The organism is Sporocytophaga sp. (assembly GCF_017745095.1).
Lineage (GTDB): Bacteria > Bacteroidota > Bacteroidia > Cytophagales > Cytophagaceae > Sporocytophaga.
This window is the reverse complement of sequence record NZ_JAGHZZ010000007.1, coordinates 57,672-173,014: the sequence shown is the minus strand read 5'-3', so window position 1 is coordinate 173,014 and position 115,343 is coordinate 57,672. Positions and strand designations below refer to the sequence as shown.

Sequence of the window (115,343 nt, the reverse complement as noted above, 5' to 3'; positions counted from 1 at the left end):
TAGATAAAGTTTTATCTGTAATATTGCCGACATCCTTTGAGATTTGTTTGAATCGTTTCGGTCCGTCTGATAATGAAAACAGAATCAGTAACTTCCACTTTCCTTCAAGTGCTTCCAGTGCGTCTCTGATAGACAGCATGGTTTTGGGACAACTACCTTTTGCCAGCATTTTATTTTTGTTTATCTGATACTATCCGAACGGATAGCGCTATCCAACAGTATAGTACTATCTGAACGAAAGTGAATTTCGTTAATTTTGTAACGATTTAAAAAGAATTTATATATGACTAAAGAACAAAAGGTACCTGTTTTGCTGAATATTACACTTTGGATTGCACAGATCCTGTTATCTGTAGGGTTCATCTGGGCAGGAGCAATGAAACTATTTAAACCAGCAGAACAACTTGCTGCAATGTGGCCTTGGACAGCAGAACATGCAGATCTTGTAAATCTTACCGGTGTAATAGATATCCTGGCAGGACTAGGGCTGGTACTCCCGACTTTATTGAGGATAGTTCCAAGACTTACGGTTTATGCATCATTAGCTACTATTGCTTTAATGATTGCTGCAATTATTTTTCACATTTCAAGGGGAGAAGGAGCTCAGATTGGTGTGAATATTTTCTTTGCTGTGGCTGCTGCATTTATAGCTTGGGGGAGAGGTGTTAAGAAACGGATAAATGCAAGATGATTAATTGAAAGAAAGAGTTAATTGATCGAGATGTATCTTACAGCTTAATTGAATATTTTGTAAGATATATCTCATTTTTTGATTGTTGAATCTCGTATGCTATTTTTATTGGGGTTGACAGAGCTTTAATCTATTTTTTATGAAAAAACTATTGACTGATTTTATTGCTGGGCTAAATAAATTTGAAGAAGATGAAATCCAGTTTATTGCAGAAAACACTGATGTCAGAGGTTTTCAAAAAGGAACGATCATACAAAGAGAAGGGAATATTTGTGATACCTGTTATTTTGTTTTAAAGGGTTGTATACGTCAATACCAGCTGGCTGATGGTGAAGAAAGAACTACCGGCTTTTTTCTTGAAGGAGAACCCGCAGTGCTATATTCCAGCTATCTTGAGCAGGCTCCTTCTGCATATTGGTTGGTTTGTGCAGAAGATTGTGTGCTCATCACCGGAACCCGTGAACAGGAATACGAGTTGCACAGGAAGTATCCGAAATTGAAATACCTGGTGCACACATTAATGTCTCAGGATTATTCTAAAATGGAATATAGAATGAATTTGCTCAACCATCATAAACCTGAAGAAAGATACCGGAATTTAATTAACACACAACCTGAGCTCTTAAACAGAGTTCCATTGCACCAAATTGCCAGCTACATGGGAGTTACTCCGGAATCTTTCAGCAGGATCAGAAAAAGATTATTGGAAAATGATAAATCTAAATAAGGTTATTGAAGATTAGCGCCATGGTATTGTGGCTTTGGGAATTTAAATAATATATATAAGCTCATTAATCCTATGATAATTTCACTCACAGTTGCCATTACGAGTGTATCTGTAGGTAATCCATCTAATATTATACTGATTGTTCTGGATAAACCATAAGATAAATAAAATAATGCTGCCAATACAATAGATATATATGTCATGCCGGATATAAAGGCTCCTGAGGCAATTAGTAATCCAGCAGCCATTAATGTACCTCCTGGAGCTCTCACCTCACTTAAAATATTTACCTCGTTATCAAGGTGAATGCCTGCCGAAGCTTCAAATGCAATTGGAATTAGTAAAAGGGATGCTCCAATTATAATCCCGATCATCCCTGTAGCAAACAAGAATATTTTGACTGATTTTAAATTTTTCATTTTAGGATATTTAAATAGTTGAGCGAACAAATATCTTGTTATAAAAAATGAAAAATCTTGACTTAAGGTAAGAAGTGAGATAACGTCAGAACTTTTATGACTTTAGAAAGAGAATTTAGTTGGAAATTATCCTCTTTAAGATTATTGGTGGTATGATTCCCGAAAAAAGCACCGCAAGATCATAGTTTTTTTCTTTGAAGACATTTCAACAGTATTTCTATTCAGCAAATCTTCACAATCAAATCGTATGTTTGTGGAAATGAAACTCCTATTAGTAAATTTTTCAGACACAGATTTACCTGATCTTAAGATTAGCCAGGATTTTTTGCACGACAGTGTATCATCCATTCAGCAGGCGTCTGAAAAGTTTATGTTATATGAATATGATTGCATTGTTATTAACATAGACCAGATTGAGATTGAGTGTTATGGATGGCTGAGACAACTTTCTGAAAATAACAGGAGTGAGGGATTAATATTATTATCAACCAATGATGCTCTGGAATACAAGCTGTCAGCCTTTGAGCTGGGGGTGGACGATTACCTGGTACTTCCAATGCACAATGAAGAAATTATTGCCAGAATAAAATCAGTTACACGAAGGAAAAAATTTCAAAGCAATTCAAAGATATATATTGGTAATCTTGTTATTGATCTCTATGCAAGAACTGTATTTGTATGGGACCAGCCTTTAAAACTGACAAAGACAGAATACGATATTTTACTTCATCTTCATGCAAACAAACACCGCGTTGTTTCTAAAGAACTTTTAGCAGAGTACCTCTGGGGTGATGATGTGGACAATCTTGAATCTTTTAATATTCTATTTGCTCATATTAAGAACTTGAGAAAGAAACTCCTTAATTCCAAATCGGGAGTGGAAATTAAAAATGTATATAAAGTAGGTTATCAAATCATAGAATTATGAAGCAAGTACTTTTTTCTATTATTATTACTTTCTTGTTTGTATCCTTCGATATACAGGCGCAAACAGTAACTAAACAAACGCATGTGCGGGAGCAGTTATGGCTTGGGTATTTTAATCAAACCCGGTTGTCAAATCATTGGGGACTCTGGTTGGATCTGCATTACAGACAGACAGATCATTTTGTTGAAAGGCCTTTTCAGTTATTGATCAGACCGGCATTGACTTATTTTGTAAGTGACAATTTCAGATTAAATCTTGGGTATGCTTTTGTTGAGCATTATCCAGGGAAAGGATTAAATACAATACGCCCGGAAAACAGGACCTGGCAGCAGATTTGGTGGAGACAGAAATATGTCAGGTTTCAGACATTGCAATGGATAAGACTTGAAGAGCGATTTAACAGGAAGGTTGTTAATGATAAATTGCAAAATTCGACAACATTCAATTTCAGACTCAGATATAATTTATCATTATTTGTTCCTCTGAAAGGCAAAGATATTGTTGCTAAAACTCCATTCTTTATACTTATGGATGAAGTGTTTGTAAACTTTGGGAAGAATATAGTCTATAATTATTTTGATCAGAACAGGTTCTTTATAGGATTTGGATATCAGTTTACTCAGCATCTCAATGTTCATCTAGGTTATATGAATGTTTTTCAACAGGAGGCTTCAGGAAACAAGTTTACTTCAACGAATGCAGTGCGGCTATTTGTTTTCCATTCATTGGATTTCAGAAAGCATGATGAATAAAAGCTAGGTATTATTATGAAATGGATAACAAGAGAACGTCCCAAAATAGATAGGATTGCCTGTCCCTGGTTGATCAGCAGGTTTATTGATGATTCACCGGAATTCATATTCGTTCCAACCAATCAGGTAATAGAGAAGGCAAGGGAGCTTGATGCAATTCCTTATGACATCCCAGGAGTTGAATATACCCATGAAGGAGACAAGTGCACTTTTGATTATTTTTTGAAGAAGCATGAGATTCAGGATAACGCATTATTTCGACTGGCATTGATAGTAAGGGCTGCCGATACGGATCGATATGATCTGGCTCCTCAGGCCTCTGGACTATTTGCAATATCTGCTGGCTTGTCTTATAATTTTATAAATGATCAGGAAATGTTAAAACAGGGAATGATTATTTATGATGCTCTTTACAGCTGGTGTAAACATGTAAGTGAAGAAACGCATGGTTGGGAATTTAATAAGTTGTAAGTAATAAGTTTTAAGTTTATAAACATCCACCTAAGCCCTATAAGGACTTAGGTGAATGTTTATTGAAATTGTAACTATTAGGTTTAAAAAAAAAATAAAAAAATCTAACACCATGGAAGAAAAAAATAATTTAGTTTCCTATTCTCTTAAGGATTTGGTAATGTATTTCCTTAGGCTTGGAACTATAGGATTTGGTGGTCCTGTAGCCTTGGTAGGTTATATGCACAGGGATCTTGTAGAAAAATATAAGTGGATATCCGAAGATGATTATAGGGAAGGAATGGCTTTGTCTCAGCTTGCTCCAGGGCCTTTGGCAGCACAAATGTCTATATACCTCGGTTATGTACACTATAAATTTATTGGTGCAACTTTAGTTGGGTTAGCCTTTGTCCTGCCATCTTTTCTGATGGTTCTAGCCCTCGGATATGCTTATGCGGAATTTGGTGGGATTCCTGCGATGCAGGCAATATTTTATGGAGTTGGTGCTTGTGTAATAGGAATTATAACATTAAGTAGTTATAAGCTTACCACTAAAAGTATCGGGAGTGATAAGGTACTTTGGGCGATATTTGCAGTCTTAGCTATTTCTACGTTCTTATTGGAAGAGGAGAATATGTGGCTGATTCTCGCAGCAGGGGTTCTTGTCTGGTTTATGAAAGCTCCTCCCAAATTTATGATGGCTAAAAGTTTTAAGATGATTGCACCGCCGTTATTACTGACGTTCTCAGTGTTTGAAACTGAGAATAACAGAATATGGCAGATTATCATATTTTTTACAAAAGCAGGAGCATTTGTATTTGGAAGCGGTCTGGCAATTGTTCCTTTTCTTTATGGAGGAACGGTCAAAGAATATCAATGGCTTACCGAGCAGCAGTTTCTGGATGCCGTTGCTGTAGCAATGATCACACCAGGTCCGGTAGTAATTACAGTAGGTTTTATCGGATACCTTGCAGCTGGTATATGGGGCGCATGTGCAGCAGCAGCCGCTACCTTTTTGCCATGTTATCTTTTTACTGTTCTTCCTGCTCCTTATTTTAAAAAGTTTGGTAAGCATCCTGCTATAAAGGCTTTTGTGGATGGCGTTACTGCAGCGGCCATTGGAGCAATAGCTGGATCTGTCTTGGTATTAGGTAAAAGAACACTCGTTGATATCCCGACATTATTGATTGCTTTATCCACAGCTTTTGTTTTATTTAAATTCAAAAAAATACAAGAACCAATCATCATAGTAGCCATGGCAGGAATCGGACTTTTATTAAAACTTGTATTTAATTTATAAAATTGAAATAAAGAACACACTTAATGTTTATAGGAAAACAAAAGACCTCCGAGATATCAGAGGTCTTTTTGTTTTTATAAAGCTGTAATTATTCTGTACCAAGGTCATTTATCTCAAACACTGATTTTGGATTGACTTTTAGCTTTTAACTTTAGGCTTTCAGCTTTTTATTGCCTTACCAAATATGCATGTTCTTTACCAGCAGGATCATCATTTACTTCAGAGCCAATATTGATTTTTACCCAATTAATAGTTCCTGTAAAAACTGCTTGATATGAGGCATAGTCATCTGTAACCGGAGCTCCTGAATCTTTTCCTATATCCATAAAATCATCGGCAGAGAATAAAAACGGAACAGTATTATCAATACGTCCCTGACCAATTTCATGATCATCTGCATATAGGATTCCTGTTCCTCCTTTACCTATACCGCCTCCATCGTATATAAATTCAAAATGTATAAAGTGTTTTCCTGCATTAAGCTGCTCTCTGCTACCAATGTAGTAATGTTGTCTGTTGAACCAGTTATAACAGAAAACGGGGTAACCGTTTTTCATATAAAGTGACCATCCAGCAAATCTTCCACCTTGCGCTATTATAACTCCGTTTGTCATGTCATCTTTGATTTCAACTTCAGCTGTAACTGAAAATGATTTATTCTTTATATTGAGAACAGTGTTCTCATTAAGATGACTCATACCAGGATATAGAGTCATGGTAGTACGTCCTTGCAGTAGATCAGGACGTCCGGCAAGATCTGAATTGAAGCGTTCAGCTTTCCTGTCATCAAGCGGAAAAACTTTGTATTTTGAAGCTTCGATCAGAAATAAGTCCTGCAATTCTTTTAGTTTTTGTGGGTTTTGAAAGGCAATATTATGTGCCTGACTCCAATCGCCAGGGGCATATAATTCCCAAATGTCATCGGCAAAAGGTTTATTTACACCCGCCAATACCCATGGTACTGAATGAATAGTACATGCTGACCACCCTTCATGGTATATCCCTCTGTTACCACCTATTTCAAAGTATTGAGTAGTATGCCTCTCCGGAGCGTTTGGATCATCAAATGTATATACAAAGCTGATGCCTTCAATGGGTTCTTGCTGTATGCCGTTAACAAACTGTGGATGCGGAATTTTTGCAGCTTCCAGTATCGTTGGTACTATATCTATTACATGGCACCACTGGTGACGAACCTCATTCTTGGAAGCGATACCATTAGGCCAGTGGGTGATCATGCCGGTTCTTGTTCCTCCCCAGTGAGAAGCTATCTGCTTGGTCCACTGATATGGAGTGTCCATGGCATGTGCCCATCCTACAGGATAATGGTTATAAGCCATGGGTGTCCCGATAGCATCCAGGTTGTTTATAATATTTTCAGTAGTATCTGCAGCATTATTAAGTGCGGCAATTTCATTCACACTGCCATAAATACCTCCTTCACCACTGGCTCCGTTATCTCCAAGTATGTAAAAAATAAGCGTATTGTCCAATGCTTCGATTTCTTCCAAGGTGGACAGAACTCTGCCTACCTGATGATCTGTATGTTCTGCAAAACCTGCATAGGCTTCCATTAATCTGGATGCTGCAAGTTTTTCTTTGTCATTCAGACTGTCCCATGCTGGTATGTCATTTGGTCTTGACGAAAGTTCACAGTTCTGAGGTACTATTCCCAATACCTTTTGACTATCAAGGGTTATTTCTCTCTGCCTGTCCCAGCCATGATCGAATTGTCCCTTATATTTTTCAATATATTCTTTTGGCGCATGATGTGGCGCATGAGTAGCTCCAAATGCAAGATATGCAAAGAATGGCTTATCAGGTGCCATTGTTTTTTGCTGTCTGATATAACTGATAGCTTTATCTGTGATGTCTGAACTAAAGTGGTATTCGGGATCATTGGGAGAATCAATCGGAATGGTTCCTGCGATTAAAGAAGGAGCCCATTGGTTTGTTTCTCCTCCAATGAATCCATAGAATTTTTCGAAACCTTCTCCTGTAGGCCAACGGTCAAATGGTCCAGCTATGCTTGTCTCCCAGACTGGAGTTTGGTGCATTTTCCCGAATGCAGCTGTGTTGTATCCATTCATGACCAGAGTTTGTGCAATAGTGGCCATGCTTTCAGGTCTTATTGTATTGTAACCAGGGTTAGGTGTTGCGCATTCAGTGATTCCTGCCATATTAACAGAGTGGTGGTTCCTTCCTGAAAGTAGTGCAGCTCTGGTCGGAGAACATAAAGCAGTGGTGTGAAATCTATTGTATTTCAATCCGTTATTGGCAAGTCTTTCTGCGTTGGGCATATAGCAAGGGCCTCCGAAAGCACTGGTAGCACCGAAGCCCATATCATCGATCAATACGATAAGGATATTAGGTGCATCCTTAGGAGGTCTGAGTTCTTCAATAGGCTCAGGTTTGGCTGCATTACGTATATCAAAGGGAGTTACAGTTTTCGGACTTATTCTTGGAATAGGAAGTTGGTATCTGTTCAGGTTAGGATTTTTCCTTTTCATAGTTGGAGATCTTAATAGTTTTTATTGATTGGATACAATAAATTGTATATACTCAACTATTGAAGTGAAAACATGTTGGTGCTCCTTATTAAGCAATAAAATGTTAAGGGAAAAAATATTTCTTTCTCTTAATTTTTAAAGAATAGTTATTCAAAATTTTCTTTCATAAAAATGTTTTACGTTTTTTACTTTTATGATTAAAAATGATTTACCTTCTGTATTTGAAAATGATTATATAAAGATGTGGATCGAAGATGGAGTCTTGTGGGCAGAATATAAAGAAATTATCTTAAGGCTAAAAGAAGCTAAAAAGATAGTGTCAGATAGAATTATATTTCAAAAAGGGGCCATTTATCCTGCCATAGCAGACATAAGAAAAATTAAGTATGTTGATAGGGAAGCCAATGAATATCTGTCTAAGGAAGGCAATGCTATACTTGTTTGTGTGGCAATTATCGTTGAATCCCATGTAAGTGAAATCCTAGGGAATTTTTATCTTAGAATAAATAAGCCACTATTGCCAACCAAACTTTTTAGAAATGTCGAAAAGGCTAAGGCATGGGTAGAGTCTTTTATTTGATTGTACTTGAGGCCCTGAACATGTCTACTTTTTAGCAGTTGAAAGTTGTATGAAAACAAATGAAGAGTTTTTAAAGGAAGCAATTGATTCAGCTATTGAAAATGTTCGCTTAAATGATGGAAAACCTTTCGCAGCTTTGATAGTGAAGAACGGAGAAGTATTAGCTAAGGGGGTAAATGATGTACTTCACATTCATGATCCTACAGCACATGCCGAAATTCAAGCAATAAGGAAAGCTGCTTTCCGATTAAATTCAGAATTTCTGGAAGGTTGCGTAATTTATGCAAGCGGTCACCCTTGTCCCATGTGTCTCGCTGCCATTTATATTTCAGGAATAAGAACTGTTTATTATGGATCTTCATTGGAACAGGCAGCATTACATGGGTTCGGTGTAAGCCACATATACACTGAAGTCGGTAAATCAAATGAGCAAAGGCAGTATCCCTTACAACAATTGAAAGTCGCAGATGCTGAAAAACCTTTTCTTGTCTGGAAAGAAGTTAATAGTCCTTCTGAATTCGAACCCTGATACTTTTTCACTTGTTTTCTTTCTGTAATAGAGGGAGGACTGATGATACGTTTATTCAGAAAAAGAAAAAAGAGCTTAAAAGATAAAGCTATACATTCTGTTGGAACTTTTACTGGCGACCTTGGCAGGGGGCTGTTTTCGGGACTTGTTGGTACTATAGCTATAAGTCTTTCGCAGTTAATAGAAATGAAAGTTACCGGAAGAGAAGGAAGCGATTCCCCTTTAAAAGCAGCAGAAAAAGTACTTGATGTTCATGCTAATAATGATGAGTCTAAAAGTAAACTGGTAAATGGTATACATTTTACTTATGGCACAGCATGGGGAGGTATTAGAGGTATTATAGGTACTCTTGGGCTTAAAGGTATTCCTGCAAATGCCTTACACTTTTCTTCAGTTTTCGGAACAGAATTAGTAATGCTTCCAGGTTTAAAAGTTGCTCCTCCGGTAAAGGAATGGGGGGCTAAGGAAATTTCTATAAGTGGGGTACACCACATTGTTTATGCTCTTGTATCGGGAGTTGTGTTTGATCTTCTCAAATCAGAAAGAAAGTAGAATCTATTACCACCTAGTTTATTATGTGCTCTCTTTAAAGCAAATCGCTTTACATGGCCTTAGTGTGAGTCAAATGAATGAAGATAATATCCTAAATAGGTGATGCTTTCCTTGTCTGGAAAGGGATTATTGGTTATCCACGGAATTCGAACCAAGGATTATCTCCTGATGTTTTTAATACAAATGAATTTGAATATGGGACTATTGAATTTTAAAAGGAAAAGCATCGGGGATAGGTTTAAAGAAGAAGCAATTTATTCAGTAGGGACTTTTGCTGGCGACTTGGGAAGAGGTTTGGTTGCAGGATTTATCGGAACTGCAGCAATGAATGTTTCTCAGATACTTGAAATGAAGTTTACGAAAAGAGCAGAAAATGATACTCTTTTTCAGGCTTTAGGAAAGGTATTAGGTATTCCGGTTCGAAATCTATTACCGGCAGTGAAGCTAATTCTCAAAGAGAAATTAATAAATATCATTCATTATGCCTATGGGACAGTATGGGGAGGAGTAAGAGGAGTTATTGGTTCTGCCGGCTTAAAAGGAATTTTGGCAGATGCTATTCATTTTTCGTCTGTATTTACAACTGAACTTGTAATGTTTCCCAAATTGCATCTTGCTCCTCCTATAAAGAAATGGGGGCCCCAATCAATATCTGTAAGTGGAGTACATTACATTATTTATGCAATTGTATCAGGAGTTGTGTTTGATCTTCTTAAATCAGGAAGAAAGAATTAGACTTTTTTCTTCTTTTTGGAGAAATAAAAATACTTTTGAATATTAAAGAAAAAGAGGGGATAAAAATGAGTGTAAGATCTATTGTAGAAAGGGTAAGCACATCCTATATCTATCCTGTTATTTGAGTTAAAGATCAATTGAATGGAAGGTTTTATCTCTGAGTATTTACCATCCATAAGACTATAGTAAACATTCTGGTCAAAGTTTTTTAAATAACTAAAGTCATAAAGTGCATCTCTAACTGTCATCTCAGCAGCACCGTAGCTTCTATTCTCAAATTCTACATAAAGATTTATATTCAAATCATTATAGGTCGAGTATTTTGAAGGGAAGAGACGATACCCTAATGAGATATCGTAGTTGTTGGCGTCTCCCGCCTGGAATGTAATCTGTTGAGCTTTGTCTTTATAGAGCAAGGGATGAGCGTATGCATAAGTAAAGGATATCGCAAATCTCTTGTACAATCCAGTGATAATTGCTCCTCCTCCATAGCCAGAATTATCACCCATTAGAAAAGGTTCTGATTCATCATGTGGTACAAAGGACTTGCATGCTTGTCCGAACAAAGCTACTCTGAGATGTTTCTGGAAGCCGTCCACGCTGATCACTCGTTGTTTCAGATAAATATTAATACCTTCCAGTAGATAAGGATTTGGTTTATAAACTCGCTGATGGTGATTTGCAAAATAATTTTGAAGGTTCGCAGGGAATTTGGCCAGATGGTGGTTCGATCCTGCTGCTGTCACCATCAAAGTTGTTTTTCCGGTAATACCATACATAGCCCTCAGCGCACCCCAGTTCCTTTGTCTTTGTGATGGTATTTCTTTATATCCTTCAAATAAAAAACGCATGCCAAGGACATTCTTAGGTATGTTACTTGCAGATTCAGCATAAGGGAAAAGCTCCTGGCAAATGCCTTTGAAGAACGAAAGAACAAGAAAAGATAAAATCAGTATTTTTTTCATAGACTGATGTGGTATGCTTTCTGTTTTTCATTATGGACCTTGTCGTTTTCCTTAATGAAATACGACCAATGACTGAATTCTTTTTTGCTGATAAGATTCTTATCGAGAAACCTGAATGACCTTTCACCAGAAAGGTTGGCTTTCTCTTCACTCAAAATATAAAATTTATCTCCATTGACCTGAAAAGCATTTCCATCAAGGTTGATAGTATCAAAGTTAAGGGATGTTGAAATTTCTCTGACAGAAAATCCTGAATCATAGATTTTTTGACTAACCTTTTTGAAATCAGTTTTATATTTCTGGCGGAATATAACAGTTGCTTCATTCGTGTTTAGATCCATTTTTACAGACTCAACAAAATCCAGTTGGAGTAGAAGTTTTTCAACACTGTTCGAGCACATGGAACAAGTAAGGCCATCTATTCCTATTTTAGCTGATTTGAATTGGGCTATAGATGCGAAACCTGAAAAGATTAAAAATGTCAGAAGGAAGAATTTTGTTTTCATAGGGCATAAAAAAGTGGAAACGCTTAAAATCCAACTTTGTTGTAAAACTTATTCATCTATTTTAATTGCTTGTGAATTAAGGAAATTAATTTCTTTAATTCATAAAATTTCAAGCTTTCTTTCAAAAGATTTGTGAAGTAATGAAGCGATCTTTTATTTTGTTAAATAATTTGAAGACTTATGGAATTTCATTTATACATCAAAAATATGGTTTGTAACCGCTGTATTAAAGTGGTTAAGGATGAGCTGGAAAAGCTTTCTGTAAATGTAAAAGATATACGTCTTGGGGAAGTAGTAATAGATGCTCCAAAAGAACCTGAAATGTCTAAAATAAAGGAAGTGTTGGAGGAAAATGGCTTTGAATTATTGGAAGATAAAAAAGTTAAACTAGTTGAGAAGATTAAAACACTATTGATTGAGCAGATACATCATCATGAAGGAGAGCTTGATGTAAACTATTCTGAATTTCTGGCAAAAGAAGTAGGTAAGGATTATCACACATTATCCAATTTATTTTCTTCAATAGAGAATCTTACAATCGAAAAATATATAATCCTGCAAAAGATAGAAAAAGTAAAAGAATATTTAATATATAATGAGCTTACCTTGAGTGAATTGGCGTATAAGCTTGGGTATAGCAGTGTAGCGCACCTCAGTAATCAATTCAAACAGATCACCGGTTTTTCATCCTCCGAATTTAAAAAGCTTAAAGGCCATCAGCGTAAGCCTCTTGATGATATAAGTTGAAAGAGCGAAAAGCTTAAAGCGGAAAGCAGAAGTGACAATAAGCTTAGCTCTATTATTTAGATACTTCTAAAAAAACTCCTTTTGTTATATACTCAACTCCTTAAACTTACTATGGAAAAAATAATATCCCTGGTATTCATGCAAACACTTTCTCTTTAAACCTTCCGCTTTAAGCTTTAAGCCTTCCGCTTTTATCTACAACTCTTTCCCATAATTTTGTAAGCAAATTCCCTTCATTTAATTGTTACTTTGCTAGGGTTAGGAGGAAATGTGTCCTTCTGAAAATAGCTGATAATAATTATGAGTACCATAAAAAAAATTTTTCCTGTAGAAGGCTTGAGTTGTGCTTCCTGCGCTGTAAGTGTGGAGTCGATTTTAAAATCAATTCCGGAGGTCAAAGATGTTAATGTGAATTATGCAGGATCTACTGCTCAGGTTACTTACGATAATGCGTATCCAGCAGCGAAACTAAAAGAGGCGGTTCAATCCATTGGTTACGATTTGATCCTGGAAGAAGATGGAAACAAGTCGTCTGAAGTAGAGCAGTCAGCGCATTTTAAAAAACTTAAAATGAATGCTTTCTTGTCTTTGGCTTTTGCTATTCCTGTAGTTATAATAGGTATGTTTTTTCATATGGCTCCATATGCCAATCAGATCATGCTTTTATTATCAGCACCGGTTATATTAATTTTTGGCAAGCAGTTTTTTATCAATGCATTCCGATTAATTAAACACGGTCAAACCAATATGGATACACTTGTTGCTTTGAGCACCGGTATAGCTTTCGCTTTCAGTACATTTAATACATTATTTCCGGAAGTCCTTTTGAAGCAAGGAGTGCACCCAGATGTATATTTTGAAGCTGCTGCGGTGGTAATTGCATTTATCTTATTAGGTCGCTTGCTTGAAGAGCAGGCAAAGCAGAAAACAGGAAGTGCTATCAAAAAGCTAATGGGCTTGCAACCTAAAACTGTTAAGGTTATCAGAGGTAGTTCTGAAATTGAATTGAAAATAGAGGAAGTAGTAAAAGGTGATGAAATTATTATTCGTTCAGGAGAAAAGATCCCCGTCGACGGGCTGGTGATTTCAGGTAATTCATTTGTTGATGAAAGTACAATAACAGGTGAATCTATTCCTTCAGAGAAAATAACAGGTGCAAAGGTATTTGCAGGAACTCTGAATCAGAAGGGAAGCTTTACAATGAAAGCAGAGAAAGTAGGTGCTGAAACTTTGCTTGCAGGCATCATTAAAACTGTTCAGGAAGCTCAAGGGTCAAAAGCACCTGTTCAGAAGCTTGCAGATAAGATAGCGGGAATATTTGTTCCGATAGTCATAGGTATTGCAATTCTAACTTTTCTGGTATGGTTTATAGTCGGAGGAGAACATAGTTTCACTCATGCATTACTGGCTATGATTACAGTTCTTGTAATTGCTTGTCCATGTGCTCTTGGATTAGCCACACCTACTGCAATAATGGTTGGTATTGGTAAAGGAGCGGAGAAAGGTATTCTTATCAGAGATGCAGAGAGCCTGGAATTTGCAAAGAAAACGCAGGTGCTGGTTTTGGATAAAACAGGAACTATCACAATGGGAAGACCTAAAGTAACAGATGTTTACTGGAAGGAGAATATTGAAAGTAAAACTTTGCTTGAAGGAATCATTTTGACAGCAGAGCGTAAATCGGGACATCCACTGGCAGAGGCAGTCGTGCAATATTATAAAGAAAGAAATACATCTGAAGTTGCATTAGAGAATTTTGAAAGTCAGACTGGGAAAGGTGTTAAGGTGCAATATAAAGGAGATATTTATTTTATAGGAAGCCGGAATTTTGTTAAAAATGATATTAAGGCTGAATTATCAATTGATATAGAGAATATATCCAAGCAGTATAGTTCAGAAGCAAAAACCTTGATTTATTTAGTTCGGAATAAAAATGTTCTGGCCCTAATTGCGGTTGCTGATGAAGTGAAGCAAGGTTCTTATGATGCGATTCAAAAGATTAAGGATCTTGGTATTGATATCTACATGCTTACTGGAGACACAATGCATACAGCAGAAGCAATAGCAAAGAAAACCGGAATTGAAAAGTATAAAGCGGAAGTATTACCGTCTGATAAAGCAAGCTTTGTAAGGGAATTGAAGAATAATGGAAAAATTGTAGCTATGGCTGGAGACGGCGTGAATGATGCAGAAGCTCTGGCGCTAGCAGATGTTAGTATTGCAATGGCCCAGGGATCCGACATAGCCATGGATGTAGCAAAGATAACTTTGATGTCTTCTGATTTACGATTGATCCCTGAAAGTTTTAAGCTAAGTAAATTTACAGTGAATACAATCCGTCAGAATCTCTTCTGGGCCTTTATTTATAACCTGATCGGTATTCCTCTTGCTGCGGGCGTATTGTATCCTGTTAATGGTTTTCTTCTAAATCCAATGCTTGCCGGATTGGCAATGGCATTAAGCAGTGTGTCAGTTGTATTGAATAGCCTGAGGTTAAAAACAGTAAGACTTTAACTAAGTGTAAATAATATTCAAAATTATATAAGAACCGTAATTCAGATTAGCATTAACTTTATAGAAATAAATAACGAGGTAAGTCATGGAAACTCTACAATTTAAAACAAATATCAAATGCGGAGCTTGTGTTGAAAAGGCTGGAAAAGCTTTAGACGAGGCGTCTGAAATAAAAGAATGGGATGTCGATATAAAATCCAACGATAAAATTCTGACTGTAAAGGGGGAAAATATTTCTCCTGAGATTGTACAGAAAACACTCGACAAAGCTGGATATAAAATCCTTTCCTGAATTGTTGGTAATAAGCAATGTTAAATTTCACTGTGTTTTCTCTGTGTAATTTTTTCTTCCACAGAGAAGACATAGATAATCAGCTCAAGGAGTCCAGAATTCAACTTCATATAATCTGTTTCCCTTAAATCTCAGAATCCACTCATCGGTCCATGCTTCCCTTGGATTGATCCTTACCAATCTGAATGTCTCCTTTCTTTCCGGATCAAAGTAATCATAGGATATTCTGACCGATACCGGGAATATCTTTTTAACATCTGCAAGTCTGGTTGAATGACATAACGTTAATGAAGGATATGTCAATCTCAGAGTCGAGGGCGCTTCGGTAAATCGGACAAGCTTAAGATTTACCTTGTCTCCGTTTACAAGGAAATCAATTCCTTTATATGACCACATGTAAATTGGATTTGTAAGGGGAAACTTTTCTGGTCTGTACAATCCTGATGCGCCGCATACACTTGTTTTCTCTGGAGCTCCTAAACTGGAAAGCAATGTAAGCGTATCTGTATAGACAGGTATTGCTCCGATTTTTAATGTATCGATATTCAAAACTTCGTCCCAAAGACTGGGCTTGCAACAGTCCTTTGGAGATAAGCTTTCCGATGGTTTACCTGCAGATAACAAAAGGTAAAGAGCTGCAATGTTTATAAATTTCCTGATCATATCACTCCCACAATCCCTATAGGAGTAACTCAGGGAATAGATATGAAGTTTTTTGTGTAATGCTTTTTTCTCTGAATGAGTGAGTTATAGGAAGGAGAGGCTTGGCTGATCAGAAGAGACTACTATAAACTGAACGTTATCAGTTATTATTAAGTTTACCCAGTCAGTTCTGCTTGATGTATATCCTGTGTTAAATTTCGGTTCTCTGATTTCTCAAATCCTTTATCTTATTTCTAAGAGAATCCTCTTTAATATTTCTTTCCCAAAAATTCATAAGTTCGTTAATGTCGTTATCTCTCTTATCCAGGAGGTAATATAAAATTGTAGCATTTACTCTGTGAGTTTCCTCAAAATTTCCATCGATTTTTTCTCCACCAATAAAGTAGCCTTCATTCCCTTCTGGATCTATTGACAATACTGCTCCATCAAGTAGCGGAGAGCGATTCTCAATTCCTTTTCCCTGTGCTATATTTTTAATAAAAGCAAGTTTGCTTTTGGTAAAATCGGGATAATTGGTTATTGATAATTGTAGAATATGTAATCCGTCAATTGGATCATTCTTTGAATATTCCTCAAATACTTTAAGCAAAATCAATTGGACTTCTTCATTACTTGGAATTTTTGAAATTGACTCTACCGAAGGGAAAGCAGCTTCATACCTAAAGTTTAATATTTCGTCACCTATATCTTTTACTATCTTCTTAGTTTGAATTCCATCTATTGCAATTCTGCAGAGTACATCTATTGCTTTATACTGAGTCCAATCATATTCCCCAAATCCTATAGAATATAAAATTGGTATGGCTTGTTCTTTATAATTGAAAAGAATTTCGAAAACTGAATTCTGGCATATATTCATCCAAACTCCGAAGTATCCATATTTACTGGTTTTAGATTTCAGCGTATCGGGTTCTGGTGGATTATTATGGAAATACCTAGTCAGTTCCTTTGCTCTATTAAATTCTAATCGGGATGAGATGTTTTTTGCAGCCTTCTTAAATCTATTAATGTCATCAAACTCTTGAGCAACTTCAATTAGTATGTCTTCTAATTCAAAGTCTCTAATATGAGATTCCTGCCTAAATCTGCTATTTGCAGGCGTTAGAGGGGGGCGTTTTTCTTTAAATATTCCAAATAAATTAAGTAATCTCCTAAGCATCTGATTTGTATATAAAAACATAATTTCTGAAAAAACACCATATAGAATATATTCCCCATTTAACACTCATTATTCATTTTATGATGATGTCCTCCGATTGGTCATGGAGGGGAGGGACGAGTCTATTGATGCCATAGCTCCAAGCGATGACATCAATAGATGTGATATTTTACTCTATAACAATTGGAAAATCATGCCCCTTGGAAAAGGTATATGGATATTGAGATTTTCCATGATACTTCTTATTCATTTCAGGAATCTGATCGTCCAGAAAGGACTTTAGTTCATATACCGTAACTTTTCCATCTTTTGGAGCTCCGTCAGCTTCGCCTTTCAAGGCATGAAGTAAAATATAAGTAAATAATCCATGGCCCAGTTCACTTACTTCTATTGCTGTTTCATTGCTTCCTGCCGATGCCAGCACATGTATCCCTGAACTTCTTGCGAGTTGAGCAATAGCCTTTTCTTCAATGCCCCCTCTGGATGCAAGGAATTCTATTGAGCCTCCCGAATGACAAGCATCCATAATTATGATTTGCTTAAGTGCTTTGATCTCTTTGAATTTCTGTTGTAGTTCGGAAGCTTCTATAGCTTCTTTTGCAAGCGTATTTTTCTCGTATAATCTTGTACATTCAGATGGGATGAAGAAGAACTGCTCTTCTGTCATGCTTCCATGTCCTGCATAGTAAAAGATGAATACATCGTTCTTCTGAATGTTTTTGGAAAGGTCACTTAACTTTTTCAGGATATTGGCCTTTGTAGCTTCTTCATCATACAATGAAGTGACCTCGATTTTCTTAAACATCTTCTGACTTTTTTCTTTAAGCATTTCAGTGATAGCTTCAGCATCTTCTCTTGCAAATGTGAGTGTCATAGATGGGTTTTTGTATTTGTCAATTCCTATTGCCAGTATATGACAAGTGCTGGCAAGCTCTCCGGTTTCAGAATGCAGTTCTGAATAAGATGCAGAAGACTCTATACGTTCTTTGCTGAATGCACTTGCTTCAAAAATATTCACTCCGTGGACAAGAGATACTGTTTCCTTTAATACGACATGTTCCCCTTTTTTATTGGGTAGATTTTTAACATTACCAAAAGAGATGCGCTTTCCGTTATGCAATACTTTAATTTCATCTGTGCCTCCTCCGTTATCTGTTACTTTAATGTATACTTCAGCTTCAGCTTTGCCTTCGGTTTTTAAGGCTGTGATTTTTACTGCCGGGGGAGGCGTGTTCTTTAATAAATCGTCCACGCTCTTATGCATGCCTGTTCCCCGGTTGTTAAATAGGGAAGGCAGAAGATCCGGCTTATAGAATTTTTCAATCAGCTGTTCGGTAGAATATAACTGAGTTCCTTTTACAAAGTGCACATAATCCATAGCTCCTGAAGTACCATTAAAATAACCTTCCTTCGTTAGTACCATCCAGTCTTTGTTTTTGATATAAATATGCTCGAAAAACTCATGACCTTTTTCCAGGTTCCAGAATTTGACAGATCCATCCAGTGAAGAGCTAAGTAACATCTTGCCATCAGCGCTAAGGGTCAAATTACTGATCTCTGCTTTATGGCCTTCCAATTGCTTTATGACTTTACCGCTTTGCCAGTCCCATATCCTGATGATTCTGTCATCTCCTGCTGTGATCACCTGTGACCCATCAGGAGTGAATAATGCAGCATGAACAGGGGTAGAGATTCCGTTGAGCTTTTTTAGCATCAACCCTGTTTTGATATCCCACACTCGTGTAGTGCCATCCCATGAACTGCTCATCATTATATGTGGCTGAGTAGGGTGAAAGGAAATAGATGATACGATGTCAGTGTGACCTATGAATGATTTTACTCTTGTCTTAGAATCAGGCTCAAACAGTTCAAGGGTTTTGTCTAGTCTGGCAAGTACAAGATATAAGCCGTCGGGAGTATAGGAAAATGTGTAGGCAGAGTTGTTGTTAAGATCAATCCGATTAACAAGGTTTCCGTTTTTAGAATCGAAAACATTGATGGTGGCATCCCATCCGGTTGTGGTAATAGTAGATTCGTCCGGACTATATTTCACATCAAATACAGGTTCATTATGACCTTTCAGATCAAATATCTTTTGACCTTTATCCAGTGACCAGATTTTTACACCTCCTTTGGAGTCTCCTGAGACGATGGTCTTTCCGTCTTTAGTTATGTCAAGAGATATAACAGGTTTTGCATGGTCTGAGAATTTGGTCTGTGGTATGCCTGTTGCAATGTCCCAGACCTTAACTTCTTTCCCGGATTTGGTTCTTATAATCTCTTTTCCATTAGGGAGAAGAACGACTTTGTTCTTTAACCTTAAATATTTAGTGATATGGGAATGCCAATAGCTATTAGGGTCGTAGCCCAGATCATTGTCATCATTTTCATTTAGCAAACCTTTAAATGGTTTGATTTTTTTGCCTGTTACTTTATTGAATTCGGTAACAACATTGTCATCAGATGCTATAAAGACAGACTCACTGCCTTTTCCTAAAGCAGCCGCTGTGATTTCATGACCCTCAGGAGCTGGGAAGAAAGCAATGGAATCTTTTTGTCCACGATTAAAAATCAAAGCAACTTTTTCTTCTGCTGTGAGAATGAAACGATCATTATTGCTAAGGTCAACTCCTGTTACATCTTTTAACTCATTACCATAAGTCATCAGGAGTTTGCCTGATTTAATATCGTATTCTTCTGCTTTGCTGTTGGAGGAAAGTTTTATAAGGGTATTACCATCTTTGGTGAATACATTATAAGTACCGCATCCTCCACACCATCCCTGCTCCGGCTTGAATGTATTCAATAGTGACCAGCTTAAAGTTTCGTAGACTTTAGTAGTACGATTATCTTCTCCTATGGCACAAAGTTTTCCGTCTTTGCTGAATTGAATATGTACGCCAAGTCCTAATCCCTGATCAGGATTGGTTTCTATTGTTTTAATAAGGTTTCCTGAAGGAAAGTCATATATAGAAACAACCTCTGCAAAGCCGGAAGTAAGTAGTAATTTCCCATCAGGAGAAAATACCGCGTCAGTTAAAACCTTATCAGTAGAAGGTGTGGAGAAAATAAATTTGCCAGTTGCTACTTCCCATACTTTTGCAGTTCCATCAATACTACTTGTCACAAGATATTTACTATCGCTGCTGAAGCGGACTCTGGTTACAGAATGTGTATGTCCGATAAAACTTCTTATTTCCCTCCCGGAATTGATGTCCCAAAGCTTGGCTGTTTTGTCCTTGCTACCAGTTGCCAGTAAGGTTCCCTCCGGATCAATTTCAATACACTTAATGGAAGCAAAATGTCCTTTCTGTAAAACAGTTTCGACATTGTTTTGAGCTATAAGTCCTGTTATTAAACCAGAATAAAGGAATACTGTGATAAACAGCTTTTTCATAAATGAGATTAGGTAATAATAATCTAATTTACAAGTTTTTAAGGTTATATGAGCAGCATAGTAAATAATATAAATGAAAATTTTATTTCCTCTTCTAAAGATTTGAAACTGAGTTTTATTAAGAGTAAAAAATTAAAAATTGTAATGCACACTCTATGTATATCTGTGTTTCTTCGTGTTTCTCTGTATACTGATAATCATCTTTCGGTGGATCAGAAAATACATAAGATAACATAGAATGTATCGCTAAACAATCTGCTTTTTCCCTGAGAATTTTTTGAATAAATATAAAACTGTGAAGTAGATCAATCCTCCTGCAATGGGTGCAACCAGGCACCACGCGACAATAGCATGATATATCGCATTTCCAAAGAAAAGCAGAGAGCCCCAGATGTCCTTACGAAACATTCCGGTAAATTCTTCCAATGGGATATTAAAAGTTTTATCTCCGAAGATATAAGCACCGAATTTGTAAAAAGGCAGAATGGTGATAATTTGAATTGGATAAGTAGTATAGTTGATAAACTGAATTGCAGGTAAATTTACCCTGAATATCAATGCAGCTAGTGTGCAAAGCAATGTTGTAGGACCGATAACCGGAAAGGCTCCTAGAATCACTCCAAGAGCTACAGTCAAAGCAATTTTTTCAGGTGTTGCACCCTGTTTAATGAAATTAGTAAGAAATCTGACAAACTTAGTCTTACGCAGTAAAGAAAGGTTCATACTAAGCAAAGTAAAATCCTTTCCTATTTGTTTTTAATTTAATCATCAGAAGCTTAAATGCCTTCAATTACAGGGTTATAGAAGCCTGATCTGTTGCCTTTTTATTCAGGTGACTTCTGTGTCTTCCGTAAAAAAGATAAAAGATCAATCCGAGTACAAGCCATATCAGAAAGCGGCTCCAGTTAGTTGCTCCAAGTTCTGTCATGAGGTAAAGATTGATAAGGAATCCGAGAGCCGGAATGAGGGATAGATTTTTTTTGAAAGCATACCAGGCAGTAATTGCGAAGATTATAATGAAGATGATGATAGGGAATTCTTTTTTTAATGGATATAAATAATCTCCTGTCATATTGATATAAATTAAAGCCGGACTTTTCACAATCAGTACAAGGAGTAATGTTGCAAAGAACAAAAGAGGGAGAATGATTTTTCCATTGATATATTTTACCTTAAAAGAGTTTGCTGCTTGAGGCGGATTTATCATCACTCCAGCGCATACAATAGCAAAAGCAAATAAAGTACCTATACTGCATAAATCCGTTACTTCTGTAAGATTCATGAACATCGCAGGCAGAGCTACAACAAAGCCAGTGACAATAGTGGAGAATGATGGTGTTTTGAATTTAGGATGAATTCTGGCAAAAACTCGAGGCAGCAGTCCATCTCTGCTCATGCTTAGCCATATCCTTGGCTGGCCCAGCTGAAATACAAGCAATACACTGGTCATAGCTATAACAGCGCTAAAAGCAATGATGCCGGATAGAAAACTAAGATTGTATTTCTCAAATGCATATGCCAATGGATCGCCCACTGCAAGTTCGCTGTACGTTACCATACCAGTAAGTATCAGCGTTACTACAACATATAATATCGTACAAATCAGAAGGGAAAGGAACATTGCTTTGGGTAAATCCTTCTTAGGATCGATAGCTTCTTCAGCAGTAGTAGATACAGCATCGAAGCCGATATACGCAAAAAATACAGCAGAAACTCCTTTCATCACCCCACTGATTCCGTTAGGAGCAAAGGGACTCCAGTTTTCAGGCTGTACATAAAACGCACCTGCTGCGACAAATAGCAATATCACCAGCAATTTAATTCCAACAAGAATATTTCCGGTGACTTTACTTTCCTTTATACCAATATAAACCAAAACTGTGATTAGAGCTGTGATAATAAAAGCAGGAAAATCAAACACGATATGAATACCATTTATCGATGGTGCATTTCTCCATGCATTGTATCCTTCCATCAGCAAAGGTTTAATATTGGCAGAAGGTGTACCAGTATTTAGCAGTACAGTTACTTCAGAATAAGCCCTGGAAGCAGTCAGAAAATCCATGGTGAGGTATTCGGGAAGTTGCAATCCGAAACCTTTTAGGAGGGACGTAAAATAATCTGACCAGGAAATAGCTACAGCAACATTACCAATTGCATATTCCATCAATAAATCCCACCCTATAATCCAGGCCAGAAGTTCTCCGAATGACACATAAGCATAAGTATAAGCACTTCCGGCAACTGGAACAGAAGACGCGAATTCGGCATAGCAAAGGGCCGAGAAAAGACAGGCAATTGCGGTAAAGACAAATAACAAAGATACTGCAGGTCCGCCAGAGGCACTGGCATTACCAATAGTACTGAAAATTCCGGCTCCCACAATCGCTGCAATGCCAAATGAAGTGAGGTCTCTCAGTTTTAAGGATCTGGAGAGGGTATGGTTTTCAAGTTGTTCGATTTCTACAGTACTCCTGATAGAATCTTCAATGGTCTTTTTTCTGAAAAAATCTTTTGCTTTCAATGGATTGTCTTTCTGACATGAAAGATAAAGTATTATGCTTAAACCGAAAAATCCGGTGTGGGAAATGGTGTTTTGAGGAGTTGTTTGGCCGAATTGGAGATGGAAATTTGAAGTAGAAGGGCAGCAAATTGAATCTGGCGTTCCGCAAATTGAAAATGCGGTATGGCAAATTGAATTCGCCGCTCGTACAAGTCAATGATCTGAGCGGCAAATTGAATTATCTGAGTGTCAAATCGAATTATCTGGGCGGCAAATACAATTATCGAAACTGCTAATTGACAATGCGGTTCGGCAAATAGAATTAGCGGACCTCCTTATTGGTTCATGCGGGCGGCAAATTGAATTATCGGCCTGGATAATTCGATTGTCGGAGCGGCAAATTTGATTGTGCCATCCGTAAATTGAATTATCAGAACTTCCGGATGGCTCGGGAGTAGCTCAAACGGAATTCTCGGATCGTAGATGAGATTTTGGAAATTGAAAATTGAAAGGGAGGAAGTACGACGTGAATGCTTTGAGGATTGGAAGTATTTGGGTAAGTTTAATAGGGGAAATTAAGTGGCATTAATTAAAAAACATGGCGGACAAATTTAATTGGGGATATATCAAACATGATTTTAGTTCTATACATGAAACTTTAGGTAAATATTTTCCAATTGAAAATCCTGATCAATTTAATGGAAAAGATATAAGGGATTTTGTTGGAGTGAAGAGAGTTGAAGAAATTTTGAATGAAAACTTTTTTACGATAAATTATAGAGAGCGTTGGGGAAAGTTCAGGAAGTTTTTAAAAGAAGAGTTAAAAGAGCCATTCCATAATTCAACAATTGCTTTCTATCCTTGCTACTCTGGAATTGTTATTCTGAAAGAAGAGAAGAATAATAATCTAACCTACACAAAAGAATTACATTTTTTTATAAGTCTGTTAGGTCCATTCTATACTATTTTGGGTATTGATAAAGCTGAAATTACTTTAGAAGAACACTTTAATTGGGATAAAGAAAATTCAAGCAGTTCTTACGAAGCAAATCTTGTAGTTACTGTATCACCTTACATGGAATATCAGGAACCATTTAATATGCTTCAGAAAAAAATTATAGAATACTTTCCTTCTTTAAAATTCATTCCATATGAGGTGAATATTGAGAAGGTTGAAGGTGTTTCTCTTATTTATCCGGATACTCAAGGTGATGCTAAAAATTCTGTGTTTAGCGCATTATTTCGACCCGATAATTATTTCAATACTGAGACAAGAGGTAACACGCATTATGGATTTGATGAATGGCTAATAGTTAAAAAGTTAGACGAAGAGCGGATTAGGGAAATTAAAGAGGGTTTATTAAAAAGATCTTTAAAGATCGAATCCGAACTAACGGTTCATAAGGTATGGAAGTTAAAAAAAGCAAACTATATTCTTCAAAATATTACTATTATAATAGATTTATTTCAAATAATAGATTTCTCTGAAAATAATTTTGCAACCATAATATACAAAGAAGATGAAGAACCTTTAATATCGAACTATTCAATAACAGATGATAGAATTGAAATCGAGAGTTTTCAAGGTAGAATTAGATTTAGAATACAAGAATTAGGAGTTAATGAATTAAAATTAATTCTTCATGTTGATTTTATTCCTAAAGACGGGGAGCCTTATAAATATAATGTTTTTGAAATGATATTTGAAGTATATAAATGAAATAAAATAAACCTATGGCTATCCTTAAGAATAAAGAAGACAAATGAGAAACTGTGTATACATTTTGATTTTTGCTTTTTCCATTGCATGTACTTCACAGGAAGATAAGACATCGACAAATGCTGAGCCTTTAGATAGTTCCGCCAAGACTTTAAAAAATACGATATCAGAAAGATTCTTTCCCGAGATAAAAGAGACTGAAATATTTGATACTTTAATAGCTGACAGGCAGATACAAATTACAATTAAGAAAACGCATCTTGATAGTTATGTTACTCTTGTATACGAAGAAGGTGGTAACAAACAATTTGATAATTATAGAGATGCGGAAATTGCGCTAATTAAACAAGATTCACAAATTCTTTTAGATACCGTATTCAGAAAAGTCAGTTTTCCAATTATGCAGACCAGGAGTTTATGGATATTGCTATTTTTCACAACTATTGGTTTAATAAGATAGATAAAGATAAAATTGAACTCTTTGGAGTTATTAGCAAACCTGAAACTGACTATACACTTGCCTTCTATAATTACTTCGACTTTACAAATAGAAAATTAAAATTTGTTGAATATGTTGATGATGAAGAATAAAGCATGGCTCTTTGTATTTTCGCCTGGTTAGAGTGTGTGGCATATTTGGAATACTGTGTAAATTTAAAATAGAGAATATATTTAACCCTAATTGCAAGCAGGGATTTTAAGATGATAAGAGTATTTTTTCTTTTCCTTTTATGTACAAATGTTTACGGACAGATTGATACAAATAAAATTAGTATAACAACTAAGCAGTACTATGAATATGAGTACGATCATGGGAATTTTGTGTGTGAAATTGATTATGATTCGGTTATAAGTGAAGAAAAAGTAATATCCTATCCCTTAGTCAAAACACCGGACGAAACTTTAAACATATACCTGAACACTACCATTCGAAAGACTGCCGGGGTATATGAGTTTAAGGGTTCTAAAAAGGTTAACTGGAATTATAAATGTGAAGACCGTCCGTCAGGAATTTATTTGAGGTATGATTTAAACTATAAAAATTCAATGTATCTCAGTTTTACTTTTTATACTGATGAGTATTCAGGTGCGGGAAGCAGTTCTAATCATGATTGGATAGCATTAACCTTTGATTTGGGTAAAAGGAAGACCTTATTGTTAAAGGATGTAATTAAAACTCAATTCGATACTAATGTCTACAATATCTCAATAAGTCAATTGAAGAAAACTGTTCCTACTTTATTCGAAGAGTATGGAGAAGTTCATAATCCCCAATTGTTTCATTTTACAAGTGCACTCAATTTTCCCGTAGCAATAAAAAAGGAAGGAGTAGCTATTTATTGGAATTTAAGTTGGGGTATCCATTTCGCATGTGAAGAAGTTATTATTCCCTTTGATAAATATGCGCACATATTTGATAAAGGGTTTTTGACAACTGTCATGAGTAAATAAGTAATGAGAATTTTAGTGTGCATCATTAGCCATGCTAATAATTAATTACTTTTAAATCCTTCACAAAAAATATTCTACAACATGAGAAAATATTTATTTACAATTTTATTGATTACAACAATCCAAACATCATTTGCGTGTAGTTGTATGTTTTTTAATTCAAATGATGCCATGGATGGCTTATTCAATAGCTCTGATTTAGTTATTATTGGACATCCAATTCAAAATATAGATACTACATATTATCGTTCAAAAAATCCCAAGTTTATCGGTATTACAATTCTTGTAAAGGTTGACTCTGTATTGAAAGGTGAATTAAAATCAGATACAATATTTATTAATCAAACAACAAATGGAAATTGTTCAGAGAATTTTATCCATAATGAGCAATACCTAATTTTTGGTGATCAAATAAAGACTTATGAAAATCTCGGAATTACAGATAATGGATTTGGAGAGGATTTTTATGAAGAAAGCAAGACATTAAAGTTTGAAGACAGATTTAATATGATTGATACTTTTAGAAAGTATACTGATAAGTATTATACAATATATACGAGTGGATGTATTTCTTTTATGAAGGATAGCAGCATTTGGGAATATTTTACAAGAAGAAATTAATAAGCGTTCCTAAGTAAATATTTTCTTTTAATTAATAAATCTCAAATGCATTAAAATATGCTTCAAATTATTAATAAACAGTTAATAATGTTTTTAGTGGGACTGAGCTGGACAAGCAACCTGTTTGGACAAGTTCAATATGATGTAAAAAGAATACTTCAGAAAAAGGATTTTGATGTGTTTCAAAAATATACCGAGACTTTATCAATTAAAAAGGAAGGAGTAAGATCTCATTGGGAATGTCTGCGTGATCTAACAAACGAATTTAAAGAAGGGGTTTTTATTTTTGAAATATCAATTCCTGCGAAAGACAATCCTGCAATAAGAACAGTTCAAACTTTTAAAGTCAAGATCATTGCAACACATAAACAAATTGTTTTCTATGAGTTAAGTGAACGGAAAAACAAAAAAGTTGACTATGAATGGGAGGCATATGATGCCTCAATTGAAAGATATAAAAACGATGACAAGTTTAACAGTTTAAGGAATGCATTTAAAACCCTTTTTAAAGTTGATATTAATGAAAATGAATTGTTTATAATAAACTATGTTTATGGTGAGCATTGTGGTTTTGCAGGAATTAACCCCCAAGGAAGACAGCAAATTGATGACTTGGTGGCAAGGAAAGATAAGCATGAACTTTTAAAATGGCTTAAATCAACGAATACAGAAAAACAGATTTATGCTGTTGACGGTTTGTATCAAATTAGCAGGTTAGGTGTAAAATTTACAGATGACGAACTTAAAATGATAAAGTTTGTGAAAGGAAAAAAAGGAACTATAAATAGTTGTTCTGGTTGCTTTCATACTCAGCAATTAATTAGCAGTGTCACAAAACAGTTTAATTTTTGAGGTTTAAATAAAGAATAGTTTAAGCATTATTATATAAAAGTTTCCTCAGTCTCACTCGACAAGGAAAAGCTACTGTAACAGTTTTAATAGATTGTAGCATTTCATTCCCATCTGTTCCTGTATCTTAAGTATTCATATAAGGAAAATTTAGTATCTATCAATTAGTATATTTATCTGAAATTTAATATTAGCAATGGACTATCAATGTTATAAAGTATTTAAACCAGGATCTTTAAATAAATTAAAGTTAACTACCCAAACGCTTGGGAAACCTGGAAAAGGAGAAGTAACGGTAAAAGTAAAGGCTATAGGACTTAACTATGCCGATATATTCGCCATTATGGGGTTATACAGTGCGACGCCTAAAGATCCTTTTATTCCAGGGCTGGAGTATGCTGGTGTCGTTGAAGAAGTTGGTGAAGGTGTCTATGATTTCAAAGTTGGTGACAAGGTAATGGGTGTAACCCGCTTTGGTGGATATACCGAACTCCTGAATATTGATCACAGATACATTATACACTTGCCGGAGCATTGGTCATTTGAAGAAGGTGCAGCCTTTCCTGTGCAAGTGCTTACCGCGTATTATGGTCTGGTGACACTAGGTAATCTGAAACAAGGACAATCAGTATTGATCCACAGCGCTGCCGGTGGAGTGGGACTGCTGGCTAATAGAATAGCAAAAAAGATGGGTGCTTATACCATTGGTGTTGTTGGTAGCGAATCCAAATTTGAGATATTAAAGAAAGAAGGTTATGACCGGTTTTTAATTCGTTCAAATAAATTTAAAAAAGATGTCACAGAGGCTTTGGAAGGGAGAGAATTAAACCTTGTGATGGAAACGACAGGGGATAAATTTTTCCATTGGAGTTATGATTTGCTTGCGCCTATGGGCCGGGTAATATCCTATGGTTCTGCGCAATTTACCCCATCAGGCCAGGCGCCTTTTTATCCTCTTTTAATATTTAAATATTTGTTTCGTCCCAGAGTTGATCCTTTATCTATGATAAAAGCTAATAAATCTTTGATGGCATTCAATCTTATATGGTTGTATGAAAAAGCTGATATCATGAATGAACTGCTCAATGATATATTTAAGCTGAAACTGGAAGCTCCCATCATAGGCAGAACTTATGAATTTAATGAGCTGCCTCAGGCCTTAAAGGATTTCAAGGCTGGCGGGACAATTGGAAAGTTGATAGTGAAGGTTTAGGTCGTAAAGTAGATGGGAGATTGATTCTTAAATTTGATATTGATCAACTCGTAGAGACGCCATGCTGGCGTCTCATATGTCAATAACGATAGTCCAATCCATTAATAGATACATCAATTGAGAAGGAAATTTATTTTTAGTATTAAAAAATTAGCATTGAACAAAAATAGAAAGGTTTCTTACAATGAACGTTATGAGACGCCATGCATGGCGTCTTTACGTAGACATTTTGTTTATGACAATTGGGTGCATCTTTTATGAAAGCACCTTAAGCATTGCCGCCGCCTTCACCAAACACTCTTCATATTCCTTTTCCGCATCTGATTCATAAGTTATAGCACTTCCAACCTGAAACGATATCTTCTGATTTTTCTCATCATAAAAAATACTTCTGATGATCACATTCAAATCAAAATCTCCATCGGGATTAAAGTAACCTGCTGCTCCTGAAAATATCCCTCTTTTGCTTTCCTCTATGTCATCGATAAGTTCCATCGCTCTGATCTTGGGCGCTCCCGTCATACTACCCATTGGAAAAGCATTTTTAATCGCCTGCACAGAATCTATGTTTTCGTATTTAATACCTGTGATGGTTGAAATCATCTGATGTACCTGCTGAAAGGTGTGAACTCCGAAAAGTTCTTCACCAACCACTGTGCCTGGCTTACAGCTTCTCGAAAGATCATTTCTGACAAGGTCTACAATCATCATGTTTTCCGCAATCTCTTTTTCGCTTGTCTTTAGCTCTTCTATCAATGCAACATCTTCTTCAAGTGTAGCGCCTCTTTTACGTGTTCCTTTGATCGGTTGTGAAATTAATTTGTCTCCTTCCTTTTTCAGAAATCTCTCGGGTGAAGCTGATATCAGATAAAGAGAATCAACCTTGATTAAAGAAGAAAAAGGCATAGGTGAAATTTCATTCAACTTAAGATAAGTATAAATAGGGGAGATGCTACCTTTTGCCGTAAATTCAATGCAGTAATTCAGTTCATAGATATCCCCGTCACTTAGGTGTTCTTTGATCTTATTTACCTTCTGAATGTATCTTTCTTTTGAAACAGAAGATACAGGAGCATTATTTATTTTTTGTACTTTTTCATCAGCATCAATTTCAACAGAATTTATTTGTTGAAAAATAGCTTCCGGATTATCAGAATGAATTGTTACATGATCGTCATCAAGCAAGAGCAGGTGTTCTGGTTCAAAGAAGCAGATTTGAGGGAACTGAATATATTCAGGATTTTTGCTTTGGAGTTTTTCAATCTCATTTTTGAGATCATAGGTCAAAAATCCAAATAACCAGCCATTATTCTTTTTTATCCATTCTTGAAGTAAAGTAAATCCGTTTTGATTTGGACTAATGATTGATTTTCTTCCAGCTGCAAGCACATTAGGAAAACCATTGTATAAATAGGGAATTCGATTATTATCAAGCCAGACAAAGTGAGAAAAAGTTTCTGCCCATTGAAGAGCCTTTTTTCTGAATAATTCCCTGTTCTGAATATTAAAAATCATGCAGTTGATAATGAGTGTATTATGTGCTATTGTGCTATTTGAGCCAGTAAATCTAACCAAAGGAATATTCTGTCGCAAAATCAATAATTCAAATCCTCTCCCTGGTTTCCATATTTCTTAAGCAAAAAGTGATAATTTTGCTGTTTAAAATGTTGTCAGGTAGACACAAAAAAAATTTAGCGTTTTTTAACATTGAATTATCCCGAAAATATAGAAACCAAATTAGGTTTTAATCAGATAAGAGAACTATTAAAGCAGGAATGTCTTAGTACTCTTGGTCAGCATTATGTAGAGAGAATCCGTTATTCGACGGATGCATCACTTGTTTCCCGTCTTCTTAACCAGACCTGGGAATTTACAAGGATACTTACAGAGCAGGTGTTGTTTCCTTCTTCTAATTATATCGATGTTACCCCTTACCTCCAGAATATCAGAATTCATGGGGTTTTTCTGGAGCCTTCTGCTTTTTTCGATATAAAGCTTTCTCTCAGGACAATTATCCGTTGTCTTGAATTCTTTGATGAGAATGAAGCTTATCCTTATCTCAAAGAGCAGGCGAAGTCAGTAAATGCGGATGAGAAGATTTATAAAGCTATTGATGAAATCATAGACGATCGCGGTCAGGTGCGTGACAATGCTTCTCCTGAATTGCTTGAAATCAGACGGAGTCTTATCTCCGAGCAAATCCGCATCAGAAGAGAGTTGGACAGGCTTTTAAAACTGGCAAAAAGAGAAGGTTATACCGAATCAGATGTGGAAATTACCATCCGCAATGGAAGAATGGTAATCCCGGTGCAGGCAGAACACAAGAGACGTTTGAAAGGATTTATTCAGGATGAATCTGCATCCGGACAAACTGTTTTTATAGAGCCTGCAGAAGTACTGGAAGGTAATAATATTATTCGCGAACTGGAATACAAAGAAAGAAGGGAGATCATTAGGATTCTTACTGTACTTACAGATCGTATCCGCCCCTTTGTTCCAGATCTTCAGAAAGCATATGCTTTTCTTGGTATTATAGATTTTATAAGAGCGAAAGCAAAATTCGGCATTGCCATACAGGCTCAGTTACCTAAGATCAGCGACAAGCCGGTAGTAAGATGGAAAAGTGCAAGACATCCTTTGTTGTTCCTTAATCTTAAGAAATCTGGAAAGGCAATCATACCTTTGGATATAGAGCTGACCGAGGAAAGCAGGATTCTTGTTATTTCAGGCCCGAATGCCGGAGGAAAATCGGTATGTCTTAAGTCTACAGGGCTATTGCAATACATGTTTCAATGCGGCTTGCTTGTTAGTGCAGATGAATTTTCTGAATTTGGGATATTTCAGGATATCTTCCTGGATATCGGAGATGAGCAGTCTATAGAAAATGATTTGAGTACATATAGCTCTCATCTAACCAATATGAAGGCTTTCCTTAATTTTTCAGGAAAGAAATCGCTAGTGCTGATAGATGAATTTGGTACAGGTACAGAGCCACAGCTTGGCGCAGCGATATCAGAAGCCGTGCTGGAAAGACTTAATGAAAAGAAAGTATGGGGAGTTATTACGACTCACTATTCTAATTTGAAAACAATGGCTGAGAAAACTCCTGGTATTATTAATGGTGCTATGAGATTTGATTTGGATATGCTGGAGCCTTTGTATCAGCTTGAGATAGGTCGTCCCGGAAGTTCTTTTGCCTTTGAAATTGCGGCTAAGATAGGTTTGGATAAAGCGACAATAGAACGTTCCAGATCCAAGCTGGGAAGAAGTCAGGTAAATTTTGAACGTCTTGCCAATGAACTTCAGAAAGAAAAAGACTTGCTGATAAAGCAAAATCAGGAAGCCAGAGGAGATAAGCAGCAGTTAGATAAAACCCTAGCGGAATATAACAAGCTGAAGGAGGATCTTGAACAAAACAGAAGAAGGCTGCTTAATGAGGCGAAGCAGCAGGCTAAACAGCTTGTCGCCGATGCAAATCAAAAGATAGAAAATACGATAAGAGCCATACGCAGTAGTGAGGCAGATAAAGAAGTTACAAAAACACTTAGGAAAGAGCTTGATCTGTATAAGGATATTGAGCTTCAGCCGGAAGCAGTGCTGGTAAAGGAAGAGCCGAAAGAGGAAACATTAATTCTTGAGGGAGAAATCAACGTGGGAGATTCCATAAGATTAAAAGGAACTGATACTGTTGGTGAGGTATTAGGAATATCCGGCAAAACAGCTGAGATCGTGATTGGTGATTTAAAATCAAAAGTAAAGCTTGATCGTCTCGAAAAAGTTTCAAGAAGAACTGTGAAAAAGCAGTTTGACGAAGTTTCCAGAAGAAGCACTGCAATGCTGATGAATGAGAAGATGATGTCTTTCTCATCTAACCTGGATCTGCGTGGCAAAAGAGGTGAAGAAGCAATAAAGGACCTAGAAGAGTTTATGGATTCTGCAATTATGCTGGGTATTCCTGAAATAAGAATCATTCATGGAAAAGGAGATGGAATACTTAGAAATCTTGTAAGAGAGCATCTGAGGAAATATAAACAGATCAGGTCAATAACTGATGAGCACGCAGACAGAGGCGGACCGGGAGTTAGTATCGTCGGAATAAAATAAATAAATGTTGATTATTTTTTAAAAGGATTGCTTTATTCGGCAATCCTTTTTTATTTTCTTTGCTCTGGACTTACTTGATTTTTTAAAACAGACTTTTAATATAAACGCTATGGGGAAAAAAGTACTATCACTTGATGGAGGTGGCACCTGGGCTGTGTTACAGGTAATGGCTTTGAAAGAAATATATAAAGATGTAAAGCCGGTCGGTACTAATTGTAGGAAAATTCTAAATGAATTTGATGTCATTGCAGCGAACTCGGGTGGTAGTCTTGTGCTTGCTGGCTTGATTGAAAAAGCAGATGAAGACATTGATGAGGTTATAAAATTGTTCCTAGATGAGGAGTTGAGGAAAAGTATATTCAGTAAGTTAACTTTTTGGGATTGGAATCTGGAAAGCTTGTCCAGATTGTTTAATGTGGGGCCTAAATACAAAGCGAAAAGGAAGATCACTGGCCTTGAAGGAGCATTAAAAAAATCCGGTAAAATCAGAATGTGTGAGCTCAGAGAGAAATTAAATATCAGACCTCATATCGTCTTGACCAGTTTTGATTATGATCTACGCAGAGGAGCATTTTTCAAAACAGCACAGGATGAAAGCAATTACGATTATACTTTGGCACAAGCTGTCAATGCGTCTACGAATGCTCCCGTGAACTATTTTGACAAACCTGTAAGTTTTAATTATGATCATAATACGTCACATCAATATTGGGATGGAGCAGTTGCCGGTAATAACAATCCTGTGCTGATAGGTATAACAGAAGCATTGAGAATTTTTGATGATCTTAAACGTACTTCTGAAGATATAAAGGTTTTGAGTATAGGGAATTCCGGATTGCTGCTGCCTGTAGAAGGATTTACTGATTCTTCAGTTGCGGTGAGAAAAGAACTCATTTTGCCAATTGGGAAATCCAATCTCGCAAGAGATATGAGAAAATTGAGTTTATCCATCATTTCAGAGCCACCTGATGCTGCTAATTTTATGGCTCATATGCTTTTAGGAGGAAATGAAACCGTAAATAAGCCACGTATCATTCGTATGAACCCTATGATCCAGCCTGTGTTGAAAGAAGGCAAATGGAGATTTCCTGAAGGTGTTTTGCCTAATGAAGAAAAGGATTTTTTAGCGTTGACAAAGTATGAAATAGATGCATTAAAGCAATTTGAAATGGACAATATTGTTAAGTTTGGAAACTGGTGGTTAACCGATAAAGTGGTAAATCAAAGCATACGCTATAGTGCTAAAACTTTTCAATGTAAAATAGGCCATAGCACTTTCTCTTCAGCAAAGAGTGAGTGGCTCAATCGAACTGTTTAATAATAATTGTTTGATCATACTAATGAGTAATTTTATAAGGATGCTTAATCAAACAGATACAGATATTAAAAGAATTGTTAATTGAATTCACTACCTTTAGTGAAGTTTTTTAATCCCATATTTTTAAATAATCAGTATGAAAGCTAATTATATGTCATTCAAAGTTTTGGCAGTTGTATTTTTAAGTCTGTTGTTTTCCTGTAAAAAGGATGATAAAAAGGAAATTGTACCGCAAGCTCAGTTTGTAGAAATTAATGGGGATCAATACCCAATAGTAAGTATAGGAAATCAGACCTGGACAGCGGCCAATTATAAAGGTCCCGGAGGGATTCCTTATGATAAACTGAACTCAAGACCAGAATACGGTAATTATTATAGTTTTGAGGAACTTCAGAATATTACAATACCTGCTGGTTGGAAAATTCCTACAACAGAAGATTTTATTGAGCTTGCAGAATCTCAAGGAGTTGTATTTATTGGTCAGAATGCTGTAAAACAGGATGCGATAAAAAATCTGGTTTCGCAAACACGTTGGTTAAATATTAATGGTAACAATAAGTCTGGATTTAATGCTTATCCCGGTGGCTATTCTATTTCAGCTGATTCTCCAATTGATGGCGATATTAGCGAGTTTTGGACGAACGATACAGCTACAGTGAGCATACAGGAAAGTGCAGATTTGAAAAATCATAACATAAAAATCTATCAATACCTGGAAAATGATCCAAGTAAGTTTAATATCCGCTTTATAAAGAAAAACAAGTAGTTTAAATAAATAAAAAAATGTCCCCAATGGGGACATTTTTTTATTTATTTATGTATTATTAATATAGTGATATATAGTTGATTGTGAGGATGCCGATTTTTTTTTTACTTTCAACATAGCCATATTTCCCTTAAAATAGTTAAGAGTAGAAATTCGTCAATTCTATCCTGGACGTAGATGAATCTTTTTGTCCAGTTTTGTGGTTCTCCATTTAAAGTGTTTTTTTAAGGAGAAAATTACACCGAAAGGTTTGGTCTTAAAAATGAATAATCCTAATAATCTAAAATCTTATTCAGCTTTTTTGTTGAAAAATTACATCGAAGATTTATCTAAAGATGCGATTGCTATGACAAAAAAAATGAATTTCTCAGTCTGTAGATTTTTAATGCAATTTTCGGAAGAGACCCTTTATGCACACACGAAGAGGGGATTCGAGGATATTCTCCAGGATATTATTAATGATACTCCATTTCAAGCGTTAATTGAAAAAATAGCCTTGTGGAAGGATGGCAAGAGCTTAATACCGAGAAATACCTTATCTATAAGTGATATTACTTCAATTCATTATATAAGAAAGGCTGTTTTACTGGATTTTTTAAAATACTATGAATGCTCTAAAACAGAACTGATTGGCCTGGTAAAGGAAATTTCCGATTATTTCCAAACCTCAACCGAATTGGGGCTTAAAGCTGTAGAAGAGATTCAAACCGAAGAATTGGGGGATAAAAATGAAATCATTCATGGGATATTATCCAGTGTTCCTGTTATAGTTACAAAGCTTAACAAAGAAGGTAAAATCACTTATTCTGCCGGCAAAGGATTGGAATCTCTTGGGCATAAAGAAAATGATTTAAAGAACATTAGCATTCATCATGATTATATATTTCCGGAGAATACTGAAAATATTAAAAATGCATTGAAAGGAAATTCTGTTACTTATCTCGGTAGAGCCAAAGCTGTAAATGGCGAAATTCGGGAGTTTCAAAACTATTTTATCCCGGATAATAATGGGGCAATAGGATTTAGTATTGATGTTACTGAACGGATAGAGGTCGAAAAACGATTCCAGAATTTCATTGATGTAGTTAAAGATTACGCAATATTTAAGCTAACCCCTGACGGATTTATCAGTTCATGGAATGAAGGAGCTGAAGCCTTAAAAGGTTATGAAAAAAATGAAATTATCGGAAAGCATTTTTCGATATTTTATGAAAATGATCTTAAGGAAAAACACTTTCCTGAGTATGAACTGGAGCAGGCAACGCTACATGGCAGATTTGAAACGGAAGGCATTAGGCTAAGAAAAGATGGATCCCGTTTCTGGGCAAATGTGATTATTACAGCTTTATTTGATGAAGATAAAAATTTAGTAGGATTTACTAAAATTACGAGAGACCTCACTGAAAGAAAGCTTGCAGAAGAAAGGCTAAAAAGAAGTGAAGAAAGGTTTAGGTCCTTGATAGAGGATGTTAAGGATTATGCAATCTTTTTGCTTGAGCCTGACGGAACTATCGCTTCCTGGAATGAGGGCGCTAAAAGGATAAAAGGATACAATGAAGATGAAATAATTGGAAAACACTTTTCTATATTTTATACTGAAGAAAAGAAAAAACAAAAGTATCCCGAATATGAACTTGTTCAGGCTGCTAAACATGGAAAGTTTGAAGATGAAGGATTAAGGGTCCGTAAGGACGGAAGTACATTTTATGCGAATGTTTTAATTACGGCTTTACACGACACCTCAGGCAAGTTAATCGGTTTTTCTAAAATTACCAGAGACCTTACAGAACGTAAGTTCCTTGAAGAAAGCCTGCAGTCAATGAATGCTGACCTGGAAAATATGGTAAAGGAAAGGACAGATGAGTTATTAAAAACTATTAAAGAGTTACAAAGGATTAACAATGATCTGGATAATTTCATCTATACAGCATCACATGATTTAAAAGCTCCTATCTCAAATATTGAAGGTTTGATCAGCAGTTTATTCGAAGAACTTGGTGAGATTTCTTCGCTAAACGTGGATCTTAGGGAGATAAAGACAATGATTGACGTATCTGTTGAAAAGTTCCAGGTAACCATAAAAGACCTTACCGAAATTGCTAAAATTCAGAAGGAAAGTCTAGAGAATGTCGAACTGGTAGGTCTTTCGGAGCTTATAGATGATGTGAAGATTACCATTTCAGATCAGATCTCCAGAAATAATGCAGAAATAATTTATCATCTTGACGATTGTAATGAAATTAAATTCGTGAGAAAAAATCTTAAAAGTATTATTTATAACTTGATAAGCAACAGCATTAAATACCGCAGTCCCGAAAGGAACCCGATTGTGAAAATAATGTGCAGTTCCGACGAATATTTTAATACGATTATATGTCAGGATAATGGATTGGGGATAAAGGCAGAAAACATAGATAAGATATTTAATATGTTCAAAAGATTCCATGATCACGTAGAAGGGAGTGGGGTCGGACTATATATAGTTAAAAGAATTATAGAAAATGCAGGCGGAAGAATAGATGTAGAAAGTGTGGAAGGTGAAGGATCTATATTTAAAGTTATTCTGCCCAAAGGCGAACTTGAACTCCATTCTTAAAGCAAAAATTAAAATCTTATTGAAGTTTATAGATCATTGGAAGGTTTTTAAATTTTGAAAATATTACATTACAGGCAGCAGTAAGGACATTATAAATAATTTTCATGTCCTTACTGCTGCTTTTTTACTTTACGCTTTTAAGCCTTCAGCTTTCTGCTTAGTCACCGCCTCCCGTAAAATGGGATATTTTTCAAATCCTTATTTTGCCGTATGGATTTTGCTTTTCGTCGTCTCTACTTTTGACAAGGCAATAAAGTCAAATCAAATGGAAACGACAGCAAAAGATTATATTTTCCTTACAGACAAGCTGGATTCGCTGATTACTTCAAGACCAAATTTTGTAGCATTCAGATTCCTGCATGAAATTAAGGAAGGTTATGTTTCTCTGACCTATAAAGAGTTGGGGCGAAAGGCTAAAACGCTTGCTTTTGTGCTAAAGGAAAAGACTGCATCAGGAGATAAGGCGCTGTTGCTTTATCCGTCAGGCGTTGATTTTATAATCGCTTTTTTTGCATGCCTTTATGCTGATATCATTCCGGTCCTTGCATATCCTCCTGATAGCGAAAATATTGATCGCCTTATTACTATTGCAGATGATTGCAACCCTGATCTTGTCCTTTGTACAAATTCTGTTCTTTCCACATTGGATGATTTTGAGTCAAAGACAAGAATCCAAGATTTCACTGAAATGGAAAGAAAGAGAAAACTTAAGGCTTTGTACGATTTACCTTGGGTACCTTCAGATGTAATAAAGGCAAACGGCGTTTTCAGGAAAAGAAAAGAAGATTTCTATAACAGTAATCAAATAGCACTAATACAGTATTCATCAGGAACTATAAGCTTCTCCAAAGGGGTAGAAGTAACACATAGAAATCTTTACTTAAACTCATTACAATTTATTAAGGCTTTTGATTTAAACTCTGAAACCCATTTGGTGAGCTGGCTTCATCCATATCATGACATTGGTCTTATAGGTGGAATTATAGCTTCTGTTTTTTCAGGAATACAAACAACGTTGATGGCTCCATCAACCTTTGTAAAAAAGCCTTTCAATTGGCTAAAGGAAATTAGTAATATCAAAGGTAAAGTAGTAAGTGGAGGACCGAATTATGCCTTTGAAATGTGTTGTCATAAAATTAAAGATGAGCAGCTTTCTGAGCTTGATTTGCGACATTGGAAAGTCGCTTTTAATGGTGGTGAGCCGGTAAAGCAGGAAACTCTGGAAAGATTCATAAATAAATTTGTCGTTTGTGGGTTTTCTCCTAAGGCTTTTGTTCCTGTATATGGAATTACAGAAGCCACCTCATTTATATCCGTCGGAAGTCTCGGAAAAGGAGTTACAGCATGCTCTTTTAGTAAAACGCTATTAAGAAATAATATTGCCGTGGAAACACCTTCTGGAGGTGATAGTGTAAAACTAACAGGTAGTGGTAATATTCAGAATAACTACCAGATTATGATCATTGATACCAAAAGCGGTCAGAAGTTGGAAGATGGATCTGTCGGAGAAATATTGATTGCGGATTCATGTTTTGCTTTGAATTATTATAACAACATAGAATTCACAAGCGAGTCTTTTTATATAATTTACAATGGAATCAAATTTTTCAAAACAGGGGACCTTGGATTTGTCAAAAATGATGAATTGTTCATAACTGGTAGGTTAAAAGATCTTATTGTATTAAATGGTGCATTTTATTATCCGCATCATATCGAATACAGTGTATCCAATAGTCATCCTGCTTTAAGAAAAGGTTGTTGTGCAGCTTTTACAGTAACAATGGAGAACAAAGAATTATTAATCGTAGTACAGGAAATTTCCAGAGATGCTGTAAATAAAGTGAATCTAGAAGAGCTGCTGGAAAAAATAAGGACTGAAGTTTTTATAACAAATGGTATAGAGCCTCATATGGTTTGTCTAACATTCCCTTCCTCTATTCCTAAAACTATCAATGGGAAAATTCAGAGAGGTGTCACGAAAGTTCAGTTCTTACAAAACACTTTGAAGGTAGTAGCCAGTCGGCAAAGCGTTCTCAGTCAACCTAAAGAGATCAATTATTCGGCTATAAAATACTTGCCAACAAACCTGCCTGAGGGGATAAGCAGAGGGGTCGTAACAATACGTTAAAAACCAGTAAATAGACATTGTATATATTGAAATCTATTTGGTAGAAAGCATATTATTTAAGCTACTATGATGTTGCCCAATGGCACAGATCTCTTGCAGTTATGGAAACATTGTGTATTGTTTCATTATGATTTAGTGTTATAAAAAGCTGTTTTTTTTATTGGAATAAGGCGGAATGAAGCTAAGGTTCCATTTGACCAAGCTATTGAAGATACAATTTTTTAATATCAATAACATAAAGAGTAACTTCTTCATCTTCCCCAAAAGATGAAGTCCTATAATCTGTGTCTGTAATTAAAGTATTGACAACTTGTCCTGATTTAGTAAAAGATCGTATACCTCCAGAACCATAATCACCAAAGGTATACAGATAAGATAAATGTCGGTATATAGGAAGAAAATAATTCAGAATTGTTTTTTATTTAGATGTATGGTGATCTTCGGAAAAAACGGATTTTAATATTTCTATAAAATGGATAATTTTGTATAAATAAAATGAATTTTCAGGTTCTTAAATATCTCTTTGTAATTCTTATTCTGAATTCAAGTCTCTTGTTTCCGGAGTTTTCTTCCTTTTCGGGCAAGAATAGTTTGGAAAAAGAAGAGATTAATTCCGTTACGGAATTAATCTTTGAAGATATTTTTGGTATGTCAGATTCAAATCCGGAAGATGAGGATGATGATGAATATGATTATCAGATTTCTCCGGAAGAAGAATCAGTTTCTATTATAAAGGTTTGCTTTTGGATATTACCATTTTTAAATGTAGATTTTTTATTTCCAAAAGATCAGATAGTTAGTAAGATTCTTTCAGAAAATATAAGAGAACTGAATTTTATCTCTTACAGAAAAGGTGTTCCACGATACATTTCACTTTTGGTACTTTCCTAAATAGTCGAATTTTCTGAAGCTCATTCAGAAAACAAAAATCCCTTTTATTACTTCTTTTAAATTATTCCCATTAGAATGAAAAACATTTATCTGGTTTTTATTCTATGCGTACATTCCGTTTTTGCCCAAACAAAGGTTTCATTCAAAGAGGCTTTAAGTTTATCGAGAAAAAACAACCTCTTTCTGAAGGCTGTTGTTTACGACTCCTCAATGGCAAATGCTGATATTGTATCTGCAGGACTAAGACCAAATCCAGTATTTAATAACCAGTTTCTTCAGGTAGGTGCTGCAAGAAACAGTCCATTCCCAGAAAGGGGAGGATATCTTAATGCTTCAAATAGGCAGGTGTGGTATCAATTTACCAAACAGTTTCAGACATTTCACAAGAGAGATTATAAAATAGAATATGCTGAGGTAAACTCCTATATCACTAAAAAGAATATTCAGGAGACGGAGCGTAACCTTTTATTGAACGTGTCGCTCAAATATCTCGAACTGTGGCTTTATAAAAAGAATCTGAATCTGCTAGAAACAGTAAAAGCCAATATTGATACGCTCGTCAATATTAATAAGGTCAGGCTGAAAAATGAAGTAATCACTCCGTCTGAATTGATTCGAACTAAAATTCTGTTCGAGCAATATTCCTTGCAGGAACGCAATACCACCAGGACCTACCTGAATGAGCTTAAAACGCTTGAGATATTTTTAGGTACCACTGATTCAGTAACAATTGAAGATTCCGATAGCTTGTTTTCAGAGTCGTTGATAGAACCTCTGGATACTATGATGAAAATGGCCTTTGAGAAAAGACCGGATATTGCCGCTTTGAATTATGAAAATGAATTAAGTAAAGTTAATGAGAAACTTCAGAAAGCCTATGCAATGCCAAATATAGAAGCTGGAGGTATTTATAATCCTCAGAATTCAGTGGGCTATTATGGGACTTATCTCACTCTGCCCATCCCTTTTTTTGACAGGAATCAAGGTGAGATTCAAAAAGCCAAAGTAATGAAGCTAAAGTCTGGAGTTGCTTTGGAGGCATTGAAACTCCAAGTGATGGTTGAGTTGAGAAATAATTATAATACCTACCTTCAGAAAAAGGACAATGTAGTTCAGGTTCAATTGATCTTGAATCAATCTAAAGAGGTACTTGAAATAGTCAGATATGCTTATCTGAAAGGCAATACCACTATCATTGATTTTCTGGAAGCGCAGAGAACTTTTTATGATGCCATGCTTATACACAACCAGGCGCAGTATGATTTGAAAAGAAGTCAGATCGAATTGTTGTATGTGGCGTCCATATTAGACAGATTAACAATTTAATATTATTGGTTATGTTCGGTTATAAAAACATTATTTATATAATCATATTTCTATTATTTGTTTCTTGCACGAAGGACGAAGAGAAAACAAGTAATAGTGATTTTTTAGATCCTGTTGTCAAGAATAATGGACAGGTCATAGTTTTGAAAAGTGAAAATGGAGTTTTTAAGACTATGGCCGCAAAGAAAAAGGCTCTTAACAGCGAATATATGGCTCCAGCTACTGTTGTTGCCAGTATTCTGAAGCCTAGATTGAAAGAAGCCCATACAATTATTCTGTTTGATGATGAAGAGCTGAATCAGCTTTATACAGAGTATTTGCAAAGTATAGCACACTATAAGAGAGATTCCGATTATCTACAAAGAGTAAAGGATATGTATGCTCACAAGGCTGCAACAGGAACTGAGCTTAAACAAGCTGAAACAGGACTTACCGATGCGGCAACGGAAATGGCCGAAAAAGAAGGACAGCTACGTATGCGAGGTTTTGACCCTATTACAATGACAGATATTCCTCCCGGGAACATCTGGCTTATTTCCAATGTACCGGAAAATATTATAGGAAGTCTTGAGAACGGTAAGCCTTGCACAGTACTTTTTACATCTTATCCGGGCGAAAGATTCACAGGTAAAATAACTGCAGTGGGTGATGTGCTCGATAGACAGACACGTACAGCAAAGGTGAGAATTACCCTTGCTAACCCTGGGGAAAGGTTTAAGCCAGGCATGTATGCTAAAGTAAAATTCCCTATAGAAGAAGAGAATTCTTTATCCGTACCGGTTTCATCTGTAATATCTGTTGAAGGGAAGAACTATGTTTTTGTAAAAAACAGGAGCATTATTAAACGTAAGGAAGTCATTACTGAAAACGAAATGGGCGAAGATATTATTCTGTTGGACGGAATAGAAGAAGGGGATTCCATTGTTTATGAAGGTGCAATGTTATTGAAAGGTTTAAGTTTTGGTTTTTAATTACCTGGCAAGATGATTTCAAAACTTATTGCATTTTCCATTAAAAACAGGTGGGTACCTATTGCAGGGATTCTTGCTATCATTATCGGAGGGATATATGTATATACCATTCTAAGAATAGAAGCTTATCCGGATATTTCTGATACCAATGTTGTTATCATAACACAATATCAGGGCCGGGCTGCAGAAGAGGTAGAACAACAGGTAACGATGCCTATTGAAAGAAGTTTGAACAGCGTTCCAGGCGTTATTTTCAGACGTTCAAGAACGATCTTTGGCTTATCCGTAGTGCAGCTTACCTTTGATGACAACGTTGAAGATTTTTTTGCAAGACAATATGTCTCAGAAAAGTTGAAGAATGCTGAGCTTCCGCCTGGAGTGACACCTGAGCTTGGACCGCTTTCTTCACCCACAGGAGAAATTCTGAGATACGTGGTTAGGGGAAATGAGAACTATACCCCTATGGATCTCAAGACCCTTAATGATTGGGTAATTATTCCTAAGCTGTTACAAACAGTTGGTATTGCTGATATCAGTTCTTTTGGAGGCCCTTTGAAGCAGTATCAGGTCCTGACAAGTCCGGAACGATTAAAAAAATATAATCTTACGTTAAAAAACCTTATCTCATCCGTTGAAGATAATAACCTGAATACAGGAGGTAATATAATTGAACGTGGAGAACAGGGCTTTGCTGTCAGAGGTATTGGCGCTGTTACGAATGTTCATGATCTCAAGAAAATAGTAATTTCATCTTCCGGAGGCGTTCCAGTATTTCTGGAAGATGTTGCAAGTATCGAGATTGGCCCCCCTTATCCGTCTGGTATACTCGGTTATTCTATTCCTGCTGAAGGAATACGTGAAAATTCCGGTACAGAAGGTATAGTATTATTAAAGAGGGGAGAAGATACAAAAGAAACCTTGAAAAGACTCAAGGAAAAACTCAATGAAGTAATCAGTAATGATTTGCCGGAAGGAGTAGAGATTCATGTGATCTATGATAGATCCAATCTGATAGATTTTACACTTGAAACGGTATCTCATACGCTAATTGAAGGAATCACGATCGTAGTAATAATCCTGGTATTGTTTCTGGGTAGCTTTAGCTCTGCTTTAGTTGTAGCGATTACTATTCCGGTGGCATTATTATTTTCATTCATTATGATGAAAATAACGGGCATTCCGGCTAACCTTCTTTCTCTTGGCGCAATTGACTTTGGAATCATTGTAGACGGAGCTTGTATTATGGTGGAGCACTTGGTGAGATCTATTAAATCAGCCCCCGTCGGAGAAAGAAAAGGTGGAATTTATAATTTTACAACCCACTCTGCCCAAGAGATTGGAAAGGAATTATTCTTTTCAGTTGTTATCATTATAATAGCATATACGCCATTGTTTGCAATGCAAAGAATAGAAGGGAAACTTTTTTCTCCAATGGCCTTCACTATTTCATTTGCCATACTGGGCTCATTTATCTGTTCGATTACAGTGGTTCCTGTACTTATCTCATTTATTTATAAAAAGAAATTTGAAGAAGTCGGCGAAGGCTTTTATAACACCAGAAAAAATATCTTCTCGTCTCTAGCAGAAATTGGTAGAAAGGCGATTGCTCCTCTCAAGAAAATTAATCCATATGAATTAACGCTTATCAGAACAATGCGTATTCCTAATTTTGGATTTCTTTTAATTTTCCTGATTATTGCTGCCATTGGCATTCTTGCAGCTCGCACTGGTACCGAATTCTTGCCCCCCCTTGATGAAGGATCTATCTTTTTCAGATGTAATCTACCCAGTGGAATTTCAATTCATAAAAGCGCAAAACTGGCTCCTGAAATAAGAAAGATTATTGCCAAACACAAGCAGGTTAAAAGCATTCTTACTCAAACAGGAAGAAACGATGAAGGTACAGATCCATTCGGTGCCAATAGGACTGAAATTCTTATGAATCTTAACCCCTATAACGAATGGGTTAATGATACTTCAAAAGCTGAACTTGTTTTAAAGTTAAAGACTGAACTTAAGGAGGCATTTCCGGGAGCCTATTTTGCATTTGGTCAGCCTATTATTGATCAAGTGACTGAGGTAGTAAACGGTAGTGCGGCGGATCTTGCGGTGACTATTGCAGGAGAAAATCTCACGGAGATCAGAAGCGTAGGAGACAGAATAAAGGAGATTATAGAAAAAATACCGGGAGCTAGCGATGTAGGTATTGAGCAGGAAGGTCCGCAAGGGCAGATTGTTGTGAATATTAACAGAGAGAATGCAGCCAGATATGGTATTAATGTTAGTGATATTCAGCTCATGATAGAAGCCGCAATTGGTGGTAAAACAATAAGTACTGTTTATGAAGGAACCAAAAGATTTGATCTTGTTATCAGATTCCTGCCAGAAAGCAGAAGCTCAATAGAGGATGTTAAGAAAATGTTGGTACCTTCTATTACAGGGAGTCAGATACCTATGAGCGAACTGGCAGATATTCGCATGGTTGATGGACAAACAAATATCTACAGGGTTGAAGGCAAAAGGATTATAACAGTAAGAGCGAATATAAGAGGAAGAGATCAGGGGGGCTTTGCCAAAGAGGTAGCCAAAAAATTAAAAGCAATGAAACTTCCCAAGAAGTTCAAAACTGCATTGGGGGGCCAATTTGAAAACCTCGACAGGGTTACGAATCAATTGTCATACACAATTCCATTTACTTTACTACTCATAAGTCTGTTGCTGTTTATTCTATATAAGGATGTGATCAGTATGCTGATAACGATTCTTTGCCTTCCAATCGGAATATTAGGTGGCCTTGCAGCTCTTTGGGTAAGGGGTTATTACTTTAATGTTTCAGCAGGTGTAGGGTTTGTATCTTTATTTGGTGTAGCAATTATGGCAGGAGTATTACTAGTCTCTGCTTATAACAGAGAACTAAAGGATTCACCTTCCCTATATACTGATTTGAAGGAACTTAGAATAAGGATAATATCAATTTCTCTTGTTCAAATAAAACCAATTCTGATGATGATCACTGTAGCACTGATAGGATTACTTCCTGCAGCTTCAAGTAATGGTATCGGATCAGATATTCAGAGACCATTGGCAACAGTAATTATTGGAGGTCTATTGACTTGCTTGCTTCTTATACCAATTGTTTTGCCGAGTATTTATTTCAGCTTTTTTAAATGGAGATTAAAGAAATTGAGTAACTCACAGGAAAAATTTTAACGGTGAATCATCCATTGTTGAAAGCCTTTGTCAGCTTAGGGATATACCTATGTTGGTAAAGGCTTTTGACTTTAAATTATATGCGAATTAGGTATTCTCCACGAAAAGATATAAAAAGCCTTGCAATGCCCCTTTAATATACTTTATATTTGTCTATCAGTTTGGTAGGGTAATGGGTTTTGAATAAAGCTCAATGCCCAATCAGATTTGATATGCTCTATGATATAGCCTGGAATTTTCATTTCGATACTGGTTGTATTTGGTGGTTCAATCATCAGTTTCGATTTGCGGATAACCGGTTTATTAAATAAAACGACCTGTTTGTTTGATTATCAGGAAACTGTTGTATTTGGTGGTTCTATACCTCATTTTTCGATAATTGAATAACAGGTCTGTTTTTATATTTTGCTCTCTTCTAAGCCTTATTTGAAGGTTTCTTTCTAATTTTTTCCAGAATTGAATTCTATTTTTAAAACATTAATACATTTTTCAATTTAATGAAAGACCGTTTTCCTTCAATATGTATTCAAGAGAAGTTAAATCAATAGTTAGGCATTTAGGAATTGTATTTCCTATTCTTTTTCTCTTTTCATGCAAAAGTTCGAAATTATCTTCTATACAAGAGCTGAATTCTAACTGTAATCAGCAGAATTTATATAACTACACTGTTGATAATTTTCCTGAACCATTCTATAACCTCAAACTGGATACCGCACTCGTAGGAAGATTTTCGGAGGGAGGCTTGAAAATAGCAAATGCAATTGGAATAATTGATTTGCTGACAGATTATGTTGAAGCTGAAAAAAGATATAATTCAACACCAAGTATTGAAAACAAAATAAATATATTGGATTTAGACAGAAAGCTTTCTAATGCTATTCAACGTGCTTCTCTTGAGATATCTGCCGTTGCTTCTGAAATTGATTGCGAAGAAGAAAGAGCAGATCAAATCTCTTATTATCTTAAAAAACGAGAAGATGACAGAGAAACAAAGCTAACGGTGGCGGCTATCAGTGTAGGGGCAATTGCAACAATAGCTTCTGGGATATTATTTGCCACTAATGAAAATAATGACATGGAATATGTAGTAGAAGTGGGAGGTAGCATTGCAGAAGCTATATTGGGCTTTATGATTTTTACATCCAAACCTAAAGTAGAATTTTATCACCCTCGAAACCATCTGGAGGAAATATGGAATGGAAAAGAAACCTCATTGCTTTTTCCAGCACATGTCTGGTATTATTTCAATTATTACAATCCTAAGAAACCAGAAGAGCCTTCACTCCGGGTTCAAATTCTGAAAGGTTGGAAGGCCATTTATGAATGGGAAGAAAAAGAAAGCAAACATAAACAGAATATGGTAGCATTGTTTTTTGGTAAAGGCGGTCAGTATACTTCTGAAAGTTTGAAAGCCAGAGCCAGAATGCTAGATCAGCTGCAAGCCAATATTACTCTTATGAAGCAAGACCTGACAAAACTTGCAACATACCTGGAAAAGGAATAAGTAATGTTAAACGTCTTAAGTTTTACTTAGTAAGTTAATTACAAGGAGAATTGATAACTTATTTTGTTAAATGTCTACATTAAGAATATAAAACTGATATATGAGGTTTCGAATATTATTTTCAGCATGTCTTATGTCTATTATAAGCCTTTCAGCAACTTGTCAAGAGCTTTCTGAGAATGATGTGCCTGATGCTGTTAGAAATAGTTTCTATGAATTGTATCCTAATATGTTCGTCTATGAATGGGAGTTGGAGAAAAAGGAAAATGTTTATGAAGCAGAATTTATGAATAAGGGAAAAGAGATGGAAGCAATATTTCGTCCTGATGGCACTTATATAGGAACGGAAATAGATATAGAGATGGATGACATACCATCTGATGTGAAAAAAGCTTTTTCTCAATCTGAATTTGCAAAGTGGAAGATAGAAGACACAGAAGAGTTTCATAAAAAAGAAGGTGAAAAGCTCTATATTATTGAAGTGGAAAAAAGAAAAAGAAAAGTGAAGCTTTATTATACAAAACTAGGAAAGCTTGTTCAGACTAAATAATCTTAATCCTTTAGGATCTATATTATATTAATTATCCCCGGGATTTAATTAATGAAGCAATGATAAAAGATTTATATAGTTTCTCAGGGCAAATGGAGAAAAGTGTAAGTACCAAAAAAGTGGATTGCTTTATACAATTTGACGATTTTAAAGTGGAATCTATTGGTGCCTTATTAGTTTGATAAATGGAGACGTTATTTCTGAAAAAAATGTGAAGGATTAATTTGGAAGAAATTATACCGATAACTCATTTGTTCGTGAAATTATAATTGAACTAAATTTTAAAGAGGATATTTTAATCTGGATTTTTAATTGAATTTTTTAAAGAATTTACTTTTTATTTAAAGTGATGGAGTATAAGGGTTTGGCTACAGATCTATTTTGTAATTACCTGTTTTATATGACTATATGAATTTTTGGATGCTAAAAGTTTAAAATTTAAGTTCTCGAACAATTTCTTCTGTTTATAGTTAAGGATTGCACTTTAATGATTATTTTTTGAATTAATTCATCAAATCCTTACATTCGTAAATTCGAAAATTAGATCTTATGAATATAAACATGTACAAAACAAAGCTCATAGCCTTTGCTATGTTTTTTTGCAGCATCCTTGTTGCAAATGCCCAAGCCCCGGCGGGGTCTCCGGTAGATAAGTATAAACAACTTAAAATCTTTAACGGAAAGGTTTCCGATAGTAATGGTAACCCGGTAGTACTTCGTGGTATGTCACTATTCTGGAGCGGTTATCCGGAAGGTTCAGGGTTCTATAACGAAACTACAATTAAAAACTTAAGAGATAATTGGTGTGTTGATGTAGTTAGAGCTGCAATGTCCGTTGAAACTGGAAATGATAACTATATCAGTAATCCAAACGGAGAAAAGGCAAAGGTATATGCTGTAATTGATGCTTGTATTAAATATGGTCTTTATGTTGTTGTAGATTTTCATACTCATAAAGCTGAAAATTATCAAAGTCAGGCAATAACTTTTTTTAAAGAAGTTGCAACCAAATATAAGGATGTTCCCAACGTCTTATATGAGCCATACAATGAGCCAATTGCTCAATCCTGGTCTGGAACAATCAAACCATATCATAATGCAGTGATCAGTGCGATCAGAGCTATTGATGACAACATCATTATCTGCGGAACAGGAAACTATTCTCAGGATGTTGATATCGCCGCAAATGATCAGGTAACCGGAACCAACATTGCTTATACTCTTCACTATTATGCATATACACATAGAGATTGGTTGAGGCAAAAAGCTACTCAGGCTTTAAGTAAAGGAGTGGCTTTGTTTGTAACCGAGTATGGAACCTGTCACGCATCAGGAAACGGTAATTTTGATGCTGCTGAATCACAAGTATGGTGGAATTTCCTGGAAACAAATAAACTTAGCTCATGTAATTGGTCTATCGGAAATAAATCAGAAACATCAGCAGCTTTAACTCCTGGAACTCAAAGTGCAACTAGCTGGACAGATAATCAATTGACTGAGTCTGGAAAACTTGTAAAGGCATATCTTAAAGGAAAATGTAATGTAAATGTAGCAACAGGTTCAGTTACACTTTCATTTTCCGGAGGAAAGACTCAGTATGATCAGGGTGAATCGATAACAATTAGTGCTACTACTACAGTAAGTACCGGTTTTTCAATTGCCAAAGTTGTATTCTATGATGGAACAACTGTGCTAGGTACTTCTACTACTAGTCCATATACCTATACCACTGACAAACTATCAGCTGGTGGTCATAACATCACTGCAAAATCTTTTGATGCTTCAGGAAATGAGATTGGAGTTTCTCCAGTTTATGTAATCAGTATTGTTGGAAGTTCTAACGTAGCTACTACCGGTATTACAGACCAGTTTGAGGCGAAAACTCAATTTTCAGAAATGACAGGAGGTATAAATGCGACTAATTGCGGTTCTGTTTCTGTCTCTTCTCCTGCAGCAGCTGCAGGTATATACTGGTTTGAAGACAGAAGTACGACAACTCCATTCAAAGCTGAAGCTACAAGAGCAGGAGATGGTACCTTAAGCTACCTTCTTTCTCAGGAAGCAAATGCATATAACGTAATAGGTTTCAACTTCGGAGAGTACTGTGAAGGTGGGGTAAAGAAAAAATATACTTTGGACTTATCTAAAAATGCTGTTTTATCAGTTACAGTTACATCTCCTGCGACTAATACAAATTCATTTGATCTGAAGTTCCAAATGAAAGATGCTGACGGTACTGTATTAGCTATCAATAAAAACTTTTCGAATGAAGCTGCAACAAAACCTGAAAACTGGTACAAGTATGAAATCGGTTTCAGTAAAAATCATATAACTCCGGATTATGTAGCATTAGCACCTAAAGATTCAAAATTATTTACTTTTGATTTTAAAAATGCTTACACTATCAATAATCCAAATTCTCCATCATTTCCAAAAGATATAAACTTGAATAATACTGATTTTGACTTTACCAAAGTTGTAGAGGTTGTTATTATTCCGGTGAATAGTGCCGATGTTGGTGCTCCTACGTATGCTCCTAAAGCTTTCACGGATCAGACTATAATTTTCTCTGGTTTGAAACTAGGGGATCCAACTCTTGGAAAAGACATCTGTACTACTCCTATAGCTCCAACAGCTTCTGATAAGACTTATTGCCAAAATGCTGCTCCAACTGCTTTATCTGCTACTGGAAATGCAGGCCTGAAATTGAAATGGTATACCTCTGAAACAGGTGGAACTGCATCTGACGACGCTCCAATTCCTTCTACTGCTTCTGCAGGTGTTTACAAATTTTATGTAAGCCAGGCTTCTCCAAGCACTGACGTGTGTGAAGGTCCTCGTAAAGCCATTACTGTTACAGTAAATCCAGCTGCTGAATCTAACGCAGGTGCGAATAAAACCGTTGCCTTAGGAACAGCTACAACTTTAACAGGAGATGGTTCTGCTGTTGGTACTTGGAGTCTTGTAACTGGCCCAACTGGTGCTACTGTAACTTTCAGCCCTTCTGCTGCTAGTGCAACTGTAACAACCTCAACATTGACTTCTGTTGGTGAATATACTTTCAGATATACTGTAGCTGGTACAGGTGGTTGTGCTGCTGCTGTATCTGACGTAGTAGTAACAGTTGAAAATACTTGTACAACTCCTGGTGCTGTAACTGCTCAGAATGTTTCTTATTGCCAGGGAGCTCAGGCTGTTGCACTTACAGCTAGCGCTGCTGCTTCAGGAAATAAATTACAGTGGTATACAGATGCTACAGGTGGAACAGCATCTGACGTGGCTCCAGTTCCTTCAACTGCAACAGTAGGTGTGAAACCATACTATGTAAGCCAGGTTTCTACTACTAACCCGGGTTGCGAAAGTGCACGTACTCTTGTAAATGTTACTATCGTTGCTCCATCAACTGCAAATGCTGGATCAGCTCTGACCGCTGTTGAAGGACCTACAGTTGATCTTTCAGCTACAGGTTCCGCTACCGGAACATGGAGTCTTCTGAATGGTCCATCAGGAGTAAATGTTTCTTATAGCCCTTCTGCAAACTCTGCTTCTGTAACTGCAAGTGGTCTTACTATAAAAGGAGATTATACATTCAGATATACAGTTGCCGGAAATACTCCTTGTACTGCTGTAACTTCTGATGTTAATGTTAAAGTAGTTGCTATCACTTCTATTAGCAAAGCATTGAACGGTATGGTTGAGATCTATCCAAACCCTGCAACTGACAACCTGGTAATCGATATGACTAAAGTTGACGGTAACAAATCAGTGAAGCTTGTTGATATGCTTGGAAGAGTTGTATTCGAAGCTGCTAATGAGAATACGTTGAATGTGGGAATGTCTAATCTGAACAAAGGAATGTATTTTGTACATATCCAGTCAGAGTCTGGAAACCTTATTAAGTCTGTTGTAAAACAGTAATAAGTATTAAACTTAATACAAAATAGACCTGCCGAAAGGCGGGTCTTTTTTTTTGTTTATATGAAATAAAAATTACTCAAAACTTTAAATGAAGTACTGTAATGTTATTTTGATCAGGACAGTTGGAGAAGAATATTGAATGGAATATAGGTCGAGGATAAATGTATTGATGTTGGTAGAGTTAATAGCTTAAGCAAAGCAATTATAAGTTGAAATGTAGCGAAATGATAAATTAGATAAAGACAAGATGGTAGAAGTGATAAAGATATTAACTAAGCTTAGCTTGGGTATTGATTTGCATATTCAAAAAAAAAAACCTTCTCCGTCTGAGAAGGTCAAAAAACGTTGGGGGTGTTTTTATGTTCAACCAGCTATGGTGAATGGCAAAGTTATATAAGTTTTTTAAACCTGCAATAAATCAGAGATATATTTTCAAAAAGTTATTTTACACTTAATGATTGTTTAAATATCGCGAATACTTTTTTCCATTCTAATGATAAATCCTTCTTCCAAAATATCGGACATCTTGCTTTATGCAAAATATAAAATCAAATATAATTGTCTACTCATATTAGATTGATGTGATAACATTGATTAGGTTTTTAAATGAATAATAGTAAAGTTTATCTTTGATAATCACATTTTCTAATAGGTAAGTTTTTAATAATGAGTTTATTTTGGTGGTAGCTTAACCGACCGGATTAAAGTCTTTTACTATATCTATAAATGTTGAATAGTAAATTCAATTAACCTTTGTTGTCCTTGATATTGTTGAAGATTATCAAGTATCACTTTTATTGAATTCATATTTTTTCATCCCTTTCAATTTGTTCTTCTATAGGTAACGTGTCATTTATTGCAACAGACTGAATTGTAAATCACTGTAAAGTTGATTTAGATTTGCCTATCAAATTAGTAGACTTTATTGTGTCTCTTTAAACACAGGAATATTGTGTAATGGCGCAGCTTTGTCCATGCGTCTGACTCATGCTTAATTATTAATAGAATTTTATAAAACGATATGAGAAGATTATATACAGATCAAAAAACTATAAGAGTATTGGTAGCTACGATTACTCTGTTAACTATACATTCTGTTGTTCTCGCTCAGTCTGTCCTGAAGGGACGGATTAATGATGAAACTACTAAAGAGGCATTAATTGGAGTTATCATTCAGATAAAAGGAACAAAAGAGGGAACAGCAACAAATGAAAATGGAGAGTATGAATTAAAGACTAATGTTCCGCTTCCCTTTACTGTGTTGGTTCAATATGCAGGATACGCACCCAAAGAAGTTGAAGTTTATGAAGAAGAAGCTGAATTGAATTTTACTTTAAAATCAAGACAGCAGTTGTCTGAAGTAGTTGTGACAGCGGTAGGAATTGAGAGTGAACGTAAGTCAATAACCAATACTATTACCGAGATTAAAGGTGATAAGATTTTAAAGTCCGGTGAACCTAATGTTACCACAGCTTTGAGTGGGAAGATTGCAGGTGTGCAGGTAACTAATAGCGGCGGATCTCCCGGTGGAGCATCACAGATTCGTATAAGGGGAAGTGCCTCCCTTCTTGGCAATAACAACCCCTTGTATATACTCGACGGTGTTCCCATTGATAATAGCGTTGGAGATCTTGCTGGAAATATAACGAATAGCTATTCTCTATCTCAGCCTTCAAACAGGGCAATTGATGTAAATCCTAATGATATTGAAAATATCACCGTCCTGAAGGGCCCTGCAGCTGCTGCACTCTATGGTATCAGGGCTGCAAACGGAGCAATTATTATTAATACAAAAAAAGGTAGAAATCTTACGGATAAAAAACTTCAGGTGAGTGTAAGTTCCTCCATAACCATAGATGAAATAAATAGACGTATTCAACCTCGCCAAACAAAATATTCTCAAGGATCTGCAGGACAGTATAGTCTGGCCAATCAAAACAGCTGGGGAGCATTGTTGGATACTCTTACCTACGCTGTAGCTTCTGCACCGGGTCAAACCTATGACTATGATAAGAATGGAATTATTGTAGGGAAAAGCTCTCCATATTCAAACGGAGTAGCTGTGAACAGATATGATAATGAGAAGAATTTTTTTGTTAAAGGAATTACTCAAGATTACAATATTAACATAGCGGGCAGATCAGACAATGGTTCTTACTATGCTTCCCTTGGAAGACTTTATCAAACTGGTATTATCCCTACTACTGATTTTGAAAGAACTTCAGCCAAATTCAATGGGGACTATGATTTTACTGAAAAATTCAAAGTAGCATTGGGACTTACTTATGCTAATGATGGATCTAATAACAGAGCTCTCGGCGGGGGATATCCTACATCTTATCTGCGAGCTCTTGCAAATACTCCAGTTACCTTTGATATAACTAATGGATATGACAAACCATGGGAACATCAGGATGCGTATCAGCTTGCACCAACTGCAACCAAACCGTGGGGGGCATCCAGATCTTTTGCACAGGGCAATGGCTGGGATAATCCCTACTGGACACTTAAAAGAAACCCTCAAAAAGACGAAGTTAACAGATTTATAGCCTATACCCAGCTAGATTATAATTTTTTACCTTGGTTAAAAGCTACTTTCAGACCTGGTATCGATTATTATAGAGATTATAGAAACTCTGGTTTTGCTAATGGAAGCGCAGGAGTGGGGCAAGGATTGGTAAACGTTATCAATTTTGCTCAAAAAAACTACAATCATGATTTACTTCTTTCTGCGGACAGAAATCTGAATGAAGACCTAAAGCTTACTCTAAACCTCGGTCAGAACTATTACAATTCAGAGAGGTATCAGTTGACTTCAAGAGGCGATGGGTTGATTGTACCTGACCAATACATGTTGTCTAATGCTTCCATTATATCTTCAAATGAAGTGACACTGAGAAAGAAGCTTGTTGCTCTTTATGGTAATGCTGTTGTAGGATATAAACGTTGGCTGTTCCTAAATTTTACAGGAAGAAATGAGTGGTCTTCTGCTCTGCCAGCTGGTAAAAACTCATTTTTCTATCCTTCAATAGGTTCATCTTTTGTTTTTTCAGATGCACTTAAGCTCAAGAATGATTATTTCACCTTTGGAAAGTTAAGAACTACTTATGCGGTAGTAGGTAATGACACAGATCCATATTCACTTCAAACTTATTATAACAATACAACCCTATCTAATAACTTCTTGCAATCCACTTATCAGGGACCTTTTAACGGAACTACAACCTTGTCAAGTGCCTTAATTCAGGGTAATCAGAATCTTAGACCTGAGAAAATTCAATCTTTTGAAATTGGAGGTGAATTGAGATTTTTCAAAGGCAGAGCAGGTATTGATGCAACTTATTATTCTAACAAAAGCAAAGACCAGATCATTCCGGCTACAGTGCCATACTCGAGCGGAGCAACTGCAGTCGTGAGAAATATCGGAGTAGTAACAAACAAAGGGATTGAATTGTCTCTTGATGGAACTCCAGTAGAGACTAAGGATTTTGCATGGGATGTAAATTTCATTTACTATAAAAATGTGAGCAAGGTTGTTAAGCTTGCACCTGGTGTAGAACAGATATCAAACGGTCTGAATAACTCATCAGTAGCTGGCCAGCCTTTCGGAATTATTTATGGGACCGACTTTATCAGAAATTCAGATGGCAAGATAATCATTGATGATAATCCTGAAAGCACTAATTATGGAAAACCATTCGTAAGTGGTTCTCAAAGTCCTATTGGTAATCCTAATCCAAAATTTAATGCAAGCTTAAGAAACAGCCTATCCTATAAAGCTTTCTCTCTTTCATTCCTTCTTGATACTCGTGTAGGTTTTGATATTTTAAACTTTGCAAGATCACAAATGGTGCTTAACGGAACCGATGCTTCAACAGAATCAAGAGGAGAAAAGATGGTATTCGAAGGTGTAAAGGCAAGTAATGGATCAGCTAATGACATAGAGGTAGTAAAAACTCAAGCCTTATATTCTACGACGCTGCAGACAAATAGCCTATTCGTTGAGAAAGATCTTTATTTTATAAAACTGAGGGATGTCAGCCTTAGCTACAGATTACCTGCAACAGCATTGAAAAGATTTGGAGTAAGCGCGGCTACTTTGTCACTATCTGCTAGAAACTTCTTGTTAAAAACAAATTATTCCGGTTCTGATCCTGATATGATGGTTAGAGCAGGTCAGGTTGGTTCAAACCCAGGTGTGGATTTCTGGACGCCTCCAAATACACATAGCTATGGAGCCGCAGTCAATATTGTATTCTAATCATTTAGTTCAGATTACTGGTGATCAGTAAAGAGTAATACCGGGAAGTCCGATAGTAGAGACAATCAAAAAAGAATAAGTTAATGGAAACAATAAACACTAAAAATATTTTAAGGATTATTAAGCCTGTCAAGTCTGTCGCCATAGGAATAGCTGCATCTTTACTGGTTTTTTCATGCAACCTTAAAGAAACAAATATCAATCCTAATGTGCCTTCTGATGCGTCTGTTAATACATTGTTGCCAGGAGCTCAGTTGTCGTTATCCTTTGCACAAGGCTCTCAGCTGGGACCATATGTGAGTATTTATAATCAACATTTTGCTGGAAATATAGACTTTGCTTCAACAGTACAAAACTATACAGTAGCCAATTCTTATTTCAATGATTATTGGTCTGCTTTATATCCTGGTACTTTATATAACCTGAAGATTATTATTAATAAGTCTAAAGCTTCAGGATTACCTTATTATTCCGGTATTTCAAGGATATTATTTGTGGTAGGAATAGGCACTGCTACCGATGTGTTCGGCGATATACCTTATTCAGATGCCTTACAGATTAATACTTCCCCATTACCAAAATATGACAGGCAACAGGATATTTATACCAATATTCAGATTCAGCTTGACTCCGCTATTCAGGAACTTAGTAAGCCCAAGACAGCAAACCTGGGTGGAATTGTCCCGTCTTCCGATGATGTTATTTTTAAAGGAGATGTGAGCAAATGGATAGCAGCGGCATGGACTTTAAAAGCTAGATACGCACTTCATTTATCCAAAGTTGATAAAACAGATGCTGCAACTAAAGCATTATCATATGCATCAAAAGGAATCAGTTCAAATGCAGGGGATTTGGCAGTAAGTTATACTACAGCTCCTACAACTTCAAATCCAATATTTCAATATGGCTCATACAGACCAAACTGGATAGTTGCAGGAAAGGCAATCGTAAACCTTCTGAATGGAAATGAAGCAACAGATCCCGGAAATAAAACGGTATCGCTGATTGATCCAAGAAGAGCCTATTTAATAAATCCTGCAGGTGGAAAATATGTAGGTTTGCCTACACAAGGTGTTATCGCTTTTTCAACTCCTGGATCTTTTGTAGCCTCAAGAACTTCTCAGGTTATTTTTACATCATTTGTTGAAAATAAACTTATAGAGGCAGAAGCAAGACTTATACTTGCTGATGGAGGGGCGCAGCTTGCTTTGCAGGATGCTGTGCGTGCTTCATTTAATAAAATTGTTTCAGATCCTGCAGATACGAATGCAACTGAGGTTAAAAGAACCGCTTATATCAATACTAAGGCAGTCCTGACAGGAGACTATGATAAAGACCTTAAAACGATCATTACTCAAAAATATATTTCATTATTTTCTCAGCCTGAGCCTTGGGTGGATTATAGAAGAACAGGTTATCCTCAATTGAATTTGCTTTCTGATGGAGATCATGCATCCAATCCAGGTGGCGGGATTCCAAGAAGGCTACCATATCCTCAGAATGAAGAAGTATTAAATTCTAATATCCCAACAAAAACTTCTAATCATCAGGTGCCTCGCTTATGGTGGGATAAATAATAATTGTTGTAGAGGTATAAATTTTCAAGTATGTTTTGCTATGCTCATTCCGAGTGCCTGTCTCTTTATACAGACAGGCAGGAGTGACGCATATTGTCTAAAGCCCAAGACTGAAAGGTTATGAAAAATAAAATTATAAAAGCAAGTATCGCATTCCTGGCAATTGCCTCCGGTGCAGTTTTATGGTCCTTTATTACTGAAGCTAAATTTGAAGGTCCTCAGAATGCAAGAAAGAAGCCCAATGTTGTAATCATTTTGGCTGATGATCTTGGCTATCATGATTTATCTTCTTATGGAAATACACTTATTAATACACCCAATATTGATGCTTTGGGGAAAGAAGGAGTGAAGTTCAACCAAGGATATGTAAGTGCAGCATATTGTAGTCCTTCCAGAGCTGGTCTTCTCACAGGAAGATACCAGCAACGATTCGGTTCTGAGTTTATAGTAGGATCGGCTGCCACGTGGGGAATTGAAAATGCAGATAAAACCAAAATCTCCCAGGTGAGTGCCTGGTTAAATAAGTTTGATGTCGTCTTCGATAAAGACCTTGATGTAAAGAAGTTTTCAGAGATTAAACAAGGGCTTCCTTTACAGGAAATAACTATCGCGGAATTGTTGAGGGAACAAGGCTATAAAACAGGATGGGTAGGAAAATGGCACTTAGGAGAAGGCGGAGATTTAATTCCTTCAAAGCAAGGTTTTGATTATTCATATGGAATACTTGGAGGTGGCACCACTTATGGAGCGGTTAGCGATCCTCAATTGATATCACGTCATTTATCTCATCTTTTTTGGGATAAAAGTGTATTCAAAGAAAAGAGAAGTGGTTGGGGAGCTGTGCAACAAAATGGAAAAGAAACAGAAGTTAAGGAATACCTGACAACAAGATTTGGTAATGAAGCTGCTGACTTTATTGAAAGGAATAAGGATAATCCATTCTTTCTGTATCTGGCATTCAACGCTCCTCACGATCCTGTGCAGGCAAAGAAATCAGATTTCGATTTACTTACTTCAATTAAGGACAGCACTCAAAGGGCCTATCAGGCTCAGGTGAAATCTCTTGATGATGCCGTTGGAGTTATTACCCGCAAGTTAAAAGAATTGAACCTTGATAATAATACAATAGTAATATTTCTAAGTGATAATGGGGGCGCAACTTACACGCATGTTCTGGATAATAAACCTTTAAGAGCCGGTAAAGCTACTAATTTCGAAGGAGGTATCAGAGTTCCATTCTTTATCAAGTACCCTGCTGTCATAAAGGGAGGGAAAGATTTTGATCAGCCGGTCTCATCTCTTGACTTTTTTACGACCATAGCAGCAGCAACAGGAGCATCTCTTCCAGGAGATGTAAGTTATGATGGGGTAAACCTTATTCCATACCTGAATGGTGAAAAGAAAGAGAGACCGCATGAAAGCCTTTTCTGGAGAGTCGGATTTGCAAAGGCTGTAAGAAAAGGTGATTATAAATTATATATCAATGAAAAAGAAAATCAAACATTGCTTTTTGATTTAAAGAATGATGTTTCGGAGAGTCATAACCTCGCTTCTACGAATAAAGGAAAAGTAGATGAGTTAAAACAAGAACTGTTAAAATGGGAAAATAGTGTTCAGGCTCCTCGTTGGCCAAGTGTAATGTATATGAAATATAATAACAATGGTGAGTTCAATTATTTCCCTATTTGATTATAAAGGATATATATATGATTTTAAAGGATCTCATACTCATTGGCAAGAAAATACTAGCTTCTATACTGGTTTTTATTCTTCCTGTGACATTAGTCACAGTAGCAATTCTATTACTTATATGGGCCATTAACTAATATACATATGATCAAGTTTTTTGAATCTGCAATACAAAATCTCAACGGATGGGGGATTATGGTATTTATCCTTATTCTCGGTTCTGTTGAATTATTCTTTGGTTTGCTCGAAGGCAAATGGTCGAAGAATGATAAGATACTTGATATCGTATGTCTTATCGCTCCAAGATTTATTTTTTCGGCCCTTATAGGCTTCTTTTCATTGAAAATATTACCATTTATTCTTCCTGGTCTTAAAGATGCTTTTGTCTGGATACCATTTATTTTTGGATTTTTTATTATTCTGGTCACCATTGATCTTTCTCAATACTGGTATCATCGTCTGCATCATCAGATACCTGTATTGTGGCGATTCCATAGGACACATCATTCAGCGAGATATATGAGTGTTGTGGTGAATTCCAGACAAAATATTTTTTATGTAGCCTTTCTATCTCAGTTCTATATTACTGCGGCTTTGGTCTATCTGGGTCTTGGTGGTCCTGCTCTTTTGTTTAACGGGTTTCAGACAGTCTGGTCCTATGCTTGCCATACAAGTGTAAAATGGGATAAGGTTTTGTATCGATATAAGATTTTACATCCTGTTGCCTGGTTTTTGGAAAGACTCTTAGTAACGCCAGCTACACATCATGCGCATCACGCGGCTTCTCACGGTGATGGCATTGGATATTATAAGGGGAATTTCGGAGGTATTCTGTTTATCTGGGATTTAATATTTGGAACCGCTCACATTAGCAGAAAATTTCCAAAGCAGTACGGCATATCCAACTATGAAGATGATCCATGGTATGCACAATGGCTTTGGCCAATATTCAAATCCCCAATCATAAGTAGTGAGCTGGCTAAAGATGGACCAGAAGTAAAAGAGGAAGGGGATGATTTAGAGGTTATAAAGGAATTAAAAAATGCCTAACATTAAATAAGGAAATAATGAAAGAGATTTTAAGAGAAACAACAAAGCTTGCATCAGTACTTGTATTGGGTGCAGGGCTTGCTTTGCCTGCATTTTCGCAGAACAAGAAATTCGAAGGAACGATTGGTAAAACACTTTCAGAATCAAAACCCGATAAGGTTACGTATCTGAAGAAAGCCCCAGCCGGTGCTCCTAACGTGATATGGATATTGCTTGATGATGTTGGATTCGGTGCCACATCTACTTTCGGCGGATTGATCAATACTCCAACTTTTGATAGTCTTGCTAACAATGGTTTAAGATATACCAATTTTCATACAACAGGAATATGTTCGCCTACAAGAGCAGCCTTACTTACAGGTAGGAATCATCATTCTGTTCATATGGGAGGATTCCCACATGATTTTCTTTCAGCTGATTTTCCTGGATATGATGGCCATATTCCTTCAGAGGCAGGCACAGTAGCAGAAACATTCAGAGAAAATGGTTATAATACTTATGCTCTTGGTAAATGGCATTTAACCCCAGATGATGAATCTACTGATCTTGGTCCATTCGAAAGGTGGCCTTCAGGTAAGGGATTTGACCACTTTTATGGCTTTCTTAGTGGTGCTACTGATCAGTACAAGCCTGATCTTGTTGAGGATAATAAACATGTTAAATCCGATGGAAGACATCTTAATGAATTGATTGCCGACAAAGCAATCAACTATATATCCAATCAAAAGAAAATAGCTCCTGATAAGCCATTCTTCCTATATTTCTCTCCTGGTGCTACTCACTCTCCTCATCAGGTGGCGAGGGAATGGAGTGATAAATACAGAGGTAAATTTGATCAGGGATGGGATAAGTTCCGTGAACAGGTACTTGCAAATCAAAAGAAGCTTGGAGTAGTACCAGCAACAGCTCAATTGCCTGCACGCAATTCAAGGGTGAAAGCATGGAAAGATCTTAAACCTGAAGAACAAAAAATCTATGCTCGCTTCATGGAGGTATATGCAGGATTTCTTGAGTACACAGATCATGAAATTGGAAGAATTGTAAGTCACCTTAAGAATTCTGGACAGCTTGAAAATACGGCTATATTTATTGTTATAGGAGATAATGGAGCCAGTCAGGAAGGTGCAAAAAATGGAGTTATTCAAAGTGAATTTTCACCCAAGAATACTGTCCCTGAAGATGAAATCTTAAGAGATCTATTAAAGAACTATGATAAAATCGGCTCAGCTGAGGCCTATACAAATTACCCTATTGGTTGGGCACAGGCTGCTAACACTCCTTTTAAACATTGGAAACAAGATGCTAACTCAGAAGGAGGGACCAGGAACCCTTTGATTGTCTTTTATCCAAAAGGTATTAAAGATAAAGGATCAATAAGGACTCAATATGGACATTTGATTGACCTTTTTCCTACTACAGTTGAATTGACTGGAATTAAACCTCAGCCTGTCATTAAAGGAATACAACAAAAGCCAATTGAAGGAACAAGTCTGGCATATTCCTTGAATGATGCAAGCGCTGTTTCAAAGCATACAGTTCAATATTATAATATTTTCGGATCAAGATCTATATATAAGGATGGCTGGAAGGCTGAAGCTGCTCATACACCTGCATTCTACGATCTTGTTTCATATCCTGGAGAAAACAAAGTGGAAAGGAATTTTGAAAAGGATGTTTGGGAGTTATATAATTTGAATGAAGATTTTAATGAACGTATAAATCTTGCGTCCAAATATCCTGAGAAGTTACAAGAGCTGAAAGCCTTGTTTGATGCGGAAGCCAGAAAGTATAATGTTTATCCGCTTATCGACTGGACTGATTGTCTGAACAGAGGTTCTTTTAAAGCAGTAATAAAGCCCAATATTTCAGAAGCAAAAGAGTAACAATTCAAAGGTGGAGGATGAAATGCCTCCACCATTTTTAATATAAAATAAAAGCAATGTAAATATGAAATATTATACAATGTTCTGCGCATTCTTATTTATAACGGCACTATTTGTAAGTGCTTCATTTGTTTCTAATGATAATGAAAGGGGCACGCATGATATCAATACTCAGGTTAAAAAAGATGTTCTTAAGGTTCTTGATCAATACATGAATGCCTTTAATTCCAAAGATGCAAAGGCATGGCAGTTGACATATCATTTTCCTCATTACCGCTTAGCGAGTGGTAAAATGTCTGTTCTGGAAAGTGCTACATTGGATTCTACAGTATTTATCAGACTTGAAAAATCAGGCTGGCATCATAGCAAATGGGATCATAGAAATATAGTGCAGGCATCAGCAGATAAAGTTCATGTAGATACTCGCTTCTCACGTTATCGCGCTGATGGGAGTTTGATAGGTGTTTATGAATCGCTTTATATTGTAACAAAAGAGAATGGCAAATGGGGAGTAAAATTCCGTTCGAGTTATGCAGAATAAAGAATTATTTGATTAATTTTTTATAACATTCCCATTGACTTTATGAATTTTATTGATTCAATAATGGAAAAAAGATTTGAAGTCTAATGTTAACTTAATTTTAGAATACCTAGTTGATTATTTTTTTGTACTTTAAGCTATGAAACTTTTTTACTTTCATTCAATTTTATTTGTCAAACTATAATTGTAAAATGTTCTTAACGAGATAGATAGATTCTTATTGTCAGGATTGAATTTTCAAGTCCTCTGTATGACTGAGAATTATATTGTATTTTTATAACTTGAACTCTCGATCCTGATAATCGTACAAAGAAGACCACTTCGCCCTTTTATAGAGGAAAATTTTTAATTATCAAACCAATTAAACTATGAGAAAACAACTACTATTATCCATTGTTAAAGTGCTTTTTGGAGGTATGGCATTAGCACAAACTTCAGGTACTTTTATTGCAGCTGACAATGGAAATCGAATGTCTTCATGTGCAGACACTTTGATTACTCTTGAAAATATTTATACTCAATGTGGAATTAAAGATCTTAATGATCCTGAAGATAATGTGAGTAATTATAGGCTCCTTCAATTAAATGGTTCTGTTATAACTACAACAGAAATAACCGGAGGATTTAAATATAGTGACTATGAAATGGTCTATATAGAAAAGCAGAACACTCCAGCTAATGGACATAATGGAATTGCAATCTTTATTAATATCATTCAACCACCAACTAAATACTTTATAAAAGACACATTAAAGTACACGGTTGAAAAGGGGGCTAAAGTAAATTTTTCAAAGGACTTTTTTAGTAACATAGCATACTGGGGTACAGGAAAAGATACTGAAGAATTTCATGATAGATTGTTTTTATATGACGGTGTAAATCCGGAAACTGCTGTTAAAAATCTTACTGACTGGACTTTATTTGGAAAAGGGACCTATAGAATAAGATTGAGTTATGCTATTTGTTCTGCTGATGATATTCATTCAGAGGAAATGTATGTAAAGGTAGAGGAGAGCCCATGTCATAATCTGGAGCTTCGAAACATGCCATCTATTTGTCTGGATGATATTTTAGATATAAGGCCTTATGTTTATTTAGATGGTCATGTTGCAACCGCAGAAGAATTGGCAGATATGACTTTCCTTGATAAAAGCGATAATGCAAAACCTAGTGATGTATTACCTATAAATCCTGCTGCAATTGATTTAGCTACAATGTGGAAGTACATGTCAACGAAATTCCCTCGGATTGAAATAAGCTATCAGCCTAATATTACTCTTGGAATATGTAATAATTATTACTATAATTTTGTGCCTAAAGTACCCACTAAATTGATGACAACTGATGTGATTATGTCTAAAGATAGTTATGGAGGTTCTTTAGTTTATATGATTGACGGAGATTATTATGGCTTTAATAATGTCTTTCATAAAAATGTACTGAAAGAAATTTATCTTGATCATAATACTAATCATAATGGTACAGAATTCAGTTTCTTCACGGATGATAAGTATGAAAACTTAGTTACAGGAAATGATCTTTCTCCCGGAGATTATTATGTGTTAGCTACAAATCCTGAATGCAATGAAGATAGTACTTCATTCAAAATTCGCGTATTGAATCGTGATTTTGAAATTACGTGGCAAAATGCGTTAAATATGGGCAAAGGTTATTACACATTCACAGCGCCAAGTGATTATCCAGGTGCAACATATTCATGGTTTGCCTGGGGAGGAGAAATAGTGTCAGGAATCAATACCAATCAGATAACTGTTTATTACTCTGAGAAAGCCTCTAAGGGAGTCACTGTAAGTTGCACTATTACGCTTCCTACTGCACGTGTTTCCGGAAATTCAGTATTGGCATCAGGACTGTATCTGACTTCCAATGAAGCAGGTGAAAAAGAAGAAATACAAGCCGAAATTATCACAGGTAACACGAATATTGTAGAGAATTTATCATCAGTATACCCCAATCCATCCGAGGGGAAAATTGTAATTTCAGGAAAGGGGCAATATGATCTTAAAATTTATAATGCACTTGGACAGTTGATTCACGAAGATAATGCTTATACTCCTGAGACTCCTTTAGATCTAGAAGGTAAAGGTATGCATATGATCAGATTGATTCAGAATGGCAAGGTGCAAACATTGAAAGCGATTGTGAAATAGTAATACATATTGTTATCAAAGAACAATAAAGTTGGGCAGCTTAGGTTGTCCAACTTTTTTATGTCAAAAATAAAATGAAATCTATTTAGCCTTAGATTTACGATAAGATCTTTTAGTTAATGTGTCAGCCAAAACATGTCTGAAGTTTTCTACAAAGCATCTGTCTGTAATTTCTTTGTAAATATAATTTCGTTGAGCAGCAGGAAGTTTATTATGTTCTTGTACTTCTTCGTTGGAATATCTCTCCATAATCTTAGAGCTTGTGCACTCACAATAGTTTTTTGTTTCTGAAGGATAATAGCTTTCCAGTCCGCTTTCTGTTACACAGTTTTCTATTAGCAATGCCAAATCCTGATCTTCTCCTGCCTGATAAGCGAATGCTATTTCCTTAAAGAAATAAGCAGAGATGGCAAAGGCAATGATTTGTGATGGAATGAAAAATGCGAGTCTGCTTTCACGAGGCTGAACTTCAGTTGCAGGAATTCTGAAATCCCTCGTCATTCTCAGTACTGAAGGCTTGGCAAAGAGATATGATGAAAGTCCGACTCCAAAGAGAAATAAGAATGTCGGGTCGTGATTTAAAAGGTAAGAAAAGAGACAAAGAAAATTTCCGCAAAGGATAATAATCCATTTCCTAAAGCTAAGTCTTAAAAAGGATCTTACTTTAAATCTCGTACTTTCATTAAGTAAATTTTTTACTCTGGAATAGTAATATAATCTGGATACAATCAGAAAACTGAACAGAAAGGAAGGGCAAATCCATGTAAGTAAATCGTTAAGATTCTCCCTGTTTAAAGACGGAAGGAATAATACAAGGAAGAATATGGCTAATTGCAGTAATGCAATCATCCAAAAGGTTTCTTCATTTCTCTTTACAAATTTTGAGTATCTGTCTTGTTCCAAATTTTCAGGATTTATGAAAATCCTCAACCTTTATGATGTCATGACAAAAATCATATTCATAAGGTTGATTAGAACAGATAATCACAATTCTATCCTTTATGTTTTGGAGAATTTCAGTTTTGTACCAGTTTATTCCTGCTGCGTCAAGATTTACGGTAGGCTCATCTAGGAAAAGTATTTCGGATTCGGTATACATTGCAAAGCCAAGTTTTACTCTTTGCTTCATTCCAGATGAAAAATATATCAACTTTTTGTCAGAAGCCTTTTCAAGCCCCAGTATCTTAATGAAATCCTTTTTGGAAAGATTGTTTTTGAATTTCTTGAATGTGAGATGAAAATCAATAATTTCTTCTAAGGTTAATTCTTCAATGAGATCCTGATAGGGGGCAGTAAAAGTGAGTTTTTGATATAGGTGATCAGCAGAGATTTCTGTATTATTTGAAAAGTATTTTACTTTTCCTTCGTTGGGAGAGGAAAGTCCGGCAAGTATCTGGATTAAAGTAGATTTCCCAGATCCATTTCTACCGGTAATGGCATAGGATTGATTTCGCTGAAAATTCAGGTTAAGATTTCTGAAAAGCCAATTGCGGTCAAATCTCTTGCCTAAATTTTCAGCGATAATATTCATTTCTTACTGACTGAACCCTTTCATGATACCTCTGTCAGAGCTGCGAATGAAATTTACAATCTCATCTTTCTCTTTTGAAGAAGTAAAGTTCACTTCAATATGATCTAATGCTTTTGAATTGTTATATCCTCTAAGATATACTGTTCTGTAGATTTCTTGTATTTCGTTGATCTTTTCGTTGCTGAAACCTCTTCTTCTAAGACCAATAGAGTTGATACCACAGTAGCTTAGTGGTTCTCTTGCTGCTTTGGTATAAGGAGGAATGTCCTTTCTTACAAGCGAGCCTCCAGAGATCATAGCGTGCGCACCTATTCTGACAAACTGGTGTACAGCGCTTGAACCACCAACTATAGCATAATCATCTACTGTTACGTGACCTGCGAGCTGAACCGAATTAGCGAGGATACAATTGTTTCCAATTATACAGTCATGGGCAACGTGCACATAGGCCATAAGAAGGCAGTTTTTACCAACTTCGGTTTTGTATTTTTCTACAGTACCTCTATTGATAGTTACGCATTCTCTGATGACACAATTGTCGCCAATGATTGCAGTTGTTTCTTCACCTGAGAACTTAAGATCCTGAGGGGGAGCAGAGATAACAGCTCCTGGATAAATTTTTACGTTTTTTCCGATTCGGGCACCTTCCATGATGGTCACATTTGGACCGATCCAGGTACCTTCATCTATTTCAACATTTTTATGAATTGTCGAAAAAGGCTCAATTACAACATTTCTGGCAATTTTTGCCTGAGGATGTATATAAGCTAAAGGTTGATTCATAGGGATTTTCCTGTGTCTTTCCTTACAATACTTGCAGACATTACTGCTTCACAAACCAGATTATTACCAACAAATGCCTGTCCCTGCATTTTAGCAATTCCTCTTTTTATAGGAGCCAATAACTCACATTTGAATATTATCTGATCTCCGGGAACTACAAATCTTTTAAATCTGCAGCTTTCTATACTTAGGAAGTAGGTCCAATAGTTGTCAGGATCCGGTACTGTATTTAATACTAAAATTCCTCCTGTTTGAACCATTGCTTCAATTTGCATTACTCCTGGCATTACAGGATTTCCCGGGAAGTGCCCTTGGAAAAAAGGCTCATTGATGGTTACATTTTTGATACCTGCTACCGTTGTTTCGTCAAGATAAAATATTTTATCAACAAGTTTAAACGGATACCTGTGAGGTAGTGCCTTGTATATCTGATTTACATCAAGTACCGGAGGCATATTTGGATCATAATGAGGAATCTGATTCTTAGACGCCTCTTTCATGATTTTTTTAATTTTTTTCGCAAATGCTACGTTTGCAGCGTGCCCAGGACGAGCTGCAAGGATCTGAGCTTTTAACGGTCTTCCGACTAAAGCAAGATCTCCAATTACATCAAGAAGTTTGTGTCTTGCCGGCTCATTTTTATAACGTAATTCTAGGTTATTTAGAATTCCTTCTTTCTTAACCTCTACTTTTTGCTTATTGAATAATTTTGCAAGGTGTTCCAGTTCATGATCCTGTACAACTCTGTCTACAATTACAATAGCATTGTTAAGATCTCCACCTTTAATAAGGTTTTGTTTCTGAAGCATTTCCAGCTCATGTAGGAAACAGAAAGTTCTACATGAGGCGATCTCTTTGGAAAACTGGTTGATATTTGTAAGAGAAGCATGCTGACTACCTAAAACCGGAGAATTATAGTCTACCATTACAGTAACTCTATAATCGTCAAGTGGAAGTGCTGCGATTTCTATATTCTTCTCGTTGTCTTTATAGAAGATGCTATGCGGAACTTCAAAGAAGTTTCTTAATGCATTTTGTTCCTGAAATCCGACAGTCTCTAGTGCCTCAACAAATGGCTGAGAGCTTCCGTCCATTATGGGAGTTTCAGGACCATCTATCTGGATGAGGACATTGTCGATCTGCAATCCCATAAGTGCAGCAAGCGTGTGCTCTACTGTACTTACTCTTGCTCCATTTTTTTCAATTGTGGTTCCCCTTGAAAGGTCAACTACATAGTCGACGTCTGCTTCAACAATAGGTTGGTTTTCAAGGTCAACCCTTTGAAAAACAATCCCGTGATTAGGTGGTGCAGGTACAAAAGTCATGTTAACTTTTACTCCTGTATGTAATCCTACTCCTGAAATAGATACGGGACTCTTGATGGTATGCTGTTTTACGTTCATTTAACCCTTATAAAGTCGGCAAATTTATAATTTTTTCCTCAAGTTCTTCAATTCTTTTTTGCAATTCCGGAAGTTTTCTGAAAACACTGCTGGATTTCAGGAATTTTTTATATTCAAAAGCAGGGGAACCGTGTATTGCAGTTCCTTCTGTTACTACCGATTTGCCAACACCGGATTGAGCACCGATGCTAGTTTTATTTGCCAGTGTGATATGTCCTACGATTCCAACTTGACCCGCGATAACGCAATTTTCTCCAATTTTGGTAGATCCGGAAATCCCGGATTGTGCGGCGATCACAGTGTTTTTTCCAATTTCTACATTGTGAGCAATCTGAATCAGATTGTCAAGTTTTACACCATCATGTATTACTGTTGATCCCATTGTAGCGCAATCGATTACAGTATTTGCACCGATATCTACATGATTTCCAATAATTACATTTCCTACTTGAGGGATGGTTTTATAAGTACCATCCGGTTGGGGTGCAAATCCAAAACCGTCACTGCCTATAACAGCCCCTGAGTGAAATGTACAATAGCTTCCGATTTTTGAATCTGAGTAAATTTTTACTCCAGAGAAAATAATGGTGTTGTCTCCTATTGTAACATTATCTCCAATATAGGCCTGTGGATAAATTTTTACATTTTTTCCGATTTGGCAGTTATTACCTATATATGAAAACGCTCCGCGATAAATATTTTCTCCTGTGTTAGAATTTTGCCCGATAAAAGACGGATTCTCTACACCAGTTTTCATGAAACTTATGAATTTATGATATTCTTCAAGAAGCGTAGTAAAACTGGTATATGGATCGTCAACAAGAATTAAAGTGGTTTTTACCTCGCTTTTGGGAACGAATTTCTTGTCAACTATAACAGCCGAAGCTTGGGTGGTATATAAATAAGGTTCATATTTTAAATTGGATAAAAAGGAGATACAACCTTCCTGACCCTCTTGAATTTTTGCCAGTTTATTGATTTTCAGGCTATCACTTCCTTTGACTTCACCCCCAATTAAATGGGCAATCTGTCCTGTGGTAAATTCCATTAAACTAATTTAAACAAATTATTAACTATGAACCATCCTACAAAGATACATTTTTAGGCCAGCATAAATAATGTTTTTTTACTATTTTACTTATGGCCTTTATGTTGGGAAGATCATATGCCTGGGCTACGTCCAATACTTGTCCCCTTTTTGTAAGAACATTTATTTTATTACTTACTGGTAGATATGCCCTGTTTCTTAAAACCCCGTTTACGACAAAATATTCCGAGTGTTCTTCGGGTAATCCTAGATTTTTAACTACTTCTTTTCTTAGCTGCTCTATCTTTTCCTCTTCAAATTGAGTTCTGGAAATTTCGATTCGAAATAACTTCCTTTCCAGTAGCTGATTGCATAGTAACGATAATACTGGGTCTTTATGATTTTTCCATATTTTAATCGCTCCCCACAAGTCATAATCATCGAGACTGGTAAAAGCCTGAAGGTAGTGATGATTTTGAGTGAAATCTTCAAGTGTTATTTTTTGCTGTAGAAACACGTTTAATGCTTCCGATGCAAATAGATTTTCACCTGTCAGAGATAAATGCTGAGCTCTCCTTATTATCTGAATCAGCATTTTTTCCGCACACACGGTAGTTTTGTGCAAATAAACCTGCCAGTACATCAACCTTCTGGATGATAAGAAATTTTCAATGCTGTAAATTCCTTTCTCTTCTACAACCAGCTCATCATCAACGATATCTAACATTTTAATAATTCTGTCGGCACCAATGGTTCCCTCCATTACTCCAGTAAAAAAGCTGTCTCTCTTAAGATAGTCCATTCTATCCATATCGAGCTGGCTCGAAATAAGTTGATGGAAGAATTTTCTTTCGTATAAATTGAGAAACATTTTTATGGTAAGATCTAGTTTCCCATTAAACTCTTTATTCAACTTTTCCATGATAAGGTAGGAAAGCTTTTCGTGAGCTATATGGGAAAGGAGTGTTTTCTCCAGGGCATGTGAGAAAGGACCGTGGCCAATATCATGCAATAATATGGCAGCCAAAGCGGCTTCTTTTTCTTCTTCAGAGATCTGATGCCCACGACTCCTTAGCCTGTTTAAGGCCATACCCATTAAATGCATAGCTCCAAGAGCATGATGGAACCTTGTATGGAGAGCGCCGGGATAAACAAGATCTGTAAGTCCTAATTGTTTTATTCTTCGCAGTCGCTGAAAATAGGGATGCTCAATAATATCAAAAATGAAACTTCCGGGAATTGTAATAAATCCGTAAACCGGATCGTTGAATATTTTCTTCTTATTCAAAACTTTTTAAGTTAACGAAACTTATTAATAAGGATTTAATGTACTTTTAGTGTTTACGAATTTTAATTCTATGCAAAGATATAATATTTTATGGGCGGATGATGAAATAGATCTACTTAAACCCCACATAATTTTTCTTAATAATAAAGGCTATGATGTAACTCCTGTACCTAGCGGGGCAGATGCGTTAGAGAAATGTAATGAAGAGAAATATGACATCGTATTTCTTGATGAAAATATGCCTGGAATGACCGGCTTGGAAACACTAAGTCAAATCAAAGCTATAAAACCGAATCTTCCGGTAATCATGATCACCAAGAGTGAAGAAGAGCATATCATGGAAGAAGCCATCGGGAGCAAAATCGCTGACTATCTCATTAAACCATTAAATCCGAATCAGATATTATTGAGTATCAAAAAGATATTAGATAATAAAAGACTTGTTACTGAAAAAACAAATATCAGTTATCAGCAGGATTTCAGAAATCTCAGCATGGCTTATAATGACCGCATCGGACATGAGGAGTGGGCTGAGATATACAAAAAACTGGTTTATTGGGAATTGGAAATTGATAATACCGAAAACAAAAGTATGAAGGATATTATCGATATGCAGAAAAGTGAAGCCAATAAGAACTTTGCTGATTTCATTATTGATAATTATGAGTCTTGGTTAAATGATGCTGATTCTTCAAAACCTGTTCTTTCTCATCAGATTATGAAAAAGAAAGTATTTCCACTTTTAGAAAAAGATCAGCCTTTATTTTTTATTCTTATTGATAATCTTAGATATGATCAGTGGAAAGTTCTGGAATCAACCATTAATGCATATTTTAATGTAGATGAGGAGATTAACTATTATTCTATATTGCCTACTACTACTGCTTATGCAAGAAATGCAATTTTTTCAGGATTACTCCCTTCCGAAATTGAGAAAAAATTTCCTCAGTATTGGGTAAGTGATGAAGAGGAGGAAGGGAAGAATAATTTCGAAGAAGAACTTCTAAAGGCTCAGTTAGTCAGGAATAAACTAGATATTAAGAGTTCTTACAATAAAATTATCAATATTTCTCACGGCAAATCTTTGCTGGATAATATCACTAACCTTATGAATAATAAGTTAAATGTGATCGTCTACAATTTTGTCGATATGCTATCCCATGCCCGAACGGATATGGCAATGGTGAGAGAGCTCGCACCTGATGAATCAGCATATAGATCTTTAACTAATTCCTGGTTTCAGCATTCTCCGTTACTTGAAGCATTAAAAAAAATTGCAGAGAAAAAAGGCAGAGTGATCATTACAACAGATCATGGCACTATAAGAGTGAAAAAGCCATTTAAAATAATCGGAGATAAAAGCACAAATACTAACCTGAGATATAAGCAAGGTAAAAACCTTGGCTTTGATGAAAAGGATGTATATGTCTGTAGAAAGCCTGAGCGTATGTTTCTGCCCAAAAGAAATGTTTCTACAGCTTACGTTTTTACTATTGAAGATTACTTCTTTGCTTATCCAAATAACTATAACTACTACGTCAATTTTTACAAAGATACTTTCCAGCATGGTGGCGTTTCTTTGGAAGAAATGATTATACCTTTTATAACCTTGTCTCCAAAGTAAGGTTTATTGGGAGATTAAATGGATTGACTGGTTGATAAATTTTTGTAAATTTACAACCAGACCATTCTTCTTTCAATCAATTCATGGGAGAAAGTACACAACCTTTTAAAATTTTACTGAGCAAGGACCTGTCCGAACTCAAACAGGTAGCAGGGGAAATAATAAAATTTGCCGGATCGGAAAAGGTATGGCTGTTTGAGGGTGAGATTGGAGCAGGAAAGACAACTTTGATCAAGGAAATATGCAAAGGACTGGGTGTTTCTGAAAATGTCAGCAGTCCTACGTTTGCTTTGGTAAATGAATATCTTGGAAATAACAGCAATAGCATTTACCATTTTGATTTTTACAGACTAAAAAGCGAGACTGAGGCTCTTGATATAGGGAGTGAAGAGTATTTTTCTTCAGGAAATATATGTCTTATTGAGTGGCCTTCAAAAATAGAATCTCTAATTCCTCCTCATCATTTAAGAATTTCTCTAAAAGTAGATAATAATCAACAAAGAATTTTTCATCTTTCTAAAACATGAAAAGCAGCTTAAAATCGGGTATTGAAGCTCTGGCAAAAGAACATGCCTTATATCCTCAGGAAGCACTATTGAAAATTCCTGAAGGTACAACCCGTCTTAATATTGGTATTCCTAAGGAGATACAGGACCTTGAAAATAGGGTCTGTCTAACTCCGGAAGCAGTAGCATTGTTGGTTAATAATGGCCACGATGTGGTTGTAGAAACCGGTGCCGGCGTATCTGCAAAGTATTCAGATAAAGAATACAGTGATGCTGGCGCTAAAATAGCTTATTCCTCCCAGGAAGTATTTCAGTCTAATATTGTTCTAAAGATTGAACCGCCAACCATTCAGGAAATAAGCATGATGAAGCCAGGAAGTACATTGTTTTCAGCACTTCAGATTTCAACACTTACACCAGAACTAGTTCAGGCTATCAATAAGCAAAAGTTGATTGCGCTTGGCTTTGAATTTATTGAAGATAAGGTAGGAGGAATGCCAGTGGTAAGAGCAATGAGTGAAATAGCAGGCAGTACTGTTATGCTAATTGCAGCTGAATATCTCAATAGCAAAAATGGAAAGGGTGTTATATTAGGAGGAATTACAGGGGTACCACCTACAAAAGTTGTGATTCTTGGAGCTGGAACAGTAGCGGAATATGCTGTCCGCGCTGCTGCCGGATTGGGATGTGAAGTCAAGATATTTGACAACCAGGTTTATAAGCTCAGAAGATTAAAGCATGATCTGGGACTTCAGATTTATACTTCTACAATTGATACTATTACTTTAAGAAAAGAATTAAGAGAAGCAGACGTAGTTATAGGTTCTTTAAGATCTGACGAGGGAAGTCCATGCGTAGTAACTGAAGATATGGTCGCTGAAATGATGCCTAATTCAGTGATTATCGATGTGAGTATTGATCAGGGTGGTTGTTTTGAAACAAGTAGGGTTACAAGTCACAAAAACCCGATCTTCAGAAAATATGATGTGATTCACTATTGTGTTCCCAATATTGCATCAAGGGTTGCAAGAACAGCTACAACTGCACTAAGTAACATATTCACTCCAATTATTTTACAGATAGCCAAAAAAGGAGGGACAGAGGAATTAATTTATTCCAAAGAATGGTTCATGAAAGGAGTATATTCTTATAAAGGAAGTCTTACCAATCCTTATATAGCTAAGAAATTTAATATGAAGCATAAGGATATGAAATTGATTCTAGCTGCTCGGTTTTGAAAAGTTGAAAGCACAAAGCTAAAAGTACTAATGATCTAAATAAAAAATCCGGCCAATTTGACCGGATTTTTTATTTAGATATTATTTGGGAATAATACTATTCATACATAATGTTCATCTCTACACGTCTGTTGGCCTGTCTGCCAGCATCGGTATCGTTCGTGTCTACCGGTTTGGTTTCTCCAAAACCATCAGTTGTGATTCTGTTTGCGCTTACACCTTTGGTTCCAAGATAACGTTTAACAGATTCTGATCTTCTTTTTGAAAGATCCATGTTAGAGTTGTCATCGCCAACATTATCTGTATGTCCTTCTAAATGCAGCTTTGATTTAGGATTGTTTACCATTACTGAAGCAAGCTTGTTCAGTGAGTTGTATGAAGAACTGATAATAACATCACTGTTTGTTTCAAATAATAAATTTTTAAATGCTTCTTCCAATGCTTTCTTTTCTTCTGGTTTAATTTCAGGACAACCTTTGTTAGATTTAATACCAGGAGTTCTCATGCATAGGTCATCATAATCTCCAACTCCGTCTCCGTCTGTATCAACAAAAGCGGGAGGACAACCTTTTAATGCAACTGTACCTCTTTCTTTAGGGCACTGATCATCTTTGTCCTGGATTCCGTCTCCATCTGTATCAGGACAGCCCCTATATTGAGGTAATCCAGGAACGTCAGGACATTCGTCTTTATTGTCCATGATACCGTCCTTATCTCTGTCTCCCCACGGACAACCTTTGTTTTCTTTGGGTCCGGATTCGTTTTTACATTGGTCTTCGTAATCGTAGACTCCATCAAAATCAACATCGTAGGGACAACCAAACGTTGTTACAGGTTCACCTTTAGGTGTATGGATACATTTATCCCTACCGTCTGGAACACCATCACCATCAGAATCTCTTTCTTTCCAGACTATTTGATATGGTTCTTTCTTTTTGTTCTTGCCTTTTTTGGCAGCTTTGGCTTTCTTTTTAGTCTGAGCTGGATTTTGAGCAAAAGCATTTTCGCCTATAAAAGAAAGTATGCACAATATGGAACTAAGGAGTATTAATTTTTTCATCCCGTAATACTTGATAGTTGATCTAAACATGAAAGTAGTGTACTGAAAAAATGGAAAAAAGGCTGAAAATTTTTGTCAATTTTCAGCCTTTTTATGGAAAAAGTTTAAATCCGAAACTTTAGAAGTATTGCGACGTTTAATACATTTTTTAGAGGTTAGCCAGGCTTTTTTCTAATGCTTGAATTTCAGCTTCAGCATCTGCTTTTTTCTTTTTTTCAAGCTCAATAACAGGAGCAGGCGCTCCGGCAACGAATTTTTCATTGCTTAGCTTTTTCTCTACACTAGCAAGAAATCCTCTTTTATGCTCCAATTGCTTTAATAGATTTTCTTTTTCTTTTTCAGGATCAATAGAGTCTCCTAGTGGCACATAAAATTCTGAACTACGGATAATAAATGTAGCAGCTCCGTCAATAGCAGTTTCTGTACTTTCTATAGATTCTATGAAAGCTAACTTTTTGATAAGATAACCAAAATGTTTTACCAATTCTTCCGAAGTTGTTTTCACCAGAAGTTTTAGAGGATCATTTTTGGTAATCTGTTTAGTGTTTCTAATGTTTCTTATGTTGGAAATTACTTCAATTGCTAAATCTCCGTTCTCAATGATTTTTTTATTGAGAACATTACTTTGTGGCCAAGCAGCAACAATCAAACAATCATTTGCAGAACGTTCTTTTATTTCATGCCATAATTCTTCTGAGATAAATGGCATAAATGGGTGAAGAACTTTGAGTAGTCTTTCAAAAATGCTAATAGTTTTGTTGTATGTATCGCGATCTATCGGTTGTTCAAAGCCAGGCTTTATCATCTCTAGGTACCAGGAACAAAAGTCATCCCAAACCAGCTTATAAACTGTCATTAATGCATCTGACAATCTGTATTTTGAGAAGTTATCTTCCAGTTCTGTTAACGATGCTGTCAATTTAGTTTCCATCCATTCAATAGCAGGAGCATTTTCAGGATTTGAGCCTTCTTTAATATCCCACCCTTTAATAAGACGGAAAGCATTCCATATTTTGTTGCTAAAATTTCTTCCTTGAAGGCAGAGCTTCTCATCAAATAACAAATCGTTACCTGCAGGAGAACTTAAAAGCATTCCAACCCTTACTCCATCAGCTCCATATTCTTCAATCAGATCTAAAGGATCAGGCGAATTACCAAGAGATTTGGACATTTTTCGGCCTTGTTTATCTCTTACAATACCTGTCAGATATACTTTTTTGAATGGTATCTCCCCACGGAACATGTAGCCCGCCATGATCATTCTTGCTACCCAGAAGAATAAAATTTCAGGTGCTGTTACAAGGTCATTGGTAGGGTAGAAGTAGTTGATGTCCTTGTTTTGCGGATCTTTAAAACCATCAAATACAGAAATCGGCCACAACCATGAAGAGAACCACGTGTCAAGTACATCTTCATCCTGTTTTAAATCAGAAGCTTTTGTGCCGGGATAATTTTTCTGAAACTGCTCTAACGCTTCTTGTTCTGAGAGCGCTACAACAGGCTCAGCTGATGGATTATTAATCAGATAATAGGCTGGAATTCTCTGTCCCCACCAAAGTTGCCTGGAAATACACCAGTCTTTGATGTTTTCCATCCAATGTCTGTATGTATTTTTGAACTTGGATGGAATAAGTTGAATCTCATCATTCATCACCGAGGAAAGAACTTCTGGTTTTTTCTCCAGAAATTTTTTCATGTCAACAAACCACTGAAGAGATAATCTTGGTTCAATCACAGCGTCCGTTCTTTCAGAATATCCAACACTGTTTTTTATATCTTCTGTCTTAAGTAAAAATGATTTTTCCTCAAGTTCTTTAGAAATGAGCTTTCTTACTTTAAATCGGTCTTCGCCTACATACAATTGGGCCTTGGCACTGAACGTACCATCATCATTCATGATATCAATGACTTCAAGACCATGCTTTTGACCTAGTGCATAGTCATTTACGTCATGAGCAGGGGTAACTTTCAAGCAACCTGTTCCAAATTCCATGTCAACATATTCATCCATAATCACAGGAATTTTCCTTCCGATAAGAGGAACAATAGCTTTCTTGCCTTTCAGATGCTGATATCTCTGATCGTTTGGATTTACACAAACGGCAGTATCTCCGAGGATGGTTTCTGGTCTTGTAGTGGCTACCGTTATATAATCTTCAGATCCATCTATTGGGTACTTGAGAAAATAAAGTTTTGAATTTACTTCCTTGTGAATAACTTCTTCATCAGAAAGAGCTGTTTTCCCTTGAGGATCCCAGTTAACCATTCGGTATCCTCTGTATATAAGGCCATCTCTGTATAATTTTATAAATACTTCAATAACAGCATCAGATAGTGCTGGTTCCATGGTGAACCTGGTTCTGTCCCAGTCACATGAAGCACCTAGTTTTTTTAACTGTTCAAGTATAATACCACCATATTTCTCTTTCCATTCCCATGCGTATTTCAAAAACTCATCTCTTGAAAGATCGCTTTTCTTAATGCCTTTTTCTCTAAGCATTGCAACAACTTTTGCCTCAGTAGCAATGGATGCATGGTCAGTCCCTGGTACCCAGCAAGCCTCTTTTCCTTCCATTCTAGCTTTTCTGACCAGCACATCCTGGATGGTATTGTTAAGCATGTGTCCCATATGCAAAACCCCGGTGACGTTTGGCGGAGGAATAACAACTGTATATGGTTCCCTATCAGGATTGGGCTTTGCTGCGAAAAAACCATTATTCATCCAATAGGAATACCATTTGTTTTCAACTTCTTTGGGACTGTATGTCTTCTTAATTTCCATCTTTTATATTTGGTATGCTTTGCGAACCGGCAAAATTAAAAATATTTATTGCTTAATAAAATCTGCATTTTATCTAAAACAAAAAATAAGAAGTTTGGCTCTTGTAGTTTCATTTTTTTGCAAAAAAAAGCTTAAATTAATGTTAGCCATAGCAACTCTCCCTCTTCTCAATATTACTTCAAGAATAATTAATTTCTTCAAGTATAAAAATGTAAGATCTTAATTTACAGTATAGTAAATGAACTTATCTTTATCCACTTTAAAATCGCCGTCAAAAGTGAATGGAGGTGTCTATTGAATTCAAATTTTGTTTGTCAGAAAAAGATATTTGGGATAAATAAATCGTTGTAAAAAGGAATAGGATTGAAGGAGAGTTGAATGGATGAATTCAGGCACAATTTGTGTAAAGATTTCCTCAGTATCTTTTTACCAAAGTAAATAAAAGGGATAATTTAGAAAGGATAGTTATGCCAGAGAAAAAGTTTAATAAAGTTCTCCTTGTTGATGACGATAAAATCAATAATTACATAAATCTCAGGTTAATAAGGAGAATAGGTTTGTCAGAAGAAATTATTGTGACAAACAATGGACAGGAAGCGATTAATTATCTCAAAAAATGTGGGAAGAAAGATCTGCCAACTCTAATCCTGCTAGATATCAATATGCCGGTAATGGATGGATTTGAGTTTCTGGAAGAATTTGAAAAACAGGATTTAAATACTGTTGAAAGACCTATGATTGTGGTTTTAACCACAAGTACCAATACAAATGATATTAAGAAGGTAGAAAGTTCTCCTATAGCTGCAGGTTATATAAATAAACCCCTAACAGAAGAGAATCTGCTGGGGTTTATTAGAAGAAATGCTTCAATTGTTTAAGGCTTTAGTTAATTCACCTTTTCCATTTTTTTATTGCCTGTTTTAATTGTTTCGACGGGTTTGTTTTGGTCTAACGGCTCTTCCTGACTTGCTGACGCCGACTTGTAATTTTGTACAATGGTCATCTCTTTAATAAGATTTTCGGCGCCTGCATATTTATCAATAATGAATAAAATATATCTGATATCAACCGATATAGTTCTTTGTAATTTGGGTTCATAAATGATGTCTCCACTCATTGCTTCCCAATTGCCATCGAATGCACAACCGATCAGATGACCGTAGCCATTCATAACAGGACTGCCCGAATTTCCTCCGGTAATATCATTGGTAGATATAAAATTTACAGGAAGGGTTCCTTTAAAACCATATCTACCATAATCTTTTTGATTATATAGCTCTACAAGTCTTTTAGGGACAATGAATTCTTCGTTGTTAGGGTCTTCTTTTTCCATGATCCCTTCAATGGTTGTGTAGTATGAAAAGTGTGCGGCATCTTTCGGATAATAATCTTCAACTGATCCATAACTTAGTCTCATAGAAAAGTTAGCATCAGGGTATAGTTTAGCGTCTTTATTCATTTCCCTAATTCCTCTGAGGTATAAATTGTTGGCAGCATCCAATTTAGCGAAAATCATTCCCAGGAAAGGGCCTGCCAGCGCTCTGAAATCACTGATGATTGCTTGACTTGTTTTGAAAGCAGGATCTTTTTCCAATACCTTTGCAGAAGGTTTTTTAAGGAAATTGTCCATCTTTTCTTTCGACGCAAGGATCGAATTGGCAAAAACATATGCAGCAAATTTGGAGAAGTCTCCTTTGTATTTCTTATCTGCTTCTTTGAGTACTGTCGGGACTAATTTGGGGTTCACATCATCATGGTACATTTGTAACAGTGCTGCAAAGATCTTTTGGTCCGTTGGTGGATTATAATTTTTAAAGAATTCGTCAGCTTGGACTTTGGCAGCGTCCGCGGCAGCTTGAGTTTCCTGAGGTGTTTTAGCATTTTGAAGTGCTTGGTAAAATCCATTCAGCTTGTATGCAAAAAGGAGGATTTCAGTACCAAAGGCAGCTTCTTCTAGGTAAGTATAGGCAGGAGCAACAACTTTGTACTCCTCATAAGTTTTCTCAAATTGAGGAAGCAAGTCACCATAAGTCTTTTTTCTCTCAGGATCAGCATCTGCCCATTCCTGAAATTTTTGCTCTCTGGCTTTCTTTTGATCTGCAACATCCAACCTTCTTAATCCTTGATTCTGACCTATGAAGTATTTGTAATAGTTGCTTACTTGAGCATAATTTGCAGCATATTTGATTCTGATCTCTGGGTTGGCATCCATATCTTCTTTCATGAGTGCCAATCTTTTTTCTCTGATTTTGATTTTGTCAGGGTTGGTAATTTCATAAGCAAGTTTAACCCCTCCGGAAGTAAGATATCTTTCAGTGCTTCCAGGATATCCCATCACCATTGAGAAAGAGCCTTTTTCATATCCGTCTAGTGAAATAGTAAGGTGAAATTTAGGTTTTAAAGGGACGTTGTTTGCTGAATATTCAGCAGGTTTTCCATCTGGCGCAGTATAGACTCTGAACATGGAAAAATCACCAGTATGTCTTGGCCACATCCAGTTATCTGTATCCCCACCGAATTTTCCGATACTTGAAGGAGGGGCTCCTACAAGTCTGATATCTTTGAATACTTCATAAACAAACAGGTAATATTCATTCCCTTCGAAAAAACTTTTGATTTCCGAAGTATAATGTGTTCCTGCTATAGCTGTTTTTTCAAGATCTGCAGATACCTGCTCGATTTTAGCTTCTTTTTCTTCAGGATTCAATCCAGCACATTCTCCTAGAATTTTGTCTGTAACATCTTCCATTCTCACCAAAAAAGTTACAGTAAGACCTGGAGTAGGTAGTTCCTCAGACATTTTCTTTGCCCAAAAACCCTCAGTAAGATAGTCTTGATCGACTGTACTGTGCGATTGAACAGATTCATAACCACAGTGATGATTTGTAAGGATTAGTCCTTTATCGGATATGATTTCTCCGGTACAATAACCTCCAAAGTTCACAACCGCATCTTTCAGGCTCGAGTGATTTACACTGTAGATCTCATCTGCAGTTAGCTTGAGACCTTTCTTTTGCATATCTTCATAATTAAGCCTCTTTATGAGTAAAGGAAGCCACATTCCCTCGTCAGCCTGACAGAAAGGATTTAAAAAGAGCAAACAGACAGTAAATACAATAAGTTTTTTCAACATGATAGTCTCAATAGATTTTTGGTAAAAAATATAAAAGCTTAAAATGATTTAGGGATTAAATTGTTTAACAAATGGTACAAATACCATATTTTATGGTCAATTCAGAGCAATATATTGGAAAAAGCTGAAAGGTGAAAGCAAAAAGCTTAACGCTAAAAGTATAAAGTCGAAACATATCACATTCCGCTTTATGCTTTTCGCTTAGATAGCTGCTTTAAGGCTCAAAAACAGACCTGTCTGAAGTTGTTTGTTCACAGAATATTCAAATCTGAACACAAGATCATAATAAGTTACTAGATCGAAACCAAAACCTCCTCCCCATAGCCACTGATTGGAAAGTATGGCATTGCCAGGAGTGTATGTCTGATCAACCACATATCCTGTATCAAAATAAGTTTTCAAATAAAGGGTTAGTGGAATACTTCTGATTTTTTCGGTTGGTAGAAAACTAAGTTTCTTTTCTGTTTTAAAAAGTCTGTATTTAATGTTAGTCTTAAAAAGGCTATATGAAGATCCATCTATTACAAAAAGTTCATATCCGCTAATATAATCCTTCATATATCCTAGTCCACGAATATTAAAATAGGGTTGTTTGGATGGAGTTGAATATTTAAGAGCTGTTCCAGCTGCGACAAAGAATCCTTTACCTAGTGGTTGGTAAACGGAACCATCAGTTTTAAAAGAGAAAATATTTACATCATCTGAGTTTAAAAGTCCCTGTTTATCTACTTCTGCTTTTATATAAAAACCCTTCAAAGGATAAAATGTAATATCTCGTCTGTCAAAGGTAAAGGTGTATTTCAGATCAAAATAATTCTGCTGAACTCTTTGTTTGAGGAAATAATCAGGGTTTAATTCTGCTATTGTATCTGATATTCTATTGGTAAAAAATCCCAGGCTTAAGCTATGAAATTCGTAAAACCTCCGTCTATAAGAGAATGTGACACTGCCCGTAATTCTTCGCCTGACAAAACTCTTCCCTTCATAATATGCCAACTCATTTTCCAGTGTTCTGTATGGGATTTTTTTGTTTTCAATAATGCCGGAGAATAGGGTTAGACCAATCCTTTGTTTGCGGTCAAGATAGGGAATTGTGTAGGTAAGTTCTGCTTTTGTGGAAAATCCGGCATTCACTTTTAACCTTAATGTTTCATTCATTCCCCTTACATTTTTCTTAATAAAGTTTACTCCATAATCAATTCTGGAAAGGTCATGGTTTCTGGTGTACCACCATTCATTGAAATTACGGTCGGCAAGACTTAATATTGGAAGGGGATAAGTGAAAAGTCTTTCTTTTACGACTATTTTTAATTCACGTAAAATCGAATCACCGATTAAGATAACATCTGCTTTCAAAAATAAACCTGTATTAAAAATCCTGTTTCGTGTTTTAATGAGCAAGGGTTCAAGTTCTTTTTTGCAAATTGTATCTCCTGGAAATACGCTTAATTCTCTCAGTATAATTTTGTCTTTAGTTCGTTTATTCCCGTCCAGTTTTATATTGTTAATAATGATAAAGGAGGTATCACAAGCTTCAGATTGGGAATTTGTCTGAGCAAAAATGAGAGTTGGAATCAGAAAGGAAATAAAGAAAATGAAAAACTTAAAAGACATCAAAACTGATTCCGAGTAATATTGAAGTTGTTTTATTATAATAAAAATGCAAATATTTGCTCATTATTAATAATATCCTTGTGGTTTTATATTCAAATTTACGAAGAAGCAGGAACTGTAGTATGAATTAAGAGGTTTAAAAGAAAATTATGTTAAAAATATTATTAGCTCCTTTAAAATGGCTGATATTGTTGCTGGTAAAGATTTATCAGATAGCAATAAGCCCTTATTTCCCTGCTGCCTGTAGGTTTCATCCGACCTGTTCGGCTTATTTTATTGAAGCTGTAAAAAAATATGGTCCTATAAAAGGAAGCTGGCTGGGGATTAAACGCATAGGCCGTTGCCACCCATGGGGTGGCAACGGTTATGATCCAGTGCCTTAGCTTAATTCATTTTTTTTGCGATAGCTGTTTATCAGGACAAACAGACCAGCAATAATTAACGGTATACTTAAAAGTTGCCCCATATTATAGCTCATATTTTGCTCAAAATCTACTTGTGGTTCTTTAAAGTATTCATATATAAATCTCAAAGAGAATAAAATCACAACGAAATAGCCAAATATTCTTCCTTCCGGAGTTTTCTCCCTTTTTCTATTGTATACTCCAAAAAGCAAAAATAGGAATAGTAGAAAAGAAGAAATTGCCTCATATAATTGAGAAGGATGTCTTGGTACGCCCCATACGCCCACTGTTACCTTCTGAGCTTTTTCCCCTTCAATTTTTTCTATTTTGATAGGTGGATTTTCCGCATATACAATATGTTCATTGTATTCCTTTTCAATCGTCTTTCTTATTGCACCTTCTACAAATGCCTTGATATCCCTTTCATTATTTTCTTCACCAGGTACTTCAAAGCTTAGATCGATTCCTGCTATTGTCCTTCCTGCCTCATCAAGACTATCTTTTCCATTAAGGCTCATTTCAGTATCGTATATATAGGTTTTGTAAGTTTTTTCAAGCAGATCTTCCATACTTCTTGCAAAGATAAATCCTCCTCTAAAGCTTGTAGGTTTTCCTATAATTTCAGAATTCATAAGGTTTCCCAAACGGATAAGGCATCCTGCAAGGGCAATGGTGATAACCATACGATCCAAAACATATAGGTAACTTTGGTCCGTTTGTTTTTTTGAGTATAGGTATATAGCTATTAGAATTCCTGCTGCAGCTCCATGACTGGCAAGTCCTCCTTCCCATATTTTCAGGATATCAAGGGGATGGGTTAAGTAATATTCGGGCTCATAAAAAAGACAGTGCCCAAGCCTTGCTCCAAGAATAGTAGCCACGACCATATATATGGTAAGCGTTTCAACATACTTTTCTGATTTTCCTTCAGTCTTGTAAATCCAGATTAAAATTTGCTGGCCAATTAGAAATCCGAGTGCGAAAAGTAGTCCATACCACCTTACTGTTAAGCTTCCTATGGAAAATAACTCGGGAGAAGCTTCCCAGAGAACAAAGTTAAAAGTCATGCTGTATTAATTTTTGGCCTGCAATAAAATCAAATCAGAATTAAAAAGAAAGAAAAGATTTATAAATGGAAATAATTGTATTATTCTAATCTGAATCATGTGAGTTTTTTAATTAGATGATAAAGTTATCCACAAAATTCGCTCTCGAAAGCCTTAAATTGCCCTTATTAACACTATGTATTTCGATCAACGTAGATTTTGAATAGATTGAACTTGGTTTTTATATTTAATAAGTAGCTTATTGTAATATTTTTATTTTAGATGATTAACCCTAGGTGAAACATTATCGTATCAATACCCAAGTGATCAAATTTTTCAATTATGAAAACAACGAGATCTTTTAGGCCGAAGGAAAAAACAAGTATAAGGATTCCCTTATTGAATGTTTGCCTCTTATTCTTATTCTATTTTTTGTTTTTAAAATTTTTTACTGACGAATCATTTTTTAAAATGCTGTCATCAAGTCTTGATTCATATCATTTTCCTGAGTTTAACTGGAAATATTACAGATAAAGAATTCAAATTAATCCTCAAGTTTTTTTAACTCATTTTTAAATCCACTGTTTAAAATAGGAAACCTACACCACGTTTTCGGATCAACATTAAACTCATCAAGGTGGAAACCAGGTGCTAACCTTTCCCTTTTCCATTGATTTCTTGACCACATTTTAAAAAACTTGTCTACATATGATTTAAGCATTGTTGGCTCAGTTTTATTTTCTTTGGCCAAAATATTAAATACTTCCAAAGGAGATTTCTTGTCTTTGATAGCTAGTTTTTCAATTTCCACCAATAGCCAGTATGGCATCAGGTCTTTCTCGTCGGTCTGAGTTTTTTCAATTGGTCTCAATTCAGCTGTAGGGATCAGTGAGTTTACAAAACGCAACCCCGGTTGATTCAGATTTTTTTCAGCCCATGATAACCATTGTTGAATAAAATGCTTGTCAACACCAGCAATTGGCGCAATACTACCAGAAGTATCACCATCCATGGTGGCATATCCTACATCTCCTTCACTTCGGTTGGAAGTAGTGATTAACAAAGCATTATTGATATTTGCAAGCATCCATATTATTGGAGATCGACTGCGGGCCTGAATGTTCTGCAGGGTAATATCATGCTTTTCCCAAGTAAGAGGATGGGCCAGTACATGTTCGATGGTTTTAATATATCCCGAAACCTGATCTTGTACATCCCAGTGATAGAATCTAGCTCCAATAGAATCAGCAAGCTTTTGCGCAGATTCAAATGTTTCTTTTCCGGAGTTTTTGGTTGCCTGATAAGCGCAGATTAGTACTTTTTCTGTAACTATTTTGATTTGATTTTCATATGGTTCTGATTCAATTCCGACAATAGGAGGGAGACCACCTTTATTTAAGAATTCTTTTACCCCTAGTTCTTTTATCCCTTTTTTAATCATTTCAGAAACCATGATTGCACAAGCAGAGCTATCTGCACCGCCGCTGAGGGATAGTACAAATCCTTTGCTATTGCTTTTTCGCATATAATCAAAAAGTCCGAGTGTTACAGCCTCCCAAAATTCGAAGTTTTTTTCTCTATCATCTGGCTGCAGTGGTTCATTAGAGACTTTTCCCGTGGAAAAATCAATATCCGCATAAACCAGATTTAAGTTTTTAAAAGATAATCTGTCATTGCGTTGGATGAGGTTTCCGTTTCTGGCAATCAAAACTTCTCCATCAAAAATCATTCTGCCAGCCTCGTTGCCAAGCAAGTTTGCATAGAGATAAGTACAGTTAAATTTTTCTGAACTTCCGATAATCAGATTGTATCTGAAATCCGATTTGGCAAAAGCAAAGTGACTCGCACTAGGATTCAGAATAAGATCTACATTCATTTTGCAAAGTCTTGAAGCTGGTCTTACATTGTCTGGTCTCCATGCGTCTTCGCAAATTTCATAACCAATTTTAACACCATCGATCTCATACAAAATGTCTCCGAATGGATAGTTTTTTCCTTCTACAATAAAGCTTTCAATTTGAGAATGCAGCCATGGAGTAAACCATCTCGGCTCATAGTGTACACCATCGTTTGCTAAGAACTGTTTGGCTGAAATACCAAGGATTTCTTTGTTTCTGACAAGACAGGCGCAATTAAAGACCTGATTGTTGATTCTTATCGGAAGTCCAAAGCTCACTGTGATATTTGAGGTTTGAGGTATAAGATCAATCAAATGTTTCAAAGCTGTTTCTGGCACCCATTCGCTTAAGAACCAATCTTCGCAACCATAACCGGTAATGCAAAGCTCAGGCAGACAAAGGATGTCGACGTGATTATTCCTGGCTTCGTTGATTGCATCTATAATGTTAGAAATATTATTATCCCAATCCAAAGGTGTTTGGTTAAGTGCGGCACCGGCAATTCTCATATATAGAAAGTTTTGTACTGATTATCAAACCGGAAAAGATTCGATAAGGTCAAATGTAAAATTTATGATTTAATAAATTTAAGAAAATATGACTTTTCAGATAAAATTGAAGGAGAAGAATTGAATCATTGAAGACTAAAAGTTTCAATAATCTCAACTTTAAAAAGTAAAACAGAAAGTAATGTATTGATTTTTAATGTGTATGTATAATGGCGAAAATGAATTAAGCGATGAGTTAGAAGTTATTTGATTTCCCTGATTTGACAGGCTTTTTCTGCAGCGGCCTGTTCTGCTTTTTTCTTGCTAAATCCAGTTCCGGTACTTACAGGTTCATCTTCGATGAGGACTTGGGCAGTAAATTCTTTATGATGAATGCTTCCGACTTCTTTGATAATTACAAACTTAATATCTTTAGATTCCTTTTGAGCCCATTCAATTAAGACACTTTTAAAATTAAGGTTGTTTTCTATGATTTCATTAAGATCAAAATGAGGTTGTAATAGTCTGGTAAGAATAAATTTTCTACAAGATTTAAAGCCTTTGTCAAGGTAAACTGCTCCAACCAAGGCTTCAAGGGCATCTCCATAAAGCGACTTATGTGTATTACCCCCTCTGCCTGGATTAAACTCAACGATTTTATTCAGTCCTATTTTTTTGCCAAGCTTATTGAGTGATTCACGATTCACGATTCTTGATCTGATTTCTGTTAAGAAACCCTCATCTTTATATGGGAATTTTTTGAAAAGAAATTCAGCTATCACAGCGCCTAGTATTGCGTCGCCAAGGTATTCCAGTCTTTCATTTGAGCTACGGACACCAAGCTTATCCTCTTTTGCGGCAGAGGTGTGGCACACGGCAAGTTTATAAAGGTTAAGATTGATGGGAGTTTGTCCTGTTATATTTGCAATTGATTTAGCAAAAGTCTTTTCCTTTACCAGCTGTTTATTAAACAGGTTCGAAATTCTCCTTAAGTAGGAAATCAAATTTTAATAAGTTTTAATATAATAATACTACAGAATCAAAATTGAACTATTAAGTTCAGCTTTGAATGCTAAAAATAAAAAAAAGGTGTTAAATCTTCCAAAGAGTTAACACCTTATAATGTTTAAAGTTATTAATTTTTTAAATTTTACGGAGAATAATAGAGCAGTTATGCCCTCCAAATCCGAAAGTATTGCTCAACGCTACATTTATCGTTTTAGACTGAGCTTTGTTGAAAGTTAGATTTAGTCTAGGATCAACTCTTTCGTCGTCAGTAAAATGATTGATAGTAGGAGGAACTGTCTGATGTTTAATAGCAAGTATACAAGCAATAGCTTCAATAGCTCCTGCAGCACCAAGTAAGTGGCCTGTCATGGATTTGGTAGAACTGATGCTAAGTTTATATGCATGTTCACCAAATACTTTCTGTATTGCTGTAAGTTCGCTGATGTCCCCTAGTGGTGTTGAAGTACCGTGAACATTGATATAGTCAATATCTTCAGGTTTCAATTTGGCATCAGCAAGTGCATTATTCATAACACTTATTTGTCCCAGCCCTTCAGGATGAGGAGCAGTTAAGTGATATGCATCAGCAGACATACCGCCACCGATTATTTCAGCATAAATTTTAGCACCCCTTGCTTTAGCATGTTCGTATTCCTCTAGAATAAGTGCACCGGCACCTTCTCCAAGAACAAAGCCATCTCTGTCTTTGTCGAAAGGTCTTGAAGCTGTGGAAGGATCGTCATTTCTTTCAGAAAGTGCTTTCATGGCATTGAAACCACCTATTCCGGCTTCTGTAACAGCTGCTTCTGATCCTCCGGTCACCATTATATCAGCCATTCCTAATCTTATATAGTTAAAGGCGTCAACAATAGCGTTGGTAGAAGAAGCACAGGCAGAGACGGTAACGAAATTGGGGCCTCTGAAACCAAACTTCATGGAAATATGACCGGCACTAATATCGGCGATCATTTTAGGTATAAAGAAAGGGTTGAATCTTGGAGTACCATCTCCAAGTGCAAATCCGGAAACTTCATCCTGGAAAGTGCGAAGACCGCCTATTCCTGAACCCCAGATAACTCCAGCTCTATCTTTGTTTATTGTATTAAGATCAAGATTTGAATCTTTGATAGCTTCATCAGATGCCACTATAGCATATTGAGTAAAAGGGTCCATTCTTTTGACCTCTTTTTTATCAATAAAATTTTCTACGTTGAAGTTTTTAACTTCGCAGGCAAATCTGGTTTTTGATTTTTCAGCGTTGTAGCGGGTAGTAGGAGCAGCACCACTTACTCCAGTGGACAATGATTTCCAGTAATCTTCAACATTGTTTCCTATTGGGGTAAGTGCGCCTAATCCTGTTACAACAACTCTTTTTAAATTCATAAAAGAATTTTGAGAGGGAATCTAAAGAAATTATTGTTTAACGTTTTGCTCCAAATAAGCAACAGCTTGACCAACAGTTGAAATGTTTTCAGCTTGCTCATCAGGAATTGATATGTTAAATTCTTTTTCGAATTCCATGATTAATTCTACTGTATCTAAGGAGTCAGCTCCTAAGTCGTTTGTGAAGCTAGCTTCTGAAGTAACTTCAGATTCTTCAACACCTAATTTGTCAATAATGATACTCTTAACTTTTTGTGCTATTTCTGACATTGTTTTAAATGAGTTTAGTAAAACACGGTGCAAAGAAATACATTAAAAACTATATTGTCAAACAAAATTTTTTATTCTTCATCAAAAACATAATAAATTTTCCACATGCAACTTTTTAATTATATATTTACGTCCCTTAAAATAGGCCTATAGGGCAAATAATGATGAAAACTACAAAGCTAGTAGTCGATTATGAGTATGATTTTGAGTTTTTTGCCATAATTTCTGCAGTAAAGGCTCATAAATTAGCATGGTCTATTAATAAGGTGTTAAGTATTAACCTTTGTAAGCAGGAGGATTTAAAACTTGACTTTGTTAAAGATTGGAAACTGGTAATCACTAATTATATTTACGAGAAAGAATACAGTGTTTTCAGATTATTGAAAAATAGATCCTGCGAATCGGAGAATCTTCCCAAGCCCTTTCTGGTCCCCGAGCTTAAAGAATATGACTATTTTATTCACATGTCCGGAGAAGTTATGCTGTTTGAAACAGCCGAACTGTTTGAGAAACTTAAAGAATTGCAAATAGTACAATACGTAAAAAAAATTGAAGTAAATAAATTAAAGTCTAAAGAAAACTTAATTTTTTGAAAATGGAGCAGATTAACAAAAAGACAAAAATTATTGCAACTGTCGGACCCGCTTGTAACACGAAAGAGAAATTATGGGAGCTGGTGAAGGCCGGTGCAAATATTTTCAGATTAAACTTTTCACATGGAAGTCATGAGGGACATCTTCAGGTGATCCAATACATCAGAGAATTAAATAAAGAGCATAATGCTAATATTGCAATTCTTCAAGACTTACAAGGACCAAAAATCAGAACCAACGAAGTTGAAAATAACGGTGTTGAATTAAGAGAAGGAGCACAAATTATCATTACTAAAGAGTATTGCATGGGTACTAAAGAGAAGATAAGTACTTCTTATCAATCTCTTACTTCTGATGTGAAGCCAGGTGATGCTATCCTTATCGATGATGGTAAAATTGAATTGAAAGTTCTTGCCGCTAAAAATGGTGAAGTTACTGCAGAGATCGTTTATGGTGGTATCCTGAAATCTAAAAAAGGTATCAATCTTCCTAATACCAATGTTTCTGAACCTTCTTTAACTGAAAAAGATAGAAAAGATCTTATTTTCGGAATAGAGCAAGGACTTGACTGGATTGCTCTTTCTTTCGTAAGAAGGGCTGAAGATATGAGAGACCTTAAAGAAATTATCAAAAAATCTGGTAAAGATATTAAGGTAGTTGCTAAGATCGAGAAGCCTGAAGCTATTGCAAACATAGATGAAATCATCGCTGAAACTGATGCTATCATGGTTGCAAGAGGTGACCTGGGAGTTGAGGTGTTAATGGAAGATGTTCCAATGATGCAAAAAATGATCGTTAAGAAATGCGGAGTAGCAGGTAAACCTGTTATTATCGCTACTCAGATGATGGAAAGCATGATCACAAGTCCCAGACCTACAAGAGCTGAAACTAATGACGTTGCTAATGCTATTATAGATGGAGCTGATACAGTTATGCTAAGTGCCGAAACAGCAAGTGGTGAATATCCTGTCCTTACTGTTCAAAGTATGGCAAGAATTTGCGCTTCAGTAGAAAGACAAGCTGAAAATATTTATAATAAACATACCAATAAAGAAGATTCATCATATAGCGACAGTGTAATTGCTACTGCTTGTACACTTGCTGATCATGTAAATGCAAAAGCTATCATTGGTTTGTCTCAGTCTGGTTATTCTGCATTCAGAATAGCGAGCCATAGACCCAAAGCAAATATCATAATCGTAACTTCTGACAAAGCTATGCTTACAAAACTAAGCCTTGTTTGGGGAGTAAAAGCTGTTTATTATGATAAGTTCACTACAACCGATGAGACTATTCAAGGGGTTAGAGATCTTCTGGTTAAAGAAGGTCTATTGAAAAAAGGTGATACTTATGTAACTACGGCTAGCATGCCATTCACATATACACAAAGAGCAAATACTCTAAAATTAGGTGTAGTTGAATAACATTTACCTATAAATATTTATTATAAAGGGACTGTCGAAATTTTTACAGTCCCTTTTTATTTTTAAGCATATATGGAATTGAACTTAGAATTATTAACTAAAATTTGTGAGCTTCCCGGAGCTCCCGGCTACGAGCAAAAGATTCGGGCCTTTGTTATTGAACAGATCAAATCACTTGTAGATGAATTCAGAGTGGATAATCTGGGAAATGTTATCGCTTTGAAGAAAGGACTGACCGGGGCTAAAAAAGTAATGGCTGCTGCACACATGGATGAAATTGGTTTTATTGTAACCTATATCAACGACCAGGGGTTTATCTTTTTTCACCCTCTCGGTGGATTTGATCCTAAAACGCTTACTGCTCAGAGGGTAATTGTTCATGGTAGTAAAGATATTATCGGAGTGATGGGTAGTAAGCCTGTACACGTGATGTCTCCTGAAGAAAAAATAAAACCTGCTAAAATCGAAGATTTTTTCATTGATACAGGTATGACAAAAGAGGAGGTTGAAAAATATGTTTCCATCGGGAATCCGATTACAAGAGAAAGAAGTCTTATCGAGATGGGGAATAACATCAACTGTAAATCTCTTGATAATAGGATCAGTGTATTTATTCTTATTGAAGCATTGAAGCAAATTCAAAATCATCCATATGATTTCTATGCAGTATTTACAGTACAGGAAGAAGTTGGATTAAGAGGAGCTACCACTGCTGCTCACCAAATAAATCCTGATTTTGGAATTGCTATCGATACAACTATTGCTTATGATGTTCCGGGGGCAAAACCTCAGGAGAAAATCACAGAATTGGGCAAAGGCTCTGCAATAAAAATCATGGACTCTTCTGCCATAGCTGATTATAGAATGGTAAATTATTTAAAACAGACAGCTTCAAATCATTCTATACAATGGCAGCCTGAGATTCTTACTGCTGGAGGCACTGATACAGCGCCACTTCAGAAAAGCGGTAAAATGGGTGCCATAGCCGGGGCTATTTCAATTCCTACCAGACATATACATCAGGTAATTGAAATGGTAAATAAGGACGATGTGAAGCATTCTATTAATTTATTATCGAGAGCTATTGAAGGTCTTGATAAGTTTGACTGGAACTTTTAAGAGTAATAAGTAATAAGTTTTAAGTAAGCCTTGGAGGTTAAAGCTTCCTTGGCTTTGTGTTTTTATTATAATCGTATTGGATTGCCAATTGGCTCCATTAACAAATTTTCTGAGTTTCCTTGTTCTCTGAACAATCTTCTGATTTCTCTCTCTGGCTCGCCCATTGGTTCGTCAGATAAATCAAAAGTTCCATAGTGCATGGGAATGAAATATCTGGCGCGAAGCTCTTGATAAGCTTTAAAAGCTTCTTCCGGATTGACATGGAAGAGGTTCATAAGAAAGGAGGGTTTATAAGCGCCTATTGGCATTAAGCAATAATCTATTGGAGGTACTGTTTTCTGAATTTCTTTAAAGTGTACTCCATAAGCTGTATCTCCTGCAAAATATATTGATTTATCTTTTCCTTTGATATAAAAGCTTCCCCATAGAACTTTGTTGAAATCGTTAAATCCTCTACGATGCCAATGTTTAGCCGGAAGGAATATAAAGTCTACGGTATCTGATTTAAATTGCTGGTACCACCCGGCTTCCTGTATCTCTCCTTTAAAATCAAGTTCATTGAATAGAGTTGAAAGTTTCAGAGGTCCTAATATTTTTATAGAAGGATTATTGGCCAATAAAATTTTTAATGATGGTATATCTAAGTGATCTCTATGTCCATGAGAAAGTAGTAAATAGTCAATATTTCTTAATTCTTCAGGTGCAAGAGGAAGTTCAGTTTTTCTTTTAATTAACGGCAAATCAAAGAATACCGGGTCTGTAATAATTTTTATCTTGCCAATCCGGATATAAAAAGTTGAATGTCCCAGCCAGACTATTATATCCTGGTCACTATTTAAAAAGCCATTATTTTTAACAACGTCAACTTTATATTTTTCATTTTTCTTTTCTTCCCTTTGAGGATTTCTGGTAAACCTCCACTTAAGCACTTTGAAAAGTGAGTTTTCATCTTTGGTATTGGAGTTTGTGAATTCTCCATCAATTAAAAGATTACCAGGATAACCATCTTTGACAGTCTGCAAAGAGGGGTTATTAACATATATTTTTTGGCTCACAATGTTATTTAGTGAAAAGTTAAAACCTGATATTTAAATATATTAAATACCAGGTTTTTAAATTATACAAACTGTGTATTTAATACAAACCATTAGAAAGGTAAGGAGACGGAAATTGCTCCATAATGCCATTGATCTGACTTGGTAACAAGTTCTCAAACATAGATGGACTATTTAAAGATTCACTACTGTAACCTCTCCAGATTAACTGGTTTGTTTTCCGATCTATTACATCGATAACTAGGGTTCCTTCCTTATATTGAACTTTTTCACTTATGTTTCCCAGTATCTGAGGCCTGTATATACCCGCTCCATAGTAAATACCATCTGGTGTTGTATTATATATGTTTACTCCCCCAAAATAGGTTGTATATGGGTATATGTTATAGTCATTCGTCAGATAATTATACATTGTAAAAGGTTGTTCGAAATAATTGTAAAACCTAGGAACTGCAAGGTTTGGCTGGTTCACAACCAATGGGGTATTGGTATACCTTTCCCTGTTTTCCATTACTATAGAGTATGTAAATAACAAGTCTGGATTCAGAGAATCTAGGTATAAACCTTTATCTAGCAAATCGCTGTTTACCATCCTTTTTATTTTCAACTCAATAAGCTCGTTATTATATAAGCTCATTACGTCATTCAACTGTTCTCCTTGCTGCTCAGGTAATTGTTTAGGCAGCCAAGCAAATGTCCTGAACTTGGAAAAATCCGCGTCTGGATTATAACTTGTATGTGCATTACTTCCTGGCTGACATCCGTAAAACAGAGTAAGTACCACCCCGATAACTAACCACACTAATCTTTTCATCACTACTTTCCTCCTTATTTAAATAATTTGTGGCCATAAAAAATTGTTTGGCATAAACATATACAACTTTGTTAAAGTGGTAAGAGGTCAGGGATCTTAGGGAAATTTGGCACTATGCCCGGACCTGAATTGTTTTGATGAAAAACAGGAATATGAAAATAGTGCTGATGATAATGTTTGCAATGGGGTTGGGCTTCAGTTCCTTTGCGCAAATTGATACAAATACGACTATCATAGGGAGGAATAATGATCTTTATCCGGGAGTAAAAAGTTCTCCTGATGAGTCATACTATTCTATTAACCCGACAGTTCCAGGTTCAATGGATGGAACTCAGTTGAGGAATGAAACAAGTATATATAATAATAACCCTGCTACAAATCCAAATATAAATCCAAATACTCAGGTGAATCCGGGTATTGAATATAATGGAGGACTTCCAAGCAACGGACAGCTGCCTAATGGTGGAATGTTGCCGAACAACGGAGGTTTACCCAATAACGGAGGACTTCCCAATAATGGTATGTTACCTAGTACATCAACTCCACAACCTTCCAGTGCACCAGGGGCAAGCCCTGGTTCTTCGGGGCCAGGATCTAATATTGGTGCAGGGTATTAAATATAATTCAATAAAATGGCTGCTTGTTATATCAGGCAGCTATTTTATTGAATATTTTTCAGACTGGTGAAAGAAGTCATCGATTGTTATTTTGATCTGTTTCAATTTACCATTCATCTGTTCTGAAGGAAGAAACAGGTAATCCATCTTTGTTAAAAAGGTTTGGTATGGCATCATTTGTCCACTCAAATCTAGCTGCTACTGGTTTGGTTACTTTGGGAGAATATACTGTTACAGTATTATCCTTGATTTCTGCTTTTGCAGGATAAAATAGTTTGTCACTGCCTGCAATAATAAAGCCATTGAGCTCTTGGCCTTCTTTGGTTGTAAGCCCTTTAGATGCATTATCAAAGGTGATTTTTATTTTTCCATTTTCAATTTTCATGCTTTTGAAAGAGGGACTTTTGGCTGATTTTGTCTTAATGTTATATGTATCTTCAAGTGCTAAGAGAGCTAATCTTTCACCTACAGGTTTCTTATGTGGAGGGTGAATATCGTTAATATTCCCAACAACATCCGAAATGATAACCATACCGGTGTTAGGTACCTTCAAAAGTTTAGATTGTTGTTCCCGAAGTAATACCCCATTCAGATTATCACCATATCCACTGTAAGGGGCTATTTGTACATAATAAAAAGGAAGTTCTGATTGAAAATCTTTTCTCCAATTTAATATTAATTTTTCCATCAGTTGTTTATATGAATATGGATGCTCTACATTTGATTCACCTTGATACCAAATAATACCTGATAGTTTAAATGGAATTAATGGTGCAATCATTGAGTTATAAGCCATCCCAGAGACAGAAGGGCACCATGGGCGGTCGATGGTACATTGTTTATTGGCATTTGCTTTTAGAAGTGAATCTGAGTCTATGATCTCTTTGGGGATCCATACTTCAGCTGGGGTACCTCCCCAACTTGAATGTATAAGGCCTATAGGTACTTTTAGTTCAGTATTAAGAGTCTTTCCAAAATAATATGCAACTGCGCTAAACCATTTCAGAGACTCTCCATTGCAATGATTCCAATTGCCTTCCCCTTTCATCTGTGGAGTAGAAGCAGCTGATCTTGGTACCTGAAATAATCTTATTTGAGGATCATTGATCTTTTCCAGATAAGGTTTTCCATCTGCAGAAAGATTCATACTCCATTCCATGTTGGATTGACCAGAGCATAACCATACTTCTCCTGACATTACATTTTCAATTGTCTTCTGCTCACTCCCAGCCTTGATTGTAATTGTGTGAGGTCCATTTGCAGAAGGAGTTTTTATAGTGGCTTTCCACAAAGATGTATTGGAGACTTTAGTTTGAACAATTGTTGAATCCCAGCTAACCAGAATTTGTATAGTCTGTGTTGGTCCTGCCCATCCCCAAATAGGTATCTCAGTGTTGCGCTGAATTACCATGTTAGAAGAAAATACTGCCGGAAGACGAATCTGAGCCATTAGAAAAGGAGTAATGCTTAATAAGAAGAATAATACTAGTATGGTATTTCGTATTGACAACATTCTGGTTTGATTTTTAGGAATTTAAATATATAAAAAAGTCAATAAGGCAAATTAGCTCTATCAGATGATAATTCTAATAAGATTTAAAAAAGTATAAAAAAAGAGGCTATGTTTAATAGCCTCTTTCAGACATAAATGCTTTTTAATTTTATCTCACTTTCTCCAAGGCCATTCCTGTATATCTTGGAATTTGAGTTCCAAAGAAAAACTTTGTGATTGCTAAAGTGTCATCCGCAAAGTTTCTTAAAGCAGGATAATCCGGATTTAACATACGATTTACTCTTCTGGCTTTTTTGCTTAACACAAGTTGAAGGTATTTTGCGTTTAAAATAGCCCAACTTCTTATGATTCTAGCTCTTTTAGGAAAGAATGTTCCTCTCTTCATTTCTCTGTACCACGCTTTCCTTCTTATTTTTTTGGAGGTTAATCTCACTGACTTTTTAGCCTGAAGTATTAATCTTTGACCTCTTTTAGAAAGGAAATTTACTTGCTTTTTGGTTTCCTTCCCCATTCCTTCCCAATCAATTTTGGAGAAAGATTTTTTCACTGATTTAGCAATTTTTTTTGCTGAATCTCCTATGCTTTCTGTATACCTGTAAGCATTCTTTCTGACAGATTTTAAAGTTAATGCACTACTTCTCATGATTTCTTCCCAATTAGTTTAAATTCAATAAGAGAAATTATTTGTCTCTCTCTATTGTATATTTAACCAACTGTTGAAGGGATTGTTTGTAAGGAGAGGAAGGAAACGTTTCCAGGATAGAATTTGCCTGATTCATGTAAGTATTCATGATTTCCGTTGCGTATGCAATACCTCCGGAATTTTTCACAAATTGAATTACTTCAGCAACTTTTTTAGGATTATCGTTTTGATTCTTAACGATATTAATGATCTTTCTTTTTTCCCACCAGTTGGCTTTGTTAAGTGCAAAGATCAGTGGAAGTGTCATCTTTCTTTCTTTTATATCAATACCTATGGGTTTACCTATAGCGGCTTCGGTATTGTAATCAAAGAGGTCGTCTTTTATTTGAAATGCCATTCCAACTTTTTCTCCAAAAAGTCTGGCATTTTCTATAGCATTTGTATCTACACCCGAAGAAGCAGCGCCTACTGCACAACATGAAGCTATTAGTGAGGCGGTTTTCTGACGGATAATTTCAAAATATACTTCTTCCGTGATGTCAAGATTCCTTGCTTTTTCTATTTGAAGCAACTCTCCTTCACTCATTTCCTTTACTGCATTCGAAACTATTTTAAGTATGCTGAAATCATCATTCTGAAGGGATAGTAGTAATCCTTTGGAAAGCAGGTAGTCTCCAACGAGCACTGCTATTTTATTCTTCCAAAGTGCATTAATGGAAAAGAATCCACGTCTGTAATTAGCATCGTCTACTACATCATCGTGAACCAGAGTAGCTGTATGAAGCAGTTCAATTAATGCTGCGCCTCTATAGGTAGATTCACTTATTCCGCCACATGTTTTGGCCATTAGAAATACAAACATTGGCCTAAGTTGTTTCCCCTTTCTTTTAACGATATAGGTCATGATTCTGTCGAGCAACACTACATTGCTTTTCATAGAATCCCTGAATTTCTTTTCAAAATCCTTTATTTCGTCTTCAATCGGAGCTTGTATTTCTTTAATACTGACAGCCATGATACAATATTACAATCTATTTATACTGTTTCCAAAGGGCTGACCTTTAAAAATCATATTTTATTAATTTAAAAATATGTTTATAATACAGATGTTTTTATTGATTTTATCTGTATTGGTTTTCAGTAGTTTATCATGTGATTCAGACCAGGCATTTATGGCAAAACATATTTTACTTAAAAACAGACAATTGGCATTGGAAAATGAAAACAGAAAGTTTTTATATGATCTTTCATATGCTGCAGATGGAAAGGAAAAACCTCTGATTATATTTTTACATGGATTTAAAGGGTTTAAGGATTGGGGGAATTTTGATCTGATGATGGAATATTTTACTCAATTGAATTACGCGTTTATCAAAATGAATTTTTCACATAATGGAACAACCCTTGATAGTCCATTGGAATTTAATGACCTAGATAGATTTGGTAGAAATAATTTTATCATTGAGCTTGAAGATGTTCAGGCTATGATAGATCGGCTATTTAAAGATGAAATAATTCCTTCAAGAGAGTGGGACAAGCGGAAGCTATTACTGATAGGACATAGCAGAGGTGGATCAATAGCGATGTTGAAGGGATCTGAAGATAAGAGAGTACTGGCTGTGGTATCACTGGCAGGTGTTGCTGATCTAAAGAAATTTCTGAATGATAAAGATATTGCTTTATGGAGAAAAGGAGAAACTGTATTTATAGACAATGCACGAACTGGTCAAAAAATGCCTCTTTACCCTCAGTTTCTGGAATCTTATGTTGCAAATAAATCAAGACTTGATGTTGTAGCTGCTGCTTCAAAATTAAACCATCTTTTAATTGTTCACGGATCAGCAGATTCAACTGTGTCCGTAGATAATGCTTTTGCCTTAAAAAATAGCAATCCCTCTGCTGAATTAAAAGTTATTGAGAATGCGGATCATACTTTTGGTGGCAAGCACCCTTATATTGAGAAGGTATTACCATTGAATTTTAAAATCGTCTGCGACTTAATTGCAGATTATTTTCAGAATATCGAATTTAAAAATTGATATTAAATTCTCATTTACAATCATTCGAATTAATCTCCTGTCTTTTGATGTTATCAAATAAAGGTAGGAGATATGGATAAGTTACTACTAGCTTCGGACTTTTCAGACAGTTCAAATAATGCATTAAATTTTGCTAAAGGCATAGCTGCGAAATCAGTATCAGAGGTTCTTATATTCAATTCTGCCCCCTTTCCTGTTCTCGAGCCTACCATTCCGACATTTATGATGGAGGAGATACTGGAAGATCAGGAGTATTCAGCAAAGGAAAAATTACGTCAATCCTGTGATATTGTAAGTTCAGAAAAATATCTGGATGGAAGTAGAGTAGGATGTGATTATAAATTTTCTTCAGGAATAGCTGTGAATGAAATAGCAGAAGTTGCCAAAAGAGAAAATGTTGAATTGGTGGTAATGGGAGCCTATGATAACTCTATTACTTCAAAATGGGTTGGTAGTACAACAATTTCCACACTCGATCAAGTGTCATGCCCTGTTTTGGCAGTACCTGCAGAAGCTACGTTTCAGGGATTTCAGCATATTGTATTTGCATGTGGACTACGAGATTATGACCACTTAGCAATTGATGAGGTTGTGAATTTTGCAAAGATTTTTAATGCCAAAGTAACAGTGCTGCATATCGCAGACTCTATCAGTCTGCCTCTTGATGCCGTTCTGTTTGAAAGGTTGAGAAAAAAGGTAAAGGCTACTGACGAATTCGGAAAGATAAAATTTGAAATGCTTGTATCGGACGATCGATATGAGGCTATAGAGACTTTTCTTTCTGATGAAGATGTTGATATGATTGCATTAATGAAACACAGCAGTTCTTTCTTTAGAAGGCTTTTTTACAAAAGTATGATTGATAAAAGCTTATATAGAATAGAGGTTCCTATGTTTTTATTGAATGAAAAAAATTATAAAAGTTAAATGATATGATAGCGGACGAAAAAAGAAGATTGATCTCCTGGCTTCATTTTGACGAAAGGTTATGGTTGAATAAGCTGGAGTTTTGCAATGATGAATTGAAAATTTTTCAAGAACACCTTGAAGAGATTGCTTCAGACTATAGTGATATCGATGTTAAAATTCAGATAGAACAATTTCAAAACAAGTTCTTTATACAACATGATGAAATTATAAAATTAAAACATGATATCAATAGGATGGGAAGAGTAATGGCTGATTATGAAAAGGATTTCAGCAATGCAGTTGATGAAAGAACAGCAAATGAACATTATAATCTTGAAGAGAGAATGGATAGCTTTAATGAAATATTTGATGACCTTAAAGCAGATTTCAGAGCTTTCCTTGAAAAATATATGTAAAACATATGAGCTTTTTTAAGGTTTACAATACTTAGGTTTTTGATTTTAACTTAGGTTTGTATATATTTTCTTGTGCTTGACAAATCAGGATTTTCATTCGAACTTTTATTCCATGCCCTTTCTGGAGAAAAGGTTATGGATTTTTTATTGTCTGATCCTAAGAAAGGATTAAATGCTGATGAAGCTGAAAGCAGAATTGTTCAATATGGTCCGAACAAGCTTGCAGATGTAAAAGAAAAATCGATCTTAAAGATTTTACTGGAACAGTTTCAGAATGCGATTACTTATCTTCTTGCCGGGGCAGCAATCATTTCTCTTTTTTTTCATGATGTCACAAATTCAATAGCCATTGGAGGCGTAATTTTGATTAATGCCCTTATTGGTTTTTTTATTGAATTGCAGGCTAGAAAATCAATGGAAGGATTGAGAAGTCTTGAAATTTCTCTTGCTAAGGTTGTCAGAGGTTCGGAATTATCTGAAATCAATTCGGCTTTACTTGCAATTGGTGATCTTGTTTATATTAAAGCAGGAGACATGGTTCCTGCTGATGGAAGGCTTGTAAATCTTAACAATTTGGAGATAAACGAATCTCCACTTACCGGTGAATCCCTTCCTGTTGATAAGATATGCGAACCTCTTCCTGAACCAACTCCTCTGGCTGACAGAACTAACATGGTCTATAAAGGAACGTCTGTTATAAAAGGGAATGGTTACTTTTTGGTGACTGCAACTGGCTTACATACTGAGCTTGGCAAAATTTCAACAATGACGCAGAGTACAGAAAATGTATCTACTCCACTTGATGCGAAACTTGAAAAACTAACTAAAACTCTTATCTGGATTACTGCAGCTATGGCTTGTATTTTTATCGTTGCAGGTCTTTTGAGAAAGCAGGAATTTTATACCATCGTGGAAACTGCTATTGCACTTGCAGTTGCGGCTATTCCTGAAGGACTTCCAATTGTTTCTACAATTGCTCTTGCCTATGGGATGCTTAGACTGGCAAAAAGAAATGCAATAATAAAAAAGCTTTATTCAGTTGAAACACTAGGGGGAACAAACATCATCTTCACCGACAAGACAGGTACGCTTACTGAAAATGTGATGGAGGTAAACCTAATTGCTTTCCCTCATAAGACATTTGAATTGAAAAGTGATTTTGATAAACGTAAAAATCTTTTTTCCAATGGAGAAGTCGCAGATGTTGAAAATACATTGCATGAGTTGTATTTAACCGCAGCACTGTGTAATAATGCCAGTCTTAACTTGTCTACCGGTAAAGCTATTGGAGACCCTTTAGAAATTGCTTTACTAAAATTGGCATATTCCGGTGGAATTGATACGAATGAAATTAAAGGAGAATATTTCAGAGTTAATGAAAAACCATTTAGCTCGGATACAAAGATGATGGCTGTAATGGTGAAATCTCGGGATGGCTTTATTGTAACATCCAAAGGTTCTGTTGAAGCAATTCTTTCTAAGTGCAGGAAATATCGCAAAGATTCTGAAGTATTGCCTATTGATTCTTCATTTATAAAGCATTTGCATAATGAGGCTGAAAGGATTTCGTCGATGGGGTTAAGGGTACTTGCTTTTGCAATAAAACATCAGGCAGAGGAGGAGCAAGAGTATCTTAAAGATCTTACTTTTATCGGCTTGGTTGGTTTTCTGGATCCACCGAGGCATGATATAGGTTTTGCAATGGAAAGTTGTAAGACTGCAGGAGTAAAAGTGATTATGGTTACAGGTGATCATCCTAAAACAGGTTTTACTATCGCTAAGAAGATTGGCATCGTAGAGGATGAGGAAGAGGCAAACTCACTTATGACAGGTGCTCAACTTCAAGAGCTTGATATTTATGGCCGCGACAAAGAGCGTGTAATGAATACAAGGGTTTTTGCCAGAGTAACTCCTGCTCAGAAATTTGATCTCGTAAGCCTTTATCAGAGTGAGGGAAATATTGTGGCCATGACCGGCGATGGTATCAATGATACACCTGCATTAAAAAAGGCTGATATTGGAATTGCAATGGGAACAAGAGGTACACAGGTTGCCAAAGATACGGCTGATGTAGTTTTAAAGGATGATTCATTTGTTTCTATCGTTGAAGCTATTTTTCAGGGAAGAGTTATATTTCAGAATATAAGAGAGTTTATAATCTTCCTTTTATCCTGTAATCTTAGTGAAATAGTTCTGGTGGTAGCTTCTGGATTTATAGATCCAAGGATTGTATTGTTGCCCCTTCAGATCTTGTTCCTTAATATAATTACAGATGTATTTCCCGCTTTGGCTTTGGGTCTTGGGCAGGGGGATAGACTTGTGATGAAACTTCCTCCAAGAAATCCTGAAGCTCCAATGCTTAACAGTAACGACTGGAAATCCCTTGTAGCTTATTGCATATGCATTTCAGGTTCTATACTCTGCGGAGTATTGTTTTTTGAAAAACATTATGCGAATGAACCTGCAATTATTCAGGATATGGTGTTTTATTCACTGGCTTTTTCTCAACTCTGGCATGTTTTTAATCTGTCATCTGCGAAGAGCTCATTCTTTATAAATGAAATAACCAGAAATAAATTTGTATGGATGGCGCTTGCCTTTTGTAGTTCAATGCTGGCAATTACCGGCATACTTCCTGCAGTTCAAAGAATATTGCAAGTGAAGCCGCTCTCAATTGAGATATGGGGAGGGATTATTCTGATTAGCTTAATGCCTGTAGTTTTAATTCAACTCCTAAAAAGGCTTTTAAGGATAATCGATTAAAATTTATCAATCCTGATTAGGTAAGCTAATGCTGAATGTTGTTCCGTAGTTTACTTCCGATTTTAATGATATTTTGCCATTGAGTCTATCTACAACTTGTTTTACTATATACAAACCAAGCCCACTGCCAAAGGATTTTTCTGAAGCCCTGAAAAACATCTCAAAAATTTTCTGATGATAGAACGCCTCAATTCCCGAACCATTATCTTCTATTTCAATATTTGCCCCTGTTTCAGAGGTAAATATTCGGATTTTTAGAAAAGGGTTAGGTTGCTCGAGTGTATGGTATTTGATGGCATTGGATATCAGGTTCATGAAGATGATTTTCAATCTGTTTTCATCGTTATAGAATTCGTAGTATTCTTCGGTGCTCAATTCGATATTAATCCTTTCAGCATTATCCATAAACTTCAGGCTTTCCAGACATTCATTTACTATATCTGTAAAATTGATTTTTGAAGAGATGATTCTTAGTCGGTTGTTTCTTGAAAAATTTGTGAGGTCTGCAATGAAGGAGTCCAGCCTTTTGACGCTGCTTTTGGCTTGTTCAATACATTCATTGATAATCATAGGATCTTTTTCTTTTTTGATTAAATTTAATAATCCTGTGATACTGCATAGCGGAGCCCTTAGGTCATGCGAAGCTCTGTATACAAAACTATCCAGCTCGAAGTTGATTTTTCTAAGCTCTTGTTCCGCATTTTTTACTTCTGTTAAATCAATAGAGACACCGAGTATGTTTACTTCCTTATCAAAATTACTGATAAAGGGAACCTTAGTTGTGTGAAGAATTCTGTTGGTACCGTCAAGGTGGGTAATATTCTGTTCAGGGAGCGTTACTATTTCTTTAAGTAAGGTTACTTTAATATCACTTTCCTGAATACCTCTCAATTCATTGTCATCCTTAATAAAATGGCTGTCATCTTTGCCAAGTAGGTTGTGGATGGTTGTGCAGAAGAGTTCGGCTTGGGCTTTGTTTACGAGTATGTACCTGCCTTGATTGTCTTTTAAGAAAATAGGATGGGGAACTAACTCAATGATCTCGTAAAGTTTGTTCCTGTTATCCTCTATTTCAGATTCAAATCTTTTAGTTTCTGTAATATCCCTGCCTATTCCATAAACTGTATTGTCATTAACTTTTATTACTTTGTTCCATTTTATCCATTTAACATCTCCATTCTTAGCCAGATATCTAATCTCCAGAGGGTCCTGCGGAAAAGCCTCTTGTCCAAAACTTTTATAGATTTTAGAAGTAATTTTTAGGTCTTCTGGATAAATGAAGCAGGAAAAATGCATTGTACATATTTCTTCTTCGTTATAACCCAGCATTTTTGCAAATGCGGGATTTACTTTTTTGAAGTATCCATCGCCACTTGTGATGCACATACATTCATCCGACAGGTAAAAGAAGTCATCCAGTAAGTAATCTGCCACAATAATATTAGTAAAGGTTAATGTAGTATATCGCTAATATAAGAAAGGATACTATGATTAATTGAATAAAAACTATCACTAAAAGTACTTTTATAGAAAAGTTTAATCGGGATTAATTGTTTTAAAAAATATCACTGTTAATCAATTTATTAGAATTTTTAGTAAAGTAGTAATTATATGATTAAACGGTTTTACAGCGACTGATGATTATTTGAGTTTAATAAGAAACCCCATAGAAATAATCTTTGTTTTATATTAAAGAGAGTATGGATGAAAGGGTGGAAACAAATATTTCATGATTGGTCTGCAAAGCTGTTGGGACTTTTTAGTCAACGTGAGAAAGTGAATTTCAGAACAACAGAAGAACAACCTGAAAAGAGACTGGAAAAAATAAGGGCGGAAGAAATACAGGAAGATTTTATGCTTACACCTCCCAATAAGTATGCAGTTACTGAAACAGGCCAGATAATTAGGCTTCCGGAAAGAAACAAAAAACGATATAGATCAGCTTATAAAAAAGAACCCCGTATTTAACGAGGTTCTTTTTTTATAATGAATTAATTTTTTTTCCATTTAATTCCACAACCTATAGCCTTTGTTTCTGGTTCTTTAACTGTTTTGTCCTGAAGTAATTCATTAAGGGCATTTTCAGCATATTTCTTCTTTACATCTTTTGCGCTTTCCGTATTATCATCAATAGCACCTACATACTTAACGATTAGCTCATTGTTGACTTTTTTTAAAATATAGACGTGTGGTGTTTTAAGGGCTCCATATGTTTTAGCAACATTCTGAGTTTCATCAAGAAGATATGGAAATGTAAAATGTTTTTCTGCAGCATTCTTCTGCATGTTTTCATATGAGTCTTCCGGATATGCAACAGGATCATTAGGATTGATAGCTATTACAGGATATCCTTTTGATGCATATTTTTGATTTAGCTCTTCTATTCTGCTTTCGTATGCTTTTGCATAAGGACAATGGTTGCAAGTGAATACAACAATATAGCCTTTGGCATCATTATAATTTTTAAGTGATACATTTTTTCCATCAATATTTTTTAATGAAAAATCGATTGCCTTATCACCAGGTTTGTATCCTGTGGTCTGAGCTATGGAAATTGAAACGATGAACAAAAACAAGATCGCTAAAAGGTGTTTCATAACTATAAGTTTATTGTTTGATTAATTCTTTTTTGATCAAATTAATAAGTTCTTCAGAAGTTGCAAAGGTTTTTGGGTAATGGGTACGATTTCCTTTTTTATCCTGCAGAAAGGTATATGGAATATCACCTCCCCATTGTGGATTGAACTTATTGATCCAATTATTGGGATTCTCACTTAGTAATACACACTTTCCCGGTAGATTATATTTACTAAATACTTCTGCAGCCTTTTCTTTTTTAGAGGTAAAATCCATTGATACAAAAAGGAATTTAACAGGTTCGTTTTTATTCACTTTACCGGCTTCTGCAAAATAAGGAAGTTCTTCAAGACAAGGTTTACATGTTGTAGCCCAAAAATTAACTACCACTACAGAGTCTTTTGTACTGCTTACCAATTTATCCAATTGATCGTAGTTAACAATCCGAATCTCTTGACTGTATACTTTAAATGTAGTTGAAACTAGGATTGCTAATGTAAATACAATGAGCTGTCTCATGATTTGTTATTATTATTGGTTTTTTTCTTTTTAAAGAACCTTTTCTTTTTCCCTGGTGATGGTTGTGGCTTAGCTTTTACATCATATGCCGGACCTTCACCCAAAAAATCCGGAAGGGGTAATTTGGGTATTTCTTTCTCAATGAGTTGTTCTATTCTGTTGAATTTTCTCATCTCTTTTTCATTGATGAAAGTCATAGCGATACCTGTGCTTGATGCTCTTGCTGTTCTGCCTATCCGGTGTACATAATCTTCTGCATCATGAGGCACGTCGTAGTTCACAACAAGGTTGATATTTTCTATATCTATACCTCTTGAAAGAATATCTGTAGCTACCAGAATCTGCACCTCCCTGTTTCTGAAAAGGTTCATGATCTGCTCACGTTCAGATTGCTCAAGGTCGGAGTGAAATCCTTTTACAGAGAAATTAAGTTTCTTAAGTTCTTTCTCGAGTACTTTTACATTTTGTTTGGTAGAGCAGAATATAACAATAGATGGAAGTTCTTCTTCCTTTCCTTGTAATAGTTCTTTTATCAATGGAAGCTTTTGACCATCATAAGTCATATAAGCTCTTTGATCAATCCCCTCAGCCGGTTTGGAAATTGCTATATTGATCTGAACAGGTCTGAATAATATTTTATCTGCCAGCTGTCTGATCTTTGAAGGCATAGTCGCTGAAAAAAGTATGTTCTGTCTTTGCCTTGGAAGGTAATTGATGATCTTAACGATATCATCATAAAAACCCATTTCCAGCATACGGTCCGCTTCATCAAGAATCAGATGTTTCAGATCTCCAAATGAAATCTGAGCAGATGTAAGGTGGGCTATAAGTCTTCCAGGAGTAGCGATCACTATGGGTGAACCTTGTTTCAGGGCATTTTTTTGTTGTTCCCAAACACTTCCATCATTACCTCCATACACGGCAATGCTACTTACTGATGTGTAGAAGCTAAATCCGTCAACCTGCTGGTCTATCTGTACCGCAAGTTCCCTTGTTGGTGCCAGAATCAACGTATCTATTCCGGGGTGAGGATTGAGATGGTTTCTATGAATTATCGGAAGCAGGTAAGCTGCTGTTTTTCCGGTTCCTGTCTGGGCACAGGCAATAACGTCTTTATTGTCCAGGATGGCAGGGATGGCTAGTTCCTGAACCGGAGAGGGGGTTTTAAATCCAATGTCTTTAAGAGCCTGTTGAACTGCGTCATCCAGGTTAAGTTCTTCAAATGTCAAGATAATGATGAGTTAAGTTTAAAATAAAAATCCCTGCTGGATGCAGGGATTTAATTTTTATTGACTTATAGAAATTAATTCTACTTCAAAAATCAGCGTGGTGTTTGGTCCGATAGATTCTCCCGCACCTCTTTCTCCATAAGCCAGATTAGAAGGTACAAACAGTCTCCATTTTGAACCTACTTTCATAAGTTGAAGAGCTTCTACCCAACCTTGAATTACGCCATTTACAGGGAAAGTCGCAGGCTGACCTCTTTCTACTGAGCTATCAAACACTGTTCCATCTATTAAAGTACCGTGATAGTGAGTTGTAACTTTATCAGTAGCTTTAGGTGTTGGTCCATCACCTTCTTTGATTACCTGATATTGTAAACCGCTTGGTAAAGTTACCACGCCTGGTTTTTTCTTGTTTTCTTCAAGGAATTTTTGTCCTTCAACTAAGTTTTTATTTGCTTTTTCTTGCTGAAGTTGAGCAAAATATTCATTCAAAATAGTTCTTGCCTGCTCTGAAGTTACAAGAGGCTGTTTTTTTGCAGCTACATCTTTGAATGCCTGAGCAAAAGCATCTACGTTTAGATTTTCAAAACCTTGTTGTTTAAGGTTTTCTGCAATATTGGCACCAAGAGCATAGCTAACAGTGTCGATTTTGGTTTTTAATGCAAAAGTTTGTTGTTCCATTCCTTTTTTAGATTTTTTCTGCGCCAAAGAGGGAGTTGACAAGGCTAATATTCCCAATCCTGCCGCAGCAAATACATTGACTAGTTTCATTTTTAATGGTTTAAAAAGTTAATATTTAAGCTTAATCAAAGAATTTTGTTCTCCGGAGTGATTTCTTTTCGGAAAGTTTTTTCTTCAGATTTTTTCGGTCAGCAACGGAGGAAAGAGTAGGCTTGGTGTTTATCCGCTTCTTGGGCTTCTTTAAAGCATTTTCAATCAGTTGAATAAATTTTGCTTCAGCCAGTCTTTTGTTTCCTGTCTGAGTTCTCTCTGTCTGTGCAACCACTCTAAGCTCTCCTTCGGAATTAATTTTGTGTCCAAGCTTTCTAAAAAGTAGCTGTTTTTCTTCCTCTGTAAAATTCGATGAATGGGTTACGGAAAAAATCAATTCGATTTTGGAGTTGACTTTATTGACGTTTTGACCTCCTGGTCCGCTGCTTCTGCTAGCCTGAAAGGTAACTTCACGAAGCAGGTTACTGATTTTTTCCGTAATCATTTTATCATTTTAGAAAGGAAGGTCATCTGTGGATTCTCCTGAATCTGCACCGAATGCATAACCTCCTGATGGCTCATCTGAAGATTGACCACCACCTACAGTGTCTATTTTCCAGGCCCTTACATCTGTATACCAACGCTCATTGTATTCTCTGGATTCAATGTTGATGCCCACTTTCACTTCATCTCCGGATTTAAGGTTTTTTACAATCCCTGCTTTGTCACCCCAAGCGGAGCAGCAAACCTTCTTTGGATATTGCTCGTTGGTAGTTTCAATTACAAATTCTTGTTTTACCCAATTTCCGTTTTTCCCAGAACCGGTTTGTTCTGGAAGGATTTTAACAACTTTTCCTGTTAATTCTAACGCCATAATTAAAATTTTGCCAAAGATACATTAATAATGGAAAAAACCGGAAAACTTAGTTCTCCGGTTATTCACAAATTTTTATTTTTCTCTGGGTTCCAGCCAGTAAAGTTCATAACCGAAATAGTTATAGACATCGGTAAGGTATTCATAACTAGGTGTTTCTGGCCAATTTTCGGTAACGAATCCGGGAGCATCATGCAATCTTTGCATGGATACATCAAGCGTCAAAGAATCTCTTTCTGGGTTCAAATCAAGAGCCTGAAAAGGGACTGCATACAGTTTTTCGCCCATTCCTAGGAAACCTCCGTGTGTCAGTATTGCATAAGAAGCCGCTCCATATTCCATATCAATAATTACATCTTTGATGCGGCCAAGGTCTTCATTCTCAAAATTTTTTACTTTGGTCCCTATTAAATCCCCGGCGGGAACTAATCTTGAACCTTCTCCTCCTCGAATCATAATCTTAAAACTTTTAATAAATACCACCTTTAAAGTTCAACATCTTAGAACATATGATCGTTCTTTTGTTATTCTTGTCCAAAAAATTCTAAATTTGATACAAAAAGTAAAAATATGAATAGGCCTTTGTTGACATTATTAGCGATATGTTTCGCTGTTTGTTCTTTCGCTCAGAAAAATAAAGCATTTCCAGAACTCTCTGGTGTAACTGTAGATGGAAAAACTGTGACCTTACCTGTAAGCAGCAAAGGTAAGTATACATTGGTTGGTATTGCATTTTCAAAAAAAGCAGAAGAGGATCTTACAAGTTGGATGGATCCTATGATGAATACTTTTCGCCCTGGGACCAAAAAAGCAAATGTTTTGATTCCTGAATATGATGTGAATATGTATTTTGTACCAATGTTCACCGGGTTAAACAAAGCTGCTGCTGCGACAGCTATGAAAAAGACAAAAGAATCATTGGATAAAAGACTCCATCAACATGTTGTTTTTTATAAAGGAGATATAGATAATTATAAAGATCCTCTGCAATTGAAGGATAAAGACGTTCCTTATTTTTTTGTTCTGGATCCGGAAGGTAATATTGTTCTTTCTTTGAGCGGTAAATATACTGACGAGAAGATGGAGTCCATTGAAGAAATCCTTGAGTAAAAAGGTATAAAAGTTTAATTCGAATTTATAGGGTGTTAAAAAAGACAATTGTCTGTTTAACACCTTTTATTTTTTATTTTTATGCAAAATTGTTATCAATAAGGATTCAGTAGAATACTTGAAAAGGATTTAAAGATATGCAGAAAGGTAAAACAGCATTGGTATTTGGCGCTACAGGATTAGTGGGCACTGAGCTAGTTAAAGTCTTAAACAAGGATGATCGCTATGATGAAATAAAAATTTTCGGAAGACATTCTTCTGGCTTTGCTGGGGGAAAAGTAAAGGAGATAATCACTGAGTTAAGTAACAAGTCCTTGTTGGAAACAGAAATGACTGGAGACCATATCTATTGCTGTCTAGGTACTACTATTAAAAAAGCGAGAACAAAAGAAGCTTTCAGAAAAGTAGATCTTGGATTTCCAAAGCTTATAGCTGAGGTGGCCTTTGCACAGAGTATTTCAAAAATGATAGTTATTTCTTCTATAGGAGCAACTTCTCATACCTCCAATTTTTATCTCAAGACTAAAGGAGAAATGGAAGAAGCTCTCACAGGAATTTTAAAAGACAAAGTTTATTTTTTACGCCCGTCATTTCTTCTCGGAAACAGAAGTGAATCGCGCCCGGGAGAACAGGCAGGAAAGTTTTTAATGAAACTGGTTGGTCCTTTATTCTTTGGTAAAATGAAAAAGTACAGAGCTATAGAAGCTCTTTCGGTGGCTGAAGCTATGGTTTATATTGCTAATGAAGTTGAGGATAAACATATATTTGAGTCAGACGAGATTGTGGATTTATTGAGCTGAAAGCGTAAGGCACAAAGCTGAAAGTTAAAAGCTACTAAAGTTGAAAGTTAGAGATTATTGCATCTTATCTCTTAGTTGCTTTCTCGAAGGTGATAGTATCAATATATAAATAGTCATTCAATGTTGGGTCAACTGCAAATGTTTCACCTGTCCTTTGATTCTCTATTATTACTATGTCATGGTCTTTAAAAAAAGGTGAATTGAAAAATTGATGAATATTTGTTCTAAATATATAAAGTTGAGCAATTTGAGGTTTGGCCTCCCAATTTTTATCCAGATTATACTTTTTTAAAAGGTAGTTACAGGTTGTAGCAAAGAAGGTTGCATAACCTACACAATGAGCAGTCTTTGTATATATAAGGCTATTGGGATCATTCGTCTTTGGGTCAACTGAATAATTTAAACGCTTAGCTGTAGCTGAAAGTCCAATTTCTATTATATCCTTAATGTCTACTTTTTTATTTTCTTCTACATTAGTTTCGATATAGGAGATAAGGTTTTTGTCCCTGGGTAAATAAGAATGTCTTTGTCCGATTGATTTATATGTGACAAGGCTTCTATAAAACCACCCTCGAAATAAGAGTAGGATAGTCAATAATATTAAAGTTGAAAGAAATAATCGTTTGGAAATCTTCATTAGTAAAATAATTGTTGAATTAAAATATGCTGATACTTTCGCCTATTTTAGTTCATCTTTTATATCTATCAATTAGTACTTAGTTCCTTAGTTAACTTTTCCTTAATCAATCTTATTGTTATTTAAGTTACAAAAAAAAACTATTCCTCAATTTCTATTTTTAACTCACCCTGTTTGAGCTCATTAACTTTGATCTTTCAATTTTTAACTTTCAACTTCTCGCTTTAAGTATTGCGCTTTCCACTCTATAAGAACAAGCTTTATACAACACTTGTTTATCTTTTAGGAACATATCGTATGGAGTATAAAGATTATTATAAAATACTTGGTGTCTCCAAAACTGCTTCGCAGAATGAGATTAAGAAAGCCTTTAAAAAGCTGGCGGTGAAATATCATCCCGATAAAAATCCGGGAGATAAGGAGGCTGAAACTAAGTTCAAAGAAGCTAATGAAGCCAATAGTGTTCTTAGCGACCCTGAAAAAAGGAAGCAATACGATGAGATGGGAGACAACTGGAAGTATTATGAGCAAATGAAAAACCAAGGAGGGGGAGGTACTTACAATCCTTTTGGTGGAGGTAGCTCTTATGAGTATAGCAGTTCTGGAGGTTTTGATGCAGAGAGTTTTGCTGATTTCTTTGAAACAATATTCAGTCGTTCTGGAAAAAATAAAGGAGGATATTCTACTGGAGGCCGACCTTACAAAGGGAACGATTTTCAGGCAGAACTTGAAATAACTTTGGAAGAAGCTTACAGAGGTACAGAAAGAATTGTAAACGTTAACAGTCAACCTTTAAGAATAAAACTGAAGCCTGGAATTGCTGATGAACAAGTTATAAAGCTCAAAGAAAAAGGTGGCCCGGGCGCAGGTGGAGGCAGACCAGGTGATTTATACATTACTATACGAGTAGTAAAACACTATAAATATGAGCGTATAGGAGATAATATTTATGTTGATGTTCCAGTGGATTTGTACACCTTAATATTGGGTGGAAAAGCAGAAGTAAACACTCTAAAGGGGATGATAAAGGTGGATATTCCTAAAGGGACAGATAATGGTAAAGTGTTAAGATTGAAAAATCTGGGAATGCCGGTTTATAATGAATCCGGTAAGTATGGAGACCTGTATGCAAAGGTACTTGTTCAGCTACCTAAAAAATTATCGGAAAGAGAGGAAGCTTTATTCAAAGAGCTCGCTTCTTTAAGAGAATATGCTAAAGTTTAACCGGGATAAAGCATTTGGAAAAGTCAGTGTTAATCAACGTATTATAGCTTATAATTAAGTGATGGATTATGATGATTACCAAGGTTTTTCAATTGCTGATTCTTATTTTGAATTTAATTTATGGCATTTGAAATTCAATTATATAATTATGCTCCTTTTATAGAGGAAGATAATTTAGACAGGATGGTAGCTTCTTTGCCTGAACCATCAGAATATTTAAGTCACCTATGGAGAACTATAGGTCATGATGAGGATGACTTTGAAGAGGCTGTGTGTAGGGCAAAAATGATTCTTCAGTCCCTTCATATTCCTGAAGAGCTTAATTTTAAAAAAATATTCAGAAGTTATGATGGTCATACTATTCTTGCTGATTATAAAATTTCAGAGCTAGGTAGTTATTTGATTCTGATGAACGGAAATCCTTCCCAGGAAACAACAGCAGGCTTTCAATTGCATCTGATACAACGGTTTTTCAATGCCGGAAAGGAAAACTATATCTAAGGGTTTGATTGTTGAGATTAAAAGAGGGAATTAAAGTCTAAGTGGTTATGAAAAAAATTCTTTGTCCGGTAGATTTCTCTGATGTTTCTTACAGAGGAGTAAATTTTGCCAATGAACTGATTAAACTTACTGGTGGGTCGCTTATTCTAATAAATCTATATCACATTACTCCTATAGAGCCAGGTACTGCAAGCTATCTTTCAAGTGATATTGTTACAGAAGCGGAGGAAGAAGCGAGACGTGGATTGCAGGATATCATCAATGGTTTAGCCAAAGGTGACAATGTAATTTATGACTATGTTGTGAAATATGGAATTCCAGAAGATGAAATACCTCATTTTGCCAGAAGAGAAAATGTTGACATGATCGTAATGGGAACTGAAGGTGCAGAAGGGTTGAAGAAAATTTTTATGGGTTCAGTTACTGCTACGGTAGCAGAAGAATCCGGTTGTCCAGTATTGGTTGTGCCGGCCAATGTAGAGTATCATCCTATTAAACAAATAGTTTATGCTACAGATCTTAAAGGAAATGAAACAGATGGTATTTCATTCGTAGTTGAATTGGCTCAGTTATTTGATGCACAGATTTCTTTTTTCAGCATTCAGAAAAAACATAATTATAATGAAGAAGATGAATTTATAAAATATGCTTTAGATAAATTGCTTTTCAACCAGTCATACAAGAACATGAGTTTTGATCTGAATGAAGGTGATGATGTTGAAGCCGGTATCAATGCTTATGCTAAAAAGAAGAATGCAGATGTTCTGGTACTTGCTACACATGAAAGAAGTTTTCTCAAGAAAATATTTTCTCGCAGTCAGACAAAAGAAATTATATATAATCCAGAGTTGCCTATTCTGGCTGTACACAAGGTTGAAGAGCATGTATCAGCCAAATAGACCAGTGAAAGAAAAATTTTAACCTAACCAAACCTATTTATATTCTAAAATAATATAGCAGGAAAGGTAAGCTTATATATTTCCTTTAGTGCCAAAGTTGAATCCGATATTTGATTTATTGGCATTCTTCTTTGATGCTTTGAATGTAACGTATAGATAATTTTCCTGGATGGTTATAGAAGGGAAATTGTCTATAATATTATATTCCTTAGAAAGTTCATCTATAACAGGTTCTACGTCAGTTATTGCAACTCCATTTGAGTCAAATTTTAATTCGATTCTTTTCGTAACGATCTGTATATTTTTCATAAATATTATTCTGAAGTTGTATAAGTGATTACAGCCTTAGGGAAAGTATGTCTTTGATGTAATGATATAATTTTAATATAATTCTTATAATATTCAAATTGTTTTTTCCCTTATCTGAAGAATATCTCCCTTATTTTCTCTGAAGAATAAAAACAAAAAGAGGAAAAACTCTTTATGTTGGAAGCATCATGTCTGACGGAGGGTATCAATGTACCGAAGAATTCTGTTTACAATAGCAAGGAAATTAGCCGTTCTGGGAAAACTGATTTTTGAAGCTTACAAGGAGTGGGTTAAAGATAAAGGTACCAATCTTGCTACTGGTTTGGCTTTTTACCAG

General features: G+C 35.9%; 101 protein-coding genes (2 of these 101 cut by a window edge). 59 read left to right on the top strand and 42 right to left on the bottom strand.

All coding sequences use genetic code 11. The features are described from left to right. Positions 1-169 carry the beginning of a helix-turn-helix domain-containing protein gene (locus J7604_RS12515; RefSeq protein ID WP_293896450.1) on the bottom strand. Its footprint begins 170 nt before the window's first position, so 169 of the gene's 339 nt are visible here — the first part of the coding sequence; it begins with the start codon at positions 167-169; the stop codon falls past the left edge of the window. A 114-nt stretch (positions 170-283) separates the two neighbouring features. Between J7604_RS12515 and J7604_RS12510 the strand changes: the two genes are divergently transcribed. After that, entirely contained in the window at positions 284-691 is a 408-nt protein-coding gene (locus J7604_RS12510; RefSeq protein ID WP_293896447.1) for a DoxX family protein, read from the top strand. A 139-nt stretch (positions 692-830) separates the two neighbouring features. Continuing rightward, positions 831-1,418 carry a Crp/Fnr family transcriptional regulator gene (locus J7604_RS12505; RefSeq protein WP_293896444.1) on the top strand — a complete coding sequence of 196 codons (588 nt, stop codon included), beginning with the start codon at positions 831-833 and terminating at the stop codon, positions 1,416-1,418. Between the two features lie 2 nt (positions 1,419-1,420). On the opposite strand, the gene J7604_RS12500 is transcribed toward J7604_RS12505, so the two are convergent. Continuing rightward, complete coding sequence (locus J7604_RS12500) at positions 1,421-1,837, bottom strand: DUF4345 domain-containing protein (RefSeq protein WP_293896441.1); 417 nt, start codon at positions 1,835-1,837, stop codon at positions 1,421-1,423. A 259-nt stretch (positions 1,838-2,096) separates the two neighbouring features. Here J7604_RS12500 and J7604_RS12495 point away from each other — a divergent pair, with 259 nt between their 5' ends. The 4 genes from J7604_RS12495 (at position 2,097) to J7604_RS12480 (ending at position 5,267) form a co-directional block, all read left to right on the top strand. Further along, positions 2,097-2,765: a response regulator transcription factor gene (locus J7604_RS12495; protein WP_293896438.1), complete on the top strand. Its 669-nt coding sequence runs from the start codon at positions 2,097-2,099 to the stop codon at positions 2,763-2,765. Further along, complete coding sequence (locus J7604_RS12490) at positions 2,762-3,517, top strand: DUF2490 domain-containing protein (RefSeq protein ID WP_293896435.1); 756 nt, start codon at positions 2,762-2,764, stop codon at positions 3,515-3,517. Before J7604_RS12495 ends, J7604_RS12490 begins: the two co-directional genes overlap by 4 nt. A gap of 15 nt (positions 3,518-3,532) precedes the next feature. Further along, entirely contained in the window at positions 3,533-3,988 is a 456-nt protein-coding gene (locus J7604_RS12485; RefSeq protein WP_293896432.1) for a chromate resistance protein ChrB domain-containing protein, read from the top strand. A gap of 112 nt (positions 3,989-4,100) precedes the next feature. Then, on the top strand, positions 4,101-5,267 hold the full coding sequence (locus J7604_RS12480; protein WP_293896429.1) for a chromate transporter: 1,167 nt from the start codon (positions 4,101-4,103) through the stop codon (positions 5,265-5,267). Positions 5,268-5,434: 167 nt separating this feature from the next. Here J7604_RS12480 and J7604_RS12475 read toward each other — a convergent pair whose 3' ends face one another. Next, positions 5,435-7,777: an arylsulfatase gene (locus J7604_RS12475; protein WP_293896426.1), complete on the bottom strand. Its 2,343-nt coding sequence runs from the start codon at positions 7,775-7,777 to the stop codon at positions 5,435-5,437. A gap of 193 nt (positions 7,778-7,970) precedes the next feature. On the opposite strand from J7604_RS12475, the gene J7604_RS12470 reads away from it, so the two are divergent. The 4 genes from J7604_RS12470 to J7604_RS12455 all read left to right on the top strand — a co-directional run bounded on the left by J7604_RS12470 (position 7,971) and on the right by J7604_RS12455 (position 10,173). After that, entirely contained in the window at positions 7,971-8,357 is a 387-nt protein-coding gene (locus J7604_RS12470; protein ID WP_293896423.1) for a hypothetical protein, read from the top strand. Between the two features lie 49 nt (positions 8,358-8,406). Continuing rightward, complete coding sequence (locus J7604_RS12465) at positions 8,407-8,886, top strand: nucleoside deaminase (RefSeq protein WP_293896420.1); 480 nt, start codon at positions 8,407-8,409, stop codon at positions 8,884-8,886. Between the two features lie 42 nt (positions 8,887-8,928). Next, a complete protein-coding gene (locus J7604_RS12460; protein WP_293896417.1) occupies positions 8,929-9,438 on the top strand; it encodes a hypothetical protein in 510 nt (169 codons plus the stop codon). 195 nt (positions 9,439-9,633) lie between these two features. Then, entirely contained in the window at positions 9,634-10,173 is a 540-nt protein-coding gene (locus J7604_RS12455) for a hypothetical protein (RefSeq protein WP_293896414.1), read from the top strand. On the opposite strand, the gene J7604_RS12450 is transcribed toward J7604_RS12455, so the two are convergent. Both J7604_RS12450 and J7604_RS12445 read right to left on the bottom strand, forming a co-directional pair. Beyond that, complete coding sequence (locus J7604_RS12450; protein ID WP_293896411.1) at positions 10,170-11,138, bottom strand: hypothetical protein; 969 nt, start codon at positions 11,136-11,138, stop codon at positions 10,170-10,172. The two genes, J7604_RS12455 and J7604_RS12450, sit on opposite strands and share 4 nt — an antisense overlap. Further along, the gene (locus tag J7604_RS12445) at positions 11,135-11,644 is read right to left on the bottom strand and encodes a heavy metal-associated domain-containing protein (protein WP_293896409.1); all 510 of its coding nucleotides are present in this window, start codon (positions 11,642-11,644) and stop codon (positions 11,135-11,137) included. The genes J7604_RS12450 and J7604_RS12445 overlap by 4 nt, the downstream gene beginning before the upstream one ends. Positions 11,645-11,824: 180 nt before the next feature. On the opposite strand from J7604_RS12445, the gene J7604_RS12440 reads away from it, so the two are divergent. From J7604_RS12440 to J7604_RS12430, 3 genes are all read left to right on the top strand, one after another. Beyond that, positions 11,825-12,391 carry an AraC family transcriptional regulator gene (locus J7604_RS12440; RefSeq protein ID WP_293896406.1) on the top strand — a complete coding sequence of 189 codons (567 nt, stop codon included), beginning with the start codon at positions 11,825-11,827 and terminating at the stop codon, positions 12,389-12,391. 300 nt (positions 12,392-12,691) lie between these two features. Next, a complete protein-coding gene (locus J7604_RS12435) occupies positions 12,692-14,905 on the top strand; it encodes a cation-translocating P-type ATPase (protein WP_293896403.1) in 2,214 nt (737 codons plus the stop codon). A gap of 85 nt (positions 14,906-14,990) precedes the next feature. Further along, positions 14,991-15,197, top strand: coding sequence for a heavy metal-associated domain-containing protein (locus J7604_RS12430; protein WP_293896400.1), 207 nt, complete (start codon positions 14,991-14,993; stop codon positions 15,195-15,197). An 84-nt stretch (positions 15,198-15,281) separates the two neighbouring features. Here J7604_RS12430 and J7604_RS12425 read toward each other — a convergent pair whose 3' ends face one another. From J7604_RS12425 to J7604_RS12405, 5 genes are all read right to left on the bottom strand, one after another. Beyond that, on the bottom strand, positions 15,282-15,860 hold the full coding sequence (locus J7604_RS12425; RefSeq protein ID WP_293896397.1) for a hypothetical protein: 579 nt from the start codon (positions 15,858-15,860) through the stop codon (positions 15,282-15,284). 190 nt (positions 15,861-16,050) lie between these two features. Beyond that, positions 16,051-17,085, bottom strand: a complete 1,035-nt coding sequence (locus J7604_RS12420) for a hypothetical protein (protein WP_293896394.1) — start codon at positions 17,083-17,085, stop codon at positions 16,051-16,053. Between the two features lie 103 nt (positions 17,086-17,188). Then, entirely contained in the window at positions 17,189-20,416 is a 3,228-nt protein-coding gene (locus J7604_RS12415; protein ID WP_293896391.1) for a caspase family protein, read from the bottom strand. A gap of 246 nt (positions 20,417-20,662) precedes the next feature. Next, positions 20,663-21,139: a DUF2062 domain-containing protein gene (locus J7604_RS12410; protein ID WP_293896388.1), complete on the bottom strand. Its 477-nt coding sequence runs from the start codon at positions 21,137-21,139 to the stop codon at positions 20,663-20,665. Positions 21,140-21,206: 67 nt separating this feature from the next. Beyond that, positions 21,207-22,940 (bottom strand): amino acid permease, encoded by a 1,734-nt coding sequence (locus J7604_RS12405; RefSeq protein WP_293896385.1) that lies wholly within the window; start codon positions 22,938-22,940, stop codon positions 21,207-21,209. A gap of 577 nt (positions 22,941-23,517) precedes the next feature. Between J7604_RS12405 and J7604_RS12400 the strand changes: the two genes are divergently transcribed. The 7 genes from J7604_RS12400 (at position 23,518) to J7604_RS12375 (ending at position 28,774) form a co-directional block, all read left to right on the top strand. Beyond that, the gene (locus J7604_RS12400; protein ID WP_293896382.1) at positions 23,518-24,639 is read left to right on the top strand and encodes a hypothetical protein; all 1,122 of its coding nucleotides are present in this window, start codon (positions 23,518-23,520) and stop codon (positions 24,637-24,639) included. A 43-nt stretch (positions 24,640-24,682) separates the two neighbouring features. Continuing rightward, positions 24,683-25,099: a hypothetical protein gene (locus tag J7604_RS12395; protein WP_293896379.1), complete on the top strand. Its 417-nt coding sequence runs from the start codon at positions 24,683-24,685 to the stop codon at positions 25,097-25,099. Then, on the top strand, positions 25,057-25,230 hold the full coding sequence (locus J7604_RS27055; RefSeq protein ID WP_367113566.1) for a hypothetical protein: 174 nt from the start codon (positions 25,057-25,059) through the stop codon (positions 25,228-25,230). Before J7604_RS12395 ends, J7604_RS27055 begins: the two co-directional genes overlap by 43 nt. 111 nt (positions 25,231-25,341) lie before the next feature. Next, positions 25,342-26,091, top strand: coding sequence for a hypothetical protein (locus J7604_RS12390; protein ID WP_293896376.1), 750 nt, complete (start codon positions 25,342-25,344; stop codon positions 26,089-26,091). Positions 26,092-26,172: 81 nt separating this feature from the next. Next, entirely contained in the window at positions 26,173-26,712 is a 540-nt protein-coding gene (locus J7604_RS12385) for a hypothetical protein (RefSeq protein ID WP_293896373.1), read from the top strand. Positions 26,713-26,889: 177 nt separating this feature from the next. After that, complete coding sequence (locus J7604_RS12380) at positions 26,890-27,564, top strand: hypothetical protein (RefSeq protein WP_293896370.1); 675 nt, start codon at positions 26,890-26,892, stop codon at positions 27,562-27,564. Between the two features lie 193 nt (positions 27,565-27,757). Further along, positions 27,758-28,774 carry a zinc-binding dehydrogenase gene (locus J7604_RS12375; protein WP_293896367.1) on the top strand — a complete coding sequence of 339 codons (1,017 nt, stop codon included), beginning with the start codon at positions 27,758-27,760 and terminating at the stop codon, positions 28,772-28,774. A gap of 255 nt (positions 28,775-29,029) precedes the next feature. Here the strand turns inward: J7604_RS12375 and J7604_RS12370 are convergent, their stop codons facing one another. Then, complete coding sequence (locus J7604_RS12370) at positions 29,030-30,289, bottom strand: anthranilate synthase component I family protein (RefSeq protein WP_293896364.1); 1,260 nt, start codon at positions 30,287-30,289, stop codon at positions 29,030-29,032. A gap of 192 nt (positions 30,290-30,481) precedes the next feature. Between J7604_RS12370 and J7604_RS12365 the strand changes: the two genes are divergently transcribed. From J7604_RS12365 to J7604_RS12325, 9 genes are all read left to right on the top strand, one after another. Beyond that, positions 30,482-32,878, top strand: coding sequence for a Smr/MutS family protein (locus J7604_RS12365; RefSeq protein WP_293896361.1), 2,397 nt, complete (start codon positions 30,482-30,484; stop codon positions 32,876-32,878). 109 nt (positions 32,879-32,987) lie between these two features. Beyond that, positions 32,988-34,196 (top strand): patatin-like phospholipase family protein, encoded by a 1,209-nt coding sequence (locus tag J7604_RS12360; RefSeq protein ID WP_293896358.1) that lies wholly within the window; start codon positions 32,988-32,990, stop codon positions 34,194-34,196. Between the two features lie 136 nt (positions 34,197-34,332). Then, positions 34,333-34,962, top strand: coding sequence for an FISUMP domain-containing protein (locus J7604_RS12355; protein ID WP_293896355.1), 630 nt, complete (start codon positions 34,333-34,335; stop codon positions 34,960-34,962). A 385-nt stretch (positions 34,963-35,347) separates the two neighbouring features. After that, positions 35,348-37,558: a PAS domain-containing sensor histidine kinase gene (locus tag J7604_RS12350; RefSeq protein ID WP_293896352.1), complete on the top strand. Its 2,211-nt coding sequence runs from the start codon at positions 35,348-35,350 to the stop codon at positions 37,556-37,558. A gap of 265 nt (positions 37,559-37,823) precedes the next feature. Continuing rightward, positions 37,824-39,686: a fatty acyl-AMP ligase gene (locus J7604_RS12345; protein WP_293896349.1), complete on the top strand. Its 1,863-nt coding sequence runs from the start codon at positions 37,824-37,826 to the stop codon at positions 39,684-39,686. A gap of 495 nt (positions 39,687-40,181) precedes the next feature. Next, complete coding sequence (locus J7604_RS12340; protein WP_293896346.1) at positions 40,182-40,577, top strand: hypothetical protein; 396 nt, start codon at positions 40,182-40,184, stop codon at positions 40,575-40,577. Positions 40,578-40,652: 75 nt separating this feature from the next. Next, complete coding sequence (locus J7604_RS12335) at positions 40,653-41,903, top strand: TolC family protein (RefSeq protein WP_293896343.1); 1,251 nt, start codon at positions 40,653-40,655, stop codon at positions 41,901-41,903. Positions 41,904-41,914: 11 nt separating this feature from the next. Beyond that, entirely contained in the window at positions 41,915-42,874 is a 960-nt protein-coding gene (locus J7604_RS12330; protein ID WP_293896340.1) for an efflux RND transporter periplasmic adaptor subunit, read from the top strand. A 12-nt stretch (positions 42,875-42,886) separates the two neighbouring features. Next, positions 42,887-46,084 carry a CusA/CzcA family heavy metal efflux RND transporter gene (locus J7604_RS12325; RefSeq protein ID WP_293896337.1) on the top strand — a complete coding sequence of 1,066 codons (3,198 nt, stop codon included), beginning with the start codon at positions 42,887-42,889 and terminating at the stop codon, positions 46,082-46,084. Positions 46,085-46,227: 143 nt separating this feature from the next. Here J7604_RS12325 and J7604_RS12320 read toward each other — a convergent pair whose 3' ends face one another. Further along, entirely contained in the window at positions 46,228-46,359 is a 132-nt protein-coding gene (locus J7604_RS12320; protein ID WP_293896334.1) for a hypothetical protein, read from the bottom strand. Positions 46,360-46,604: 245 nt separating this feature from the next. Here J7604_RS12320 and J7604_RS12315 point away from each other — a divergent pair, with 245 nt between their 5' ends. The 10 genes from J7604_RS12315 (at position 46,605) to J7604_RS12270 (ending at position 65,228) form a co-directional block, all read left to right on the top strand. Then, positions 46,605-47,588 (top strand): hypothetical protein, encoded by a 984-nt coding sequence (locus tag J7604_RS12315; protein ID WP_293896331.1) that lies wholly within the window; start codon positions 46,605-46,607, stop codon positions 47,586-47,588. A 100-nt stretch (positions 47,589-47,688) separates the two neighbouring features. Continuing rightward, on the top strand, positions 47,689-48,138 hold the full coding sequence (locus J7604_RS12310; RefSeq protein WP_293896328.1) for a PepSY-like domain-containing protein: 450 nt from the start codon (positions 47,689-47,691) through the stop codon (positions 48,136-48,138). A 561-nt stretch (positions 48,139-48,699) separates the two neighbouring features. Beyond that, entirely contained in the window at positions 48,700-52,056 is a 3,357-nt protein-coding gene (locus J7604_RS12305) for a cellulase family glycosylhydrolase (RefSeq protein WP_293896325.1), read from the top strand. A gap of 1,021 nt (positions 52,057-53,077) precedes the next feature. Beyond that, a complete protein-coding gene (locus J7604_RS12300) occupies positions 53,078-56,317 on the top strand; it encodes a SusC/RagA family TonB-linked outer membrane protein (protein ID WP_293896322.1) in 3,240 nt (1,079 codons plus the stop codon). Positions 56,318-56,400: 83 nt separating this feature from the next. Then, on the top strand, positions 56,401-57,894 hold the full coding sequence (locus tag J7604_RS12295; RefSeq protein ID WP_293896319.1) for a SusD/RagB family nutrient-binding outer membrane lipoprotein: 1,494 nt from the start codon (positions 56,401-56,403) through the stop codon (positions 57,892-57,894). A gap of 120 nt (positions 57,895-58,014) precedes the next feature. After that, a complete protein-coding gene (locus tag J7604_RS12290; protein WP_293896316.1) occupies positions 58,015-59,583 on the top strand; it encodes a sulfatase in 1,569 nt (522 codons plus the stop codon). A gap of 144 nt (positions 59,584-59,727) precedes the next feature. Then, positions 59,728-60,633 carry a sterol desaturase family protein gene (locus tag J7604_RS12285; protein ID WP_293896313.1) on the top strand — a complete coding sequence of 302 codons (906 nt, stop codon included), beginning with the start codon at positions 59,728-59,730 and terminating at the stop codon, positions 60,631-60,633. 17 nt (positions 60,634-60,650) lie between these two features. After that, positions 60,651-62,516 (top strand): arylsulfatase, encoded by a 1,866-nt coding sequence (locus J7604_RS12280; protein WP_293896309.1) that lies wholly within the window; start codon positions 60,651-60,653, stop codon positions 62,514-62,516. A 64-nt stretch (positions 62,517-62,580) separates the two neighbouring features. After that, a complete protein-coding gene (locus J7604_RS12275) occupies positions 62,581-63,057 on the top strand; it encodes a hypothetical protein (protein ID WP_293896306.1) in 477 nt (158 codons plus the stop codon). A 368-nt stretch (positions 63,058-63,425) separates the two neighbouring features. After that, a complete protein-coding gene (locus J7604_RS12270) occupies positions 63,426-65,228 on the top strand; it encodes a T9SS type A sorting domain-containing protein (RefSeq protein WP_293896303.1) in 1,803 nt (600 codons plus the stop codon). An 81-nt stretch (positions 65,229-65,309) separates the two neighbouring features. Here the strand turns inward: J7604_RS12270 and J7604_RS12265 are convergent, their stop codons facing one another. From J7604_RS12265 to J7604_RS12240, 6 genes are read right to left on the bottom strand one after another with little or no spacing between them, the layout of a single operon-like run. Then, positions 65,310-66,131: a hypothetical protein gene (locus J7604_RS12265; protein WP_293896300.1), complete on the bottom strand. Its 822-nt coding sequence runs from the start codon at positions 66,129-66,131 to the stop codon at positions 65,310-65,312. A gap of 4 nt (positions 66,132-66,135) precedes the next feature. Continuing rightward, a complete protein-coding gene (locus tag J7604_RS12260; RefSeq protein ID WP_293896297.1) occupies positions 66,136-66,759 on the bottom strand; it encodes an ABC transporter ATP-binding protein in 624 nt (207 codons plus the stop codon). A 3-nt stretch (positions 66,760-66,762) separates the two neighbouring features. Further along, positions 66,763-67,542 carry an acyl-ACP--UDP-N-acetylglucosamine O-acyltransferase gene (lpxA, locus tag J7604_RS12255; RefSeq protein WP_293896294.1) on the bottom strand — a complete coding sequence of 260 codons (780 nt, stop codon included), beginning with the start codon at positions 67,540-67,542 and terminating at the stop codon, positions 66,763-66,765. After that, on the bottom strand, positions 67,539-68,945 hold the full coding sequence (locus tag J7604_RS12250; protein ID WP_045466655.1) for a bifunctional UDP-3-O-[3-hydroxymyristoyl] N-acetylglucosamine deacetylase/3-hydroxyacyl-ACP dehydratase: 1,407 nt from the start codon (positions 68,943-68,945) through the stop codon (positions 67,539-67,541). Before J7604_RS12250 ends, lpxA begins: the two co-directional genes overlap by 4 nt. A 7-nt stretch (positions 68,946-68,952) precedes the next feature. Beyond that, positions 68,953-69,993 carry a UDP-3-O-(3-hydroxymyristoyl)glucosamine N-acyltransferase gene (gene lpxD, locus J7604_RS12245; RefSeq protein WP_293896284.1) on the bottom strand — a complete coding sequence of 347 codons (1,041 nt, stop codon included), beginning with the start codon at positions 69,991-69,993 and terminating at the stop codon, positions 68,953-68,955. Positions 69,994-70,030: 37 nt separating this feature from the next. Further along, the gene (locus J7604_RS12240; RefSeq protein WP_293896281.1) at positions 70,031-71,260 is read right to left on the bottom strand and encodes an HD domain-containing protein; all 1,230 of its coding nucleotides are present in this window, start codon (positions 71,258-71,260) and stop codon (positions 70,031-70,033) included. A 70-nt stretch (positions 71,261-71,330) separates the two neighbouring features. Here J7604_RS12240 and J7604_RS12235 point away from each other — a divergent pair, with 70 nt between their 5' ends. The 3 genes from J7604_RS12235 to J7604_RS12225 all read left to right on the top strand — a co-directional run bounded on the left by J7604_RS12235 (position 71,331) and on the right by J7604_RS12225 (position 74,628). Then, positions 71,331-72,884 (top strand): bifunctional response regulator/alkaline phosphatase family protein, encoded by a 1,554-nt coding sequence (locus J7604_RS12235; RefSeq protein WP_293896277.1) that lies wholly within the window; start codon positions 71,331-71,333, stop codon positions 72,882-72,884. 83 nt (positions 72,885-72,967) lie between these two features. Then, entirely contained in the window at positions 72,968-73,411 is a 444-nt protein-coding gene (gene tsaE / locus J7604_RS12230; protein ID WP_293896274.1) for a tRNA (adenosine(37)-N6)-threonylcarbamoyltransferase complex ATPase subunit type 1 TsaE, read from the top strand. After that, positions 73,408-74,628, top strand: coding sequence for an alanine dehydrogenase (locus J7604_RS12225; RefSeq protein ID WP_293896271.1), 1,221 nt, complete (start codon positions 73,408-73,410; stop codon positions 74,626-74,628). The genes tsaE and J7604_RS12225 overlap by 4 nt, the downstream gene beginning before the upstream one ends. Positions 74,629-74,725: 97 nt before the next feature. Here the strand turns inward: J7604_RS12225 and J7604_RS12220 are convergent, their stop codons facing one another. Next, positions 74,726-75,688, bottom strand: a complete 963-nt coding sequence (locus J7604_RS12220) for an OmpA family protein (protein WP_293896268.1) — start codon at positions 75,686-75,688, stop codon at positions 74,726-74,728. 148 nt (positions 75,689-75,836) lie between these two features. Beyond that, positions 75,837-78,470, bottom strand: coding sequence for a valine--tRNA ligase (locus J7604_RS12215; protein WP_293896265.1), 2,634 nt, complete (start codon positions 78,468-78,470; stop codon positions 75,837-75,839). A gap of 467 nt (positions 78,471-78,937) precedes the next feature. Between J7604_RS12215 and J7604_RS12210 the strand changes: the two genes are divergently transcribed. Further along, complete coding sequence (locus J7604_RS12210) at positions 78,938-79,348, top strand: response regulator (protein WP_293896262.1); 411 nt, start codon at positions 78,938-78,940, stop codon at positions 79,346-79,348. A gap of 8 nt (positions 79,349-79,356) precedes the next feature. Here the strand turns inward: J7604_RS12210 and J7604_RS12205 are convergent, their stop codons facing one another. After that, positions 79,357-81,603: a S46 family peptidase gene (locus J7604_RS12205; RefSeq protein ID WP_293896259.1), complete on the bottom strand. Its 2,247-nt coding sequence runs from the start codon at positions 81,601-81,603 to the stop codon at positions 79,357-79,359. A 201-nt stretch (positions 81,604-81,804) separates the two neighbouring features. Beyond that, entirely contained in the window at positions 81,805-83,217 is a 1,413-nt protein-coding gene (locus tag J7604_RS12200; protein ID WP_293896256.1) for a BamA/TamA family outer membrane protein, read from the bottom strand. A gap of 149 nt (positions 83,218-83,366) precedes the next feature. Here J7604_RS12200 and yidD point away from each other — a divergent pair, with 149 nt between their 5' ends. After that, complete coding sequence (gene yidD, locus J7604_RS12195) at positions 83,367-83,600, top strand: membrane protein insertion efficiency factor YidD (protein ID WP_293896253.1); 234 nt, start codon at positions 83,367-83,369, stop codon at positions 83,598-83,600. Here yidD and J7604_RS12190 read toward each other — a convergent pair. The 5 genes from J7604_RS12190 to J7604_RS12170 all read right to left on the bottom strand — a co-directional run bounded on the left by J7604_RS12190 (position 83,597) and on the right by J7604_RS12170 (position 89,714). Further along, a complete protein-coding gene (locus J7604_RS12190; RefSeq protein WP_293896250.1) occupies positions 83,597-84,688 on the bottom strand; it encodes a prolipoprotein diacylglyceryl transferase in 1,092 nt (363 codons plus the stop codon). The genes yidD and J7604_RS12190 overlap by 4 nt on opposite strands. Before the next feature lie 523 nt (positions 84,689-85,211). Continuing rightward, a complete protein-coding gene (gene nadE / locus J7604_RS12185) occupies positions 85,212-87,074 on the bottom strand; it encodes an NAD(+) synthase (protein WP_293896247.1) in 1,863 nt (620 codons plus the stop codon). Between the two features lie 242 nt (positions 87,075-87,316). Further along, a complete protein-coding gene (gene rnc / locus J7604_RS12180) occupies positions 87,317-88,057 on the bottom strand; it encodes a ribonuclease III (protein WP_293896244.1) in 741 nt (246 codons plus the stop codon). 139 nt (positions 88,058-88,196) lie between these two features. Then, positions 88,197-89,444: a beta-ketoacyl-ACP synthase II gene (gene fabF / locus J7604_RS12175; RefSeq protein ID WP_293896241.1), complete on the bottom strand. Its 1,248-nt coding sequence runs from the start codon at positions 89,442-89,444 to the stop codon at positions 88,197-88,199. 30 nt (positions 89,445-89,474) lie between these two features. After that, entirely contained in the window at positions 89,475-89,714 is a 240-nt protein-coding gene (locus J7604_RS12170) for an acyl carrier protein (RefSeq protein ID WP_028979990.1), read from the bottom strand. A gap of 161 nt (positions 89,715-89,875) precedes the next feature. On the opposite strand from J7604_RS12170, the gene J7604_RS12165 reads away from it, so the two are divergent. From J7604_RS12165 to J7604_RS12155, 3 genes are all read left to right on the top strand, one after another. Continuing rightward, positions 89,876-90,307: an IPExxxVDY family protein gene (locus tag J7604_RS12165; protein ID WP_293896235.1), complete on the top strand. Its 432-nt coding sequence runs from the start codon at positions 89,876-89,878 to the stop codon at positions 90,305-90,307. A 2-nt stretch (positions 90,308-90,309) separates the two neighbouring features. Next, on the top strand, positions 90,310-91,731 hold the full coding sequence (gene pyk, locus J7604_RS12160; protein WP_293896232.1) for a pyruvate kinase: 1,422 nt from the start codon (positions 90,310-90,312) through the stop codon (positions 91,729-91,731). A 72-nt stretch (positions 91,732-91,803) separates the two neighbouring features. Next, complete coding sequence (locus J7604_RS12155; RefSeq protein ID WP_293896229.1) at positions 91,804-92,850, top strand: M42 family metallopeptidase; 1,047 nt, start codon at positions 91,804-91,806, stop codon at positions 92,848-92,850. Positions 92,851-92,915: 65 nt separating this feature from the next. Here the strand turns inward: J7604_RS12155 and J7604_RS12150 are convergent, their stop codons facing one another. Further along, the gene (locus tag J7604_RS12150) at positions 92,916-93,905 is read right to left on the bottom strand and encodes an MBL fold metallo-hydrolase (RefSeq protein WP_293896226.1); all 990 of its coding nucleotides are present in this window, start codon (positions 93,903-93,905) and stop codon (positions 92,916-92,918) included. A gap of 79 nt (positions 93,906-93,984) precedes the next feature. Further along, positions 93,985-94,719, bottom strand: a complete 735-nt coding sequence (locus J7604_RS12145) for a DUF4136 domain-containing protein (RefSeq protein WP_293896223.1) — start codon at positions 94,717-94,719, stop codon at positions 93,985-93,987. A gap of 137 nt (positions 94,720-94,856) precedes the next feature. On the opposite strand from J7604_RS12145, the gene J7604_RS12140 reads away from it, so the two are divergent. Next, positions 94,857-95,336 carry a hypothetical protein gene (locus J7604_RS12140; RefSeq protein ID WP_293896220.1) on the top strand — a complete coding sequence of 160 codons (480 nt, stop codon included), beginning with the start codon at positions 94,857-94,859 and terminating at the stop codon, positions 95,334-95,336. Between the two features lie 106 nt (positions 95,337-95,442). Here J7604_RS12140 and J7604_RS12135 read toward each other — a convergent pair whose 3' ends face one another. The 3 genes from J7604_RS12135 to J7604_RS12125 all read right to left on the bottom strand — a co-directional run bounded on the left by J7604_RS12135 (position 95,443) and on the right by J7604_RS12125 (position 98,507). Further along, positions 95,443-96,849 carry a sialate O-acetylesterase gene (locus J7604_RS12135; protein ID WP_293896217.1) on the bottom strand — a complete coding sequence of 469 codons (1,407 nt, stop codon included), beginning with the start codon at positions 96,847-96,849 and terminating at the stop codon, positions 95,443-95,445. A gap of 148 nt (positions 96,850-96,997) precedes the next feature. After that, a complete protein-coding gene (locus J7604_RS12130; protein WP_293896214.1) occupies positions 96,998-97,492 on the bottom strand; it encodes a hypothetical protein in 495 nt (164 codons plus the stop codon). Positions 97,493-97,529: 37 nt separating this feature from the next. Further along, on the bottom strand, positions 97,530-98,507 hold the full coding sequence (locus J7604_RS12125) for a polyprenyl synthetase family protein (protein WP_293896211.1): 978 nt from the start codon (positions 98,505-98,507) through the stop codon (positions 97,530-97,532). Between the two features lie 157 nt (positions 98,508-98,664). Between J7604_RS12125 and J7604_RS12120 the strand changes: the two genes are divergently transcribed. The 4 genes from J7604_RS12120 to J7604_RS12105 all read left to right on the top strand — a co-directional run bounded on the left by J7604_RS12120 (position 98,665) and on the right by J7604_RS12105 (position 103,619). Continuing rightward, on the top strand, positions 98,665-99,531 hold the full coding sequence (locus J7604_RS12120; protein WP_293896208.1) for a prolyl oligopeptidase family serine peptidase: 867 nt from the start codon (positions 98,665-98,667) through the stop codon (positions 99,529-99,531). A 72-nt stretch (positions 99,532-99,603) separates the two neighbouring features. Then, positions 99,604-100,458, top strand: coding sequence for a universal stress protein (locus J7604_RS12115; RefSeq protein WP_293896205.1), 855 nt, complete (start codon positions 99,604-99,606; stop codon positions 100,456-100,458). 5 nt (positions 100,459-100,463) lie between these two features. Further along, positions 100,464-100,856: a hypothetical protein gene (locus J7604_RS12110; protein WP_293896202.1), complete on the top strand. Its 393-nt coding sequence runs from the start codon at positions 100,464-100,466 to the stop codon at positions 100,854-100,856. 72 nt (positions 100,857-100,928) lie between these two features. Continuing rightward, positions 100,929-103,619, top strand: coding sequence for a cation-transporting P-type ATPase (locus J7604_RS12105; protein ID WP_293896199.1), 2,691 nt, complete (start codon positions 100,929-100,931; stop codon positions 103,617-103,619). Between the two features lie 6 nt (positions 103,620-103,625). Here J7604_RS12105 and J7604_RS12100 read toward each other — a convergent pair whose 3' ends face one another. Further along, entirely contained in the window at positions 103,626-105,053 is a 1,428-nt protein-coding gene (locus J7604_RS12100) for a PAS domain-containing sensor histidine kinase (RefSeq protein ID WP_293896196.1), read from the bottom strand. A 270-nt stretch (positions 105,054-105,323) separates the two neighbouring features. Here J7604_RS12100 and J7604_RS12095 point away from each other — a divergent pair, with 270 nt between their 5' ends. Beyond that, a complete protein-coding gene (locus tag J7604_RS12095) occupies positions 105,324-105,587 on the top strand; it encodes a hypothetical protein (protein WP_293896193.1) in 264 nt (87 codons plus the stop codon). A gap of 23 nt (positions 105,588-105,610) precedes the next feature. Here J7604_RS12095 and J7604_RS12090 read toward each other — a convergent pair whose 3' ends face one another. The 7 genes from J7604_RS12090 to J7604_RS12060 form a co-directional block, all read right to left on the bottom strand. Then, positions 105,611-106,216 carry a thioredoxin family protein gene (locus J7604_RS12090; RefSeq protein WP_293896190.1) on the bottom strand — a complete coding sequence of 202 codons (606 nt, stop codon included), beginning with the start codon at positions 106,214-106,216 and terminating at the stop codon, positions 105,611-105,613. 10 nt (positions 106,217-106,226) lie between these two features. Then, the gene (locus tag J7604_RS12085) at positions 106,227-106,715 is read right to left on the bottom strand and encodes a TlpA disulfide reductase family protein (RefSeq protein WP_293896187.1); all 489 of its coding nucleotides are present in this window, start codon (positions 106,713-106,715) and stop codon (positions 106,227-106,229) included. Continuing rightward, a complete protein-coding gene (locus J7604_RS12080; protein WP_293896184.1) occupies positions 106,712-107,944 on the bottom strand; it encodes a DEAD/DEAH box helicase in 1,233 nt (410 codons plus the stop codon). Before J7604_RS12080 ends, J7604_RS12085 begins: the two co-directional genes overlap by 4 nt. A 57-nt stretch (positions 107,945-108,001) precedes the next feature. Continuing rightward, positions 108,002-108,712, bottom strand: coding sequence for an FKBP-type peptidyl-prolyl cis-trans isomerase (locus J7604_RS12075; RefSeq protein ID WP_293896181.1), 711 nt, complete (start codon positions 108,710-108,712; stop codon positions 108,002-108,004). Positions 108,713-108,743: 31 nt separating this feature from the next. Further along, the gene (gene arfB, locus J7604_RS12070) at positions 108,744-109,157 is read right to left on the bottom strand and encodes an alternative ribosome rescue aminoacyl-tRNA hydrolase ArfB (RefSeq protein ID WP_293896178.1); all 414 of its coding nucleotides are present in this window, start codon (positions 109,155-109,157) and stop codon (positions 108,744-108,746) included. A gap of 9 nt (positions 109,158-109,166) precedes the next feature. Next, entirely contained in the window at positions 109,167-109,526 is a 360-nt protein-coding gene (locus J7604_RS12065; RefSeq protein ID WP_293896175.1) for a DUF3127 domain-containing protein, read from the bottom strand. Positions 109,527-109,601: 75 nt separating this feature from the next. Beyond that, complete coding sequence (locus J7604_RS12060; RefSeq protein WP_293896172.1) at positions 109,602-109,982, bottom strand: PRC-barrel domain-containing protein; 381 nt, start codon at positions 109,980-109,982, stop codon at positions 109,602-109,604. Between the two features lie 114 nt (positions 109,983-110,096). Here J7604_RS12060 and J7604_RS12055 point away from each other — a divergent pair, with 114 nt between their 5' ends. Further along, complete coding sequence (locus tag J7604_RS12055) at positions 110,097-110,636, top strand: hypothetical protein (protein ID WP_293896169.1); 540 nt, start codon at positions 110,097-110,099, stop codon at positions 110,634-110,636. 137 nt (positions 110,637-110,773) lie between these two features. Continuing rightward, positions 110,774-111,436 (top strand): NAD(P)H-binding protein, encoded by a 663-nt coding sequence (locus J7604_RS12050; protein ID WP_293896166.1) that lies wholly within the window; start codon positions 110,774-110,776, stop codon positions 111,434-111,436. A 64-nt stretch (positions 111,437-111,500) separates the two neighbouring features. On the opposite strand, the gene J7604_RS12045 is transcribed toward J7604_RS12050, so the two are convergent. Beyond that, positions 111,501-112,073, bottom strand: a complete 573-nt coding sequence (locus tag J7604_RS12045) for a hypothetical protein (RefSeq protein ID WP_293896163.1) — start codon at positions 112,071-112,073, stop codon at positions 111,501-111,503. A gap of 231 nt (positions 112,074-112,304) precedes the next feature. On the opposite strand from J7604_RS12045, the gene J7604_RS12040 reads away from it, so the two are divergent. From J7604_RS12040 to J7604_RS12030, 3 genes are all read left to right on the top strand, one after another. Further along, positions 112,305-113,297, top strand: a complete 993-nt coding sequence (locus tag J7604_RS12040; RefSeq protein ID WP_293896160.1) for a J domain-containing protein — start codon at positions 112,305-112,307, stop codon at positions 113,295-113,297. A gap of 120 nt (positions 113,298-113,417) precedes the next feature. Beyond that, a complete protein-coding gene (locus J7604_RS12035; RefSeq protein WP_293896157.1) occupies positions 113,418-113,798 on the top strand; it encodes a hypothetical protein in 381 nt (126 codons plus the stop codon). Between the two features lie 47 nt (positions 113,799-113,845). Continuing rightward, positions 113,846-114,697, top strand: coding sequence for a universal stress protein (locus tag J7604_RS12030; RefSeq protein ID WP_293896154.1), 852 nt, complete (start codon positions 113,846-113,848; stop codon positions 114,695-114,697). 72 nt (positions 114,698-114,769) lie between these two features. Here the strand turns inward: J7604_RS12030 and J7604_RS12025 are convergent, their stop codons facing one another. Beyond that, positions 114,770-115,006 (bottom strand): hypothetical protein, encoded by a 237-nt coding sequence (locus J7604_RS12025; RefSeq protein WP_293896151.1) that lies wholly within the window; start codon positions 115,004-115,006, stop codon positions 114,770-114,772. Positions 115,007-115,214: 208 nt separating this feature from the next. Here J7604_RS12025 and J7604_RS12020 point away from each other — a divergent pair, with 208 nt between their 5' ends. Continuing rightward, positions 115,215-115,343, top strand: the start of a protein-coding gene (locus tag J7604_RS12020) for a YihY/virulence factor BrkB family protein (RefSeq protein WP_293896149.1). Its footprint extends 780 nt past the window's final position; only the first 129 of its 909 coding nucleotides appear in the window; the start codon lies at positions 115,215-115,217; its stop codon lies beyond the right edge, outside the window.

Bases quoted from the DNA above. Each gene is read 5' to 3' on its own strand.
- J7604_RS12125 (WP_293896211.1), bottom strand. From the start codon at position 98,507: ATGGCTGTCAGTATTAAAGAAATACAAGCTCCGATTGAAGACGAAATA.
- J7604_RS12275 (WP_293896306.1), top strand. From the start codon at position 62,581: ATGAAATATTATACAATGTTCTGCGCATTCTTATTTATAACGGCACTA.
- J7604_RS12450 (WP_293896411.1), bottom strand. From the start codon at position 11,138: ATGAAAAAAATACTGATTTTATCTTTTCTTGTTCTTTCGTTCTTCAAA.
- J7604_RS12220 (WP_293896268.1), bottom strand. From the start codon at position 75,688: ATGAAAAAATTAATACTCCTTAGTTCCATATTGTGCATACTTTCTTTT.
- J7604_RS12505 (WP_293896444.1), top strand. From the start codon at position 831: ATGAAAAAACTATTGACTGATTTTATTGCTGGGCTAAATAAATTTGAA.
- J7604_RS12435 (WP_293896403.1), top strand. From the start codon at position 12,692: ATGAGTACCATAAAAAAAATTTTTCCTGTAGAAGGCTTGAGTTGTGCT.
- J7604_RS12205 (WP_293896259.1), bottom strand. From the start codon at position 81,603: ATGTTGAAAAAACTTATTGTATTTACTGTCTGTTTGCTCTTTTTAAAT.
- J7604_RS12155 (WP_293896229.1), top strand. From the start codon at position 91,804: ATGGAATTGAACTTAGAATTATTAACTAAAATTTGTGAGCTTCCCGGA.
- J7604_RS12460 (WP_293896417.1), top strand. From the start codon at position 8,929: ATGATACGTTTATTCAGAAAAAGAAAAAAGAGCTTAAAAGATAAAGCT.
- J7604_RS12400 (WP_293896382.1), top strand. From the start codon at position 23,518: ATGGCGGACAAATTTAATTGGGGATATATCAAACATGATTTTAGTTCT.
- J7604_RS12415 (WP_293896391.1), bottom strand. From the start codon at position 20,416: ATGAAAAAGCTGTTTATCACAGTATTCCTTTATTCTGGTTTAATAACA.
- lpxD (WP_293896284.1), bottom strand. From the start codon at position 69,993: ATGGAATTTACCACAGGACAGATTGCCCATTTAATTGGGGGTGAAGTC.
- J7604_RS12445 (WP_293896409.1), bottom strand. From the start codon at position 11,644: ATGAAAACAAAATTCTTCCTTCTGACATTTTTAATCTTTTCAGGTTTC.
- J7604_RS12440 (WP_293896406.1), top strand. From the start codon at position 11,825: ATGGAATTTCATTTATACATCAAAAATATGGTTTGTAACCGCTGTATT.
- J7604_RS12065 (WP_293896175.1), bottom strand. From the start codon at position 109,526: ATGGCGTTAGAATTAACAGGAAAAGTTGTTAAAATCCTTCCAGAACAA.
- J7604_RS12430 (WP_293896400.1), top strand. From the start codon at position 14,991: ATGGAAACTCTACAATTTAAAACAAATATCAAATGCGGAGCTTGTGTT.
- J7604_RS12075 (WP_293896181.1), bottom strand. From the start codon at position 108,712: ATGAAACTAGTCAATGTATTTGCTGCGGCAGGATTGGGAATATTAGCC.
- J7604_RS12215 (WP_293896265.1), bottom strand. From the start codon at position 78,470: ATGGAAATTAAGAAGACATACAGTCCCAAAGAAGTTGAAAACAAATGG.
- J7604_RS12035 (WP_293896157.1), top strand. From the start codon at position 113,418: ATGGCATTTGAAATTCAATTATATAATTATGCTCCTTTTATAGAGGAA.
- J7604_RS12490 (WP_293896435.1), top strand. From the start codon at position 2,762: ATGAAGCAAGTACTTTTTTCTATTATTATTACTTTCTTGTTTGTATCC.
- arfB (WP_293896178.1), bottom strand. From the start codon at position 109,157: ATGATTACGGAAAAAATCAGTAACCTGCTTCGTGAAGTTACCTTTCAG.
- J7604_RS12345 (WP_293896349.1), top strand. From the start codon at position 37,824: ATGGAAACGACAGCAAAAGATTATATTTTCCTTACAGACAAGCTGGAT.
- J7604_RS12350 (WP_293896352.1), top strand. From the start codon at position 35,348: ATGCAATTTTCGGAAGAGACCCTTTATGCACACACGAAGAGGGGATTC.
- J7604_RS12285 (WP_293896313.1), top strand. From the start codon at position 59,728: ATGATCAAGTTTTTTGAATCTGCAATACAAAATCTCAACGGATGGGGG.
- J7604_RS12135 (WP_293896217.1), bottom strand. From the start codon at position 96,849: ATGTTGTCAATACGAAATACCATACTAGTATTATTCTTCTTATTAAGC.
- J7604_RS12170 (WP_028979990.1), bottom strand. From the start codon at position 89,714: ATGTCAGAAATAGCACAAAAAGTTAAGAGTATCATTATTGACAAATTA.
- J7604_RS12095 (WP_293896193.1), top strand. From the start codon at position 105,324: ATGAAAGGGTGGAAACAAATATTTCATGATTGGTCTGCAAAGCTGTTG.
- tsaE (WP_293896274.1), top strand. From the start codon at position 72,968: ATGGGAGAAAGTACACAACCTTTTAAAATTTTACTGAGCAAGGACCTG.
- J7604_RS12225 (WP_293896271.1), top strand. From the start codon at position 73,408: ATGAAAAGCAGCTTAAAATCGGGTATTGAAGCTCTGGCAAAAGAACAT.
- J7604_RS12375 (WP_293896367.1), top strand. From the start codon at position 27,758: ATGGACTATCAATGTTATAAAGTATTTAAACCAGGATCTTTAAATAAA.
- J7604_RS12330 (WP_293896340.1), top strand. From the start codon at position 41,915: ATGTTCGGTTATAAAAACATTATTTATATAATCATATTTCTATTATTT.
- J7604_RS12465 (WP_293896420.1), top strand. From the start codon at position 8,407: ATGAAAACAAATGAAGAGTTTTTAAAGGAAGCAATTGATTCAGCTATT.
- J7604_RS12310 (WP_293896328.1), top strand. From the start codon at position 47,689: ATGAGGTTTCGAATATTATTTTCAGCATGTCTTATGTCTATTATAAGC.
- J7604_RS12200 (WP_293896256.1), bottom strand. From the start codon at position 83,217: ATGTCTTTTAAGTTTTTCATTTTCTTTATTTCCTTTCTGATTCCAACT.
- J7604_RS12210 (WP_293896262.1), top strand. From the start codon at position 78,938: ATGCCAGAGAAAAAGTTTAATAAAGTTCTCCTTGTTGATGACGATAAA.
- J7604_RS12410 (WP_293896388.1), bottom strand. From the start codon at position 21,139: ATGAACCTTTCTTTACTGCGTAAGACTAAGTTTGTCAGATTTCTTACT.
- J7604_RS12145 (WP_293896223.1), bottom strand. From the start codon at position 94,719: ATGAAAAGATTAGTGTGGTTAGTTATCGGGGTGGTACTTACTCTGTTT.
- J7604_RS12480 (WP_293896429.1), top strand. From the start codon at position 4,101: ATGGAAGAAAAAAATAATTTAGTTTCCTATTCTCTTAAGGATTTGGTA.
- J7604_RS12110 (WP_293896202.1), top strand. From the start codon at position 100,464: ATGATAGCGGACGAAAAAAGAAGATTGATCTCCTGGCTTCATTTTGAC.
- J7604_RS12290 (WP_293896316.1), top strand. From the start codon at position 58,015: ATGAAAAATAAAATTATAAAAGCAAGTATCGCATTCCTGGCAATTGCC.
- J7604_RS12355 (WP_293896355.1), top strand. From the start codon at position 34,333: ATGAAAGCTAATTATATGTCATTCAAAGTTTTGGCAGTTGTATTTTTA.
- J7604_RS12320 (WP_293896334.1), bottom strand. From the start codon at position 46,359: ATGATTGAACCACCAAATACAACCAGTATCGAAATGAAAATTCCAGGC.
- J7604_RS12325 (WP_293896337.1), top strand. From the start codon at position 42,887: ATGATTTCAAAACTTATTGCATTTTCCATTAAAAACAGGTGGGTACCT.
- J7604_RS12385 (WP_293896373.1), top strand. From the start codon at position 26,173: ATGAGAAAATATTTATTTACAATTTTATTGATTACAACAATCCAAACA.
- J7604_RS12485 (WP_293896432.1), top strand. From the start codon at position 3,533: ATGAAATGGATAACAAGAGAACGTCCCAAAATAGATAGGATTGCCTGT.
- J7604_RS12305 (WP_293896325.1), top strand. From the start codon at position 48,700: ATGTACAAAACAAAGCTCATAGCCTTTGCTATGTTTTTTTGCAGCATC.
- J7604_RS12190 (WP_293896250.1), bottom strand. From the start codon at position 84,688: ATGACTTTTAACTTTGTTCTCTGGGAAGCTTCTCCCGAGTTATTTTCC.
- J7604_RS12455 (WP_293896414.1), top strand. From the start codon at position 9,634: ATGGGACTATTGAATTTTAAAAGGAAAAGCATCGGGGATAGGTTTAAA.
- J7604_RS12140 (WP_293896220.1), top strand. From the start codon at position 94,857: ATGAAAAACAGGAATATGAAAATAGTGCTGATGATAATGTTTGCAATG.
- pyk (WP_293896232.1), top strand. From the start codon at position 90,310: ATGGAGCAGATTAACAAAAAGACAAAAATTATTGCAACTGTCGGACCC.
- J7604_RS12425 (WP_293896397.1), bottom strand. From the start codon at position 15,860: ATGATCAGGAAATTTATAAACATTGCAGCTCTTTACCTTTTGTTATCT.
- J7604_RS12045 (WP_293896163.1), bottom strand. From the start codon at position 112,073: ATGAAGATTTCCAAACGATTATTTCTTTCAACTTTAATATTATTGACT.
- J7604_RS12300 (WP_293896322.1), top strand. From the start codon at position 53,078: ATGAGAAGATTATATACAGATCAAAAAACTATAAGAGTATTGGTAGCT.
- J7604_RS12475 (WP_293896426.1), bottom strand. From the start codon at position 7,777: ATGAAAAGGAAAAATCCTAACCTGAACAGATACCAACTTCCTATTCCA.
- J7604_RS12260 (WP_293896297.1), bottom strand. From the start codon at position 66,759: ATGAATATTATCGCTGAAAATTTAGGCAAGAGATTTGACCGCAATTGG.
- J7604_RS12235 (WP_293896277.1), top strand. From the start codon at position 71,331: ATGCAAAGATATAATATTTTATGGGCGGATGATGAAATAGATCTACTT.
- J7604_RS12250 (WP_045466655.1), bottom strand. From the start codon at position 68,945: ATGAACGTAAAACAGCATACCATCAAGAGTCCCGTATCTATTTCAGGA.
- J7604_RS12495 (WP_293896438.1), top strand. From the start codon at position 2,097: ATGAAACTCCTATTAGTAAATTTTTCAGACACAGATTTACCTGATCTT.
- J7604_RS12055 (WP_293896169.1), top strand. From the start codon at position 110,097: ATGAATAGGCCTTTGTTGACATTATTAGCGATATGTTTCGCTGTTTGT.
- J7604_RS12470 (WP_293896423.1), top strand. From the start codon at position 7,971: ATGATTAAAAATGATTTACCTTCTGTATTTGAAAATGATTATATAAAG.
- J7604_RS12500 (WP_293896441.1), bottom strand. From the start codon at position 1,837: ATGAAAAATTTAAAATCAGTCAAAATATTCTTGTTTGCTACAGGGATG.
- nadE (WP_293896247.1), bottom strand. From the start codon at position 87,074: ATGAGAATTGCCGGTGCCGCACTTAACCAAACACCTTTGGATTGGGAT.
- J7604_RS12370 (WP_293896364.1), bottom strand. From the start codon at position 30,289: ATGATTTTTAATATTCAGAACAGGGAATTATTCAGAAAAAAGGCTCTT.
- fabF (WP_293896241.1), bottom strand. From the start codon at position 89,444: ATGAATTTAAAAAGAGTTGTTGTAACAGGATTAGGCGCACTTACCCCA.
- J7604_RS12130 (WP_293896214.1), bottom strand. From the start codon at position 97,492: ATGAGAAGTAGTGCATTAACTTTAAAATCTGTCAGAAAGAATGCTTAC.
- J7604_RS12335 (WP_293896343.1), top strand. From the start codon at position 40,653: ATGAAAAACATTTATCTGGTTTTTATTCTATGCGTACATTCCGTTTTT.
- J7604_RS12050 (WP_293896166.1), top strand. From the start codon at position 110,774: ATGCAGAAAGGTAAAACAGCATTGGTATTTGGCGCTACAGGATTAGTG.
- J7604_RS12085 (WP_293896187.1), bottom strand. From the start codon at position 106,715: ATGAGACAGCTCATTGTATTTACATTAGCAATCCTAGTTTCAACTACA.
- J7604_RS27055 (WP_367113566.1), top strand. From the start codon at position 25,057: ATGGATATTGCTATTTTTCACAACTATTGGTTTAATAAGATAGATAAA.
- J7604_RS12025 (WP_293896151.1), bottom strand. From the start codon at position 115,006: ATGAAAAATATACAGATCGTTACGAAAAGAATCGAATTAAAATTTGAC.
- yidD (WP_293896253.1), top strand. From the start codon at position 83,367: ATGTTAAAAATATTATTAGCTCCTTTAAAATGGCTGATATTGTTGCTG.
- J7604_RS12270 (WP_293896303.1), top strand. From the start codon at position 63,426: ATGAGAAAACAACTACTATTATCCATTGTTAAAGTGCTTTTTGGAGGT.
- J7604_RS12315 (WP_293896331.1), top strand. From the start codon at position 46,605: ATGTATTCAAGAGAAGTTAAATCAATAGTTAGGCATTTAGGAATTGTA.
- J7604_RS12115 (WP_293896205.1), top strand. From the start codon at position 99,604: ATGGATAAGTTACTACTAGCTTCGGACTTTTCAGACAGTTCAAATAAT.
- J7604_RS12030 (WP_293896154.1), top strand. From the start codon at position 113,846: ATGAAAAAAATTCTTTGTCCGGTAGATTTCTCTGATGTTTCTTACAGA.
- J7604_RS12120 (WP_293896208.1), top strand. From the start codon at position 98,665: ATGGCAAAACATATTTTACTTAAAAACAGACAATTGGCATTGGAAAAT.
- J7604_RS12510 (WP_293896447.1), top strand. From the start codon at position 284: ATGACTAAAGAACAAAAGGTACCTGTTTTGCTGAATATTACACTTTGG.
- J7604_RS12295 (WP_293896319.1), top strand. From the start codon at position 56,401: ATGGAAACAATAAACACTAAAAATATTTTAAGGATTATTAAGCCTGTC.
- J7604_RS12165 (WP_293896235.1), top strand. From the start codon at position 89,876: ATGATGAAAACTACAAAGCTAGTAGTCGATTATGAGTATGATTTTGAG.
- J7604_RS12390 (WP_293896376.1), top strand. From the start codon at position 25,342: ATGATAAGAGTATTTTTTCTTTTCCTTTTATGTACAAATGTTTACGGA.
- lpxA (WP_293896294.1), bottom strand. From the start codon at position 67,542: ATGAATCAACCTTTAGCTTATATACATCCTCAGGCAAAAATTGCCAGA.
- J7604_RS12340 (WP_293896346.1), top strand. From the start codon at position 40,182: ATGAATTTTCAGGTTCTTAAATATCTCTTTGTAATTCTTATTCTGAAT.
- J7604_RS12395 (WP_293896379.1), top strand. From the start codon at position 24,683: ATGAGAAACTGTGTATACATTTTGATTTTTGCTTTTTCCATTGCATGT.
- J7604_RS12090 (WP_293896190.1), bottom strand. From the start codon at position 106,216: ATGAAACACCTTTTAGCGATCTTGTTTTTGTTCATCGTTTCAATTTCC.
- J7604_RS12280 (WP_293896309.1), top strand. From the start codon at position 60,651: ATGAAAGAGATTTTAAGAGAAACAACAAAGCTTGCATCAGTACTTGTA.
- J7604_RS12060 (WP_293896172.1), bottom strand. From the start codon at position 109,982: ATGATTCGAGGAGGAGAAGGTTCAAGATTAGTTCCCGCCGGGGATTTA.
- J7604_RS12360 (WP_293896358.1), top strand. From the start codon at position 32,988: ATGGGGAAAAAAGTACTATCACTTGATGGAGGTGGCACCTGGGCTGTG.